104 protein-coding genes and 2 tRNA genes (1 of these 106 cut by a window edge) are annotated in these 113,818 nt (G+C 66.7%); 76 read left to right on the top strand and 30 right to left on the bottom strand.

What is annotated here, in order from left to right; translation table 11 throughout:
- Both ABUA37_RS11900 and ABUA37_RS11895 read left to right on the top strand, forming a co-directional pair.
- Positions 1 to 719, top strand: partial view of an MMPL family transporter gene (locus tag ABUA37_RS11900; RefSeq protein WP_349899422.1) — the 3' end only. The gene continues 2,182 nt to the left of window position 1, outside the view; the window shows 719 of its 2,901 coding nt (coding positions 2,183-2,901); its start codon lies off the left edge, out of view; the stop codon is at positions 717 to 719.
- Positions 716 to 2,398 carry a YhgE/Pip family protein gene (locus ABUA37_RS11895; protein ID WP_349899421.1) on the top strand — a complete coding sequence of 561 codons (1,683 nt, stop codon included), beginning with the start codon at positions 716 to 718 and terminating at the stop codon, positions 2,396 to 2,398. Before ABUA37_RS11900 ends, ABUA37_RS11895 begins: the two co-directional genes overlap by 4 nt.
- Positions 2,399 to 2,420: 22 nt before the next feature.
- On the opposite strand, the gene ABUA37_RS11890 is transcribed toward ABUA37_RS11895, so the two are convergent.
- Complete coding sequence (locus tag ABUA37_RS11890) at positions 2,421 to 3,389, bottom strand: magnesium transporter CorA family protein (protein WP_349899420.1); 969 nt, start codon at positions 3,387 to 3,389, stop codon at positions 2,421 to 2,423.
- A 92-nt stretch (positions 3,390 to 3,481) separates the two neighbouring features.
- Between ABUA37_RS11890 and ABUA37_RS11885 the strand changes: the two genes are divergently transcribed.
- Both ABUA37_RS11885 and otsB read left to right on the top strand, forming a co-directional pair.
- The gene (locus tag ABUA37_RS11885; RefSeq protein ID WP_349899419.1) at positions 3,482 to 4,990 is read left to right on the top strand and encodes an alpha,alpha-trehalose-phosphate synthase (UDP-forming); all 1,509 of its coding nucleotides are present in this window, start codon (positions 3,482 to 3,484) and stop codon (positions 4,988 to 4,990) included.
- Positions 4,990 to 5,778, top strand: a complete 789-nt coding sequence (gene otsB, locus ABUA37_RS11880) for a trehalose-phosphatase (protein WP_349899418.1) — start codon at positions 4,990 to 4,992, stop codon at positions 5,776 to 5,778. Before ABUA37_RS11885 ends, otsB begins: the two co-directional genes overlap by 1 nt.
- Here the strand turns inward: otsB and ABUA37_RS11875 are convergent.
- Positions 5,775 to 6,551, bottom strand: a complete 777-nt coding sequence (locus ABUA37_RS11875; protein WP_349899417.1) for an SGNH/GDSL hydrolase family protein — start codon at positions 6,549 to 6,551, stop codon at positions 5,775 to 5,777. The two genes, otsB and ABUA37_RS11875, sit on opposite strands and share 4 nt — an antisense overlap.
- A 104-nt stretch (positions 6,552 to 6,655) precedes the next feature.
- Between ABUA37_RS11875 and ilvD the strand changes: the two genes are divergently transcribed.
- From ilvD to ABUA37_RS11845, 6 genes are all read left to right on the top strand, one after another.
- Positions 6,656 to 8,365 carry a dihydroxy-acid dehydratase gene (gene ilvD, locus ABUA37_RS11870; RefSeq protein WP_349899416.1) on the top strand — a complete coding sequence of 570 codons (1,710 nt, stop codon included), beginning with the start codon at positions 6,656 to 6,658 and terminating at the stop codon, positions 8,363 to 8,365.
- 45 nt (positions 8,366 to 8,410) lie between these two features.
- Positions 8,411 to 10,222 (top strand): acetolactate synthase large subunit, encoded by a 1,812-nt coding sequence (locus ABUA37_RS11865; protein WP_349899415.1) that lies wholly within the window; start codon positions 8,411 to 8,413, stop codon positions 10,220 to 10,222.
- Positions 10,223 to 10,225: 3 nt separating this feature from the next.
- On the top strand, positions 10,226 to 10,732 hold the full coding sequence (ilvN, locus tag ABUA37_RS11860; protein WP_325520376.1) for an acetolactate synthase small subunit: 507 nt from the start codon (positions 10,226 to 10,228) through the stop codon (positions 10,730 to 10,732).
- A gap of 90 nt (positions 10,733 to 10,822) precedes the next feature.
- Entirely contained in the window at positions 10,823 to 11,848 is a 1,026-nt protein-coding gene (gene ilvC, locus ABUA37_RS11855; protein ID WP_349899414.1) for a ketol-acid reductoisomerase, read from the top strand.
- Positions 11,849 to 12,133: 285 nt separating this feature from the next.
- A complete protein-coding gene (locus ABUA37_RS11850; RefSeq protein WP_349899413.1) occupies positions 12,134 to 12,538 on the top strand; it encodes a hypothetical protein in 405 nt (134 codons plus the stop codon).
- Positions 12,535 to 12,903: a hypothetical protein gene (locus ABUA37_RS11845; protein WP_349899412.1), complete on the top strand. Its 369-nt coding sequence runs from the start codon at positions 12,535 to 12,537 to the stop codon at positions 12,901 to 12,903. Before ABUA37_RS11850 ends, ABUA37_RS11845 begins: the two co-directional genes overlap by 4 nt.
- Positions 12,904 to 12,924: 21 nt before the next feature.
- Here the strand turns inward: ABUA37_RS11845 and ABUA37_RS11840 are convergent, their stop codons facing one another.
- The gene (locus ABUA37_RS11840) at positions 12,925 to 13,320 is read right to left on the bottom strand and encodes a DoxX family protein (protein WP_349899411.1); all 396 of its coding nucleotides are present in this window, start codon (positions 13,318 to 13,320) and stop codon (positions 12,925 to 12,927) included.
- A gap of 183 nt (positions 13,321 to 13,503) precedes the next feature.
- Here ABUA37_RS11840 and serA point away from each other — a divergent pair, with 183 nt between their 5' ends.
- A complete protein-coding gene (gene serA / locus ABUA37_RS11835; RefSeq protein ID WP_349899410.1) occupies positions 13,504 to 15,096 on the top strand; it encodes a phosphoglycerate dehydrogenase in 1,593 nt (530 codons plus the stop codon).
- A gap of 98 nt (positions 15,097 to 15,194) precedes the next feature.
- Here the strand turns inward: serA and ABUA37_RS11830 are convergent, their stop codons facing one another.
- Positions 15,195 to 15,452: a DUF6458 family protein gene (locus tag ABUA37_RS11830; RefSeq protein ID WP_349899409.1), complete on the bottom strand. Its 258-nt coding sequence runs from the start codon at positions 15,450 to 15,452 to the stop codon at positions 15,195 to 15,197.
- Positions 15,453 to 15,617: 165 nt separating this feature from the next.
- On the opposite strand from ABUA37_RS11830, the gene ABUA37_RS11825 reads away from it, so the two are divergent.
- The 9 genes from ABUA37_RS11825 to ABUA37_RS11785 all read left to right on the top strand — a co-directional run bounded on the left by ABUA37_RS11825 (position 15,618) and on the right by ABUA37_RS11785 (position 25,395).
- Entirely contained in the window at positions 15,618 to 17,546 is a 1,929-nt protein-coding gene (locus ABUA37_RS11825) for a DUF2207 domain-containing protein (protein ID WP_349899408.1), read from the top strand.
- A gap of 71 nt (positions 17,547 to 17,617) precedes the next feature.
- Entirely contained in the window at positions 17,618 to 18,670 is a 1,053-nt protein-coding gene (locus ABUA37_RS11820; RefSeq protein WP_349899407.1) for a 3-isopropylmalate dehydrogenase, read from the top strand.
- 34 nt (positions 18,671 to 18,704) lie between these two features.
- Positions 18,705 to 19,811: a branched-chain amino acid aminotransferase gene (locus ABUA37_RS11815; RefSeq protein WP_349899406.1), complete on the top strand. Its 1,107-nt coding sequence runs from the start codon at positions 18,705 to 18,707 to the stop codon at positions 19,809 to 19,811.
- A 36-nt stretch (positions 19,812 to 19,847) separates the two neighbouring features.
- Positions 19,848 to 20,612 carry a fumarylacetoacetate hydrolase family protein gene (locus ABUA37_RS11810; protein ID WP_349899405.1) on the top strand — a complete coding sequence of 255 codons (765 nt, stop codon included), beginning with the start codon at positions 19,848 to 19,850 and terminating at the stop codon, positions 20,610 to 20,612.
- Between the two features lie 115 nt (positions 20,613 to 20,727).
- Complete coding sequence (locus tag ABUA37_RS11805) at positions 20,728 to 21,729, top strand: YeiH family protein (protein WP_407075388.1); 1,002 nt, start codon at positions 20,728 to 20,730, stop codon at positions 21,727 to 21,729.
- A gap of 165 nt (positions 21,730 to 21,894) precedes the next feature.
- Positions 21,895 to 22,233: a PadR family transcriptional regulator gene (locus tag ABUA37_RS11800; protein ID WP_349899404.1), complete on the top strand. Its 339-nt coding sequence runs from the start codon at positions 21,895 to 21,897 to the stop codon at positions 22,231 to 22,233.
- Complete coding sequence (locus ABUA37_RS11795; protein ID WP_349899403.1) at positions 22,223 to 22,861, top strand: HAAS signaling domain-containing protein; 639 nt, start codon at positions 22,223 to 22,225, stop codon at positions 22,859 to 22,861. Before ABUA37_RS11800 ends, ABUA37_RS11795 begins: the two co-directional genes overlap by 11 nt.
- A 126-nt stretch (positions 22,862 to 22,987) precedes the next feature.
- Positions 22,988 to 24,472: a glutamate--tRNA ligase gene (gene gltX, locus ABUA37_RS11790; RefSeq protein ID WP_349899402.1), complete on the top strand. Its 1,485-nt coding sequence runs from the start codon at positions 22,988 to 22,990 to the stop codon at positions 24,470 to 24,472.
- Positions 24,469 to 25,395: an NAD(P)/FAD-dependent oxidoreductase gene (locus tag ABUA37_RS11785; RefSeq protein WP_349899401.1), complete on the top strand. Its 927-nt coding sequence runs from the start codon at positions 24,469 to 24,471 to the stop codon at positions 25,393 to 25,395. Before gltX ends, ABUA37_RS11785 begins: the two co-directional genes overlap by 4 nt.
- Before the next feature lie 78 nt (positions 25,396 to 25,473).
- On the opposite strand, the gene ABUA37_RS11780 is transcribed toward ABUA37_RS11785, so the two are convergent.
- A complete protein-coding gene (locus ABUA37_RS11780; RefSeq protein ID WP_349899400.1) occupies positions 25,474 to 26,313 on the bottom strand; it encodes a cytochrome c oxidase assembly protein in 840 nt (279 codons plus the stop codon).
- Between the two features lie 178 nt (positions 26,314 to 26,491).
- Between ABUA37_RS11780 and ABUA37_RS11775 the strand changes: the two genes are divergently transcribed.
- The 7 genes from ABUA37_RS11775 (at position 26,492) to ABUA37_RS11745 (ending at position 33,515) form a co-directional block, all read left to right on the top strand.
- Positions 26,492 to 26,563, top strand: a tRNA-Gln gene (locus tag ABUA37_RS11775).
- A 213-nt stretch (positions 26,564 to 26,776) separates the two neighbouring features.
- The gene (locus tag ABUA37_RS11770; RefSeq protein WP_349899399.1) at positions 26,777 to 27,814 is read left to right on the top strand and encodes a LacI family DNA-binding transcriptional regulator; all 1,038 of its coding nucleotides are present in this window, start codon (positions 26,777 to 26,779) and stop codon (positions 27,812 to 27,814) included.
- 5 nt (positions 27,815 to 27,819) lie between these two features.
- Positions 27,820 to 29,415, top strand: coding sequence for an FAD-dependent oxidoreductase (locus tag ABUA37_RS11765; protein WP_349899865.1), 1,596 nt, complete (start codon positions 27,820 to 27,822; stop codon positions 29,413 to 29,415).
- The gene (locus tag ABUA37_RS11760) at positions 29,378 to 30,724 is read left to right on the top strand and encodes an ABC transporter substrate-binding protein (RefSeq protein ID WP_349899398.1); all 1,347 of its coding nucleotides are present in this window, start codon (positions 29,378 to 29,380) and stop codon (positions 30,722 to 30,724) included. Before ABUA37_RS11765 ends, ABUA37_RS11760 begins: the two co-directional genes overlap by 38 nt.
- Positions 30,725 to 30,729: 5 nt before the next feature.
- A complete protein-coding gene (locus ABUA37_RS11755; RefSeq protein WP_349899397.1) occupies positions 30,730 to 31,692 on the top strand; it encodes a carbohydrate ABC transporter permease in 963 nt (320 codons plus the stop codon).
- Positions 31,693 to 31,762: 70 nt separating this feature from the next.
- A complete protein-coding gene (locus ABUA37_RS11750) occupies positions 31,763 to 32,548 on the top strand; it encodes a carbohydrate ABC transporter permease (RefSeq protein WP_349899396.1) in 786 nt (261 codons plus the stop codon).
- A gap of 4 nt (positions 32,549 to 32,552) precedes the next feature.
- Positions 32,553 to 33,515, top strand: coding sequence for an acetylxylan esterase (locus tag ABUA37_RS11745; RefSeq protein ID WP_349899395.1), 963 nt, complete (start codon positions 32,553 to 32,555; stop codon positions 33,513 to 33,515).
- A 454-nt stretch (positions 33,516 to 33,969) separates the two neighbouring features.
- On the opposite strand, the gene ABUA37_RS11740 is transcribed toward ABUA37_RS11745, so the two are convergent.
- The gene (locus tag ABUA37_RS11740) at positions 33,970 to 34,605 is read right to left on the bottom strand and encodes an MBL fold metallo-hydrolase (RefSeq protein WP_349899394.1); all 636 of its coding nucleotides are present in this window, start codon (positions 34,603 to 34,605) and stop codon (positions 33,970 to 33,972) included.
- A gap of 185 nt (positions 34,606 to 34,790) precedes the next feature.
- Here ABUA37_RS11740 and ABUA37_RS11735 point away from each other — a divergent pair, with 185 nt between their 5' ends.
- The 4 genes from ABUA37_RS11735 (at position 34,791) to ABUA37_RS11720 (ending at position 38,553) form a co-directional block, all read left to right on the top strand.
- Entirely contained in the window at positions 34,791 to 35,078 is a 288-nt protein-coding gene (locus ABUA37_RS11735) for a metal-sensitive transcriptional regulator (protein WP_349899393.1), read from the top strand.
- Positions 35,075 to 37,390 (top strand): heavy metal translocating P-type ATPase, encoded by a 2,316-nt coding sequence (locus ABUA37_RS11730; RefSeq protein WP_349899392.1) that lies wholly within the window; start codon positions 35,075 to 35,077, stop codon positions 37,388 to 37,390. Before ABUA37_RS11735 ends, ABUA37_RS11730 begins: the two co-directional genes overlap by 4 nt.
- Before the next feature lie 113 nt (positions 37,391 to 37,503).
- Positions 37,504 to 38,424, top strand: coding sequence for a diacylglycerol kinase (locus ABUA37_RS11725; RefSeq protein ID WP_349899391.1), 921 nt, complete (start codon positions 37,504 to 37,506; stop codon positions 38,422 to 38,424).
- Between the two features lie 56 nt (positions 38,425 to 38,480).
- Positions 38,481 to 38,553: transfer RNA gene (locus ABUA37_RS11720), tRNA-Glu, on the top strand.
- Positions 38,554 to 38,707: 154 nt separating this feature from the next.
- Here ABUA37_RS11720 and ABUA37_RS11715 read toward each other — a convergent pair.
- Together ABUA37_RS11715 and ABUA37_RS11710 are read right to left on the bottom strand one after the other, a co-directional pair.
- Positions 38,708 to 39,043 carry a hypothetical protein gene (locus ABUA37_RS11715; RefSeq protein ID WP_349899390.1) on the bottom strand — a complete coding sequence of 112 codons (336 nt, stop codon included), beginning with the start codon at positions 39,041 to 39,043 and terminating at the stop codon, positions 38,708 to 38,710.
- A gap of 61 nt (positions 39,044 to 39,104) precedes the next feature.
- Positions 39,105 to 39,737: a nucleotidyltransferase family protein gene (locus ABUA37_RS11710; protein WP_349899389.1), complete on the bottom strand. Its 633-nt coding sequence runs from the start codon at positions 39,735 to 39,737 to the stop codon at positions 39,105 to 39,107.
- Between the two features lie 270 nt (positions 39,738 to 40,007).
- Between ABUA37_RS11710 and ABUA37_RS11705 the strand changes: the two genes are divergently transcribed.
- The 9 genes from ABUA37_RS11705 (at position 40,008) to ABUA37_RS11665 (ending at position 56,167) form a co-directional block, all read left to right on the top strand.
- Positions 40,008 to 41,012 carry a TerC family protein gene (locus ABUA37_RS11705; RefSeq protein ID WP_349899388.1) on the top strand — a complete coding sequence of 335 codons (1,005 nt, stop codon included), beginning with the start codon at positions 40,008 to 40,010 and terminating at the stop codon, positions 41,010 to 41,012.
- A gap of 102 nt (positions 41,013 to 41,114) precedes the next feature.
- A complete protein-coding gene (locus ABUA37_RS11700; RefSeq protein ID WP_349899387.1) occupies positions 41,115 to 42,341 on the top strand; it encodes an FHA domain-containing protein in 1,227 nt (408 codons plus the stop codon).
- Positions 42,338 to 43,057 (top strand): FHA domain-containing protein, encoded by a 720-nt coding sequence (locus tag ABUA37_RS11695; RefSeq protein WP_349899386.1) that lies wholly within the window; start codon positions 42,338 to 42,340, stop codon positions 43,055 to 43,057. The genes ABUA37_RS11700 and ABUA37_RS11695 overlap by 4 nt, the downstream gene beginning before the upstream one ends.
- Before the next feature lie 108 nt (positions 43,058 to 43,165).
- The gene (locus ABUA37_RS11690; protein WP_349899385.1) at positions 43,166 to 44,044 is read left to right on the top strand and encodes a PP2C family protein-serine/threonine phosphatase; all 879 of its coding nucleotides are present in this window, start codon (positions 43,166 to 43,168) and stop codon (positions 44,042 to 44,044) included.
- Between the two features lie 4 nt (positions 44,045 to 44,048).
- Positions 44,049 to 45,704 (top strand): serine/threonine-protein kinase, encoded by a 1,656-nt coding sequence (locus ABUA37_RS11685; protein WP_349899384.1) that lies wholly within the window; start codon positions 44,049 to 44,051, stop codon positions 45,702 to 45,704.
- A 136-nt stretch (positions 45,705 to 45,840) separates the two neighbouring features.
- Complete coding sequence (locus tag ABUA37_RS11680; protein ID WP_349899383.1) at positions 45,841 to 51,372, top strand: Ig-like domain-containing protein; 5,532 nt, start codon at positions 45,841 to 45,843, stop codon at positions 51,370 to 51,372.
- A 19-nt stretch (positions 51,373 to 51,391) separates the two neighbouring features.
- Positions 51,392 to 52,360 carry an AAA family ATPase gene (locus tag ABUA37_RS11675; RefSeq protein WP_349899382.1) on the top strand — a complete coding sequence of 323 codons (969 nt, stop codon included), beginning with the start codon at positions 51,392 to 51,394 and terminating at the stop codon, positions 52,358 to 52,360.
- Positions 52,361 to 52,445: 85 nt separating this feature from the next.
- Positions 52,446 to 53,717: a DUF58 domain-containing protein gene (locus tag ABUA37_RS11670; protein ID WP_349899381.1), complete on the top strand. Its 1,272-nt coding sequence runs from the start codon at positions 52,446 to 52,448 to the stop codon at positions 53,715 to 53,717.
- Positions 53,714 to 56,167 carry a transglutaminase family protein gene (locus ABUA37_RS11665; RefSeq protein ID WP_349899380.1) on the top strand — a complete coding sequence of 818 codons (2,454 nt, stop codon included), beginning with the start codon at positions 53,714 to 53,716 and terminating at the stop codon, positions 56,165 to 56,167. Before ABUA37_RS11670 ends, ABUA37_RS11665 begins: the two co-directional genes overlap by 4 nt.
- Here ABUA37_RS11665 and ABUA37_RS11660 read toward each other — a convergent pair.
- The 7 genes from ABUA37_RS11660 to ABUA37_RS11630 form a co-directional block, all read right to left on the bottom strand.
- On the bottom strand, positions 56,156 to 57,661 hold the full coding sequence (locus ABUA37_RS11660) for a hypothetical protein (RefSeq protein WP_349899379.1): 1,506 nt from the start codon (positions 57,659 to 57,661) through the stop codon (positions 56,156 to 56,158). The genes ABUA37_RS11665 and ABUA37_RS11660 overlap by 12 nt on opposite strands.
- A complete protein-coding gene (locus ABUA37_RS11655) occupies positions 57,661 to 58,284 on the bottom strand; it encodes a hypothetical protein (protein ID WP_349899378.1) in 624 nt (207 codons plus the stop codon). Before ABUA37_RS11655 ends, ABUA37_RS11660 begins: the two co-directional genes overlap by 1 nt.
- Complete coding sequence (locus ABUA37_RS14345) at positions 58,281 to 58,901, bottom strand: hypothetical protein (RefSeq protein WP_407075381.1); 621 nt, start codon at positions 58,899 to 58,901, stop codon at positions 58,281 to 58,283. Before ABUA37_RS14345 ends, ABUA37_RS11655 begins: the two co-directional genes overlap by 4 nt.
- Before the next feature lie 52 nt (positions 58,902 to 58,953).
- On the bottom strand, positions 58,954 to 60,177 hold the full coding sequence (locus tag ABUA37_RS11645; protein ID WP_349899377.1) for a hypothetical protein: 1,224 nt from the start codon (positions 60,175 to 60,177) through the stop codon (positions 58,954 to 58,956).
- Between the two features lie 80 nt (positions 60,178 to 60,257).
- Positions 60,258 to 60,569 carry a hypothetical protein gene (locus ABUA37_RS11640; protein ID WP_349899376.1) on the bottom strand — a complete coding sequence of 104 codons (312 nt, stop codon included), beginning with the start codon at positions 60,567 to 60,569 and terminating at the stop codon, positions 60,258 to 60,260.
- Between the two features lie 74 nt (positions 60,570 to 60,643).
- Complete coding sequence (locus ABUA37_RS11635) at positions 60,644 to 60,940, bottom strand: WXG100 family type VII secretion target (protein ID WP_349899375.1); 297 nt, start codon at positions 60,938 to 60,940, stop codon at positions 60,644 to 60,646.
- 107 nt (positions 60,941 to 61,047) lie between these two features.
- Entirely contained in the window at positions 61,048 to 65,547 is a 4,500-nt protein-coding gene (locus ABUA37_RS11630; RefSeq protein WP_349899374.1) for an FtsK/SpoIIIE domain-containing protein, read from the bottom strand.
- 142 nt (positions 65,548 to 65,689) lie between these two features.
- Between ABUA37_RS11630 and ABUA37_RS11625 the strand changes: the two genes are divergently transcribed.
- Entirely contained in the window at positions 65,690 to 66,355 is a 666-nt protein-coding gene (locus ABUA37_RS11625; RefSeq protein ID WP_349899373.1) for an FHA domain-containing protein, read from the top strand.
- 26 nt (positions 66,356 to 66,381) lie between these two features.
- Here ABUA37_RS11625 and ABUA37_RS11620 read toward each other — a convergent pair whose 3' ends face one another.
- A complete protein-coding gene (locus ABUA37_RS11620; RefSeq protein ID WP_349899372.1) occupies positions 66,382 to 67,473 on the bottom strand; it encodes a Glu/Leu/Phe/Val dehydrogenase family protein in 1,092 nt (363 codons plus the stop codon).
- A 177-nt stretch (positions 67,474 to 67,650) separates the two neighbouring features.
- Between ABUA37_RS11620 and leuC the strand changes: the two genes are divergently transcribed.
- The 5 genes from leuC (at position 67,651) to ABUA37_RS11595 (ending at position 72,916) form a co-directional block, all read left to right on the top strand.
- Entirely contained in the window at positions 67,651 to 69,105 is a 1,455-nt protein-coding gene (leuC, locus tag ABUA37_RS11615; RefSeq protein WP_349899371.1) for a 3-isopropylmalate dehydratase large subunit, read from the top strand.
- Positions 69,105 to 69,716, top strand: coding sequence for a 3-isopropylmalate dehydratase small subunit (gene leuD / locus ABUA37_RS11610; protein ID WP_349899370.1), 612 nt, complete (start codon positions 69,105 to 69,107; stop codon positions 69,714 to 69,716). The genes leuC and leuD overlap by 1 nt, the downstream gene beginning before the upstream one ends.
- A complete protein-coding gene (gene murA / locus ABUA37_RS11605; protein WP_349899369.1) occupies positions 69,716 to 71,083 on the top strand; it encodes a UDP-N-acetylglucosamine 1-carboxyvinyltransferase in 1,368 nt (455 codons plus the stop codon). Before leuD ends, murA begins: the two co-directional genes overlap by 1 nt.
- A 115-nt stretch (positions 71,084 to 71,198) precedes the next feature.
- A complete protein-coding gene (locus tag ABUA37_RS11600; protein ID WP_349899864.1) occupies positions 71,199 to 71,870 on the top strand; it encodes a lysophospholipid acyltransferase family protein in 672 nt (223 codons plus the stop codon).
- A gap of 8 nt (positions 71,871 to 71,878) precedes the next feature.
- Positions 71,879 to 72,916: an NAD(P)H-dependent glycerol-3-phosphate dehydrogenase gene (locus ABUA37_RS11595; protein WP_407075380.1), complete on the top strand. Its 1,038-nt coding sequence runs from the start codon at positions 71,879 to 71,881 to the stop codon at positions 72,914 to 72,916.
- Between the two features lie 7 nt (positions 72,917 to 72,923).
- Here the strand turns inward: ABUA37_RS11595 and ABUA37_RS11590 are convergent, their stop codons facing one another.
- The gene (locus tag ABUA37_RS11590; RefSeq protein ID WP_349899368.1) at positions 72,924 to 73,454 is read right to left on the bottom strand and encodes a DUF3515 domain-containing protein; all 531 of its coding nucleotides are present in this window, start codon (positions 73,452 to 73,454) and stop codon (positions 72,924 to 72,926) included.
- Between the two features lie 24 nt (positions 73,455 to 73,478).
- Here ABUA37_RS11590 and thiL point away from each other — a divergent pair, with 24 nt between their 5' ends.
- A complete protein-coding gene (thiL, locus tag ABUA37_RS11585; protein WP_349899367.1) occupies positions 73,479 to 74,471 on the top strand; it encodes a thiamine-phosphate kinase in 993 nt (330 codons plus the stop codon).
- Between the two features lie 6 nt (positions 74,472 to 74,477).
- Here the strand turns inward: thiL and ABUA37_RS11580 are convergent, their stop codons facing one another.
- On the bottom strand, positions 74,478 to 75,044 hold the full coding sequence (locus ABUA37_RS11580) for an RsmD family RNA methyltransferase (RefSeq protein ID WP_349899366.1): 567 nt from the start codon (positions 75,042 to 75,044) through the stop codon (positions 74,478 to 74,480).
- A 152-nt stretch (positions 75,045 to 75,196) separates the two neighbouring features.
- Here ABUA37_RS11580 and ABUA37_RS11575 point away from each other — a divergent pair, with 152 nt between their 5' ends.
- The 5 genes from ABUA37_RS11575 to ABUA37_RS11555 all read left to right on the top strand — a co-directional run bounded on the left by ABUA37_RS11575 (position 75,197) and on the right by ABUA37_RS11555 (position 80,104).
- Entirely contained in the window at positions 75,197 to 77,404 is a 2,208-nt protein-coding gene (locus ABUA37_RS11575; protein WP_349899365.1) for an ATP-dependent DNA helicase RecG, read from the top strand.
- Positions 77,405 to 77,456: 52 nt separating this feature from the next.
- Positions 77,457 to 77,948 carry a pantetheine-phosphate adenylyltransferase gene (coaD, locus tag ABUA37_RS11570; protein ID WP_349899364.1) on the top strand — a complete coding sequence of 164 codons (492 nt, stop codon included), beginning with the start codon at positions 77,457 to 77,459 and terminating at the stop codon, positions 77,946 to 77,948.
- 65 nt (positions 77,949 to 78,013) lie between these two features.
- On the top strand, positions 78,014 to 79,033 hold the full coding sequence (gene fgd, locus ABUA37_RS11565; RefSeq protein ID WP_349899363.1) for a glucose-6-phosphate dehydrogenase (coenzyme-F420): 1,020 nt from the start codon (positions 78,014 to 78,016) through the stop codon (positions 79,031 to 79,033).
- A 43-nt stretch (positions 79,034 to 79,076) separates the two neighbouring features.
- Positions 79,077 to 79,484 (top strand): PLD nuclease N-terminal domain-containing protein, encoded by a 408-nt coding sequence (locus ABUA37_RS11560; protein WP_349899362.1) that lies wholly within the window; start codon positions 79,077 to 79,079, stop codon positions 79,482 to 79,484.
- A 35-nt stretch (positions 79,485 to 79,519) separates the two neighbouring features.
- Positions 79,520 to 80,104 carry a mismatch-specific DNA-glycosylase gene (locus ABUA37_RS11555; protein ID WP_349899361.1) on the top strand — a complete coding sequence of 195 codons (585 nt, stop codon included), beginning with the start codon at positions 79,520 to 79,522 and terminating at the stop codon, positions 80,102 to 80,104.
- 105 nt (positions 80,105 to 80,209) lie between these two features.
- On the opposite strand, the gene ABUA37_RS11550 is transcribed toward ABUA37_RS11555, so the two are convergent.
- From ABUA37_RS11550 to ABUA37_RS11540, 3 genes are read right to left on the bottom strand one after another with little or no spacing between them, the layout of a single operon-like run.
- Positions 80,210 to 80,962, bottom strand: coding sequence for an SDR family oxidoreductase (locus ABUA37_RS11550; protein ID WP_349899360.1), 753 nt, complete (start codon positions 80,960 to 80,962; stop codon positions 80,210 to 80,212).
- Positions 80,959 to 81,390: a hypothetical protein gene (locus ABUA37_RS11545; protein WP_349899359.1), complete on the bottom strand. Its 432-nt coding sequence runs from the start codon at positions 81,388 to 81,390 to the stop codon at positions 80,959 to 80,961. The genes ABUA37_RS11550 and ABUA37_RS11545 overlap by 4 nt, the downstream gene beginning before the upstream one ends.
- Before the next feature lie 42 nt (positions 81,391 to 81,432).
- On the bottom strand, positions 81,433 to 81,888 hold the full coding sequence (locus ABUA37_RS11540) for a hypothetical protein (protein WP_349899358.1): 456 nt from the start codon (positions 81,886 to 81,888) through the stop codon (positions 81,433 to 81,435).
- Between the two features lie 76 nt (positions 81,889 to 81,964).
- Between ABUA37_RS11540 and ABUA37_RS11535 the strand changes: the two genes are divergently transcribed.
- Together ABUA37_RS11535 and cofE are read left to right on the top strand one after the other, a co-directional pair.
- On the top strand, positions 81,965 to 82,984 hold the full coding sequence (locus ABUA37_RS11535; protein WP_349899357.1) for a TIGR03557 family F420-dependent LLM class oxidoreductase: 1,020 nt from the start codon (positions 81,965 to 81,967) through the stop codon (positions 82,982 to 82,984).
- The gene (gene cofE / locus ABUA37_RS11530; RefSeq protein WP_349899356.1) at positions 82,984 to 83,814 is read left to right on the top strand and encodes a coenzyme F420-0:L-glutamate ligase; all 831 of its coding nucleotides are present in this window, start codon (positions 82,984 to 82,986) and stop codon (positions 83,812 to 83,814) included. The genes ABUA37_RS11535 and cofE overlap by 1 nt, the downstream gene beginning before the upstream one ends.
- A 3-nt stretch (positions 83,815 to 83,817) precedes the next feature.
- On the opposite strand, the gene ABUA37_RS11525 is transcribed toward cofE, so the two are convergent.
- Positions 83,818 to 84,528 (bottom strand): MBL fold metallo-hydrolase, encoded by a 711-nt coding sequence (locus tag ABUA37_RS11525; RefSeq protein WP_349899355.1) that lies wholly within the window; start codon positions 84,526 to 84,528, stop codon positions 83,818 to 83,820.
- 82 nt (positions 84,529 to 84,610) lie between these two features.
- On the opposite strand from ABUA37_RS11525, the gene ABUA37_RS11520 reads away from it, so the two are divergent.
- Positions 84,611 to 85,210, top strand: a complete 600-nt coding sequence (locus ABUA37_RS11520) for a TetR/AcrR family transcriptional regulator (RefSeq protein WP_349899354.1) — start codon at positions 84,611 to 84,613, stop codon at positions 85,208 to 85,210.
- Positions 85,211 to 85,273: 63 nt separating this feature from the next.
- Here ABUA37_RS11520 and ABUA37_RS11515 read toward each other — a convergent pair whose 3' ends face one another.
- A complete protein-coding gene (locus ABUA37_RS11515) occupies positions 85,274 to 85,537 on the bottom strand; it encodes a hypothetical protein (RefSeq protein WP_349899353.1) in 264 nt (87 codons plus the stop codon).
- A gap of 54 nt (positions 85,538 to 85,591) precedes the next feature.
- Positions 85,592 to 86,008 carry an Hsp20/alpha crystallin family protein gene (locus ABUA37_RS11510; RefSeq protein ID WP_349899352.1) on the bottom strand — a complete coding sequence of 139 codons (417 nt, stop codon included), beginning with the start codon at positions 86,006 to 86,008 and terminating at the stop codon, positions 85,592 to 85,594.
- A 275-nt stretch (positions 86,009 to 86,283) separates the two neighbouring features.
- On the opposite strand from ABUA37_RS11510, the gene msrA reads away from it, so the two are divergent.
- The 11 genes from msrA (at position 86,284) to ABUA37_RS11455 (ending at position 97,931) form a co-directional block, all read left to right on the top strand.
- On the top strand, positions 86,284 to 86,802 hold the full coding sequence (gene msrA / locus ABUA37_RS11505) for a peptide-methionine (S)-S-oxide reductase MsrA (protein WP_349899351.1): 519 nt from the start codon (positions 86,284 to 86,286) through the stop codon (positions 86,800 to 86,802).
- Positions 86,803 to 86,822: 20 nt separating this feature from the next.
- On the top strand, positions 86,823 to 87,746 hold the full coding sequence (locus ABUA37_RS11500; RefSeq protein WP_349899862.1) for an NADP-dependent oxidoreductase: 924 nt from the start codon (positions 86,823 to 86,825) through the stop codon (positions 87,744 to 87,746).
- A gap of 103 nt (positions 87,747 to 87,849) precedes the next feature.
- The gene (locus ABUA37_RS11495; protein ID WP_349899350.1) at positions 87,850 to 88,194 is read left to right on the top strand and encodes a YciI family protein; all 345 of its coding nucleotides are present in this window, start codon (positions 87,850 to 87,852) and stop codon (positions 88,192 to 88,194) included.
- A gap of 1 nt (position 88,195) precedes the next feature.
- Positions 88,196 to 89,449, top strand: coding sequence for an RNA polymerase sigma factor (locus ABUA37_RS11490; RefSeq protein ID WP_349899349.1), 1,254 nt, complete (start codon positions 88,196 to 88,198; stop codon positions 89,447 to 89,449).
- Between the two features lie 57 nt (positions 89,450 to 89,506).
- Positions 89,507 to 90,499, top strand: a complete 993-nt coding sequence (locus tag ABUA37_RS11485; RefSeq protein WP_349899348.1) for an AAA family ATPase — start codon at positions 89,507 to 89,509, stop codon at positions 90,497 to 90,499.
- A gap of 86 nt (positions 90,500 to 90,585) precedes the next feature.
- Complete coding sequence (locus tag ABUA37_RS11480; RefSeq protein WP_349899347.1) at positions 90,586 to 91,797, top strand: DUF58 domain-containing protein; 1,212 nt, start codon at positions 90,586 to 90,588, stop codon at positions 91,795 to 91,797.
- Positions 91,784 to 94,036 carry a transglutaminase family protein gene (locus tag ABUA37_RS11475; protein ID WP_349899346.1) on the top strand — a complete coding sequence of 751 codons (2,253 nt, stop codon included), beginning with the start codon at positions 91,784 to 91,786 and terminating at the stop codon, positions 94,034 to 94,036. Before ABUA37_RS11480 ends, ABUA37_RS11475 begins: the two co-directional genes overlap by 14 nt.
- Positions 94,037 to 94,055: 19 nt before the next feature.
- Positions 94,056 to 95,036, top strand: a complete 981-nt coding sequence (locus tag ABUA37_RS11470; RefSeq protein WP_349899345.1) for a siderophore-interacting protein — start codon at positions 94,056 to 94,058, stop codon at positions 95,034 to 95,036.
- Complete coding sequence (locus ABUA37_RS11465; RefSeq protein ID WP_349899344.1) at positions 95,036 to 96,076, top strand: FecCD family ABC transporter permease; 1,041 nt, start codon at positions 95,036 to 95,038, stop codon at positions 96,074 to 96,076. The genes ABUA37_RS11470 and ABUA37_RS11465 overlap by 1 nt, the downstream gene beginning before the upstream one ends.
- Positions 96,076 to 97,113, top strand: coding sequence for a FecCD family ABC transporter permease (locus tag ABUA37_RS11460; RefSeq protein WP_349899343.1), 1,038 nt, complete (start codon positions 96,076 to 96,078; stop codon positions 97,111 to 97,113). Before ABUA37_RS11465 ends, ABUA37_RS11460 begins: the two co-directional genes overlap by 1 nt.
- Positions 97,110 to 97,931 (top strand): ABC transporter ATP-binding protein, encoded by an 822-nt coding sequence (locus ABUA37_RS11455; RefSeq protein ID WP_349899342.1) that lies wholly within the window; start codon positions 97,110 to 97,112, stop codon positions 97,929 to 97,931. Before ABUA37_RS11460 ends, ABUA37_RS11455 begins: the two co-directional genes overlap by 4 nt.
- Before the next feature lie 6 nt (positions 97,932 to 97,937).
- On the opposite strand, the gene ABUA37_RS11450 is transcribed toward ABUA37_RS11455, so the two are convergent.
- Positions 97,938 to 99,290 carry a D-alanyl-D-alanine carboxypeptidase family protein gene (locus ABUA37_RS11450; RefSeq protein WP_349899341.1) on the bottom strand — a complete coding sequence of 451 codons (1,353 nt, stop codon included), beginning with the start codon at positions 99,288 to 99,290 and terminating at the stop codon, positions 97,938 to 97,940.
- Between the two features lie 123 nt (positions 99,291 to 99,413).
- On the opposite strand from ABUA37_RS11450, the gene ABUA37_RS11445 reads away from it, so the two are divergent.
- Together ABUA37_RS11445 and ABUA37_RS11440 are read left to right on the top strand one after the other, a co-directional pair.
- Complete coding sequence (locus tag ABUA37_RS11445) at positions 99,414 to 99,989, top strand: DinB family protein (protein WP_349899340.1); 576 nt, start codon at positions 99,414 to 99,416, stop codon at positions 99,987 to 99,989.
- Between the two features lie 83 nt (positions 99,990 to 100,072).
- On the top strand, positions 100,073 to 101,089 hold the full coding sequence (locus ABUA37_RS11440; RefSeq protein ID WP_349899339.1) for an iron-siderophore ABC transporter substrate-binding protein: 1,017 nt from the start codon (positions 100,073 to 100,075) through the stop codon (positions 101,087 to 101,089).
- Between the two features lie 133 nt (positions 101,090 to 101,222).
- On the opposite strand, the gene ABUA37_RS11435 is transcribed toward ABUA37_RS11440, so the two are convergent.
- The 5 genes from ABUA37_RS11435 to ABUA37_RS11415 form a co-directional block, all read right to left on the bottom strand.
- On the bottom strand, positions 101,223 to 102,056 hold the full coding sequence (locus ABUA37_RS11435) for an ABC transporter ATP-binding protein (RefSeq protein WP_349899338.1): 834 nt from the start codon (positions 102,054 to 102,056) through the stop codon (positions 101,223 to 101,225).
- Positions 102,053 to 103,048, bottom strand: a complete 996-nt coding sequence (locus ABUA37_RS11430) for a putative F420-0 ABC transporter permease subunit (RefSeq protein ID WP_349899337.1) — start codon at positions 103,046 to 103,048, stop codon at positions 102,053 to 102,055. Before ABUA37_RS11430 ends, ABUA37_RS11435 begins: the two co-directional genes overlap by 4 nt.
- Before the next feature lie 164 nt (positions 103,049 to 103,212).
- Positions 103,213 to 104,214 carry a putative F420-0 ABC transporter substrate-binding protein gene (locus tag ABUA37_RS11425; protein ID WP_349899336.1) on the bottom strand — a complete coding sequence of 334 codons (1,002 nt, stop codon included), beginning with the start codon at positions 104,212 to 104,214 and terminating at the stop codon, positions 103,213 to 103,215.
- A 183-nt stretch (positions 104,215 to 104,397) separates the two neighbouring features.
- On the bottom strand, positions 104,398 to 104,811 hold the full coding sequence (locus ABUA37_RS11420; protein WP_349899335.1) for a VOC family protein: 414 nt from the start codon (positions 104,809 to 104,811) through the stop codon (positions 104,398 to 104,400).
- A 19-nt stretch (positions 104,812 to 104,830) separates the two neighbouring features.
- Complete coding sequence (locus tag ABUA37_RS11415) at positions 104,831 to 106,156, bottom strand: aminotransferase-like domain-containing protein (protein ID WP_349899334.1); 1,326 nt, start codon at positions 106,154 to 106,156, stop codon at positions 104,831 to 104,833.
- 131 nt (positions 106,157 to 106,287) lie between these two features.
- Between ABUA37_RS11415 and ABUA37_RS11410 the strand changes: the two genes are divergently transcribed.
- The 8 genes from ABUA37_RS11410 to ABUA37_RS11375 all read left to right on the top strand — a co-directional run bounded on the left by ABUA37_RS11410 (position 106,288) and on the right by ABUA37_RS11375 (position 113,718).
- The gene (locus tag ABUA37_RS11410) at positions 106,288 to 107,136 is read left to right on the top strand and encodes a nitrilase-related carbon-nitrogen hydrolase (protein ID WP_349899333.1); all 849 of its coding nucleotides are present in this window, start codon (positions 106,288 to 106,290) and stop codon (positions 107,134 to 107,136) included.
- A 62-nt stretch (positions 107,137 to 107,198) separates the two neighbouring features.
- On the top strand, positions 107,199 to 108,632 hold the full coding sequence (gene hydA / locus ABUA37_RS11405; RefSeq protein WP_349899332.1) for a dihydropyrimidinase: 1,434 nt from the start codon (positions 107,199 to 107,201) through the stop codon (positions 108,630 to 108,632).
- A gap of 21 nt (positions 108,633 to 108,653) precedes the next feature.
- A complete protein-coding gene (locus ABUA37_RS11400; RefSeq protein WP_349899331.1) occupies positions 108,654 to 109,670 on the top strand; it encodes a TIGR03842 family LLM class F420-dependent oxidoreductase in 1,017 nt (338 codons plus the stop codon).
- Between the two features lie 34 nt (positions 109,671 to 109,704).
- Complete coding sequence (locus tag ABUA37_RS11395) at positions 109,705 to 111,027, top strand: aspartate aminotransferase family protein (RefSeq protein ID WP_349899330.1); 1,323 nt, start codon at positions 109,705 to 109,707, stop codon at positions 111,025 to 111,027.
- An 89-nt stretch (positions 111,028 to 111,116) separates the two neighbouring features.
- Complete coding sequence (locus ABUA37_RS11390) at positions 111,117 to 111,659, top strand: YceD family protein (RefSeq protein ID WP_349899329.1); 543 nt, start codon at positions 111,117 to 111,119, stop codon at positions 111,657 to 111,659.
- Between the two features lie 2 nt (positions 111,660 to 111,661).
- Positions 111,662 to 111,865 (top strand): 50S ribosomal protein L32, encoded by a 204-nt coding sequence (gene rpmF, locus ABUA37_RS11385; RefSeq protein WP_325518187.1) that lies wholly within the window; start codon positions 111,662 to 111,664, stop codon positions 111,863 to 111,865.
- Between the two features lie 21 nt (positions 111,866 to 111,886).
- Positions 111,887 to 112,606 (top strand): ribonuclease III, encoded by a 720-nt coding sequence (rnc, locus tag ABUA37_RS11380; protein WP_407075379.1) that lies wholly within the window; start codon positions 111,887 to 111,889, stop codon positions 112,604 to 112,606.
- Between the two features lie 5 nt (positions 112,607 to 112,611).
- Positions 112,612 to 113,718 carry an Fpg/Nei family DNA glycosylase gene (locus ABUA37_RS11375; protein ID WP_349899327.1) on the top strand — a complete coding sequence of 369 codons (1,107 nt, stop codon included), beginning with the start codon at positions 112,612 to 112,614 and terminating at the stop codon, positions 113,716 to 113,718.
- Positions 113,719 to 113,818: the final 100 nt, after the last annotated feature.

The raw sequence follows: 113,818 nt of genomic DNA, 5'->3' as shown, positions 1-113,818 counted from the left end.
AGTGGGCGCTCGGTGAGCATGGTGCGATGATCAGCGCCGACGAACTCGTGGTCGGAAGCGCCGAGTACCCGCTGAGTCCGCTCACCCTCAACGTTCCCGCCGGGGCACTCGTGCTTGCGCGCGGCGAGCTCGCCGACAGGAGGCTCGTCGCCGCGACGCTCGGCGGTCGACTCGATCCGGTGTCCGGCCGTGCGCAGCTGGGCGGACATCCGCTGCCCTCGGAGGCTGCGCAGGTCGCCAGGCTCGTGGCCATGGCCGAGGTCGGCGGCTTCGAGCGCACCGATAACAGGGTGACCCTCGGCGAGCTGCTCTCCGAGCGGCTGCAGCTCACCTTGCCCTGGTACCGATCGTGGTTCGTGCGGCGTCGAAGCCTGCGGCTCATCGAGCGGCTGCGCGCGGTCGTGAAGCAGTCGTTCACCGAGCAGTCGCAACCGCAGCAGCTGCCGCAGTTCGAACGCGCCGTTGCACTTTCCCTCGTCGCGCTCGCCGAGCGCACGCCCGTCGTGATGCTCGACCAGATCGACCCCTTCGCTTCGGCCGACGACGAAGCCGCCTTCGTCACGGCGGTCTGCGCTCTCGCCGATCCGGGCACGACCATCGTGATCGGCACCCCAGAGTCGCTGCGTTCGGATGCGGCATCCTGCTCTGGCGGTCGCCCCGTCATCCACCTCGACCTCGACTCACTCTCACTCAGCTCGAACCGGGAGGTTCTTCGATGAGCCAGCCACTCGCCAACCGTCTTCCCCGCCGCCGCTGGCTGCGCTGGGGCGCCCTCGCGGCCGTCGTGCTGATCCCGCTCGCGTTCGCGGGCCTGTTCGTCAGCGCGCTCGCGAACTCAGACAAGGCACTCGACCGCATCCCGGCCGCCATCGTTAACCAGGACACGCTCGTCTACTCGACGGCACCGGACGGCACGAAGAGCCCGGTGTTCGCCGGGCGCCAGCTCGTGACCGAGCTCACCGGCGGCAGTGCGGGCTTCGATTGGACCATCACCAACGAGAAGGCCGCGAAGAAGGCGCTCGCCGACGGCTCCGTGTACGCGATCCTCACGGTTCCCAAGAACTTCTCCACGTCGATCCTGTCGCTCAGCACCAACTCTCCGAAGCAGGCGAAGCTCGCCATCAAGACCGATGACGCACACAGCTACCTCACCGGCGCGCTCGCGCAGAGCGTCGGCGACGGCATGGCAAACACCTTCGGCAAGGCCGTCACGGCCCAGTACATCTCCGGCCTCTACTCGAGCATGGGCAAGATCGGCGGCGCATTCAGCAGCGCTGCGGATGGCGCCAGCCAGCTCTCCGACGGCGTCGGCAAGTACACCGCGGGGGTCGATTCGCTCGCGAGCGGACTCGGCAGCCTGAAGTCGGGAGCCTCCAAACTCACGCAGCTGAGCGGAGGCGTCGCGACCTACACGGATGGCGTGAGCCAGCTCGCGCAGGCGCTGGCGCAGGCGAACGCGGGCCTGCAGGCAGAGCCGACGAATCCGGTCGCGCTTGCGACGGTCAATGCGCTCAGCGCGAAGCTGTCGCAGGCGGCCGCCGGTGGCGCCACCCTCAGCCAGCAGGCGACCGCCGGCATCGGCGGCATCCAGGGCGGGATCTCGAAGAGCGCAACGGGCGCCGCGCAGCTTGCCGCCGGTTCCGCCGGTCTCAACCAGGGTGCGAGCTCCCTCGCCTCGGGACTGCAGACCGGGGCCGCGCAACTGCCGGCGGCCGACTCTTCCGCCGCTGCGGCATCGGCGAAGGTCGCCTCGAATCCCGTGGCAGTGACGGTGAGCCACGACAATCGCATCTCGAAGATCGGGCAGGTGATCGCGACCTTCTTTGTGCCGCTCGGCCTGTGGATCGGTGCGCTCGCGGTGTTCCTCGTGTTGCGGCCGGTGACCAGGCGCGCTCTGTCATCGACCGCGGCGAACGGACGGCTCGTCTTCTCCGCGCTGGCGAGGGCCTGCGCGGTCACGGTGGCACAGGCGCTGCTCCTCGTCGCACTGCTGCACCTCGCGCTCGGCGTCTCGTGGAGCGCGCTGCCCGCGACCCTCGGTTTCTCCGTGCTCGCGGCGCTCGCGTTCACAGCCTTCCACTACCTGCTCACCATCGGGCTAGGCCGGGCCGGACTCGTCGTTTCGCTGTTCGTGTTGGCCGTGCAGGTCACCTCGACGGGAGGGCTGTACCCGATCGAGCTGCTCGCGGCTCCCTTCCAGTGGGTGAGCCCGCTGATGCCACTGACCTACGGCGTGCAGGGGATGCAGGGCATCCTTGCCGGGGGCGACCCAGGCGCGATGCTCGGCGCGGCGGCAGCACTGCTCGCCTTCGGAGCGGGAAGCGTGCTGGTCGCGCTCCTCGCCATCCGGCGCACGCGGCGCACGCAGGCGCTGCTCGTGCCGGCGGCGATCGCCTAGCGGCCGCGAGCCGCCGGCCTGATCAGAGCCAATCGCGTTTCTTGAAGGCCAGGTACAGCGCGCCGGAGACGACGACGATGAGCGCTACCGACATCCACATCCCCCACACCGTGCCGAAGCCGGGGAAGGCGAGGTTCTGGCCGAAGAATCCCGTGATGGCGGTGGGCACGGCGATGATCGCGGCCCAGCTGGTGACCTTCTTCATCACCATGTTCATGCGGTTGCCCTGGAGGCTCACGTTGGTCTCGAGGATGGTGGTCACGAGGTCGCGAAGCGACTCCGTCCACTCGGTCGCCCTCAGCACGTGGTCGTAGACGTCCTGAAAATAGGGCATGAGCGTCGGGTCGATGGTCTGCAGGTCCCGGCGCAGAACGGTGTTGACCACCTCGCGCATCGGCAGCACCACCCTTCGCAGCAGCACGAGAGACTTGCGCAATTCGAACGACCGTTTTTGCACTTCGCGATCCCGCGGAACGTCGTCGAAGAGCGCGTCCTCGAGAGTCTCGATTTCGGCATCGAGCTGCTGCACCGCATCGAAGTGGCCGTCGATGATCACATCAAGCAGACCCCAGAGAAGGTAACCGACGCCGCGATCGGCGAGGTCGACGTCGTTGTCCCACCGTGCGGTGACGGCCGCGATGTCGAAGTCCGGTTCGTGCACCGTCACGAGCGCATGAGGCGTGATGAACGCCTTCACCTCACTCGTCGTGAGTTCGCCGGTGGCGGTATCGAGCTTCACCGCGTAGGCGGCGAAGAACAGGTGGGTGTCATAGCGGTCGAGCTTCGGCCGCTGGAAGTCGTGCAGCGCGTCTTCGACCGCCAGCGGATGGAGTCCAAGCTCCTCCTCGATGGCCGCAAGGTCCGCCGGGGTCGGCGAGACGAAGTCCGCCCAGACGGTGCAGCCGGTCTCCGCGGTGTGCTCGGAGATATCGGCGACCGGGAAGTTGTTCTTGACGACCTTTCCAGCGCGGTAGAGCCGGGTAGTCGCCATGTTCGCAATGCTAGCCGCGATGGGGCTGCTAACGTGGAAAAGGACTTCGGGCGCACCTGAAGGCGCCACGGTGAGACAACAGTGAGCAGCGGATGACGGGCAAGAAAAAGCCAGACCACAGCACCTATTCCTTCGTCGTCGTCGCCAATCGCCTGCCGGTCGATCGCGTCATCGACGGCGAGGGCAATGCCGAGTGGGCCCACTCGCCCGGTGGCCTCGTCACGGCCCTCGAGCCAGTCATGCGGTCCAACGGCGGCGCGTGGATCGGCTGGGGCGGTCAGCCGGACCTCGACTTCGAGCCCTTCGACAGCGACGGCATCCGGGTCGTGCCCGTGCCGCTCAGCCAGGAGGAGATCGAGCGCTATTACGAGGGCTTCTCCAACGACACGCTGTGGCCGCTCTATCACGACGTGATCGCGCCGCCCACCTATCAGCGCGACTGGTGGGAGAGCTACCTGAGGGTCAATCGTCGCTTCGCCGAGGCCGCCGCGGCCACGAGCGCACCGGATGCCGTGGTCTGGGTGCAGGACTACCAGCTTCAACTGGTTCCCAAGCTCCTTCGCGAACTGCGGCCCGACCTCACCATCGGGTTCTTCAATCACATTCCATTCCCGCCATACGGCATCTATTCGCAACTGCCCTGGCGCACCGAGATCATCGAGGGCCTGCTCGGCGCCGACGTGATCGGCTTCCAGCGCACGGCCGACGCCAACAATTTCTCCCTCGCCGTGAGGCGGCTCAAGGGCTTCGCCACGAAGAGCCCGCACATCGAGGTTCCGCTCGTCGATCCTTCACCGGGCGTGCGGGTGAGCGAGCCGGTGAAGAGCGTCGGTCCCGTTCGTACCGTCATCGCGAAGGCCTTTCCGATCTCCATCGACGCGAAGAGCTTCGAGGAACTGGCACGCGACCCGGCCGTGCAAGACAGGGCGAGGCAGATTCGCGAGGACCTCGGCAGCCCTCGCACGATCATGCTCGGCGTCGACCGGCTCGACTACACCAAGGGCATCACACACCGGCTGCAGGCCTACGGTGAATTGCTCGCCGAGGGCAGGCTCGACGTCGAGGATGTGACGCTCGTGCAGGTGGCCAATCCGAGCCGCGAGCGGGTGAAGGCCTACATGGCGCTGCGCGACGAGATCGAGCTCACCGTGGGGCGCATCAACGGTGACTTCGCCACGATCAGCCACACGGCGATCAGCTACCACCACCACGGATACCCGCGAGAAGAGATGGTGGCGCTGTACCTCGCCGCGGACATCATGCTCGTCACGGCATTGCGCGACGGCATGAACCTCGTGGCCAAGGAGTACGTGGCCTGCCGATTCGACGAGGATGGCGTGCTCATCCTCAGCGAATTCGCCGGGGCATCCGACGAGCTGACCAAGGCTCTGCTCATCAACCCGCACCACATCGACGGCCTGAAAGAAACCATTCTGCGTGCCGTGGAGATGCCGAGGCAGGAGCGGGTGTCGCGGATGCGGGCGCTGCGCAGGCGGGTCAAGGCCAACGACGTGGCCAAGTGGTCGTCCGCGTTCCTGGACGAGCTCGTGTCGAGTCGCCAGCGCGAGCCTGTGCGGCGCCAGTCGCAGACTCCATCCTGATGACGGACGTACTCGACGCATCCCTGTTGGCTGCGCTCGCCCGGCTGGCCGAGGCGCAGCCGCTGCTCGTGGCACTCGACTTCGACGGCACCCTCGCGCCCGAGGTCGACGATCCCGAGCAGGCGAGAGCGCTGCCGGAGGCGCGAGCGGCAGTGTTGCGACTGCTCGACCTGCCACAGACCCGCGTGGCGCTCGTATCGGGTCGTGCCCTCGCCAGCCTCAAGCGAGTGGCCGATGTGCCCGACACCGCGCTGTTGGTGGGATCGCACGGCATCGAGCTTCGCCTCGATTCGCCCGAGACGCGACTCGCGTTCGATCCAGCCGAGCTGCAGAAGCGCGGCGAGCTCGGCAGACTGCTCGACGAGATCGCCGCATCCGTGGACCGGGTGTGGCTCGAGTCGAAACCGGCAGGCTTTGCGCTGCACACGCGCCTGGCAACGGATGCCGACGGCCGCCGTGCACACCTCGTCGCGCTGCAGAGGACCGAGGCGGAGTTGCCCGGGCTCACCGTGCGCCGCGGCAAGAACGTGCTCGAATTTTCGGTGCGCTCCACCACCAAGGGCGAGGCCATCGAGCACCTGCGGCGCTACACCGGCGCGAGCGCCGTGTTCTACGCGGGCGACGATGTGACCGACGAAGACGCCTTCGCGGCACTGGGCGCGGGGGACCTGGGCCTCAAGAGCGGCCGGGGGGAGACTGTGGCGGACTACCGGGTGGCCGATCCGGCTGCCGTCGCCGCTGCACTGCACGAACTCGCCCGACTACGCGAGGCGCACCCGGCCGCCTAGCCGGCCGTGGCATCCGCGCCCTCGACGGTAGTGACCGTTTGTGGCGCACGTTCACGCGGGTTTGCGCTCGTGGTGCTCGACCGCGCAGCGTCGTTGAGCGCGGGAACGAGTTGGTTCGCGATGTCGCGACCCCAGAGTCGATAGCGCTCGGGGGTGCCGAGCCGCTGGCTCTGCGTTGCCGCACTCGACAGCAGCGTGTAGCTGACCCGCGGATGGGCGAGGCACAGCTCTCGCGTCACGGCATTGAGGGTCGTGGCGTGCGAGCTCGCGATCTTCCCGAACGCGTTGTCGAACGGTGGGACGCGCCTGAACTGGGGGATTCCGATGACCATGATGCGAGTCGATGCCGAACTGCGCGCGACGAGCATCGCGAGCAGGCCGCGCATGGTGCTCCGCCAATGCGCGCGAGGCGTGAGCGACAGGGTGTCGCTCGAACCGACGATGGCGATGATCGCGTCGTAGGCGCCCAGGTCTCGCTCCTCGATCGCCCTGTGCACCCCCGCGAGCTTGAGTTCGGGATATGCCGCGATATCGACCTCCGCACCGCGACCGGTGAGCGCGGACAGCGAACGTGTGAGTTCGCCGGGGATGGCCAGCTCGTGGCTCGCGACGCCCCATCCGACCGCGAGCCCGTTGCCGAACAGCAGCACTCGATCGGGGTTCGGCCCGGCGGTACGCACGTGCGGAGCGCCGTGCGCGCGCGGCATGGTCGAGAGGGCGTCCGTGACATCACGCGACCATGCCCGCATGAGCAGTCGCAACAGTGCGTGCATTCGTCTCACCCCCCCCAACGTTCACTGACTCTATCGGCGGCAGCGCGCGCCGGCATCGTCTGCGGTGCACAATGGCGGCAGGTGGGAAGTTCTACACTCGTAACATGCCTGACTCTGCCTCTTCAGCCCCCGACCTGAAACCGCGCTCTCGCACCGTCACAGACGGAATCGAAGCCATGACCTCGCGCGGCATGCTCCGCGCGGTCGGCATGGGAGATGCGGACTGGGACAAGCCGCAGATCGGCATCGCGAGTTCCTGGAACGAGATCACGCCGTGCAACCTCTCGCTCGATCGCCTCGCGCAGGCGTCGAAGGAGGGCGTGCACTCCGGCGGCGGCTACCCGCTGCAGTTCGGGACGATCTCGGTCTCCGATGGCATCTCGATGGGCCATGAGGGCATGCACTTCTCGCTCGTGTCTCGCGAGGTCATCGCCGACTCGGTCGAGACCGTGATGATGGCGGAGCGGCTCGATGGTTCCGTGCTGCTCGCCGGCTGCGACAAGTCGTTGCCCGGAATGCTGATGTCCGCGGCCAGGCTCGACCTGGCATCCGTCTTCCTTTATGCGGGCTCGATCGCCCCGGGCTGGGTCAAGCTCAGCGACGGCACCGAGAAAGACATCACGATCATCGACTCCTTCGAGGCCGTCGGCGCGGTTCAGGCCGGGCGGATGTCGGCGGAGGACGCGAAGGCGATCGAGTGTGCGTTTGCCCCCGGCGAGGGTGCCTGTGGCGGAATGTACACCGCGAACACCATGGCGAGCGTCGCAGAGGCGCTCGGCATGAGCCTCCCCGGTTCCGCGTCGCCGGCCGCCGCGGACCGCCGCAGGGACTACTTCGCACACCGCAGCGGCGAGGCCGTCGTCAACCTGCTGCGCCAGGGCATTACCACCCGCGACATCCTGAGCAAGGAGGCGTTCGAGAACGCCATCGCCGTCGTCATGGCCTTCGGCGGCTCGACCAACGCGGTGCTGCACCTGCTCGCGATCGCCAACGAGGCCGAGGTCGAGCTCACGCTCCACGACTTCAACCGCATCGGCGACAAGATTCCGCACATCGGTGACCTCAAGCCCTTCGGGCAGTTCGTCATGAACGACGTCGACCGGCACGGCGGCGTCCCTGTCGTCATGCGCGCGCTGCTCGAGGCCGGCCTCATGCACGGCGACGCCCTCACGGTCACGGGCAAGACGCTCGCCGAGAACCTCGAGGAGCTGAAGCCGCGCGACCTCGACGGCACGGTGCTCCGCAAGCTCGACAACCCCATCCACAAGACCGGCGGCCTCACGATCCTGCACGGGTCGTTCGCGCCCGAGGGCGCCGTGGTGAAGACCGCCGGGTTCGACACGGATGTTTTCGAGGGCCCCGCGAGGGTGTTCGAGCGTGAGCGCGAGGCCCTGGACGCGCTCGCCGCAGGCACCATCCAGAAGGGTGAGGTTCTCGTCATCCGCTACGAGGGCCCGAAGGGCGGGCCCGGCATGCGGGAGATGCTCGCCATCACCGCGGCCATCAAGGGCGCGGGCCTCGGCAAAGATGTACTACTCTTGACGGACGGCAGATTCTCAGGCGGCACAACCGGCCTGTGTATCGGCCACATAGCACCCGAAGCGGTCGACGCAGGTCCGATCGCCTTCGTGCGCGATGGTGATCTAATACGGGTCGATATCGCAGCTCGCTCACTCGACTTACTTGTCGACGAGTCCGAGCTGGCAGCTCGCCGAGACGGCTGGGCTCCACTTCCTCCGCGCTATACCCGTGGCGTACTCGCAAAATACTCGAAGCTCGTGCACTCCGCCGCGGAGGGCGCGATCACCGGCTGATTTGCGCCCATCATCCGCGCCTCTTAAACACCAAGGATCCAACCGATGTCCACGGAATCCATCCCCGTGCCCCATGCAGCACCGTCCGCGACGCGAAGCAAGGCGCCCGTACCCGAAATACTGACCGGCTCCGGCGCCATCCTCCGCTCGCTCGAACACCTTGGCATCAAGGATGTCTTCGGCCTTCCGGGCGGCGCGATCATGCCGTTCTACGACGAGCTCATGTCGTCGAGCGCGATCCGCCACATCCTCGTCCGTCATGAGCAGGGAGCCGGGCACGCGGCCGAGGGCTACGCCTCGTCGAGCGGACAGGTCGGCGTCTGCATCGCCACCTCTGGCCCTGGCGCAACGAACCTCGTCACCGCCATCGCGGATGCACACATGGACTCGGTGCCGCTTCTGGCGATCACCGGCCAGGTGTTCTCCACCTCGATGGGAACGGATGCGTTCCAGGAGGTCGACATCGTCGGCATCACGATGCCGATCACCAAGCACTCCTTCCTCGTCACGAGGCCCGAGGACGTGCCGGCGACGGTTGCGGCCGCCTACCTCATCGCGACCACCGGCCGTCCGGGTCCGGTGCTCATCGACGTGACCAAGGATGCGCAGCAGAACAGCGCACCGTTCATCTGGCCGCCCAAGGTCGACCTGCCCGGGTACCACCCCGTCACGAAGGCCCACGGCAAGCAGATCCAGGCCGCGGCACAGCTGCTCGCCGAGGCGAAGCGTCCGGTGTTCTACGTCGGCGGTGGCGTCATCCGCTCGGGCGCATCGGCGGAGCTGCTCGCGCTCGCGGAGGCGACCGGTGCTCCCGTGGTCACCACCCTCATGGCGCGCGGTGCATTCCCCGATTCGCATAAGCAGCACCTCGGCATGCCGGGCATGCACGGCACGGTGCCCGCCGTGCTCGCCATCCAGGAATCCGACCTGCTCGTGTCGCTCGGCGCTCGCTTCGACGACCGGGTCACCGGCAAGGCGAGTGAGTTCGCACCGAACGCCAAGGTCGTTCACGTCGACATCGACCCGGCCGAGATCTCGAAGATCCGTGTGGCCGACGTCCCGATCGTCGGCGATGCCAAGGATGTCATCGCCGATCTGACCGTTGCCTACGCGGATGCCGCGAAGCGGAACAGGCCAGACATCTCCGAGTGGTGGGCGAGGCTCGACTACCTGCTCTCGGAATTCCCGTTGGGCTTCGAGGAACCGGACGACGGGCTGCTCTCACCGCAGCACGTCATCCAGCGCATCGGTGAACTCACCGGCCCCGAGGGCGTCTACGCCGCGGGCGTCGGCCAGCACCAGATGTGGGCGGCGCAGTTCATCAAGTACGAGCGACCGAACGCGTTCCTCAACTCGGGTGGCGCAGGCACGATGGGCTACGGCATCCCCGCGGCTATGGGCGCAAAGGTGGCGCAGCCCGATCGAACCGTGTGGGCGATCGACGGCGACGGCTGCTTCCAGATGACCAACCAGGAGCTCGCCACTTGCACGATCAACAACATTCCGATCAAGGTCGCGATCATCAACAACTCGTCCCTCGGCATGGTGCGCCAGTGGCAGACGCTGTTCTACGACGGGCGTCACTCCTTCACCGACCTCAACACCGGTGACGGCACGGTGATGATCCCCGACTTCGTGAAGCTTGCCGAGGCCTACGGCTGCCTCGCCATCCGGGTCACGAAGAAGGAAGACGTGGATGCCGCGATCAAGCTGGCGAACGAGACGAACGATCGCCCGGTGGTGATCGACTTCGTCGTGAGCCGGGATGCCATGGTCTGGCCGATGGTGCCCCAGGGCGTCGGCAATTCATCCGTCCAGTACGCGCGGGAACACGCGCCCGAGTGGGAGACGGAGTAAGCGATGAGCCACGTACTGTCACTTCTCGTTGAAGATAAGCCCGGCCTGCTGACGCGCGTCGCCGGCCTGTTCGCCCGGCGCGGCTTCAACATCGAGAGCCTCGCCGTGGGCAAGAGCGAGATTCCGGGCTTGTCGCGCATCACCGTCGTGGTGGATGTCGAAGAGCTGCCGCTCGAGCAGGTCACCAAGCAGCTCAACAAGCTCATCAACGTGATCAAGGTGGTCGAGCTCGATCCGGCGCAGACCGTCGAGCGGGAGCACATGCTGATCAAGGTGCGCGCGGACAACACGACGCGCAGCCAGATCCTCGAGGCTGCGAACCTGTTTCGATCTCGCGTCGTCGATGTCACGGCGGATGCTCTGGTCATCGAGGTCACCGGCGACACCGCCAAGACCCAGGCCCTGCTTCGCGTGCTCGAGCCGTACGGTATCAAGGAGATCGCGCAGTCCGGCCTGCTCGCCATCGGGCGCGGATCCAAATCGATCACCGAGCGCATCTTCAAGAATTAAACCCCGGTCCCTGAGCTTGTCGAAGGGACCACTGATATGACCCTGGCCCTTCGACAAGCTCAGGGACCAACCACAACAAGGAGCAAGAGCATGACCGAGATCTTCTACGACAAAGATGCGGACCTGTCCATCGTTCAGGGCAAGAAGGTGGCCGTCGTCGGTTACGGTTCGCAGGGCCACGCCCACGCGCAGAACCTGCGGGACTCCGGCGTCGAGGTCGTCGTCGCGCTGAAGGCCGACTCGAAGTCCAAGCCGAAGGCGGAGGAGGCCGGGTTCAAGGTTCTCTCCGTCGCCGAGGCATCCGCCTGGGCAGACCTCATCGTGATCCTGGCGCCCGACCAGTACCAGCGCCACATCTACAAGGACGACATCCAGCCCAACCTCGCCGAGGGCAAGGCGATCCTCTTCGGACACGGCTTCAACATCCGCTACGGCTACATCGAGGCGCCCGAGGGCGTCGACGTCATCATGGTCGCACCCAAGGGCCCGGGTCACACGGTGCGCCGCGAGTACGAGGCCGGCCGTGGCGTTCCCGTGATCGTCGCCGTGGAGAAGGATGCCTCGGGTCACGCCTGGGACCTCGCCTGGTCGTACGCGAAGGGCATCGGCGGCCTGCGTGCCGGCGGCATCAAGACCACCTTCACCGAGGAGACCGAGACCGACCTGTTCGGTGAGCAGAGCGTGCTCTGCGGTGGCGTCTCGCAGCTCATCCAATATGGCTTCGAGACCCTGACCGAGGCCGGCTACCAGCCGCAGATCGCCTACTTCGAGGTGCTGCACGAGCTCAAGCTCATCGTGGACCTCATCAACGAGGGCGGCATCGCCAAGCAGCGCTGGAGCGTCTCCGACACCGCGGAGTACGGCGACTACGTCTCCGGGCCGCGCGTCATCGACCCGCACGTCAAGGAGAACATGAAGGCTGTGCTGTCCGACATCCAGGACGGCACCTTCGCCAAGCGCTTCATCGCCGATCAGGATGCCGGAGCCCCCGAGTTCCTCGCACTCCGCAAGAAGGGCGAAGAGCACCCGATCGAGGAGACCGGTCGCGAGCTGCGCAAGCTCTTCGCGTGGAAGCAGCAGGACTCGGACTACATCGATGGCGAGGTCGCTCGCTAATTCGGCGGCACTCAGCAGGAAGGGCGGGACTTCGGTCCCGCCCTTCCTATGTTCTGGCGCGATCGACGCCACCGTCCTGAGTCTTCACCGACCTGAAACGCGCATTCGAGCCTCGCCCACGTGTCAGCGATCATAACTCCTGCAGAATCGCGGATGCGGCATCCCCTGCACTGGGAGCAGCAGGGCGGTCCGGCGCGCCACCCTCGTTCTGCCTGAGTTGTGCAGCGGGAGCGGCACCTGGTCGTGCAGAAGCGTGGCGCGAGAGCGCCGCGATAGGGTTTTGATATGGGCGCTGACGCAGACGACGAGGCACTGAGCTGGGACGGCGAGGCCGACCCGACTCACGTCGATTCGACGACTCCGGATGCCGCGGTAGCAGGCAACGCAGGCTTCGCACCCGGGGTCAGTTCTCCCATGCTCGTGGTCTACGGAGTCTTCGGCGGCATCTACCTGCTCTACACGGTGGGCTGGCTCATCATTGCGCTGCGCGGAAGCCAGACGACGGGCGTCCCACTCAACGACATCATGCTGCACCTCAGTACGCTGCTCGCGGTCGTCGCCGCACCCGCGTGGTTCATCGCGACGCTCGCTCTCGCGCCCACGCGTCGCACGTGGGTGCGTATCGCGGTGCTCGTGCTCGGCATCCTCGTGCTTATTCCGTGGGGCTTCGTGAACGGGGGAGGTCGATGAGCGTGGAATCCGGGAACGCGGCCGAGCCGAAGGCCGTCGGCCAGCGCGCCGCCTGGCCGGTCTGGGCCATCGCGATCTTCTTCGCGATCCTCTACAGCTACGCGCTGTGGGCGGGCATAGGCAATGCGATCGGGCTTCCGCAGACGGTGTGGGCGAGCTATCACCTCGGGATCTCGCCGATCGGGTGGGTGCTTCTCATCATCGGCGTGCTGCTGTCGCCCGCCGTGTTCGTGGCCTGCCTCCTGCTGGGCCGCCGCCGCGGACTCGTCGCGCGTGCGCTGATCTACGCCGCGGGGCTCTGCGTCGTGAGCGCCGTGCTCAGCTCGCTGATTATCGCGCCAACAATCGTCAACTTCATCGCCTGACGACCGTGGCCCATCGGGTCGCTAGAGCGCGGCGAGGGCGCACAGGGCGATGAGCGCGAGCTGGCCCCAGAATCTCGGCCAGAACGGAATGGCGGCACGACCGAATTTCTCGCGGTGCTCCGCGGCGTAGGCGTTCGCGGGAAAGACCGCCACGAGAAAGACGACGAGGGCCATTCCTGCCGCGAAGTGAAGTGCGGGCACGAGCAGTCCGATCGCACCCGCGATCTCGCACAGCCCCGTGAGGTAGACGAGGTTGCGCGGGCGAAGCGGCCCCGCCGTCCGGATGGCGGGTGGGATCATGGCCGCCATGCCGCGCACGACACCGGGAACGAAGTGGGTGATTCCCATGCCGGCGAAGGCGAGCGCGAGCAGGATGCGCAGGCACCACTGCAGCAGTTCGGCGGTGTCGTTGTCCATCGCCTCATCCTGTCTCGAATCGCCGTCCGGCGCTCCGGCTGGCTGCTGCCTCGGGCGTCCGTCGCCGCCAGTCCGACGTAACGGGGTGCTCCCACCCAGTAAAGTGTGAGTGTCCGCGCCCCAATGACCGTGGCGCACGCGTTGTGCTGAACCCAGTCCGCCTGCCCAGTCAAAGGATTCTACGTGCCAAAACCGATCGTGCTGATCGCTGAAGTTCTATCGCCCGCAACCGTCGAGGCCCTCGGCCCGGACTTCGATGTCCGCTCCGTCGACGGCACCGATCGAGGAGCACTGCTGGCGGCGCTGCCGGACGCGGCCGCCATCCTGGTTCGCTCGGCCACGAAGGTCGATGCCGAGGCGATCGCCGCCGCGAAGTCGCTCAAGGTCATCGCACGCGCGGGCGTGGGACTCGACAATGTCGACATCAAGGCGGCCACGAACGCGGGCGTCATGGTCGTGAACGCACCGACTTCGAACATCATCTCTGCCGCGGAGCTCACCATCGGCCACATCCTGAGCCTCGCCAGGCACATCCCCGCCGGCCACGCCTCGCTCGCCGAGGGCCAGTGGAAGCGCTCGAAGTACACGGGCGTCGAGCTCTACGAAAAGACGATCGGCATCATCGGCCTCGGCCGCATCGGCGCGCTCATCACGGCGAGAATGCAGGCCTTCGGCACCAACGTGATCGCCTACGACCCCTACGTCACGAGCGCACGCGCACAGCAGCTCGGCGTCACCCTCGTCTCACTCGAAGAGCTGCTCGCCACGAGCGACTTCGTCACGATCCACATGCCGAAGACGCCGGAGACGACGGGCATGATCGGCGATGAGCAGCTCGCACTCATGAAGCCGAGCGCCTTCATCATCAACGTCGCTCGCGGCGGGCTCATCGATGAGGATGCGCTGCACCGTGCGCTCACCGCCCGTACTATCGCGGGCGCTGGGCTCGACGTGTTCGTGAGCGAGCCGCCCACGGACTCGCCGCTGCTCGCGCTCGACAACGTCGTGGTCACGCCGCACCTCGGTGCGTCGACGGATGAGGCGCAGGAGAAGGCCGGTGTCTCGGTCGCGAAGTCGGTGCGGCTCGCGCTCTCCGGCGAGCTGGTTCCGGATGCCGTCAACGTCGCCGGCGGAGTGATCGACACGACGGTGCGCCCCGGCATCCCGCTCATGGAGAAGCTCGGCCAGGTCTTCAGCGGACTCGCGCACACCTCGCCGCTGACCACCGTCGACATCGAGGTGCGCGGTGAGATCGTCGAGTTCGACGTGAGCGTGCTGAAGCTCGCGGCACTCAAGGGCATCTTCACCAACATCGTGAGCGAATCCGTCTCGTACGTGAACGCACCGCTGCTCGCCGAGCAGCGCGGCATCCAGGTTCGCCTCGTGACCGACCCCATCAGCGACGAGTACCGCAACCTGCTCACCATCTCCGGAGCGCTCAGCGATGGCACGCAGATCTCGGTGTCCGGCACGCTCACCGGCACCAAGCAGACCGAGAAGATCGTCGAGATCAACGGCTACGACGTCGAGGTTCCCGTCACGGACCACCTCATCGTGATGGTGTACACCGACCGTCCGGGAATCGTCGCGGTGTACGGCAAGGAGTTCGGCGACGCCGGTATCAACATCGCGGGCATGCAGGTGAGCCGCCGCGAGGCGGGCGGCCAGGCGCTAAGCGTGCTCACCGTCGACTCGCCCGTTCCAGCCGGCCTGCTCGAGACCGTGCGCGAGGCCATCCAGGCAGAACTACTGCGCGAGATCGAGATCACCGCGTAACAACGAAGCGGGCGAGCCGCGCTCGCCGCTCACACAAGAAGGGGCGCGCCTCACCCCGTCGTCGGGGGAGGCGCGCCTCTTGTTCGCGCTACTGGCCGTTAGGCGATGTCGCTGCGCGTTTCGTGCTGCTCAACGCGCTCACCGCTGGCCGGGTCGACGGCGGAACGGGTCGTGACGAGAGAAGACCGACGGCGAGTGACCAGTACGAGCGAGATGATGAAAACGACGAGTCCGGCACCCATGAGGATGTAGCCGATCAAGTCAAGGTTCACCCAGCTTTGGTCCACCGGGATGTTGACCGCGAAGGCCAGAATGGCGCCGACGACGAACAGAAATATACCGCTTCCGATACCCATTTTTCTCTGTGTCCTTTCACTTGCCGTGCCGGCGCTGGCTGCCACGAGGAGTGTTCCGGTGGACGAGCGCCTGGATCAAGGGTACCAACGAACCCCCTGAACAGGGGTCAAACTGAATGCAAGCTGGGAGTTATCGCATAGGGGCTTGCGCGTTAGGCTCGATCGATGTTCCGATTCCGACGCCTCATCACGACGCTCGTCGCCCCACTCGCGGCGGTGCTGATCCTTGGGGTGCCGCTCGCCGCATCCGGCCAGACTCTGAGTACACGGCCGGTGCCTGCGGTCTCCGTTCGCGGCGGCGTGCAGGACTTCAGTTTCACCTCATACAGCGCGGACTACTACCTCGGGCGGGATGCGGCGGCTCACGCGACGCTCCGCACCGTCGAGACCTTCGTGGCGAAGTTCCCGAGCTTCGACCAGAACCGCGGCATGATCCGCGCGATACCGAACGACTATGACGGCGTGCCGCTGCACACCGCGGTCACCTCGGTCACCGACGAGAGCGGCGCCCCGGTGCACTTCGAGGCGACGGTAAATGGCGGCTTCACCGAGCTCGCCCTCGGAACCGATGACTACGTGCACGGCAGTCAGACCTACGTGATCACCTACACGCAGCAGAACGTCGTGCGCGCCTTTACCGACACGAACGACGACGAGTTCTACTGGGACACCAATGGCACCGGGTTCGACCAGCCCTTCGGATCCGTCACCGCCAGGGTGCACGTCGACCCGGCGATCGCGCCGGCGCTCACCGGCCACAATGCCTGCTATCGGGGCGCGCAGGGGTCGACGACCACCTGCGACATCGTCGGGCCCGTGGATGACACGGCCGCGGCATCCGGTGGCAAGCTCGTGACTGCGTCGACGAAGACGCTCGCGCCGCGCGAGAATCTCACGGTGGCGATCGGCTTCACCGCGGGCACGTTCGCGCAGGTGCCCGCCGAGCAGCCCGCCCCCGGCGAGTCCACGCCGTTCGTGAACCCGGTCGTGCCCTGGTGGTCGCACGTGCTGGGAATAGCGCTACTCGTGCTGGCTGTGGCCGGCGGAATTTTCTCCGTCGTGCAGCGCCTGTTTCTCGGGCCGCGAGCCGCGAAGGGCCGGGGGATCATCATCGCCCAGTACTCTCCACCACAGGGACTCAACCTGCTTGAGGCCGGGAGTCTCGTGGGGCGCACGAGGACCTCGCTCGCCGCTCAGCTCGTGAGCTTCGCGGTGCGCGGCATCATCCGCATCCTCGACTACCCGGTCACCGGGGAGGGTGGCCAGTACACGCTGCAGTATCTCGGCGGCGAGGGTGCCGACCCGATGGAGCAGCGACTGCTCGAGACGCTCTTCGAGGCCGACCTGCGTGAGGGCGCCGTGCGTGAGGTCGGGGTGACGGATGACGGGCTCGCGGTGCGTCTTAAGGCTCGCGTCGCCGAGGCCGACGACTCCGTCGTAGCGCGCGGTTTGAAGGTGAAACCTCCGATCGCGCCTGGAATTCTCACCGCGTTCGCGCTCTTCTTTGTCGTGTTCATCGCGATCGGAAGCACCGTGCTGACGGCGTTCACCGCCGCCGTCAGCGGCTGGGTGATCGCGGCCATCCCGGTGGCCTTCCTTGCGCTGTTCCTGGCCTTCGCGCTCTCGGCGCGTCCCGCCGTCGTCACGGAGTCCGGCGCGGAGCAGCGGGACTACCTGCTCGGCATCCGGGAGTACCTGAAGCTCGCCGAGGCCGACCGGCTGCAGATGCTGCAGAGCCCCGAGGGCGCCGAACGCGTGGACATCGGCGACACCGCACAGGTCGTCAAGCTCTACGAGAAGCTGTTGCCCTTCGCGGTGCTGTGGGGCATCGAACGCGAGTGGGCCAAGGAACTCGCGGTGCACTACGACGAGGTCTCCACGGCGCCAGACTGGTACGTCTCACGGGGCGCGTTCGATGCGCTCGTCTTCTCGCAGCTGCTCGGCTCGATGTCGAGTTCCGTCCACTCCATGGCCACGCCCACCCCACAGCCCTCCTCATGGTCCGGCAGCGGTGGCGGCAGCTTCTCCGGCGGGTCCTTCGGCGGTGGCTTCTCCGGTGGCGGTGGTGGGGGCGGTGGCGGCGGCGGCCGCTAACCCGGGCGCAAGAGCGCGCGGAAGGCACGCGGTATCCTGAGAGCATTCAACTGTCTCGCTGGAGGACCTCTATGCCGCGCACCATCGACCTTGCCGTCATCGCGGGAGACGGCATCGGGCCGGAGGTCATCGCCGAGGCCGTGAAGGTGCTCCGAGTCGCCGTGCCGGATGACGTGGTCGTGAACACGACGGACTACCCGTTCGGTGCCACCCACTTCCTGGCCACCGGCGAGATCCTCTCCGACGCCGACCTCGAGTCGCTGAAGCGGCACGACGCCATCCTCCTCGGTGCCGTCGGCGGCGACCCCCGCGACCCAAGGCTCAAGGGCGGCATCATCGAGCGCGGCTTGCTGCTCAAGCTCCGCTTCGCCTTCGATCACTACGTGAATCTGCGCCCGACGCGCGTCTTTCCCTCGGTCGAATCACCGCTCAGCGACCCTGGCGAGGTGGATTTCGTCGTGGTGCGGGAGGGAACGGAGGGGCCGTACGTCGGCAACGGCGGCGGCATCCGCGTGGGCACTGCGCAGGAGATCGCCACCGAGGTGTCGATCAATACCGCCTTCGGCGTCGAGCGCGTGGTGCGCTTCGCCTTCGAGACGGCCAACAGTCGGCCCGCGAAGAAGCTCACCCTCGTGCACAAGACCAACGTGCTCGTGAATGCAGGCTCGCTCTGGCAGCGCACCGTCGACGCGGTCTCTGCCGAGTATCCGCAGGTCTCAGTCGACTATCTGCACGTCGACGCGGCGACTATCTTCATGGTCACCAAACCCAGTAGATTTGACGTGATCGTCACAGACAACCTCTTTGGCGACATCATCACCGATCTTGCCGGCGCGATCAGCGGCGGAATAGGACTGGCGGCCTCGGGCAATATCAATCCCGACGGAGCCTTCCCCAGCATGTTCGAGCCGGTTCACGGTTCCGCTCCAGACATCGCAGGCCAGCAGTTGGCCGACCCCACCGCGGCGATCCTCTCCGTGGCACTGCTGCTCGACTCGCTCGGGCACGCGGATGCCGCCGCCAGGGTCACGGCGGCGGTGACGGCCGATCTGGCATCCCGCGGCAGTTCCGCCCGGTCGACCACAGAGGTGGGCGACGCCATCGCCGGAGCGCTGCGGGCCTGACGCACACTCCACGACGCACCACAGAAGGATGACCATGAAGAACCTGCTCGCACCGGCCGCTTTCGAGTTCGCCGTCACCGTGAACGAGGCCGCACGCTCCGCCGCCGAGCGCGCCGACATCATGGCCAATCCGGGCTTCGGCAAGCACTTCACCGACCACATGGTCGACATCTGCTGGTCGGAGAGGGGCGGCTGGCATCGCCCGCGCGTGCAGCCGTACGGCCCGATCGCGCTCGACCCGGCGGCCGCGGTGCTGCACTACGGCCAGGAGATCTTCGAGGGGCTGAAGGCGTACCGGCACGCCGACGGCTCCATCTGGTCGTTCCGGCCCGAGGCGAACGCCGCGAGGATGCAGCGCTCCGCCGTGCGACTCGCCCTGCCCCAGCTGCCCACCGAGTACTTCATCGAGTCGCTCAAGCAGCTGATCGCGGTCGACGGCGACTGGGTTCCGGATGCGTCGGAGACCAGCCTGTACCTGCGCCCCTTCATGTTCGCCAAGGAGGCGTTCCTCGGGGTGCGACCGGCGGAGAAGGTCAACTACTACGTGATCGCGAGTCCCGCTGGTGCATACTTCAGCGGCGGCGTCGCGCCGGTGTCGATCTGGCTCTCGACCGATTACGCTCGCGCGGGCAAGGGCGGCACAGGTGCTGCCAAGACCGGCGGCAACTACGCGTCCTCGCTCGTCGCGCAGGCGGAGGCCTATGACCACGGCTGCGCCCAGGTGCTGTTCCTCGACTCGGCGGAGGGAAAGTACATCGAGGAGCTCGGCGGCATGAATATCGTGCTCGTCTACAAGGACGGAACGCTCGTCACGCCGGAGTCCGACAGCATCCTCGAGGGCATCACGCGCGACTCGATCCTGCAGCTCGCGGAGGACCGCGGGCACAGGGTGGAGCGCAGGCGCGTGACGATCGACGAGTGGCGCGACGGCGTCGCATCCGGTGACATCGTGGAGGTCTTCGCCTGCGGCACGGCGGCGGTCGTCACCCCGATCGCGCAGCTCAAGGCGGCGGACTTCACGATCGGCTCGGAGGATGCGGTGGCGGGCGAGCTGACGATGTCGCTGCGACAGGAGCTCACCGACATCCAGTACGGCCGCGGCGAAGACCGACACGGCTGGATGATGCGACTGGACGCCTGACGTCCGGCAGAGATTTCGACAAGAACGGTAGTACAAGTGAAGATCGCACGATTTAGCAACGGCGCTGACCCACGATACGGAATCGTGGACGGGGACGAACTGGTGGTGCTCGCCGGCGACCCCATGTTCAGCGGGTACGACACCACGGGGGAGCGCGTGCCGCTCTCCGAGGCGAAGCTCCTTGCGCCGGTCATCCCGCGGTCGAAGGTCGTGTGCGTGGGCCTGAACTACGCCGACCACAAGGCCGACATGCACACCGAGGGCCCAGAGGCTCCGCTGCTGTTCCTCAAGCCGAACACCTCCGTGGTGGGCCCGGGTGACGAGATCGTCATCCCGCCGGTCGACGGTCGCATCGTGCACGAGGGTGAGATCGCCATGGTCGTCGGTCGCATTGCGAAGCAGGTCAAGGCGGCGGATTTCGCGGACTACGTCTTTGGCTACACGATCGCCAATGACGTCTCCGCGCGCGACCAGATGTTCATCGACGGCCAGTGGGCCAGGGCCAAGGGCTACGACACCTTCTGCCCGATCGGCCCCTGGATCGAGACCGAACTCGACACGACCTCGCTCGAGATTCAGACCTACGTCGACGGTGAACCGCGCCGCCACGGCAACACCAAGGACATGCTGCACGGCTTCGCCGAGATCTTCGAATACGCCTCGGATGTCTGGACGCTGCTGCCGGGCGACATCATCATCACCGGCACGCCCGCGGGCCTCGGCGGCTTTGTCGCGGGCCAGACGGTGGACATCACCGTCGAGGGCATCGGCACGCTGAGCAACCCCGCGCGCAACCGCTAGTGGGCCGGACGAATCACGTTGGTCGAGCAGGCCGCCAGCGGCCGTATCGAGACCGGGACGAAGCCACGGTCACAGGGGTCTCGATACGCTCGTTCCTCGCTACTCGACCAACGGAATCGGCGTGACGGTGGTGCGGATGCGGTGGGTGCCGGGCATCGTCGCGGCCGGCGTTGCGACGATCATCGCCTTTGGCATTCACTGGCTGTTTCCCGGGGTGCCGCTGCTGACAGCATCCGTCGCCCTCGGAATCATCGTCGGGCAGATCGTGCCCGCGCGCAGGCAGATCGATGGCGCGCTGAAGCCGGGGCTGACGCTCGCGGCAAAGCGGCTCATGCGCGTCGGCATCGTGCTGCTCGGACTCAAGCTCAGCCTCGTCGACATCGCGCACCTCGGCTGGGTCGCGATTGGGCTCACGGTGCTCATCGTGCTGCTGACCTTCGGCATCACCTGGGGGCTCGGCAAGGTCTTCCGGCTGCCCGGGGATGAGCCGCTGCTGATCGCGACGGGCTTCTCGATCTGTGGTGTCTCGGCGATCGGCGCGATGAGCGCGGTCAGCCGCACCAAGCACGAGGACCAGGCGACCCCCGCGGCGCTCGTGACGCTGTTCGGCACGCTCGCGATCGCCGTGCTGCCGCTGCTGCACGCGCCGCTCGGGCTGACCACCCACCAGTTCGGCCAGTGGGTGGGCGCGAGCGTGCACGACGTCGGCCAGGTGGTGGCCACCGCGCAGACCGCGGGAGCGGCGGCGCTCGCGATCGCTGTCGTGGTGAAGCTCACCCGTGTGCTCATGCTCGCGCCGATGGTCGCGACCGCCTCCGTGATCGTGCGTCGCACGCGCGGCCCGGTCGAGGGGGAGAAGCGTCCGCCCATCGTGCCGCTCTTCGTCGCCGGATTCATCGCCGCCGTGCTGCTGCGAACCTTTGTCCCCCTCCCCGCGCCAGTACTCAACGCCGCGGACCTCGTTCAGACCGTGATGCTGTCGATGGCGCTCTTCGGGCTCGGCAGCGCCATCCGGCTGGAGAAGCTCATCGGCTCCGGACTGCGCTCGATGGTCGTGGGCGTGCTGTCCTGGGCCGCGATCGCCGGGATGGCTCTTGTGGCGGTGCACGTCTCCTAGGCGGCAGCGGTCGCGACGGAAAGGGAGGAGAAATGCGTCTCGCTCGCACCATTTCTCCTCCTTCTCACGCGGATGGCATGAAATCTCCCTCATTCCTGTCAGGTCAACTTTGGGTTACCGTCCCGAGCATTGCAGTAGCGTGCGACACAAGGTAGTGTGCACTGCATGACAGCGGATGTCGGCACGCAGCTGCGCAAGGGCGTGGTCGAGTACTGCGTGCTCGGCGCCCTCGCACGCGAGCCGATGTACGGCTGGCAGCTGTCTGAAACGCTCATCGCGCGCGGGCTCATCGCGAGCATCGGAACCCTGTATCCGATGCTGTCCCGACTTCGCAGCCAGGGCCTCGTCAGCACCTTCGACAAGGCATCGGATGCGGGACCAGTGCGCAAGTACTACCGGCTCACTGCTGGCGGAACGCGCGAACTCGCGACCTTCCGCCAGCAGTGGGCGCCGTTCGTGAGCGCCGTCGAAGATTTCATCAGAGAGGAACGTCATGTCGACTGACGCGCAACCACAGGTCGTCCGTAGCTATCTGGCCGGGCTCGAGGCCGCGCTCAGCGATGTGCCGAGCGAGGTGAGCCGCGAGATCGTCGCGGGCATCACCGAGGAGCTGGACGGACTCGACCCGGCAACCGCGGCCGCTCGCATCGAGGCACTCGGCGACCCGGTGTTCATCGCGGCGGAGGCGCGCGGAGGAGTTGCCGCGCCCCCGCCTGCCCCCGCGCCTGCTGCGTCGCGCCCGCAGGATCCGCGCTGGTACACCGTCCTGGCCGCATTGATGGTGGCGTTCGGCGGAATCGTCATCCCGTTCCTCGGGTGGTTCGTGGGTATGGCCCTGGTCTGGCTGTCGAAGTCCTGGCGCACCTGGGAGAAGTGGGTGGCGACGGTGACGCTGCCAGTCGCGATCATAATTGGAGCGCTCGTTTCGGTGCTGATCGATCGTGCAATAAGGGCCTCTGAACAGACGTCAGGTCTTGCTCCTGGACAGACCATTGTGAATCCGGAACTTCCGTTCATCCCCAGTATCTTCGACACCTTCCGGACCGATGTCCTGCTGGGGGTAGTAGTCAACGTCGTGGTCGGCATCTGGCTGCTCTGGCGGGCGCTGCGTCGACGAAAGCCACTCGTGTAGGAGGAATGCGCATTCCCGCGCGAAAAGTTCCTTCGACCTCCGCCTATCGGGCACAAGTTCCTTCGACCTGCGCGCCAACCGGTGCACCCGCGCCGGACCAAGGAGGCGGCCCATAGAATTGAACCAATGTCTGCCACCTTCACCACCGCATCCGGCTCCGACGTTCGCGTGCGGTTCTGCCCATCACCGACCGGCACGCCGCACGTCGGGCTCATCCGCACCGCCCTGTTCAACTGGGCGTACGCGAGGCACACCGGCGGCAAGCTGATCTTTCGCATCGAAGACACGGATGCCGCCCGCGACAGCGAAGAGAGCTACCTGCAGTTGCTCGACGGCCTCGCCTGGCTTGGCATCGACTGGGACGAGGGCGAGGGCGTCGGCGGGCCAGGCGCTCCGTACCGCCAGTCGCAGCGCCACGGCATCTATGCCGGCGTGATCGAGCAGCTCAAGCAGGCCGGCTACCTCTATGAGAGCTTCGCCACCGGCGAGGAGATCGAGGCCCGCAACATCGCGAACGGCCGCGACCCCAAGCAGGGCTACGACAACTTCGAGCGCGACCTCAGCGAGGAGCAGAAGGCCGCGTATCGCGCCGAGGGCCGCGAGCCGGCGCTGCGCCTGCGGGTGCCGGACACCGAGCTGAGCTTCGACGACCTCGTTCGCGGCGAGATCACCTTCCCGGCCGGCTCCTTCACCGACTTCGTCGTCGTGCGCCCGAATGGCATCCCGCTCTACACCTTCGTGAATCCGGTCGACGACGCGATCATGGGCATCACCCACGTACTGCGCGGCGAGGACCTGCTCTCGAGCACGCCGCGGCAGATCGCGCTGTACCACGCCCTCATCGAGATTGGTCTGGCGAAGGCCATCCCGCGCTTCGGCCACCTGCCCTACGTCATGGGCGAGGGCAACAAGAAGCTCTCCAAGCGTGACCCCTCCTCGAGCCTGTTCCACCACCGTGAGCGCGGCTTCATCCGCGAGGGCCTCATCAACTACCTCGCGCTGCTCGGCTGGTCGCTCAGCCACGACCGGGACGTGTTCTCGATCGACGAGATGGTCGCCGCCTTCGACGTCTCCGACGTCAACCCGAACCCGGCCCGCTTCGACCTGAAGAAGGCGGAGTCGATCAACGGCGACCACATCCGACTGCTCGAAGCCGAGGACTTCGAGGCTCGGCTCGTTCCATACCTCTCGGAGTATGTCTCCGACCCGCCGACCCCGGCGCAGAAGGCGATCCTTCGCGAGGCCGGCCCGCTCGTGCAGGAGCGCATGCAGCTTCTCGGCGATGCGCCGGGCCTGCTCGGCTTCCTCTTCACCCCGGATGACGAGATCACCTTCGACGCGGATGCCCTTCCCGGCCCCGACGCCGCGATCGTGCTCGACGCGGCCATCGCGACCCTCGAGCAGCTGAACGCCTGGTCGCACGAGGAACTCGAGCGCGTGCTGCGGGCTTCCCTCGTGGACGGCGCAGGGCTCAAGCCGCGGGTCGCATTCGGCCCGCTGCGCACCGCGATCAGCGGAAAGCGCATCAGCCCGCCGCTGTTCGAGTCGATGGTCATCCTCGGCAAGGAGTCCACTCTTGCGCGCCTGGAGAGGTTCAGGAAGACCTTGTGAACGGTGCCGACGCCGATGTCGTGATCATCGGTGCGGGACCCGCGGGTCTCTCGGCGGCGCTCAATCTCGTCCGTGCCCGCAGAACCGTCATCCTCCTCGACAGCAATCGACCGCGCAATTCCGTGACGCTGCAGGCGCACGGCTTCCTCACCCGCGACGGCATCACTCCCCACAAGCTGCGCAAGCTGGGGCTCACCGAACTCTCCGCATATTCGGGGGTGGAGCATCACCTCGGGCAAGTCGAGAGCGTTGCGCGGGGGGAAGGCGGTTTCGAGATCCACACGAGTCGGGTCAACGCCTCGCCCGCGCGCACCGTGACCGCGCCGGTCGTCCTGATCGCGAGCGGGCTCCGAGAGACCCTGCCCGCGCTGCCGAGCATGGCGTCGTACTACGGAATCGGCCTGTTCAGCTGCGTCGAGTGCGATGCCTATGAGCAGAGCAGCAAACCGCTCGCTCTCATCGGTGAAACGGACGATCTGATGTGGCGTGCGCTCTTGATCTCGCACTGGAGTCGCTCTCTCACGGTCTTTACCAACGGCATCGGCGTCATCACCGAGGAGGAGCAGGAACTTCTGTCCGTGCGCGGTGTCCGGGTGAAACGCCGCCCGATCATCGACATCCTGGGTCAGGATGGCATCGTCGCCTCCGTGCTGTTGGATGACGGTGAGCGGGTGCGCGTAGAGGGTGGCTTTGTACGCCCGAAATGGGATGCCGCGCTCGATTACGCGGCAGCGCTCGACATCGCGCTCGACGACGATGGCTACGTGGTGACAGACGGCGCAGGCCGCACAAGCGTCCCCGGGGTCTACGCCGCGGGAGACTCCACTGCTCCGGGCCCCCAGCAGCTCATCGTCGCGGCCGGCGCCGGGGCGCGCGCGGCGGCCACGATCAATCGCGATCTGCTCGGCATCCCCGTCGGCTGAGCGCAGGGTATGACGCGGCTCCTGGCCCGGCCAGTCTCAGGCTGCCTGAACGTCAGGGCTCATCGACGATGGTGAACTCTAATGGTTCCTGGCCCGCAAGTGCGCCTGGGTCAGCGCGTCCATCTCTTCGTCGCTCATGTCATCCAGCGACTTTGCCTCTTTGCGGTCGATGCGCTGCCAGCGAATGAAGAGCAGTATCAGCACGGGAATGTCGGCGATCTCGGCGATGAACCACAGCAGGTCTCCGGAGAGATGCTGGTCGTGAAAACTGGAGGGGAACCAGCTCGGGAGCTGCCCTATCACCGGCCCGACCTGATCCAGGATGTGGTTGTTGAGCCGCAGGAGAATGCCCGGGATGGCATCGATCACGAGTTCGATGAACACGAAGAGGAACTCGACGGTGATGAAGAAGCTGGTGCGTTGGGTGGTCTGCTCGATGATCGGCAACACCATAAGGATGCCGACCACCGGCACCAGCACCGTGATGATCGCCTGCGCCGTGGGCTCCTGCCTGAGGTTTCCGGCGATGGGCGTGAGGAAGACCATGAAGGCGGTGAGTGCGAACAGCGGTGCGAACACGGCGTTGCCGAACAGCCGTACCGGCCAGGAGCCGAGCACGGCATCCGTCACTCTCAACGGCATCCCGCTGAGCACTCGTTTGGCGAGAGTGATCGGCAGGCCGAGGCTGATGAGGCCGGGTATGGCGAAGAGCAGGAGCGCGATCCGGGTGGTGAAGGCCCAGCGCAGCTCGGTGCTGTAGACGCCGAGAAAGCCGAAGTCCACGAGCGCAAAGCTGCCGAGCCCGAGGAGGTAAAAACTGAGGGTGGGGATAATGGGCCAGTGCTCGCCTCGGCGGGCGAGAGAGACGATTCCCGAACCGTAAAGTGCCGCGGCGATGACGATCACGATCAGGGTCAACGGATCGAGTCGCCAGGTTTGGAGAAAGATCAGGATGGGCGGCGTCGGAGTCTCCGTTCGTGGGGTGCAGGGGGATTCTCCCACTTGCGGCTGACGGTGCGCCCCGCAGACGCTCATTTGGCCCGCCCGTTTGCGGTAGGTTAGAGTGTCTAGTCGGCCCGACTTCGGTCTGGTTCGGTGGGGTATGGTGTAATTGGCAACACGGAAGATTCTGATTCTTTTGTTCTTGGTTCGAGTCCAGGTACCCCAGCTTTAGCTCCCCTGATCCTGATAGCGATCAGGGGTTTTGCGTATACAAGCGGGGCAATCGATCCGCGCCTCGCGATCGCGGGCGGCATCGGACTCTTTAAATTACATCCCTGCTTCAACACTCCGTGACAAAGCAATTTCGCCTTGGTGTTTTGAAAATACGCATTAGCAGGTATGCTAATGCCCATTAGCAATCTAGACGAAGGAAAAAGTGATGACCCCAACTGGCCATTCGCCGATCACGCAACGCAGAATTGCGGAACTCGCGGGAGTGAGCCAGTCGACTGTGTCCCTCGTTCTCAATGGCGAGACGAGCGCGCGCATTCCTGAGGAAACGCGTAAGCGCGTGCTAGAGGTGATTCGCGAAAACACCTACGTGGCAGATCCGGCGGCCAGACGTCTGGCGGGTGTCGGGAACAAACTCATTGGCGTCTTCACTTACGAACACGCATTTCCGAGCGAGGTGTCAGACTTCTACGCGCCTTTGTTGACGGGCATCGAGAATGGGGCCGAGACGCTCGGGTTCGATCTCCTGATGTTCACGAGCGCGCCGGTGATCGATGGGCATCGTCAGATCTTCCACGAAAACAGCCGCCTCCGGCTTGCGGATGGTTGCCTGTTGTTGGGGCGTGAGATGGACAGCGCCGAGCTTGAGCGACTTCTTGACACGGGATATCCCTTCGTTGCACTCGGCAGGCGCGACGGTGCAGACGGACGTATTCCCTACGTGGGTCTCGACTACGTGACTCCCACCCGTGACCTGGCCAGGCTTGCGCTGGCGGCGGGGCACACTCAGTTCTTCTACGTCCATTTTTCTCAAACGGCCGAGGCATCCAGGGATCGATTCGACAGCCTGCGCGATGCGCTGGTGGGGGCAACGCTGACAACGACAGAATCGACGGAGGTCGCCCTCGAGGAAATCTGGCGCGATTTTCGAGCGAGCGGAGCGACGATCCTATTTGTGGAGAACCCCGCCGAGGCTGAGACATTCCATTCCCTTGCCAAAGCGGACGGCCTGGACGTTCCTCGTGATCTATCGATGGTGGTTCTCGGCGAACGCAGCAGCGCGCACGACCAGGCCATCGACTTCACCCGACTCAGTGCGCCTCGCGACGAGCTGGGAATGCGTGCCACCGTGCTCCTCGACCAGTTGCTGAACGGCGCATCGGGCGAACAACTACCACTCCAACAATTACTCGACTGTGTCGTCGTGCCAGGTTCAACGCTCGCAGCACCGGGAGTGGCGCAGTGAGAACCATGCATGCAGATGTCGTTATCATCGGCGGTGGTCTTGGTGGTGTCTCGGCAGCGCTTGCTTCGCTGCGCGCCGGAAAGAGCGTCATCCTGACCGAACAGTACGACTGGCTTGGCGGCCAGCTCACAAGCCAGGCGGTCACGCTCGACGAGCACACCTGGATCGAGCAATTCGGCGCTTCGGCGTCATATCGCGCGCTGAGAACAGGGATCCGTGACTATTACCGCCAGAACTACCCGTTGTCTGCGGCCGCGCGAGCCGATGCGTTCCTGAACCCTGGGGCTGGCCTGGTCAGTCGGCTTTGTTCAGAGCCGCGCGCTGGAGTCACGGTGATCGGCGAACTGCTAGCACCCTTCCTGAGTGCAGCTCGCCTGACCATCATTCAGCCGGCCGTGCCCGAATCTGCGGAGACGGAAGGCGACCGGGTGACATCCGTCACCGTCCGCGAGACCGCATCCGGAACACTGACCAGACTCACCGGCCGCTTTGTGCTCGATGCAACCGAAACGGGAGAACTGCTGCCCCTCACGGGCACGGAGTACGTGGTCGGTTCCGAGTCAAGCTCCCAGACCGGAGAGCCGAGCGCGCCGGAGGAGGCCAACCCAGACAATGTGCAGGCCATCTCGTGGTGCTTCGTCGTGGATTACGCCACGGGTGATTACACGATCGATAAGCCGGATGACTACGACGAATGGCGATCGTTCGAGCCGGACTTTTGGGGTGCGCCGATGATCAGCCTGACCGGCCCTCACCCGCGCACGCTCGAACTCACCACGCGTTCATTCACGCCGACGATCGACGATGATCCGTTCGCCGTTATCGCCGACCAGCGCGAGGATGGCGGGGACAGTGAGCTCTGGACATTTCGTCGCATTCTCTCCCGCAAGGTTCTCGAACCCGGCTTCCTCGAGAGCGACATCGTGCTCGTGAACTGGCCGATGATTGATTACATCGGCGGCTCTATCATCGATTCCGCGGATGCTGATTTCCATCTCGCTGCAGCGAAACGACAATCGCGAGCGATGCTGTACTGGCTCCAGACCGAAGCTCCGCGGCCCGACGGTGGTCGCGGATGGCCGGGTCTGAGGCTTCGACCCGACGTCACCGGCACAGACGACGGTTTCGCCCAGGCACCGTATATTCGCGAGTCCCGCCGGATCAGGGCGGAGTACACGGTGGTCGAAAGCGACTTGTCAGTCGCGGTCAGGGGCAGCGGCTCACCAGCAACTTTTCCGGATTCGGTCGGTGTCGGAATGTATCGGATCGACCTGCATCCCTCCACGGGAGGCGACAACTACATCGACGTCGCGTCCGTACCCTTTGAAATTCCGCTCGGTGCACTCATCCCCATCCGGATGAATAACCTGCTCCCAGCGGGCAAGAACGTCGGCACGACTCACATCACCAACGGGGCTTTCCGGCTCCATCCGGTGGAGTGGGGAATCGGCGAGGCGGCGGGCTGGCTAGCGGCCTTCTGCCTGGACCGCGCGGTTGATCCCCGCGCGGTCCACCACACCCCGTCACTTCTGGCGGAGTTCCAATCCCTGTTGACCGCGAACGGTGTCGAGCTGCACTGGCCCGACGTCTCCGGTTACTGACCCAAGGAGCATCATGAAACCAGCAACGAAGCTGATGGGAGCCGCAGTGATTGCCATCACTGCGCTAGCGCTCTCAGCCTGCAGTACCGCAGCACCCGCGCCCGCAAAGGCCGCGGCGGCACCGGGCAGTGTGTCACTTCGGATGACGACCTGGACCGCCGATCCGACTCAGTTGGCATTGTTCAATTCAATCGCCGACAACTATAAGGAGACTCATCCAGAGATCAAGTCGATCACCTTCGACTCGCTGCCTTTCGCCGACTACACCACGACGATCACGACCCAGATTGCGGGCGGCCAACAGCCGGATCTCGCCTGGGTGTTGGAAACCGATGCGCCAGACTTCGTCAGCTCGGGTGCCCTGAAGCCGCTGACCGACTCGCTCAAGGCCACCAAGGGCTACGACTTTGCGGATATCAACACCGACACCACCAAGCTGTGGACAACTGGCGGAAAGCTTTACGCGTATCCATTCTCAACGTCGCCATTCGTCGTCTTCGCAAACGACGACGTGCTTGCGGCGGCCGGTGAACCGACCTCCGCTGAGCTCAAGAGTGAGGGCAAATGGGACTGGAAAGATATCGCAGAAGTGGGCGCCCAGGTCAACGCCAAGACTGGCAAGCAGGGGATGGTCATCCGCGACTTCAACTATCTGACCTGGTCGAATCTGGCCACCGTCTGGGATTCTTTCGGCGCAGCGCCGTGGTCGGAGGATGGCAAGACCTGCACCTTCACCTCGAAGAAAATGGTCGACGCATTCACCTACCTGCACGACGCGACTTTCAAGCAGCACGCGTTTCCCGGCCCGGGAGTTTCGGCAGACTTCTTCGCCGGCGACAGTGCCTTCACTGTGACGCAGATCTCACGCGCGACACTGCTGACGAATGCGTTCAAGTGGAACGTGCTGCCGCTGCCTAAGGGCGACGCTGGCCAGGGCAACGTCGTTGGGCAGGCGGGCATCGGAGTGCTGGCGAAGAGCGCCCATGCGGATGAGGCGACCGAGTTCCTCGCCTACTTCACAAACCCGACGAACGCGAAGCAGCTTGCGGCGTTCTTCCCGCCGCCGCGCACCTCGCTCCTCAATGCGACGACTCTTGCGGCGACAAACAAGACGTTGAGCAAGCAACAGATCGATGACGTTGTGATTCCGTCGTTCAAGAATGCGGAGACCAAGCCGAGCCATACGAACTCTGCCGAGATTGCCGCTCAGGTTAAAACGGCACTCGATCCGATGTGGCAGTCCGACGCGAATGTCTCCAGCGTTCTCAAGGGTGTGTGCAAGGCCATCACTCCGTTGCTCGGTTCGTGAGCTTGATGTCCAACGCCGCATCCAAAGTGCCCCCGGCTCTGGCGTATGCCAGGGCCGGGGAGCCGGGCGCGCGCTCGAGTCGCCCGTTCCTGACGCTTGCCCGGCGCGACGCGTTGACTGGGTATCTCTTTATCGCGCCCCAGTTGCTCGGCATCGTCACTTTCGTATTGGTGCCGCTCGGGTTGATCGTGTTTTACAGCTTCCACGAGTGGAATGTGCTCTCCGGGACCATCCAGTTCGTCGGTGCCGAAAACTACGAACACCTTCTCAGCGATCCTCAAATGGGCCAGGTTCTCCTGGTCACCACGGTGTTCTCCGTCGGCCTCGTCGCCTTCAATATCCCTCTTGCATTACTGCTGGCAGTGATGCTCAATCGTTCCGGACGTGGGATCGCTTTTTTCCGCACCGCGTTCTTTTCCCCTGTCGTCGTTTCGATCGTCGCGTGGACCATCGTGTGGGGATTTCTCTTGCAAGACAACGGTGGCATCAACGGCATCCTCAGCGTCTTCCATATTCCGAGTCCGAACTGGTTGCAAAATGGTCCGACGGCGTTGCTAGCCGTCATCGTTGTGCAGGTGTTCAAGAATGTCGGCCTTAATATGGTGCTGTTCCTGTCTGCGCTCCAGGGCGTTCCCGCTGAGCTCCAGGAAGCAGCGCGGGTTGACGGTGCTACCTCGTGGGTGTTGTTCCGTCGGATCACACTTCCGCTCATTTCGCCAACTCTGCTTCTGACGGTGATCATCACCATCGTGGGAGCTCTCCAAGTATTCGCGCAGATTGCCGTTCTCACCGCTGGTGGACCAGGACTGTCAACGACGGTGCTCGTGTATTACATCTACCAGCAGGCATTTGCTTTCCACCACTTCGGGTACGGGTCGACCTTGGCGCTCGTGCTCTTCCTCATCGTTCTGGTGCTCACGGTCGTGCAGTGGCAGCTTCGCAAGAAATGGGTGTTCTATGAAAACTGAGGCACCGGTCGTGACACGGAGGCGCGGGCATCCAGGGCGCCGCGCCTGGCTCTATGTGGTCCTTGGGGTCATGGCAATCCCGTTCCTGTTCCCGACCTGGTGGATGATCACCTCGTCCTTCAAGTCGGTCAGCGAGATCTTCGCCTTTCCACCGTCGCTTGTGCCTCTATCGCCTACCCTGCAGGCGTTTGTAAAGGCATTTACGTTCCAACCTTTCGCCCATCAATACTTCAACAGCGCATATATAGCCGTGGTCGTTACTCTCACAACGATGATCATTTCGTCGATGGCGGGCTACGCATTCGCGCGCATTCGCTTTCGCGGGCAGAATGTGCTTTTTCTGGTGGTGCTGGTCGGACTGCTCATACCGAGCGAAGTGACGATCGTGCCCTTGTTTCAGATGTTCAACGGCCTGGGGCTGGTGAACACACACTGGCCGCTCATCCTAGTGACCTCATTTGGTGCACCGAGCGTACTGGCGACCTTCATCATGCGGCAGTTCTTCATCTCATTGCCGGGGGAGTTGGAAGAGGCCGCACGCCTGGATGGGCTGGGTCGCCCCGCCATCTGGTGGCGCATCGCGATGCCGCTGGCCCGTCCCGCTCTTGCTGCTGTCGCGATCTTCACTTTCCTCAATGTGTGGAACCTCTACCTCGAGCCCACCGTGTATCTCACCTCGCCGGAACTCTTTACCCTGCCGCAGGCTTTGACCCGGTTCGTCGACGCATATAGCGGGCCGATGTGGAATGTGCAGCTCGCCGCGGCGACGCTTACCGCGCTGCCTGTGCTCATCGTGTTTGTGATAGCTCAGCGGCAATTTGTGCAGGGACTTGCGCAGACGGGACTCAAAGGCTGACAGCGTGTTCACGGACCTGAGCGAGCCGGAACTGCGTGCCTACACAAGTTCCCAATCGCGGCCAGCTGATTTCGACAGTTTTTGGAACTCCACGCTTGTCGAGAGCCGAGCACTCGGCGGTGAGGTTCGGGCGGATTTGGTGGAGACCGGACTGCGCGCGATCGACGTTTGGGACGTCACATTCTCTGGCTACCTCGGCCAGCCGGTGCGTGCGTGGTTGCGTTTGCCTGCTTTCATCGGCGGGCGGCTGCCCGCGGTCGTGGAGTACGTCGGTTATGGGGGCGGCCGAGGCGACGCCAACGAATCGCTGTTCTGGGCCGCGGCGGGGTTTGCCCATCTGCAGATGGACACGCGCGGACAGGGCTCCGCGTGGAGTCGTGGCTGGACCGCTGATCCTGAGGGTTCGGGCCCGGCGGTGCCTGGTTTCCTGACGCGTGGAATAGAGTCTCGTGAGGACTACTATTACCGCCGACTCATGGTGGACGCCGTGCGGGCAGTCGATGCGGCGAGGACGCTCGATCGCATCGATCCCGAACGAGTTTCGGTTCTCGGCTTCAGCCAGGGTGGCGGTCTCGCGCTGTCCACGGCGGCTCTGGTGCCTGATCTGGCTGCGGCTTTCGCCTTTGTTCCTTTCCTCTGCGACTTTCCTCGTGCCATAACCATCACGGACCGAGATCCGTACAAAGAAATCGGACGCTATCTGGCCGTGCACAGGGAAAACGTCGAGTCGGTAATGCGCACCCTCGCCTACTTCGACGGAGTGAACTTCGCTCGCTCAGCGTCCACACCGGCGCATTTCTCCACTGCACTGATGGATCCCACGTGTCCTCCGTCCACCGTATTCGCGGCCCACAACGCGTACTCCGGGCCCAAGAGCATCACCGTCTGGCCGTTCAACGGCCACGAGGGTGGAGCTTACGATGACGAAAGAGCAGCGCTTGGTTCCTTGCAACGTCTATTCGACTAGGGCACGCCGTGGAGTGAACCCGGTTTGAACCGCCGTCAGGCCGCGCGGCCGAAGAAACCGCGCACCGCACTCAGGAGCTGCTCGGTGCGGCTGGGCGCATCCTGCACCACCGGCTCAGGGACGAAAGCCACGCGTTGGCATCCCGTGCACAGGGCGACATAGCGGTGGATGGCCAGGCCGGTTCCGAAATACGGGTTCGGCTTAGCCTCCATTGGTGAGCCGCACGCCGCGCACTCGGCGTCGGGAGACGACGACCATTCGGAGGAGAGACGCTGCGCGGGGGTACGCGGAAGTGCAAGAGACATCGGGAGTATCACTTTCGGGTAAGTGCACTGCACCCGTTGATAGCAGTCACGCGGGGGTACGCGGTCGGGCATCGGGAACGAGGCCGGGGGTGCCTCGCCTTCTATGCTCCCCCCATTCGGGGGTGTCCCGTCAGTCCCCGAACGGGGGGTTACAGGTCGAGAGTGTCGTTTGGCTCCAGCGGGAAGAACTCGCCGCCGCCAAGTTTGGTCGCGTCCCCGATGCGAGCGTTCGACATCGTCTTTCCCGCGACCGAGAGCACCATCTCGTGAGTCGGAAAGCTCCTGCGCGGCTTCACCGCTTCGACGTAGTCCATCGTCTCGGAGATCTTGAGCCAGGGCGCACCGGCCGGCACGGCGAGGGTGTCGACCGTGGCGTCCGGGATGGTGAAGGAATCGCCGGCGTAGTACAGCACGCCATTGACGAGCACACCAACGTTGTCCACGATCGGCAGGGAGCGATGGATCACGGCGTGCTTCTCACCGAAGAACTTCAGCGAGAACGGCTCGACCTCGATCTCGTCACCGTTCTGCACCACCGTGATGTCGAAGTCGGATGCTGCGGCCGCGACGCCCGCGGGGCCGAAGAGGCGAACATCCGGGTTTCGTTCGATGATGCGGCTGAGCTGGTCGGCCGTCCAATGGTCCGCGTGCTCGTGGGTGATGACGACCGCGGCGACGTTCGAGGTGCCCACGAGCGGGGTCGTGAAGGATCCGGGATCGATGATGAGGGTGTTGCCTGCTTCTTCGAGCAGGAGGCAGGCGTGTTCGAGTTTCGTCAGTCGCATCCGTCGATTTTATACGCCTCGTATGGATGACTCACATGCCGGGATGGAGCCCGCCTTCCGTCGTAGCACGCTCGAAAATCGGAGTCTTCGGCGGCACGACTCCTGCACACAGACCTGCGGGGCGGATGGGCGAGAGAGTGGGCAGGGGAGTTGCCACAGATACCCCCTAGGGGTATCATCGACCCATGATCGCAGATATCAAGAAGCGCGCACTGCATCGCAGTCGCATCCTCGAGGGGCAGATGCGCGGCCTGCAGAAGATGATCGACAACGAGGACTACTGCATGGACATCATCACGCAGGCCCTCGCGATCCAGAAGTCGCTCGGCAGCCTCAACAAGCTCATCGTCGAGAACCACCTGCGCACTCACGTGAGCGAGATGTTCGAGGCGGGCGGGGAGCAGCGCGAGCAGGCGACGGCCGAACTGCTCAAAGTATTCGAACTCAGCAACAACCGGGGAGAAAAGTCATGACCGAGCACGACGAACGGAATGCGCACGAGCTTCACAACTCAGGCAATCTGCCCGGGAACACCCCGGAAACAGCGGATGTCGTGGTCGCCGAGAGCGAACTGCCTGAGTTGCGCACGGGGCACGACGGGCACGCGCATCACGACCACGACATGCACGTCGGTCACGACGTGCACACCGGTCACGACGCACACGCAGGCCACGACATGCACGAGGGCCACGACATGCACGCGGGTCACGACATGCACACCGGTCACGACGCACACGCGGGCCACGACCACTCCGCGCACGACCCGGCGATGTTCAAGCGCAAGTTCTGGCTGAGCCTGGTGCTCACCATCCCGACCCTCGTGTTCTCGAGAGGTCTGCAAGACATCCTGGGTCTCGGAGGCCCGCGATTTCCGGGCAGCGACTACATCCCGGCGGTCTTCGGACTCGTGCTGATGGTCTATGGCGGCTGGGTCTTCATCAAGGGTGGCATCGCGGAGGTGCGCGCGAAGCAGCCGGGCATGATGACACTGATCTCTCTCGCGATCGTCGTGGCGTTCGGCTACAGCGCCGCCGTCACCCTCGGGCTGCACGGCATGGACTTCTGGTGGGAACTCGCGACCCTCATCACGATCATGCTGCTCGGGCACTGGATCGAGATGTCCGCGATCATGGGCGCCCAGAACGCGCTCGGCGAGCTGGCCAAGCTGCTGCCGGATGAGGCGGACCTTCTGCAGGACGACGGCGACGGCACGACCACGGTTCCGGTCTCGCAGCTGCAGCGCGGCGATCGCGTGCTGGTGCGGCCGGGCGCCGCCATCCCGGTGGACGGCGAGATCGTGGACGGCGAGTCCGAGGTGAACGAGTCACTGCTCACCGGTGAGTCGTCCGCCGTCGCGAAGGAGACGGGCGCGCACGTCATCGCGGGGAGCATCAACGGTTCCGGTGCGCTCACCGTGCGGGTCACCGACACGGGTGAGAAGACCGCGCTCGCGGGCATCATGAGGCTCGTCGCCGATGCGCAGCAGAGCAAGTCGGGCAGCCAGGTGCTCGCGGACCGCGCCGCCGCACTCCTCTTCTATGTCGCGGTCGCGGCGGCCGTCGTGACCCTGCTGGTCTGGTTCCTGATCAAGCCGGATGACCCTGGCTTCGTTCTCGAGCGCGTCGTCGCCGTGCTCGTGATCGCCTGCCCGCACGCCCTGGGACTCGCCATTCCGCTCGTCGCTCTCATCTCCACCACGAAGGGTGCCCGCCAGGGAATCCTGGTGCGCAGCCGCATCGCGCTCGAGGAGGCGCGCGGCATCGACGTCGTGCTCTTCGACAAGACGGGCACCCTCACCGAGGGCCGCCAGGGCGTCTCCGACGTGCTGTGCGTCGGGGAGGACCTGGACTCTGGTTCGACCGGCGATGAGACGGATGCCGGCGACGAGCGCGCACCGCTGAGCGACGCGCAGGCGACCATGCTCTCGCTCGCGGCATCCGTGGAGAAACGGGCGGAGCATCCGATCGGCCGGGCCATCGTCGCCGAGGCCGACGCACGCGGAGCAAGTGCCGCGGCAGCGACGAAGTTTGTCGCGTTGCCCGGCCGGGGGGCCGAGGGCACGGTTGACGGTCGCACCGTCACGGTCACGAGCTCGCGGCTGCTGATCGAGCGCGGCATCACGCTGGAGCCCTCGCTCGTGAACGCGAACCGACTGCTCAGTGCACAGGGCAAGACCGTCGTCTTCGTACTCGACGGCGACGAGGTGCTCGGTCTCATCGCGCTAGCCGACGTCATCCGGCCGGAGTCGGCCGAGGCGGTCTCGCTGCTGCAGAAGCGCGGCGTGCGCGTCGCCATGCTCACCGGTGACTCGCAGGCCGTCGGCAATTGGGTCGCGCACCGACTCGGCATCACCGAGGTCTTTGCCGAGGTGCTACCCGCACAGAAGGCCGATGTCGTGGCCGATCTGCAGAAGGGCGGCACGAAGGTCGCCATGGTGGGCGACGGCGTCAACGACGCGCCCGCTCTCGCGCGCGCCGACATCGGCATCGCGATCGGTGCGGGCACGGATGTCGCGATCGAGTCGGCCGGCGTCGTGCTGGCCTCGAGCGACCCGCGTTCCGTCGCGGACGTGCTCACGCTCAGCCGCGCGACCTATCGCAAGGAGCTGCAGAACCTGTGGTGGGCCGCCGGGTACAACATCGTCGGCCTTCCGCTGGCCGCGGGCGTGCTGGTGGGCGTCGGCTTCACCATGCCGCCGGCCTTGGCCGCCATCCTGATGTCTGTGTCGACGATCATCGTCGCGGCGAACGCGCAACTGCTGAGGCTCGTCAAGCTCGGCCGCTAGGGTTCGGGCGCTTCAGGCTCGGCGACCGCACGTTCCCTGAGCTTGTCGAAGGGAGCTTGTCGAAGGGAGCTCGTCGAAGGGAGCTCGTCGAAGGCATACGCCATACTGAGCGCATGACGACGCCGAAGCCGCTGCGCCTCGTCGTCGCCATCAACCCGTCCGCCTCCTTCGGCAGGGGGCGCGACGTCGGGCCCGCCGTGGTGCAGACCCTCCGCGCCGCCGGACACGAGGTGACCGCCCTCACCGAACCAGACTTCGACGAGCTGGTGGATGCCGCCCGCAGCGCCCTGAAGCGGCATCCGGATGCCCTCGTCGTTGTCGGCGGGGACGGCATGGTGAGCCTCGGCGTGAATCTGCTCGCTGGCACGAAGATTCCGCTCGGCATCGTGCCCTCGGGAACCGGCAACGACATGGCGCGCGGCCTCGGCATCCCGGTCGGCAACACCGAAGCGGCGATCGAGCTGCTGCTCTCGCTGCTGCGCCAGCCGCCCAGGGTGATCGACGCCGGCCGTGTGACCGAGGCCGACGGGCGCACGACCTGGTTCGCCTCCGTGCTCTCCGCGGGCTTCGACGCGGTGGTCAACGAGCGGGCCAACCTCATGCGCTGGCCGCGCGGGCGCAGCCGTTACAACCTCGCGCTGCTGCGCGAACTCGCCGTGCTGAAGCCGATCCGCTACCGGCTCACGCTCGACGGCGTCGTCTCCGAGACCAGGGCGATGCTCGTAGCGGCGGGCAACAACGTGTCGCTTGGCGGCGGCATGCGCCTCGTGCCGAACGCCGAACTCGACGACGGGCTACTCGACGTGCTCGTCGTGCAACCCCTCTCGCGCACGGCGTTTCTGCGCATCTTCCCGCGCGTCTTCAAGGGCACGCACGTGAGCGACCCGAGGGTCACGATCACGCATGCCCGCAGCATCCGAATCGAGGCGGATGCCGTGGTTGCCTATGCGGACGGCGAACGCGTCGGACCGCTCCCGATCGACATCGAGCTAGTGCCGGCAGCCCTGCGCGTGTTGGCTCCCACGCCCGGATGACCGGCCCTTTTGGCGAGCGCTCGCGCATGTGGCATACTCGTTGAGTTGTCCACTACGGCCCCATCGTATAGTGGCCTAGTACGCCGCCCTCTCACGGCGGTAACACCGGTTCGAATCCGGTTGGGGTCACAGTCACAAAACCCCCGGTTCCGCCGGGGGTTTTGCATTTCCGGCATCAGTCCGGGGGCGTCGGCGACGAGCGACCCTGGAGATCGTCCCTGGTGGCGGTCGAAAGCCATCCAGTACCACGGTGATCCGCTCTCCGCTCGCCAGACGCGGGCGCTCAGCGATCCCTCGAGTCCGCTTCGTGCACAATGTCCCGCGCCCAGCCGATCAGGCTGGCGGCGTCACTGGCGTTGATGGCGTCGACACCGTATTGCACGGGGGTTTTCTGCGTGAGGAGCCTTCTCAGACTGTTGGCGGCTTTCGTTGAGGGATGGGTGGCTCGCTTGAGAAGCATGATTGCTTGCGCGTGATCGTCCCCTGAGCTTCGTTCGCCCAGCACAAGCCCACAAATGGCGTCGGCGGCGGCGATGCCGGCGAGAATTGCGTTCGACCCGGCGACCTTGTTTTCGGCTGCACCGCCCGAATCGAGGACCTCGGCCGCGGCCAGGTACACGTGGGCCTCCTTCAAGCGAGCCCGAGCCCCGGCTTTGTCGAGGGCAGTGGTTCTGCTGCTCTTAGGCACGCGCGACCTGCTCTGCGTCGATCGCCCGGAGCAGCTGCTCGAACTCGGGGCCGACCAAGGTGACCGCATCTTGGCGGATCGACACCATCACGGAGTCGGCGCGCTGAACGGAGTGTCGCAGCCATGATCGCGTGGCGTTGAAGACGTGTCCGTGGTTGCCGGTCCACGCAAGGATCTTTTCACTGAGGTCGTGAGCGAAGTCCACGATGGTGTCCTGAGCGGCGTCGTCGGGGTACACCACGAGGATGTCGACATCGGACTCTGCGGTGGCCGTTCGTCGAGCGAATGAGCCGTATAAGTAGGCACACAGCTCGTTGCGCTCAGCGAACTGTAGACGCAGCCTGTCGAGCAATTCGCGCCGAGCGCCGACCGCGAGGTCGATCGCAGGCCACAACACGTGGTCGCGGTTTCCGCGCCAGACGGTCGCAGTACCGTGCGATGACGACAGGGCCAGTCCAGAATCCGCCAGTCGCCCCAGCGCCTTGCGAACGCCGTAAGGGGAGGCGACCTCGACGAGCCGGTGGACCTGCGGGGCGCTGAACTCGGTGTCCGCCCCAGCGAGAACTCGGAGAACTTCGGCCTCTACCGGTGATGCAATCGTGCGGAGGGGCGACTCGAGGTCCATGGGTCCATTATGCAACTCGAGTTGTGACCCCGCAACTAAAGTTGCTGCAGGGCAACTCGAGGTGGGAATGGTCGCGCTGGCCACGCGCCGGAGGGCGAAGCTGCGGCCACCCTCGACTACGCTTGACCCTGCGAAGGGGAGTATTCCACCTCGCCGTTTCCGTCAACACGGGCTCCGAAGACGCGGCCCCGGACTCGGCGGCGCAGCCCTGAGAAGGCAGCGCGGAAGAGACTTTCGGGCCCTGTCGACCCCTCTTCGCTAAGGACTCCCATGGAGCTTGCGCTTCCCCTCTGGTTCGAGATCACCACCTTCGTGGTGCTCACCGGCATCATCGTCTTCGACCTCGTGCACGCCTACCGCAGGCCGCACATCCCGAGCACGAAGGAGTCGAGCCTGTGGGTCGGCTTCTACGTTCTGCTCGCGCTCGTCTTCGCCGTGCTCATGCTCGTGCTGGGGGATGCCGAGCACGCCGGCCAGTTCGTCGCGGGCTGGCTCACCGAGTACAGCCTCAGCATCGACAACCTGTTCGTCTTCGTGATCATCATGAGCCGCTTCTCCGTGCCGCGGCACCTGCAGCAGGAGGTGCTCATGGTGGGCATCCTGATCGCGCTCGTGCTGCGCGGCATCTTCATCCTGCTGGGCGCTACCCTGATCGAGAACTTCAGCTGGATCTTCTACATCTTCGGCGCGTTCCTGCTCTACACGGCCTCACAGCAGGCGTTCACCTCGAGCGAGGAGATGGACGAGAAAGAGAGCGGCGTCATCCGGATGCTGCGCAAGCGCGTGCCGATCACCGACAGTTTCGAAGGCACCAAGCTTCGCATCACCGAGGGCGGACGCAGGGTCTTCACGCCCCTGCTCGTGGTCTTCATCGCCCTCGGCACCACCGACCTGGTGTTCGCCCTCGACTCGATTCCGGCCATCTTCGGCATCACCCAGAGCGCGTTCATCGTCTTCACCGCGAACGTCTTCGCGCTCATGGGCCTGCGGCAGCTCTACTTCCTGCTCGGCGACCTGATCGACCGGCTGATCTACCTCAAGTACGGCATCGCGTTCATCCTCGGTTTCATCGCCGTGAAGCTGATCTTCCACGCGCTGCACGAGAACGAGGTGCCGTTCATCAACGGCGGGCAGCACGTTGAGTGGGCGCCGGAGATCAACACCTGGGTCTCGCTCGGTGTCATCGTCGCCTCCATGGCGGTGGCCGTCGTGGCGAGCCTCGTGAAGCTGCGAATGGATCGTAGGCGCAGCGCGGCGGGAGCGACGGGCGACTAACCCTGTGATGGCGCGCTGCCCGGCTGGTAATGTCCTTCAGGCCGGGGTGCCACGCGCACGACCTGCGAGAATCGCTCCAAGAGACTTTCGCCAGAGGATCCGATGACTTCCGTTTACTACGCGCAGGTGGCCGACTCAGAATGGCTCGCCGTCGTCGCCGCACCACGGATGCTGCTGCTGAAGTCCGCAGTTCTGTCGATGGATTCGCTGTGGGCCGCGCTCGCATCGCCCAGCGGCATGCAGGCGACACTGGACGAGCTCACTCGCGGCGGAGTTTCCGCGGCCCCGCCGTTCGCCCTCGTCGAGTGGGAGTCGGAAGTCGGTTCCCGTCCGTGCAGCGTGCGTCTCATCGTTCGCGGTGACGTGACGATCGCCGTGCAGACCGCGGAGGGCGAGGTGACGACGGATGCCAGCGGCGTCTCCACGTGGCTTGAGCGCAGCTTTGCTGCGGCGACCGCTGTCGAGGTCAGAGCGACGTCGGCTCGCGATTCGGCCTCGCCGCGATTGCTGCCGCTGCTCGGTGGAATCGTGGTCACGGACATGCTGACAGTCGGATCGGCGGTGACGGACGCTTCCGAGGTCGGCGCGAGCGCGAGGCCCGCACTCTCATCCGGCCCCGCTGCCCCGGCATCCGGTGTGCCGGTTGCGTCAGCCTGGCCCGACCCGGAGGCGACGGTCGCCGGGATGACTGTGAGCGGACTTGCTGAGCAGCGCGAGGCGCCCGCGACCGAGCCGGCACCAGCGCAGGCCGCCCAGAGCGGATCGTACGACTACCTTTTCGGCGAGACCGTCTTCAGGAAGGTCGAGGATGCCGCCGTGCGGGTGGATGACGAAGCGGCGGCCGTCGCGAGCCAGCCCGCTATCGCCGCACCGGAGAGCGGAGATCACGACGGCCACACCATCGCGAGCGTGGACATCGCGAAACTGCGCGCCACTCGAAAGGCACGCAAGGCGGAGCCGCAAGCACCCGCACCAGTGCAGCCGGCAGCGCCTGCTCTGTGTCTCGAGCTCGCGGACGGGTCCCGAGAATCGCTCGCCCAGCCCGTGCTGGTCGGGCGTGCGCCGAGCGCGGGCAAGGTCTCGGGCGCTCGCATGCCGAGGCTGCTCACCGTCTCGGGAACCGACCAGGACATTTCACGCAATCACGTGCAGTTCGCGGTAGAAGGGGGAACGGTGGTCGTGACCGACCTGCACTCGCGCAACGGCACGATGGCGATCCTCCCCGGCCGTTCTCCGCAACAACTGCGGCAGGGCGAGCCCACGAGCGTGATCGTGGGCACCGTGATCGATCTCGGAGGCGGTGTGACGTTCACCGTGAGGGAAGAATGAAGCCGCTCAGCCTCGAATTCTGCGGCGAGTGGTACACGGTTGAGCCCGACGACGACTTCTCGATCGGCCGCGAGTCCGACCTCGTCATCGACGACAACCCCTACCTGCATCGCACCTTCCTGCGCATCTCGGTGGACTTCGGGCTGTGGTGGTTGTCGAATGTGGGTCACCTGTTGTCGGCGACGGTGACGGATGCGAGCGGCCAGGTGCAGGCCTGGCTCGCTCCGGGCGCGAAACTCCCGATCGTGTTCGAGACGATGAATGTGCGGTTCAGCGCGGGGTCGACCACGTACGACTTCACGATCCATTCCGGCGAGGACTACTTCAATACCTCCGTGCCCGTCACCGGCACCGGCAGCACGACAACCGTCGAGCAGATCCCGCTGACGACGAGCCAGCGCCTGCTGGTCATCGCGCTCGCCGAACACGTCCTGCTCCAGTCCGTGCCGGGGCGCGGCTCGCTCCCCACGTCGGCGCAGGCGGCCGAGCGCCTCGGCTGGAGCATGACGACCTTCAACCGCAAGCTCGATAACGTCTGCGACAAGCTCGACAAGATCGGTGTCGGCGGCCTCCGCGGAGGTAAGGGAAATCTGGCAACGAACCGTCGGGCGCGGCTGGTCGAATATGCCGTCGCCACGAGGCTTGTCAGCGCCGAGGATCTCGTGCTGCTCGACAAGCCGCAGCCCAGTGCCTTCGCCTCGCCCTCGGATGGGTAGGTCTGCCCATCGCGTCGCCCCGCTCGCTCTCCCATAGAGTTGTTGCACAGTCGTGCGCGAGGGCGCAGGACATTTCCGAAGCGGGGTTCGAGATGGGTGTGATCTGAGATGGCCGCAGAAACCCGACTCGATGTTGCCCTCGCCTCGGCGACGGTGCACCTGACGTTCGCCGGCCACTCCGATCGGGGTGCGGTGCGCAAGCTCAATGAGGACAGCTACCTCGCCGCGCCGCCACTTTTCGTCGTCGCAGACGGAATGGGTGGGCACTCCTTCGGCGATCGCGCGAGCCAGGCCGCCATCGCCGCGTTCGCTGGCGTCTTCGATCCGGCCAAGGCCACGCATCCGGATACCGTGCTCGACACGATCCGGCGCGCCAACGAGGCCGTTCTCGCGCTCACCGCCGGACCGGGCCTCGAGGGCACGGTCTCGGGCACGACGCTCGTCGGACTCGCGCTCGTCGAGCTCGAGGCGACCGCCGGCTGCCACTGGATGGCGTTCAACGTGGGCGACTCCCGCGTCTACGGCTGGGATGGCAGGTCGCTCAGCCAGTTGAGCGTCGACCACTCTGCGGTGCAGGAACTCGTCGACCAGGGTGAGATCACGAAGAGCGAGGCCGCGAAGCATCCGATGCGCAACGTCGTGACGCGCGCGCTCGGTGCCGACGATGACGTCGACGCCGACGTCTGGCTGTTCTCTGCTGGCGACCGCCAGACCTTCCTGCTGTGCTCCGACGGGCTCACGAAGGAACTGAGCGACGACGAGATCGCGCGCATCATCGTGTTCCACAATGCCGCGAGCACCGAGAGTGACGCGCTCGCGCCGACGCTCGCCGAACGGCTCGTGAACGCGGCGATCGCGGCTGGCGGCTCAGACAACGTCACCGTCGTGGTCGTCGAGTCGCAGCTCGCGGGGGTGGCTGGGGCCGACGAGGACACCATCGATCGGGGCATGCCCAAGTTCCTCGAAGAGACCAGGCCGAGGGCCTAGCCGGATGCGCAGACCAGCGTCCACTCCGCCGGAGCTGCCCGGCTACACGTTCGACCGCGTGCTCGGCTCCGGTGGATTCTCCGACGTCTTCCTGTATCGCCAGCACCTGCCGAAGCGCCGCGTGGCGGTCAAGGTGCTCCTCACCGAAGAGCTGACGGCAGCGAACCGGGCGGCCTTCGTCGCCGAGGCGAACCTCATGGCGCAGCTGTCTGCGCATCCATATATCGTCACCATTTACCACGCGGATGTCGCCTCGGACGATCGGCCGTACTTCGTCATGGAGTACTGCTCCGGCGCTAGCCTCGCCGACCGGTACAAGCGCGAGACGATTCCCGTCGCCGACGCACTGCGCACCGGTGTGCGGCTGGCGAGTGCCGTCGCCACGGCGCACTCGGTGGGCATCCTGCATCGCGACATCAAGCCGGCCAACGTGCTCACCAACGACTTCGGCTGGCCGGCGCTGACCGACTTCGGCATCTCCGCGGCCGTCGACGACGAGGCGCTTCCCGTGCAGACCCAGACGATCCCGCGCGGCGGCACGGAGACGACCGGCAGCACCGAGAGCCAGTCGATCGGCATGTCGGTGCCCTGGTCGCCGCCCGAGATGTTCGAGGGCGACCCAAAGCCGGATGTTCGCTCCGACGTCTTCTCTCTCGCCGCGACGATCTACACCATCCTTGCCGGGCACACCCCGTTCGAGGTGCCGGGTCGCTCCAACGGAACCCTCGACCTGATCGGCCGCATCGAGCGAGGTGCGATCACCGCAATCGAGCGCCCCGACCTTCCCGCCTCGCTCGTGCCGGTGCTGCACAAGGGCATGGCCTCGGATCGCCGTGACCGCTTCGACACCGCCGTCGATTTCGCCAGGGCACTGCAGCGCGTCGAGATGGAGCTCGGCTACGCGCCGACCCCGATCGACGTTCCGAACCTCGCCGTCGAGGCTGTGCACCGCGACGAAGCCGAGGATGCCGCTGACGCCACCCGCGCTCGCGGCGTCGCCACGATAGACGCACAGCCTTCACCCGCCGCGGCCCGCCTCATCTCGCCACCTCCCGCTTCTCCTGCCGCAGCCTCGTCATCGGCCGGAGCTGCCGCGGACGCGACGCAGCTGCGCGGAGCTCAGAGGGTGGAGGCGCAACCGGCCGAGCTGCCCGCCGCCACCGTCATCCGCCATCGAGTGTCCACGCCGGCGGTCGAGCCCGAGGTGACGAAGGAGGCGCAGGAAGAGGCTCCCAGGGGAAGAGCGAGCAGGGTCATCGTGTGGGGCGCGAGCGTGGCCGCCGCGGTGGTTGTGATCGCCATCGTCGTGAGCATCGTGATCTTCGGGGTTCCGTCCGAACCGGGCAAGACCGCGCCGACGGCGCAGGGTGCTGGCGCGGGCTCCGCCGTGGTGGACACCATTCCGGCTCCGACGCTCGTCTCCGCGCAGGCAGAGGGATCCACCGTCGTATTTACCGTGAAGAATCCGAAGCCGAAGGCGGGCGACACCTTTGTCTGGAAGCGCACGGACCGCACGACCGATGCGCCGATGCGAGCGACGAGCGACGCGACCATCAGCGTGGACGGCTACGAGCCGGGCGGAACGGTGTGCGTCGAGGTGGGCATCCGTCGTGCGGGCCAGGTCTCGGCCGAGCCGCTGCAGGCCTGCTATCCGAAATAGACGCCGATAGCCGAGCCGTTCCACCCGTAAATGGGGGTCTGTTAGGTTAAAGCCTGCGGAATCGCCGGAAGGGCGTCCGCATCCGGCCAATTGTCGAGTTCCGTGGGGGTCATGCGTGAGCGCGCTGAGTGGGTGGGTGAGACGACGCAAGGCGATCGCCTCGACGCTCGTCGTCGCCGTTGTCGCCGGCATCCCGCTCACGATCGCGGCTCTGCACCCCGGTTTTCCCGTGTCGGACGTGGACCTCACCTCGCGTGACGTGTGGGTCACGAACGGTCAGCAGCTGCTGGGCGGCAGGCTCAACCGCCAGATCGATGAACTCAACGGCTCGGTCGTCGCCGCGAGTTCCGACTTCACCGTGCTGCAGGACGGCGACACCCTGTTCATGTACGACCCGGCCTCGGGCAAGGTCGAGTCGGTCAGCCCGGCCTCCACGAAGGTCACCTCGGCGATCGATGTGCCAAAGGACTCCGAGGTCTCCTACGGCGGCACCAACCTCGCGATCGTCTCGCCGAAGGGCGATCTCTGGGTCATCTCTGCCGTGGGCGACCTGCAGTTCAACTACGTTTCCACACCGCCGACCATCAAGCTCGGCAAAGCCGGGCACGCCGTGGTCACCCAGAGTGGGCAGGTCGTCGCTGTCTCGCCGCAGAAGAAGGAGCTCTATCGCATCCCCTCCCTCGCGGCGGCACCGCAGGAGTCGCCTTTTCCGGGAGTCGGTACCTTTCAGCTGACCGCTGTGGGCGACCACGCCGTCGTGCTCGACCAGTCGACGAACGAGATCGTCACGGAGAACGGCGCGCGGCACAAGCTCAAGGAGCGCGCTCTGCGCCTGCAGCAGGTCGGCGCGGATGCGCAATTCGTTGTCGCGGCCACCGGTGACTCGCTCGTCGAGGTAGATCTCGGATCGGGCTCACAGACCACGATCAAGGCGGATGTCTCTTCCGCAGCCACGAGCGCCAAGGGTGTCTCCGCTCCGGTCAACCTCGACGGCTGCGTGCACGGAGCCTGGGCCAGCGCGCAGCGCTACGTGCGCTCGTGCGCGAACGAAGCGAAGGTGACGCGCTCCGACATCGAGCAGCCGACGCAGGGCAGCGTTCTCGAGTTCAGAGTGAATCGCTCGGTGATCGTGCTGAACAACCTCAACAACGGCAACGCCTGGATCGTCAACGAGAACATGCGGCTCGTCGAGAACTGGTCAGACGTGACGCCGCCGGAGGAGAAGCACAACGAGGAGAAGGGTGGCAAAAAATCGGCCACCCAGTCCTTCAAAGACACCCTCGCGCAGCGCACCGAGAACAACCGCGCGCCCACGGCGATCGATGATGACTACGGCATCCGGCCCGGTCGTACCACGATCCTCTCGGTGCTCGACAACGACACTGACCCCGACGGCGATGTGCTCGTCATCTCCGCCTACGACAAGATCGCCGACTCGACCGGAACACTCGACCTGATCGATGGCGGCCGCGCGTTGCAGTTCACCCCGAGGGAGGGCTTCGTCGGCACGATCTCCTTCAGCTACACCGTGGATGACGGTCGCGGCGGCACGGCGCAGGCTCGCGTGACAGCGCGAGTCGTTCCGGAGGGCAGCAACCAGTTGCCGGTCTCGATTCGCGAGTCCGGCGTCAGCGTCGAGGCCAACCAGACGATCAGCTACAACGTGCTCACAAACTGGAAGGATCCCGACGGCGACGACCTGTATCTGGTCGGCGCATCGCCGAAGTCCGGTGATCTCGTGCGCTTCACGCCGGACGGCTTCATCACCTTCACCCACCAGACCTCGGAACTCGGCAAGAAGGACGTCGTCTTCCAGGTGAGCGATGGACGCGGCCAGCCCGTGCAGGGCACCCTCACCGTCGACGTGCAGCCCACCGGCTCGCTCGATCCGATCGGTACCCCGGACTTCGCTTCGACCTTCACGGGCGAAACGACGGTGATCGAGCCGCTCACCAACGACCTGTCCCCATCCGGAGCGCAACTGTCGCTCACGGGGATGGAGGATGCCACGGGCGGCGCCGTGGCCTCGTTCAATTCCGAGCGCGGCACGATCACCTTCAGTTCGGCGAAGCCCGGCATCTTCTACCAGAAGTACACGCTCGCGGCCGGCGACAAGTCGAGCGTCGGTCTCGTGCGCATCGACGTGCGAGCCAAACCCGGGGACCAGAAGCTGCCGCCCATCGCGGTCAAGGACACCGCCTACCTGCGCGGCGACCAGCCGGTGCGGGTATCCGTACTCGACAACGACGTGAGCCCGAGCGGGCGAGTGCTCGCCGTGCAGTCCGTTAACGTGCCCGCGGCACTCAAGGCGAAAGGTCTCGTCGTCGAGCTTCTGGCCAACACGGTCGTGCGGGTGACCTCGCCGGCAGCACTCACCGAGCAGGTCAACTTCTCATACACGATCTCCGACGGCATCGCCACGGCCACCGCGGGAGTGACGGTGGTGCCGGTGCCCGCGCTGACCAAGCACCAGCCGCCCGTCGCGGCGAACGACGTCGCGAAGGTTCGCGCCGGCGACATCATCACTGTCGACGTTCTGAAGAACGACTTCCATCCGGATGACGCCCCCATGACGGTGGACAAGAAGCTCGTGACGCTCCCGAGTGCCGGTCTCGCCTTCGTGAACGCAAACACCCTGCGCTACCAGGCTCCGACGACTCCGGGGGAATACCGCCTCGACTACCGCGTGCTCGATCCCTACGGGGAGACGGCCACGGCTGCGGTGACTTTCACCGTCACGCCGCCGAGCGAGAAGGGCAACCGCGACCCCATTCCCGGGCCCGTCGTTGCGCGCGTGCTCGCCGGTGAACCGGTGCGCGTCGACGTCCCGCTCAACGGCATCGATCCGGATGGCGACTCCGCGCAGCTGCTCGGCTTTCCGAGCAGCCCGAGTCTCGGTTCCGTGATCGAGACCGGGCCGGACTACTTCATCTATCAGTCGTCGAAGGCGGCGGCCGGTACCGACCTGTTCAGCTATCAGGTCTATGACGCCTACGGGGCCACCGGCGACGGCGAGGTCAAGATCGCCGTCATCCCGCAACCAACCTCGCTGCAGCCGCCCACGGCCGTGCCCGACAACCTGTTGATCCGACCAGGCCGCACGGCCCAGGCCGATCTTCTGGCGAACGACTCCGACCCGCAGGGCGCGAAGATCAAGGTGTCGGACAAACTCGTCGATGTCCCCAAGGGAATCGATGCCAAGGTCGTCGACGGCCAGTACCTCGTGGTGAAGGCTCCCAATACCGAGCAGTCGTTCTCGGTGCGGTACGAACTCACCAATAATCGCGGCGGCTCGGTCATGAGCTACGCGCTCGTCAAGGTCACACCGGATGCGCCGCTGCTTCCGCCGGTAGCATCCGATTACGCCGTGAAGACTAAGGACATCGCGGGCAAGAAATCCGCCGACATCGAACTCTTCCCCACCTCCGCATACAACCCATCCGGGCTCACCAACGACCTCAAGGTGAGCTTCGAGGGGCCATACGCGAAGTCCGCCGAGAACATGACGACACCGGGCAAGGTGCGGGTCACCCCGGGAAAGACCCGCCAAGCGATCGCCTACCGCGTCACGAACGAGCGCGACAAGCTGAGCGCCGTTGCGTTCATCCTCGTGCCCGCCGCGGTCACCGACGCGTACGACGATCCGCCCATTATCGACCCGGCGCTGCCCACCCAGTACGTGAGCATGAACTCCACTCGCGAGTGGAAGCTGAAAGACATCCTCAAGGTGCCGTCGGGCCGTGATGCCTGGATCACGACCGAGAAGTCCGTGAGTGCGATCCGGAGCAACGGCGACAAGAACTACGTCGACAAGAACACGCTGAAGTTCACGCCGGCGAAGGACTACCGAGGCCCCGCGTCGATCAATTTCAGTGTGACGGATGGTGCGTCCCTCAACGACCCCAAGGGCAACAAGAACAACCTGCGCCTGAACATCGTCGTCGGCGATCCGGACTTCCGGGACACTCCGCCCGAATTCACGACCCCCGAGACGAACGTCGAAGTGGGCGAGAGCACGAAGATCGACCTGCGCAAGTCCACCGCACACCCGAACCCCACGATTCTGCAGGAGGTGACCTACTCAGACATCAGTTCGAGCGACCCTCGGATCAAGCCGAGCCTGAGTGGCTCCGAACTGACGATCACGACGCCCCGAAACACCCCGAAGGGCACGACTGCCACGCTCAAAGTGACCCTGCGTTGGGACAAGTTCACGGTTCCTGGCACGATCAAGGTGACAGTCGTCGGCTCGAGTAAGCCGCTCGCGGTCGCCGTCTCCGACGCCTACGAGGCCAAGCGTGGAGACGCGGCGACCGTCGCGCATCCGCTCGTCAACGACTCGAACCCGTTCCAGACCACCGGCGAGCCGCTCAAGATTGTGGATGCCCAGGTGCAGAACACGGGCGAACCCGCCGCGATCTCGTTCACCAGCACCTCGGTGCGCATTGCTCCGAGCCCGACCCTCAAGAGCGGCGTCATCGAGATCGTGTACACGATCGAGGACGCCACCGAGGACAAGGACCGGCGCGTCAACGGCACGATCACGCTCACGGTCAGCGACGTTCCCGACCAGGTGCAGAAGCCCGCGCGCGCCGACGGTTCCGCGATCGGCGGCGACGGCACCGCGACGTTCACCTGGCAACCACCGGCGACCAACGGCAAGCCGATCACCGGATATCACCTCACCCTCTCGCCGGCCACGGTCCCGATTCCCTCCAGTTGCACCACAGCCAGCGCGGTCTCCTGCACCTTCACGGGACTGTCGAACGGCACCCCGTACACGATCACGGTCGCGGCCGAGAACATGCGGGGGCGCGGCACGGCGTCGCCGTCGAGTGATCCGATCACGCCCTACGGCACCCCGGGGCAGCCGAAGCCGACCCTGAGCAGCCAGTCGAAGTGGGCGCCGGCGACGCTCACCTGGACCTGGCCGAAGGTGGCGGGCACCGGAGGCAACACCACCTACTCGTGGAAGGCCAGCAGCGGCCAGAGCGGCAGTGGCGTCGACATGACCTCGGCCACGATCAGCGGCGTCGGAGCGGGCAACTACAGCGTCACGGTCACCGCAACGAACTCCGGCGGCAAGTCCGGCGCGCCGGGCACGTCGGCGCCGACAACGGTGCGCAACCAGCCGCTGCCCAGTGCACCGCGCAACGTCTCGACACCCGCGGATCACACGGGCGCGACGACTCTCACCTGGACATGGAACGCTCCGTCCAATGCCACCGCGGATGCCGCTGGCGACGGGCTCACGTACGTGTGGAGCGTCAACGGGGGAGCGGCCCACCAGACCACCGGCACGAGCGCCTCGCTCGCCGTCGGGAACTCCACCGCGACCTACAAACTCACGGTGTACGCGAAGAACAGCAGCGGCAACGGGCCATCGGCATCGTCCGGGAACACCCGCATCACGCAGAAGTTGAACCCCTCGGTGCACCTCGCGCAGGGGGCGTACCACACGTGCGATGGCGGTGGCACGTGTCATAAGTACGACGTGACGCTGAGTGACTTCCCGGGCGGCAGCCACAGCATCAGCCTGTACTGCTCTGGCCCATGGAGGACGGACTCGTTCAGCGGCAACAGTTACACGAGCACGGCATACTGCGGCTTCGCCGACACCTACGTCGTCGTCGACGGCTACGAATCCAACCACGTCGACTTCAGATGACCCAACGAAAGGCACAACCATGCCCGTAACCCAGGAGCAGGCGACCTGGTTCGCTGATGCGTTCCAGAAGCTGATCTCGAACGTCGACAAGGCGATTGTGGGTAAGGACCACGTCATCCGCCTCGTGCTGACCGCGCTCATCTCCGACGGGCACGTTCTGCTCGAAGACTTCCCAGGCACCGGCAAGACCGTGCTGGCGAAGGCGCTCGCGAACACGCTCGACGGGACGACCTCGCGCATCCAGTTCACCCCAGACCTGCTTCCCTCCGACGTGACCGGCGTCACCATCTACGACCAGGGCAAGGGAAAGTTCGAGTTTCACGAGGGGCCGATCTTCGCCTCGATCGTGCTCGCCGACGAGATCAACCGCGCCTCCCCCAAGACCCAGAGCGCGCTGCTCGAGGTGATGGAGGAGGGCATCGTGACGATCGACGGCGTCGGTCACTCCGTCGGCGCCCCGTTCCTCGTGATCGCGACCCAGAACCCGGTCGAGCAGGCCGGCACGTACAAGCTTCCCGAGGCGCAGCTCGACCGCTTCCTCATCAAGACCTCCCTCGGCTACCCCGACTCGCAGACAGCCGTCTCGCTCCTCATGGACTCCTCCACGAGGGCGCGCGCCTCCCTCGTCGCACCGATCATCAAGCCCGACTCGATCGTCGCGATGGCGGGCCTCGCGAGCGAGGTCTTCGTCGACCAGTCGGTCATGCAGTACCTGAGCGACATCGTGGATGCGACGCGCAAGCACCGCGACGTTGCGCTCGGCGTGAGCATGCGTGGTGCCATGGCACTCGCGCGCGCCATCAAGACCTGGGCCGTTTCCCAGGGCAGAACCTACGCGACCCCCGACGACGTGCGTGACCTCGCGGTTCCCGTGCTCGCCCACCGTGTGATCATCGACCCAGAGTCCGAGTTTGCGGGCGTGAAGGCCGAGGACATCATTGGGCGCATCCTCGTCGACATCGCGCCACCGACCTACCGCGCCGCCTGAGCGGCCGTTCCGCAGCCATGACGACGCAGCCGCTATGACGACGCAGCCCCTATGACGACGCAGCCCCTATGACGACACAGACCCGATGACAGCACAGACCCTCGGCACTCGGCGCGAGAGCGCGCTTCGGCGTGCGCGCGGCTTACTGACCGTACTCGCGAGCCTCGCGCTGCCGATCGCTCGAGCGGTGGGGCGGATGCTTCGGCCGGTCTTCGCCGTCGTCACCGGTTCCGGCTGGGTCGTGTTCGGGGTCGCGGCGGTCGCCGTCGCGCTCAGCATTATCTTCCGTTGGCAGGAATTCAGCTATCTCGGAGCCGTGCTCCTTGCCGCCCTCCTGGTGAGCACCGTGTTCCTGTTCGGCCGGGCATCCTACGGCGTGCTCATTGAACTGAACCCGCGCCGCGTCGTGGTGGGTGACAGGGCGATGGGCCGGATGCTCGTCACGAACGTCGGCAACCGCAACCTCGTGCCGACCCGCATGGAGCTGCCCGTCGGCAAGGGGCTCGCCGAGTTCCAGCTGCCGGCGATGAAGCCCAAGGAGGAGCACGAGGAACTCTTCGCGGTGCCCACCACACGCCGCGCCGTCATTGTCGCCGGGCCCGCCGAGTCCGTGCGCGGCGACCACCTCGGACTGCTGCGGAAGGCCGTGCGCTGGACGGACCCGGTGGACCTTTTCGTGCATCCGCTCACCGTGCGCCTCGCCCCATCGGCCGCTGGCCTCGTGCGCGACCTCGAGGGCCAGGTCTCGAAGAAGATCACCAACAGCGACATCGCCTTCCACGCGCTGCGCCCCTACGTTCCGGGTGACGACCGTCGCTACGTTCACTGGCGCACCTCGGCGCGCATCGGCCAGCTCATGGTGCGTCAGTTCGAGGAGACCAGGCGCTCGCAGCTCACCATCATTCACAGCACCATGGCCGGTTTGTACGCCTCGGATGACGAATTCGAGCTGGCGATGTCCGTGACGGCGTCGATCGCGGCGCAGGTGATTCGCGACGGCACGCAGATGAACGTGGTGAGCGAGACCGGTGTCTGGAAGAGCCACAGCGTGACCGCGCTGCTGGACGCATCCTGTCGCATCGAACCGGTCGGTCGCCTCTTCGACAGCGTGCGCGGCTTCGCGAGGGAGCGCACGAAGCGACTGCCCGCGCCCAGCGTCGTCATGATCGTCGGTGGCTCGCGCACGACGACGGCGGAGTACCGGAGTATCGAGACGCTGTTCGGGAAAGACACGAGTCTCGTCGCGTTCCGCGTGGAGGCGGGTGCGCCGCCGAAGATCTCCTCTGCCGCCGGGCTCACGATGATCACGGTCGGGGAGCTCTCGGACCTCCCCGCTCTCGTGAGGGGCCTCGCGTGAACGCCGCACGGGATTCGCGTGGGTCGAAGGCAACGCCGGCCCCGCTCGACTGGCGGATGACCGGCCGCACCTGGACCGACATCGCGGTGCTGCTCGTGCTGGCCCTCCTCGGCGTGATCGGCTTCGAACCTTCGTTCGGCGGTTACAGCTTCCTCATCGCCGGCCTCGGCGGGCTCGCGCTCGGCACCGCGACGGCGCTCGCCGCATCCGTCGCTCGGCTCGGGGTCGTCGCCACGACCGTGCTCGCGGTCGTCGCGTATTTCCTGTTCGGCACGGCGATCGCGGTGCCACAGCAGGGGCTGTTTGCGGTGCTGCCTACGCTGCAGTCGCTCGACAGCATCGCCGTCGGTTCGGTCTATGGCTGGTCAGACATCGTGACCCTGCGCACACCGATCGATGCACCCCAGTACATCGCGGTCGTGCCGTACGTGGCCACCTGGCTCGTGGCGCTCGTCTCCACGACGCTCGCCATCCGCTGGCTGGCGCGTCGGCCGCGAGCCGCGTGGCGCTTCGCCGTGGTGCTCATCGGGCCGGTCGCGCTCTACCTCACCGGCATCCTGATCGGCACCAACGAGCCCTATCAAGCGGGCATCCGCGGCGCGGCTTTCGCCGTGATCGCGCTGGTCTGGCTGGGCTGGCGCCGTCCCGGGGGCACGAGCGCCACGGATGCGGGCGCCCGTCGGCTGCGCAACCGCAAGCTCGGCGGCACAGCGATCGTCGTCGCCGCCGCGGTCTTGCTCGGCGGGAGCATGGGCTTTGTGTTCGCGCCGCCGAACAAGGAGCGCTTCGTTCTGCGCGAGGAGATCCAGCCGCCGTTCGATCCGCTGCAGTATCCGAGCCCGCTCGCCGGGTTCCGTCACTACACGAAGCGAGTCACGGATGACGTGCTCTTCACCGTGAGCGGCCTCCACAAGGGCGACACCATCCGTCTGGCCACGATGGACTCGTTCACCGGCAAGCTCTGGGACGTGACCGGCCCCGAGACCGCGACGGACGGCTCCGGGTCGTTCAGTCTCGTCGGTCGCACGATGCCGAAGCAGTCGTTCATCACGCCGGAGCAGCGGCGGGGCGTCGTCTTCACGATCAAGGACTACCAGGATGTCTGGGTCCCGAGCATCGGGTACCCCACGGCCCTCGACTTCGAGGCGGGCACCGCACAGAACTCGGGTGACAACCTGAGGTACAACGATTCGACCGGCACGACGGTGCTCACCTCGGGACTGCACGATGGCGACCGCTACGAGATGAACGCGCTCGTGCAGAAGGTCATCTCTCCCGACGAGCTCGCGAACGTGCAGACCGCGGCCGTGGCGCTGCCGCCCGTGGTTGCCAGTCCCGACATCGTCACCGCCAAGGCGCAGGAGTTCGCGGGCAAGGCCACGTCGCCCATCGCGCAGCTGGAAGCCATCCGTCAGAAGATCGTGACGTCTGGATATCTCAGTCACGGACGGGCGTCGGACTCGGTACCGTCTCGTGCCGGGCACGGCGCGGACCGCGTGAACGAACTCCTCGAACGTACCCAGATGGTGGGCGACCAGGAGCAGTACTCGTCCGCCTTCGCTCTCATGGCCCGCAGTCTCGGCTACCCCGCACGGGTGGTCATGGGCTTCGCTCCGAAGATCGCCGACGATCAGCGCACGGTCAAGGTCACCGGCGACGATGTCACCGCGTGGGTGGAGGTCGCCTTCGCGAAGGAGGGCTGGGTGGCGTTCAATCCGACTCCGAAGGAGACGGACATCCCCCAGGCGCAGACACCACAGCCGCAGAGCGAGCCACAGCCGCAGGTGCGCCAACCACCGCGCTCCGAGAAGCACGACGACCAGGTGCTCACGCCCGTCTCGCTCGACGATTCGCGCGTGAAGGACAAGAATTCGCCGTTCGCGCTGCCCGGCTGGGCGATCGCGATCGGGCTCAGCGTGCTGATCCCGGCGCTGCTGTTCTTTGGTCCGCTGCTGATCATCGCGTGGTTCAAGCAGCGCAGGCGCAAGCGTCGTCGTGAGGCCGAGCGGGGCGACCTGCAGGTCGCTGGCGCGTGGGACGAACTCCTCGATCGGTACTCGGAGCTCGGCTATGGAGTCCCCGTGAAGACGACACGAATCCACGTCGCGGGCACGCTCCAGGAGCAATTGCCCGCGGATGCGCCGCAGTCGCTGCGCGAGATCGCCACCTCGACCGACGAGGCCGTGTTCTCCGGGCGCGACATCGACGGCGAGCACGCGGATCGGGTGTGGACGGAGGCGCTCGCCGCCATCGAGGTCGCGAGCAGTGCCGTGACCGGCGTGCGGCGCCTGCTCAGCCGGTTCCGCATCCGCAGTGCTCGCGAGTGGGCTAGAAAGCACGCGGATCGCGCCGACGCACAGCCTGCGGTGGCCGCGACCAGCGCGCCGAGCGAGCGCAGAGCAGCCAGGCGCGCGAACGTCGAGCGCGAGCTGCCGAAGTCAGGAAACTGATTCGACCTGGTGCAGGTCCTCGCCCGAGCGCCACGCGTTCAGGCACAGGTAGACCGATAGGCCGGCCACGCAGAGGCCGATCACGCCGGTGATCGCGGCACCGGCGGGCGAGGCCGTCACGCCGAGGACGGGGACGAGACCGAGCAGGATCGCGCCGACGCCTCCGAGCGTCAATTCCATGCGCCAGCGGTGAGAGAACCACCGCCACAACCTGGCATCACGGGAGTCAGAGTCGATTGCGGCGGCGCCCGCCGTAGCGCGAGCGTCGTAGGTCTTCTTCTTGAGCAACGACGCCGCGGATATCCCGCAGAGCAACGCCGCTATCGACCCGTTGAAGGCCAGAACGTACCATGCAGCACCTCGCGCACCGGCCTCGAGAGTCGCAGGCCACCACTCGCGGACGTACAGGAAGACGGGCACGGGCACCAGGACGACCCAGGCGGCGAATGCGGCAGTGAGCCAGGCGACGTGGGTGCGCACGGGCAGAGCGTTGAGCGCGACGACGTTGGAGCCGCCTCTGAAGAACGTCGTCTCACGCTGGGACCAGGCTCCGCGCCGGAGGAGTTCCGCCGGGATGAGGCAACACGTGGCGAGGAGGAGCAGAACCGCGGGAGCGATCCTGATCCAGTTCTCCGCATCGCTGTGCGCATCTGCGATCAGGTACCGAGGCAGGAAGGAGGTCGAAGACGGATCGTGCACGGGAGCGTCGGCTATGGAGATCAGCACGAGCGTGGCGAGCATGGCGAGAAAGGCCAGCGCGATGAAGACGATGCCCGCGGCGTAGAGGCTTCTGCTGAACGTGAGCGCGCGCTCGAAGCCATTGTCGACGGGATGCGCCGACGTCAGCAAGTGGGCCTTCTTCTCGGCGTTTTCCGTGACGGGGACGAGTGTGACCTCCAGCTGCCGCGCAACGTCTGTGGCGAAGAGCGGCAGGTCGCTGAACGAGTCCGGCGCGGAGGTTGTGAAGACGAGCTGCACGAACTGTCGCGCCTTCGTCGGGTAGACGTTGACGACGACCCGCTCTTCCTCCCAAGCTTCTCCGCCGAGTTCCTGGTAGCTGTTGACGGTCCTCGCCCCCGCGAGCTTTCCGGCGGCGACGGTGTCACGCCAGGTCTTGACGTCGTGGACGTAGGTTCCGGGCGAACGTTTCCCCTCCTGTTCCTCCGCCTGACGCAGGAAGGCCGTGGCCGACGATTTCGCTGAATTCCCCGCCACGGTGTACGTGAGTAGGCAGTCGATCACGCCGAGACTCGCGTGCGGGAGGTACACCGCGGCCGACATGTTTGCATCCTTGAGCATCATGAGTCGCGAGCGCACGTCGTCGAGATGACTCGCGAGGAGCTTTGCTTCGTCGCCTGCCGCGAGTGTCGCCGCAAGGTCCTTCGCCCAGCGGGCTGTGCCTTTGCCCGGGGTCATCGGAATGGGATACCACTCTTCCGCGACGGCAAGGTTGAGATCATCAATGTCAAAGGATGCCGTGGAGCTTGGGCTCATTACCGTTGGTCCTCTTGTGTCGTCGTTGATTCTTCGTCTGCAAGCCACACCATGGAATCGACGATCGAGTCGAAGAGCTCGGTGAGCAGTTCAGGGAATTGTGCCATCGGCGCTTCGACGAACACGCGGAAGAGTCTGGTGCCGTCCGCCGCGGGAACCCAGTATTGGGCAGACAACTGCGGGGTGGTTTCTTCGCCGACGGAGACATCCGTGACGCTGGCTATGCGCGCCACGGGGCCCGACCTGAAGGGGTGCACCTCGGCCGCGGGTCGTGCGACCCGAAGCTTCTGCTCGAGGTTCTCAAGGGCCAGGAGCTCAACGTCAGGGGGCCAGGTGTCTTCAGAAATCATCAGGGATGCGGGGAACGGCACCCCGGGCAAAAGCTCGAGCGCGATCGCGAAGGTAATCGCACCCTGCGCTTTTGCGTTCAGTGCGACATCGGTGAGTTGGTCACGCACCTCGCGGCGGGTGCGTGCAAACCGATCCGCACGACCGACCTGTTTGAGCACCAGTCGCTTGATGTGCCCCTCGAGTGCGGCGTCGTCGTCGAGCGGGATGGTGGACCACGTTCCAGGCAGGACTATCGAAAACTGCCCTCCTGCCACGGCCAGTTGCTCCGTCATGAAGCGCGTCCCAACTCAAGTTCCAGCGTTTCTACGATCTCTAACGCGAATGCCGGCAGATCTGCGATCGCGTTGAGGTCGTAGGTGGTGAATGTGAGAAGGACGAGTTGGCGTGCACTCGGCGGAAATACGCCGATGACGACGCGTTCTTCTACCCAACCTTGATCTGCTGCGCGGTAGCTGTTGAGCGTCCTGCTACCCACAAGTTCTCCGGCGTTCACCGTACCTGCCCAGGTAAAAACATCGCGGACAAGCGTGTGCGGCGTCTGCAGATTCCTCTGGTCTTCCGCATCGCGAAGGAACGATTGCGGAGTGACATCCGGGGTTCGCTCGACCACTTCGTAACTGAGCAGACAGTCGAGCGCGCCGAACTCGGCGCGCGGCAGATAGACGGCCGCGCAGAGGTTGGGGTTATCGAGTTGGCGAAGTCTGGTGTACACATCATCGAGTTCGAGCGCGAGAGTCTCGGCGGCATCGCCTTCGGCGAGGTGCGCCGCGAGACTCTGAGCCCAATCGCCCGCGTCACGCTCTTGCAGCGGCACGGCGTGCCATTCGGCAGCTACCGCCAGATTGAGATCGATGATGTCGACGGACGCGGGGACAGTCTGGGGATTCACAAGTGATGCCTAACCACAGGAGTCGTACGGGCGGTGTTGTCAGCCTACCGAGCTAGAACGGCTTGAGCTTGACTTCCTTATCGTCTGGCAGGGCGATGTTGATGAGCGTTTGTGCCTTGCCCGCGACCGTACGCACTTCGTTTGCCGTGATGGCCGCGTAGGTGAGTGCCATCTGTGGTGACGAGAAAATGATGGACGGCTTGAAGCCATGGATGAACGCCGTCTTGTCGACGCCCAGGAGCTTCTGGGGGTTGGTGATGAACTTGATCCCCCCGGACTTGAGGTTCTCCATCGTGAACTTGCCGAGCCCGAGCTTGAACGGGTTGTCGAAGGGATGGGCCGCCTTGAGGTCGTTCGCCGCTCCACGCAGATAGTTGCCCTTGCCAAGACCGGTGAGCTTCTTGATCGGGCCGCCCTGGCGCATCGCGGCGGAGATGCCCTTGACCTTCGCGAGCTTGCCGAGGTAGCCGAAGATCTTTCCGCCGAAGACGGACAGGACCAGCCCGAGTGTGGCACCCATGAGGTCCCAGAATCCAGCCTGGCCACGGGTCATCTTCACGATCGTTTGGAGCAGCGTGAGGAGAGCTCCGATGACGGCTAAGACGAGCAGGACCTGGCCGAGGATCGGAACCCAGGAAAGGAACAGGGAAAGGAACGCGGCGATCTCGCACAGGCCCTTGAGCGCGTCGCCGACGGCCATGATCCAATTGCCGACTTTGTCCCAGAAGCCGTCGTTCAGGTCGCTTCCCTTGTAGGAACTCTCGATCGCACTGGCCGCGGTTTCGGCGGCGCTGTTCTTGTCGTCGTGAGCGCTCTGCCAGTTACTCACCGCATTGCTGCTCGCGGTGGCCCTTTCGGTCGCCTTGTCGCGCCAGTAGAGGAATAGCTTTTGGTTCGCGGCCTGGTCGGCATCCGGAGTCTGCGCCAACGTCTCGTAGTGCTCTTGTTGTGAGCGGGCGTGGCCGTTGTCGTCTGCTTCGCCGGCGGCAATGATGGCGGCGTGTGCACGCTCCTGCGCGTCTTTGAGGGCGATGGAATAGGTGCGAAGGGCCGTGGATGTCTTGCGGTAGCGCGCCTCTGCCTTGGTGATGTTGTCCGCCACTTCGGTGGCTTTGCTGCGCAGTTCGCTCACGGACTCGCTGATGGTGCTGTCTGGGTCCGCGACCTTGCGAAGCGCGATGGTCGCGTCACGGATTGCGTCTGCAACAGTGAGGTAGTGCTCGGCCTTCAGCTGCAATAGCTGTGCTTGGCCCGAAAGCTCGGTCAGCGTAGTCATAGTCAGTCCTCGATAGGGAACGATGGTGAGGGGCGTGCTGCCGCGGGCAGGGTGGGCGCCGCTGGACTCAATGAAACTGCCTATTTCACGACGGGTTGAGTGCTCTTGCTCGTGATCGCGTCAGCGAGCGACTTGTCCGTTTCGTCGAAGGCGTCGTAGATTTTCTTCACGCTGTCGTGCAGCGTCTGGATTGCTTCGATCATGCCTTCGCGGTGGGCGTTCCAGTTGCTGGCAAAATCGTGCACCTTGTCGGCGAGGTGGTCGTGCCCCGTGGCGGCCGCGACCTCGTCGCTGAACTTTTCGGCGTTCTTGAACTCCTTGAGAATGCTCGACAGGTTCTGTTCGGTCTCGTCGAGCATTTTGATGTTCAGAAGCAGGTCAGGGCTGGCCACGAGTTCTCTCCTTGAGATCGATGGAGTGGGCCGGCCGCTGAGGCCGGCCCAACTGCCATGAACGGTTCTACCGATCAGCCCTTGATCGCGTTGGCGAGTTCGGTGTCGGTGTTCTGGAGGGCGTTCGCCGCCTTGGTGAGGTACTGCGACAGCCCGTCGAGGCCATCGACGGCCGACTTGGTGCCGGTGGTGAACTGCGTGTAGGAGTCGTGGAACGCTCCCGATGATGCGTCGGTGACGAAGCCGCCGCTGACGAGGTTCTGGACGAGGGTCTGGAGCTCGGTGAGCTTCGAGGTGAGTTCTTCTTTGCCCGCGCTGAGCTTGCCAGCAGCATCCGTCATATCGCTGTAGCTAACATTCAAGTTGGCCATGGTTACTCCTTCGGTCTGCGCAGACCCCGACTGGATCTACCAAGAACACACTATCGACGATGGTCCGCGCCGCACATGGGCAGGGGTACCCATCTGTCTATAGCGCGTTATTCGGCTCCCACGAGCGGTAGTTGAACGCGGGAGAACTTGCCGGACGTGATCAGGATTCCGCGTCCCTCCGGCATCTCGCTGCGGGCCATTCGAGGTAGCGGCGTCTTGAGGATGAGCTCGCCGTCGATCGCTTCCGGCTGCAACAGGATGCCGCGGCGACCGTTCTTGATCTCACCGAGCAGCGGCCACGACGAGCTCCAGGTAGACGTCTCAGACTCGGCGACCAGAAAGTGGTCACTGCGCTTGATCGCCTTGATCAGGTCGAGGATCGGCTGATCTGCGCTCGTCTGCAGGAACTCGGATATGGACTCCACGAACACGGCGATGCGTCCCTCGGTATCCGCGTCAGCCACGGCCTCGACGATTTCTTTGGCGAGCGCGGCCGCATCGTCGATGGTCACGGCCGAGGCCGTCCACTCGACATCGGAACCCAGGCGCGAGCGCTTATTGCCGAAGTAGTAGCGGCGTGCGTCCGGGTCGAAACGGCTCACCGCGAGCGCCACCGCTTCGAGTGCGTTCGTGCGGCCGCTGGCGGGTGGTCCGGCAATGAGGAAGGTGCCGCTCGCCTCGAACCCCACAGGGCCGAGGTTCTCATCGCTGATGCCGAGCACGGGCCGGTCCCCCACGCGATCCGGAAGCTGAGCCGGCGGATACTCCTTGGGTAGCGACCCGATCGCGGCGGCGGGAGCGACGCCGGCCCGGGTCATCGCTTCACCGAGAGCGCGGGTCGCCGCGGACTGGTCGGACATCGAGGTGCTACCGCCCAGAATCGCGATCTGCGTTTCAAGATTGTCGACGATCGCGCGCCCCGGAGCTGATCCGACACCGAGGATGTCGCTCGGCACGTCGAGCATGCTGTATCCGCCTTCTTCGGCAAGTCGCAGTACGACTCGCCTCTGCACGCTCGAGCTGATCGACGACGGAACGGAACCCGGTCGATCCGCCGTGAACGCGATGTGTATTCCGAGCTGGCGGCCGTCGGAGATGACCTCCTGAAACACGCTGTACCAGGCGGATCGGCCGGCGGGGATTTCGAACTCCTGGCGGAACGTGGGGTAGCCGTCGATGAGCAACAGGATGCGCTTCTCGTCGGGTCGGTTCGCGAGCGTGCGGTAGTCCGCAATGCTCGACGCGTTCGCCGCGGCGAAGCGCGGGGCGCGCGATTCGAGTTCCTGCTTGATCATGCGGAAGAGCCGGATGACGCGCTCCGAATCGTCGCCGTTGATGATCGAGCCGACGTGGGGGAGTGCCTCCAGCATCCGAAGGCTGCCGGCGCCGAAGTCGAGGCCGTACACCTCGACCGCGCCGCCGCGAGGGGTGATCGCCGCGGCGGCGGCGAGAGTTCTGAGGGTTGCGCTCTTTCCCGAACCGCCGGTTCCGAAGATCGAGATGTGGCCGTCGGTATCCGGCCTGAAGAAGACCGGGCGCTGTTGCTGTTCCTCTGGCACGTCCGACACCCCGAGGAGGAGTTCGGCATCGGTTCGCTGGTGCAACCTGCCCAGTTCGTAGACGGTGGCCAGTTCATCGAGCCACGGCCTGCGGGGAGCGGGGATGTTCGCCGCGTGGGACGCGGAAACCACCGTTGACACGAGACGCTGCTGGTCTGTCGGGCCGAGATCCGTGACCTCCTCGACGTCCGAGCGACGCGGCTCCTCCCAACGGTTTTCGGAGCCGAATCGCAGCTGGGCGATCTCGATTCCCGGGCGTTCCGGCTCGCGGGACGTCCAGCCTCCGGCGTAGCCGGACTGGAACTGCGTGAGTCGGCCCGGACCGGTCTTGGCGAGTCCGCGGCCGGGGATCGAGGGATCGAAGCCGCCGGCCTCCTTGACGCCCACGACATCCTGGCTGTCTGATTCGTCTGCCATGCGAAGGGCGATGCGAAGGTTCGTGTTCGCCCTGAGGTTGTCTTTGATCACGCCGGCGGGGCGCTGCGTCGCCATGATCAGGTGGATGCCGAGGGACCGGCCACGCTGGGCGATGTCGACGACGCCGTCGACGAACTCCGGCACCTCGCCCACGAGCGCGGCGAACTCGTCAATGACGAGCACGAGTGCCGGCGGGCACTCGGGGTCTCCACGCTTCTCGAGCTCGAGCAGGTCCTTGGCCTTCTTGCGGTTGAGCAGGTGCTCCCGAAACCGAAGTTCGGCGCGGAGACTCGTGAGGGCCCGACGGACAAGGTGCGGGCTGAGGTCCGTGACCAGACCAACGCAGTGCGGCAGGCTCACGCAGTCGGCGAAGGCGGATCCGCCCTTGTAGTCGACGAAGAGAAAGGTCACGCGGTCGGGGCTGTATTCCGCGGCCATGCCCAGCACCCATGCCTGCAGGAACTCGCTCTTACCCGAGCCGGTTGTGCCTCCCACCAGGGCGTGCGGGCCCTGCGTCCTGAGGTCGAGGTGGATTCCATCCACTCCGGAGGAGCCCACGATGGCGCGAAGTTTTCCCGCGGTACGCAGCTTCGTGTTCTCGCCGCCCGTGCGATTGTGAATCGACTCGTTCTGCCGCCACCTGTCGGTCACGGCCTCGCTCGACTCGAACAGATCGTGACCGAGCAGGGACACCATCGACACGCTGCGCGGCAGGTCGCTCGAGTCGGCGACGAGAGCTCCCGCGTCGATCACGGGGGCAAGCCGACGCGCGAAGTCGAGAGCATCCGCCGGGCTGACGTGCTCGGTGACCACATCGTCGATCGTCTCGCCCAGTCTCACGAAGGCGGCGGTGGCTGGGCCGCCATCCTCGGCGAGATTGAGGAAGGTGCGACACACGGCGGGAAGCGCTCGCGGCGACCGAGCGATCCACACCGGATAGATGCCGGCGTCCGCGGCGGATTCCGAGAGCTGCACGAGTCGTGCGCGATCGACCGAGGCGTCGTCGGAGATGAGAAGGATCATGGCGGGAACAAGGGACGGCGTGCCGGCGGATGCAGCATCCTCTCCCACGGTCGCTCCACGTTCGAGCGCGGTCTGATCCTCCGAAATCGCCCCGCGGCGCTGAGCGGTGGCGCGGTTCGCCTCCTGTCGCGCGCTGATCATGTCCTCGATCGCTGAGACGAGCGCGGCACCGCTCGCGGCGCTGTCCGCGAGGTGGCTACCCGTGATGGGGCTGTGCGGTGACGAGGTGTGCGGTATCCACTTGAGCCATTCGAAGCCGGATGACCATGCCGGAGTAATGATGGACGCCACCACGAGCTCCGCCGGCGAATGGAGGCCGGTCAATTGCACCAGCAGGGCGTTGGTCACCTCGACCACCGCATCCGGAGCCCCGGAGATGCCGAGTGCACCGGAGTCGTAGAGGTTATCGATGATCGGCACGTCGTGCACGAATCGATTGGCCGCGACGAGTTCGTCGAACCGGGACTGGAACTCGGGCAGTGACGTGCTCTTCTGGTCTTCGCGGATCGTGTTGCGTGATTCCATCGTTCCCGTGCCGAGGCGCACGTTCAGGAACGACCAGTGCTCGGGCCGACGCGTCCACAGCAGGGAATCGAAGCGTGCGGACTGGGCGAGGATCTCCGCTGTCGATGGTGCCTCGCGCAACCGCATCTCATGCTCGTGCACCCGCTCCTGGGCGAGCTGTTCCGTGAGTGCCGACAGCCTGGCGTCGAACTTGACGATGCTCGACTTCTGCTTCTTTTTGCGTGACATCCGCTGGCTCACGTAGTTGCCGATCATGAGCACGGGCGAGAGTGCGACAAAGAGCAGGGACTGCGGATTGTGGGTGAAGGCGAAGAGTGCGCCACCCATGATGAGCGGTGCGATCATCGACAGCAGCGGGAAGTCCTGCAGATCGAGCTCCTGCGGCACCTCTGGCCCGACCAGTTCGGCCCCGACGTAGCGCGGTTCCACCTGTGGCGATCGGTTGAAGAAGATCGGCCCGGCCTTGGGCGTGACCCCGGTCTCCGCAATGACCGGATTGACCTCGATCACCATCTCCGTGTCGCCGACGAGAATGGTTTCTTTCTTGGTGACTCGCAGCCTTCCGACGATTCCGCCGTCGACGACGACACCGTTCGCCGAGCCCAGATCGACGATTTCCACCGCCGTGTCGACCTCAAACCTCAGATGTTTCTTGGACACGAGCGGGTCGGTCAGCACGATGTCGCATGCCGAATCGCGACCGAGTGACCAGCTGCCGGCTCGAAGGTCGAACGTTCGCCCCTCGTCCGCTCCGGCCGTGACTCGAACCGTGGCGACGACGGGACCCTTACCTGAGGCCTCGGGCACGTAGAAGACGCCGGCATCCACGATGCTGACGCTCGCGCCGGAGCCGATCCAGGCCTCTCCGACCGGCGCATCCGGCGGCAGAAGCAATGCCTCTGGAGCGCCGGGAAGCTTGGCGCTCATCGTGTATTGCCCACCGCGCGCGACAGTGGGCGCGGCCTGGGGATCGACCCGCATGATCGTGGCGGCGATATCTCCGATGGTGGCCGCGGCATCCGTCGTGACGACGATGTCGTCGGAGGTCGCGGTTGGACGAACGAGAGTGAGCTTGAGGCGCACGCGGTCTTCTTCCAGGTCTTGGCGCTCGCGACGAACCGAGCGCGGGTACCGAGGTGTGCCACCGTCGCGGGCGGCACATTTCTACAAGAACAATACGGGTTCGGTTTCTCGTGTCCGTTAGCATTGCCCGGTAACAGTTGCGATGGCAGGGGCAAAGGTGGACGACGAAGACTCTCCCATGATCGCCCCACCGCCAGGCCTCTCTCTTCCACCACAGCCACGTCCCTCACCGGATCGGCAGGATGCCGCCGCGGTCGACCCCGAAGAGTTCATTACGCTTCCACCCGGGGTCATCGACTCCGGCACCTACCGGGTCGCGAACCCCCGGGTCGTTCCGCAGCGGAGCGCCAGTGACGACATCGTCTTCTTCACCGCCGGCGCCGGTGTGCCGCCGACTCCTGGCGTGGTCCCGCCGCCGCGCGACGCCGCCTCGGATGCGGGAGTCGAGCTACCCGAGGCGCCTCACCGCCCAGAACTCCAGTGGCGTCTCGTGCTGCCCGGCGGAATCGGAGCACGAGCGGTGGAGCGAGCGCTGTTCATCGGCCGCAACCCCGCGCGCACCGACGAGCGACCGGATGCCGAACTGCTTCCGCTGGTCGACCCCGCGAAGTCGCTGTCGAAGACGCACGCGCTCGTCGAGGTCGAGGCCGGGCAACTCTGGGTGCACGATCTCGACTCGACGAACGGTGTCTTCATCGTGCCGGACGACTCGGATGCCATCGAGGTCGCGCCGGGCACGAGGGCAGCGGTGCCCGCCGGGGCGACGCTCGAACTCGGTGACTACGTCATCCGCGTGGAGTGCGACTGAGCGAGATCGACACCGAGTTCGATCGATCAGGCGGCGTTCAGGCGTGCCATCGCGAGCTGTTCCGCCGCATCCAGCGTCGTGATGCCCTTGGAACGGGCATCCGCGAAGATCGTCGCGATGGTGTTGCCGATCGTCGAGACACGCGCCTCGATCGCGGCGAAGTCGGCGTTCGGCTTCGTCGCCATGTCGAGGTAGATCACGCCGCCGGCGTTCACGACGAAGTCGGGCGCCCAGAGGATGCCGCGAGCGGTCAGCTGCTCCGCGCCGTCGTGGCGGGCGAGCTGGTTGTTCGCCGCGCCGACCACCGCGGGAACGCGAAGCTCGTCGATGACGGTCGGGCTCAGCACGCCGCCGAGTCCGCAGGGAACAAAGAGGTCGGCTTCGATGCGGTGGGCATCCGCCACGTCCACCCAGGTCGCGGCGAGCGAGGCGGCGAGGTCCTGCTTGCCCAGGTTGACATCCGTGACGCTGAGTTGCGCGCCGGCTGCCGCGAGCTTCGTGGCGAGTCGACCTCCGACCTGTCCGAGCCCCGAGATGACGATGTGGCGACCGGCGACGTCGCGCGTACCGAAGGCGGCATCGAGGGTCGACAGGATGCTCGCGTACACTCCGGCAGCCGTGGCATCCGCGGGCTCGCCCACGCCGCCCTTATCGGCGGGCAGTCCGCAGACGTGCTCGGTGCGCTCTGCGACGATGGCCATGAGCTCGGCGCTCGTTCCGACATCCTCTGCCGTCATGTACGCGCCGCCGAGGCTCTCGATCGCGTCGCCGAGGTCGAGCATCGCGTCGCGCTTCTGCGCGTCGCTCAGCACCGTGCCCATGGGGAGATAGATCACCGACTTGCCGCCGCCGCGGTTCAGGCCGGCCGCGGCATTCTTGAGCGTCATTGCGGCCGAGAGACGGAGCGAATCCGCGACGGCCTCGGTCCAGTCGGAGTACTGCCACACCCTGGCCCCGCCGAGGGCCTGGCCGAGCCTCGTGGAGTGAACGGCGACGCTCATCGTGAGACCGGAACGCCTGCCGGTCGAGATGAGGACTCGCTCGTGGGTGAAGTCGATGGCAGCGATGCCATCCGTAGCTGGTGCGGCTTCCTCGATGGAGGGCTGCGTGATGGTCATGTCTGTTCTCCTTTGAACCGGCCTTGTGGGCAGAAATGGCGTTGCGCGATTGTGGTGTGCAACAGCTCAAGCCTAGCGACGCAACCCCCGGCAAGCGCCGCCGTCGGCAAAGTAGACTGTCTGGGTTGGGCACGGAGTACCTTCCGTGAGTTGCCCGAAGTCGAGAGAGGACGTGTCATGGCGAAGACCCTGGCCGAAAAAGTCTGGGACGACCATCTGGTCGTCAAGGGTGCTGACGGCACCCCCGACCTTCTCTACATCGACCTTCACCTTGTGCACGAGGTCACCTCACCGCAGGCCTTCGACGGGCTTCGGATGGCCGGCCGGCCCGTTCGCCGCACCGACCTCACGATCGCCACGGAAGACCACAACACTCCCACCCTCGCGATCGACCGCCCGATCGCCGACGCGACGAGCCGCACCCAGATCGAGACCCTGCGCAAGAACTGCGCCGAGTTCGGCGTGCGCCTGCACCCGCTCGGCGACAAGGACCAGGGCATCGTGCACGTCGTCGGACCGCAGCTCGGACTCACGATGCCCGGCATCACCGTCGTCTGCGGCGACTCCCACACCTCAACCCACGGCGCGTTCGGCGCGATGGCCTTCGGCATCGGCACGAGCGAGGTCGAGCACGTGCTCGCCACCCAGACGCTGCCGCTCAAGCCGTTCAAGACCATGGCGATCACCGTCGAGGGCACGCTGCGCCCCGGCGTGACGGCCAAAGACATCATCCTCGCCGTGATCGCGAAGATCGGCACCGGCGGCGGACAGGGCTACGTGCTCGAATACCGCGGCAGCGCCATCCGCGCCCTCTCGATGGAGGGGCGCATGACGATCTGCAACATGTCGATCGAGGCGGGCGCGCGAGCCGGCATGGTCGCGCCCGACCAGACCACCTACGACTACCTCAAGGGTCGTGATCACGCCCCGCAGGGCGCCGACTGGGACGAGGCCGTCGCCTACTGGAACACCCTCGCCACCGACGATGACGCCGTGTTCGACGCCGAGGTCTTCCTCGACGCGAACGAGCTCGAGCCCTTCGTCACCTGGGGCACGAACCCCGGCCAGGGCGTCTCGCTGAGCGAGTCCGTGCCCGACCCGGCGAGCTACAGCGACCCTAACGACCGTGCAGCGGCCGAGCGTGCGCTCGAGTACATGGACATCGCCGCGGGCACCCCGATGAAGGAGATCGCGGTCGACGCGGTCTTCATGGGCTCCTGCACCAACTCGCGCATCGAAGACTTGCGCGCCTTCGCCTCGATCGTCAAGGGGCAGAAGAAGGCCGATGGCGTGCGCGTCATGGTCGTGCCGGGTTCGGCCCGGGTGCGCATCGAGGCCGAGGCCGAGGGGCTCGACAAGATCATTGAAGAGTTCGGGGCCGAGTGGCGCTTCGCCGGCTGCTCGATGTGTCTCGGCATGAACCCCGACCAGTTGGCTCCGGGCGAGCGCTGCGCCTCGACCTCCAACCGCAACTTCGAGGGACGGCAGGGCAAGGGTGGGCGCACCCATCTCGTGTCTCCTCTCGTGGCCGCGGCCACGGCCATCCGCGGCACGCTGAGTTCCCCCTGGGATCTCGGTCTCGACTCCGCAGACCCGGCGCCAGCCCAGGCCGTGAGCGAGGTGATCGCGTAATGGAGAAGATCTCCGTGGTCAGCGGCGTCGCCGTGCCGCTCAAGCGCTCGAATGTCGACACCGACCAGATCATCCCCGCGGTGTTCCTCAAGCGCGTCACCAAGACGGGCTTCGACGACGCCCTGTTCTATGCCTGGCGCCAGGACCCGGAATTCGTGCTCAACCGACCCGAGTTCCAGAACCCTCGTGTGCTCATCGCCGGCCCGGACTTCGGCACCGGTTCGAGCCGCGAGCACGCCGTCTGGGCGCTGCGCGACTACGGTTTCGCGGCCGTGCTGAGTCCGCGCTTCGGCGACATCTTCCGCGGCAACTCGGGCAAGCAGGGTCTGCTGACCGGGCAGATCACCGAGGCGGATGCCGAAGCGCTGTGGGCGAGGATCGAAGCGCAGCCGGGCATCGAGGCCTCGGTCGATCTGGAGGCGAAGACCGCATCCGTCGGCGAGCTGACTGTGCCATTCGACATCGACGACTACACCAGGTGGCGACTGCTCGAGGGCCTCGACGACATCGCGCTCACCCTGCGTGATGAGGCAAAAATCACGGAGTTTGAGAGCCGCAGGCAATCATGGCGGCCACGTACACTGCCTGTACGGCACGGCTCGGTCCAATAATGACCGCTCTGACCAGGGATGCCCAGAAGGCAGGGGAACGCGTGGCACTGACTTCAGACGAGATTCTCATCACCGGCGGAAACCCGCTTCGAGGGCGCATCGGCGTTCGCGGCGCGAAGAACCTCGCCACCAAGGCGATGGTGGCCGCGCTGCTCGGCGAGACGCCGAGCGTGCTGCGCGACGTGCCCGAGATCAGCGATGTCGATGTCGTGCGCGGGCTGCTCCAGGTCTACGGTGTCGAGGTCACCGATCTCGCGCCGGGCGAGTTGCGCTTCGACACGAGCAACGTGGAGCGGGCACATTTCGCCGAGATCGACGCGCACGCCGGCTCCAGCCGCATCCCGATCCTGTTCTGCGGCCCGCTGCTGCACCGCCTCGGCGAGGCGCGGATTCCGGACCTCGGGGGTTGCCGCATCGGCGACCGCCCCATCGACTTCCACCTCGACGCGCTTCGGGCCTTCGGAGCCGTGGTCGACAAGAGCTACGAGGGCATCTACATCACGGCACCGAACGGGCTGAAGGGCGCCGACATCGAGCTGCCCTACCCGAGCGTCGGCGCGACCGAGCAGGTGCTGCTCACCGCGGTTCGCGCCGAGGGCACGACCGAGCTCAAGAACGCGGCGATCGAGCCGGAGATCATGGATCTCATCGCCATCCTGCAGAAGATGGGCGCGATCATCTCGGTCGAGCCGAACCGCACGATCCTCATCGAGGGCGTCGACCGGCTCGAAGGCTATAAGCACCGGGCGCTGTTCGATCGCAATGAGGTCGCGAGCTGGGCATCCGCCGCGCTCGCCACCCGCGGTGACATCTTCGTCGAGGGTGCGCTGCAGTCCGAGCTCATGACCTTCCTGAATGTCTTCCGCAAGGTCGGTGGGGCGTTCGATGTCGAAGACGACGGCATCCGCTTCTACCACCCGGGCGGTGAGCTGAAGCCCGTCACGGTGGAGACGGATGTGCACCCCGGCTTCATGACGGACTGGCAGCAGCCGCTCATCGTGGCTCTCACCCAGGCCAATGGCGTCTCGATCGTGCACGAGACGGTGTACGAGAACCGCCTCGGCTTCACCGCCTCGCTCAACGAGATGGGCGCGAACATCGTCGTGCATCCGCACGGTCTTCCCGACACCCCCAGGCGGGTTCCCCGTCGTGACTTCGAGCAGGCCGCGGTCATCACCGGACCGACGCCGCTGCACGGTGCGGACGTGCTGGTTCCCGACCTGCGCGGCGGCTTCAGCTACCTGATCGCGGCCCTTGTCGCCGAGGGGCAGTCCACGGTGCGCAACGTCGGTCTCATCCGTCGCGGCTACGAACACATCATCGAAAAGCTCGAGGCGCTCGGCGCAGACTTCGTGTACGAGGGATAGCCGGCGAGTGACCGACGAACCCAAGCCCACGGCAGAGCAGCCGGGCGAGCATCCGAAGCCGAAGTCGGAAAAGACACCGGTCTTCCGCGTGCTCGCGGCACTCGTGCTGCCGTTCATGTATCTCATTGCGAGGTACCGCGTCGAAGATGGCGACAAGCTCCCGAAGCAGGGCGCGTTCATCCTGTCGCCCAATCACTACAGCGAGATCGACCCGGTGGTGGTCGGCATCTTCGTGTGGCGCCTCGGCCGTGCGCCGCGCTACCTTGCCAAGGCCTCCCTGTTCAAGGTTCCCGTGCTCGGCTGGTTCCTGCGCAAGTCCGGCCAGATCCCGGTCGAGCGGGCCGGCGCGGTGCGCGGGAGTGATCCGCTCGCCGCGGCCAAAAAGCTCGCCGAGAGCGGCCGCGCGGTGATCATCTACCCCGAGGGTTCGCTCACGCGCGATCCCGACCTTTGGCCCATGCGCGGCAAGTCCGGAGCGGTTCGGATGGCGCTGGAGGCCGGCGTGCCGCTCATCCCAATGGCGCACTGGGGCACGCAGGCCGTCATGCCGCGCTACGGCAAGCGCATCAGCGTCTTCCCGCCGAAGACCATCCACGCCAAGATCGGCGACCCGGTCGACCTCTCGGCGTTCGCCGGGCGCAAGATCGACAGCGCAACACTCAATGAGGCGACCGCGGTGCTGATGCGCGACATCGCCGCTCTGCTCGCGGACCTGCGCGGCGAGCCGGCACCCACGGTGCTGTGGGACCCCAGCCAGCACGACCAGTCTGAGATCGGACGCTTTTGAGCAACCTCATGACCATGCCGATCCCCGTGTCGGCCCCGGGGGTGCGGCGCGCCGCCGTGCTGGGCGCTGGCAGCTGGGGCACCACCTTCGCCAAGGTGCTCGCCGACGGCGGTTCGGATGTCGCGCTCTGGTCGCGGCGCGCGGAACTCGCCCGCGAGATCTCCCAGAGCAAACGCAACAGCGACTACCTCCCCGGCATCAATCTGCCGCGCAACCTCTGGTCGAGCGCGATGCTGCCCGACGTGCTCGACGCCGCCGAGATCGTCTTCCTCTCTGTGCCGAGCCAGTCGCTGCGCGAGAACCTGCGCATCGTGCGGGAGCTGATTCCGCGCGACGCCATCCTCGTGAGCCTCATGAAGGGCATCGAGCGCGGCACCGCACTCAGGATGACCGAGGTCATCGAGCAGGAGCTCCACATCGACCCCGAGCGCGTCGCCGTGATCTCCGGGCCGAACCTCGCCCTCGAGATCGCCAAGGAGCAGCCGACCGCTGCCGTCGTCTCCTCCGAGAGCATGGACACCGCGACCCGGGTGGCCATCGCCGCGACCAACCCCTACTTCCGCTCCTTCGTGAATACGGATGTCATCGGCACCGAGTTCGGTGGCGTGCTCAAGAACCTCATAGCTGTGGCTATCGGCATCGTCGACGGCGTCGGCTACGGCGAGAACACCAAGGCCTCGATCATCACCCGCGGGCTCGTGGAGATCACGGACTTCGCGGTCGCCTATGGCGGTCGTCCGGAGACGCTCGCCGGCCTCGCCGGCCTCGGCGACCTCATCGCCACCTGCGAGTCGCCCCTGTCGCGCAACAACACCGCGGGCCGACTGCTCGGGCAGGGCTACGGATTCGCGGACGTTGTCAGGCAGATGAACCAGACGGCGGAGGGGCTCGCATCCGTCGCGCCGGTGTTGGAACTTGCGGCGGCCAAGGGTGTCGCGATGCCGATCGTGTCGCAGGTGGGCGAGGTGCTCGCGGGCACGATGGACCCGCGCGACATCGCGCCGCACCTCACCACGGACGACGCCGACCCGCAGCCGGAGTCCTAGCGACCGATCATGGCGTCGGTGTCGGTGCGGGAACCACCTCGGACTCGCCTCCGAGGCCGCTGCCCAGCACGCTCTCGCACTTGTGCTTGGATGACTGCTTGATGAAGCTGATGGCGTTCGAGAGCTGATCGAGCACGATGGTGCCCTGGCCGTTGGTGAGGTTCGAGTCGACGACGACCTGCACGGCCGGCGTGCGACCGTAGGTGGTGAAGGTGTAGACCGGCTTCTTCGTATCGTCGACGACCCAGTCGATGCCCTTGACCGTGGCGCACTGCGAGCTCGTGGGCCCGGGGGGCGTCACGCCGCAGCGCAGGATGACCGCAGCCGGATCGCCCCAGGCGCCCGTCGCCTGCGCATCCGTGTCTCGCAGCGACTGGTCGGCCACGGAACCGGGCAGGTGCACGATCACGTCCGCACACTTCGGATTGGTGGCGTCGGCCGCCGGCTTGAGTGCTACGGTGGGCGCGCACGCGCTGAGGGCGAGGAGCAGTGGCAGCGCCGCGGCAGCCATCGCGGCGCGGACGAGTCTCGGGTTCATTGCTTTCAGGCTAGCGTTTGATGCATGACGGATGCTGAAGGGCCGGGTTCCAGGGGCGCCGATACGCTCGGGGCGATAGGGGAGTCGGCGACGCTGGGCCGCATCTTTCCCCGGCTGCCGGATGCGGCATCCGCCCTGCTCGGACCGGGTGACGACGCTGCCGTGGTGGCCGCGCCCGACGGACGGTTCGTCGTGACGACAGACATGATGATCCACGGCCCCGACTTTCGACTCGCGTGGTCGACACCGCACGACCTCGGCTGGAAGGCCGCGGCCTCCAACCTCTCGGATGTCGCGGCGATGGGTGCCGTGCCGACCGCCCTCGTGGTCGCGATCGCCGCCCCCGCCGACTCGCCGGTCTCGCTGCTCGAGGGGATCGCCGACGGCTTTCGGGATGCCTGCGCCGAGCTCGCGCTGGGCTGCGGCATCGTCGGTGGTGACCTCTCGGTATCACCGACGCTGACGATCGCGGTGACGGCGTTCGGCGACCTCGAGGGTCGGGATGCGGTGCTGCGCTCCGGCGCCCGGCCGGGCGATGTCGTCGCGGTCTCGGGCGTGCTCGGCGAGGCGGCTTTCGCTCTGCGGCTGCTCTTTCAGTACGCGACGGATGCGGCGGGCGAGCCGTCCGCGTCGCTCGCGGCCGGGCTGCGTGACCAGACCGAGGCGCAACTGGCCCCGCGCCCACCGATCGCGGACGGGGTCGCCGCCGCGCTCGCGGGAGCGACCGCCATGCTCGACCTTAGCGACGGACTCGCGCTCGATGCCGCACGGCTCGCGCGCGCCAGCGGCGTCGGTCTCGACTTCAAGAGTGTGCTGCTCGGCGCCTCGCCCGAGCTCGCTCTCGACGGCGGTGAAGACCACTCGCTGCTCGCAACCTTCCCGCCCGACGCGTCGTTCCCCGGCGGGTTTCGTGCGGTGGGCGTGGTGGTCGACGGCGCCGGGATCAGCCTCGACGGCGAACCCTACGCGCCGGGCGGCTGGGACCCGTACACCGGCTGGGACGGGGGCCGCGGCTAGCTCCGCTCAGGAGCGGCGCGCCCACCACAGAGTGGTGTCGCCATAATCCTTGCGGCGGTCGAGCTCGATGCCGTCGGGCCAGCCGGGTTCTGCGGAACGGCTGCTGCGTTCGACCAGGACCACCGCATCCGGTGCCAGCCGCGGCGCCAGCGCCTCGAGGTTGCGTCGCAACTGGGTGTCATCGAGCTCGTAGGGCGGGTCGAGGAGCGCGATGGTCCACTCGGTGCTCGCCGCATCGAGAAAGGACTGCACCGACTGGGCCACGACCGCGATCCTTGGCCCCATGCCCGCTGGCGCGCTGCGGCCGACGAGTCTCGCGTTCTCGCGGGCCGCGCGCACGGCGGGCTGGCCGTTGTCGACGAGCGTGACGCTCGCGGCGCCGCGGGATGCCGCCTCGAGCCCCAGCGCACCAGAACCCGCGTAGAGGTCGACCACGCTCGCGCCGGCGAGGAGATCGCGCGACTCGAGCGCCGAGAAGATGGCTTCGCGCACGCGATCGCTCGTGGGACGCGTGCCGGAACGCGGCACCGCGAGCGTGAGCGAACCGGCGAATCCGGCGATTATGCGTGTCATCGCGCTCAACGCTACCGGCTGCACTCGCCCCGCTCTTTCGGAAACTCAGGACTTTGGCCGTGGCTGTGGCGACGGGGGCGCGATTCGACGCGCAACGGCGACCGTTGTCCTGAATTTCCGACAGGGTGGGCGGTCGCCGGTAGCCTCGGAGGGTGACCTCGCCTCTCGACGCCAAGCTGTCCACAGCGCTCGGAGCGCGCACGGCCGCGGCGTTCCAGAAGGGGCTCGGGCTCGTCACCGTCGGCGATCTGCTCAGTCACTATCCGCGGCGGTACGCGCGCCGTGGCGAGCTGACCGCGCTCAGCGAGTTGCAGCTCGAGTCGAGCGTCACGATCGTGGCCGAGGTGCTCGCGGTGCAGGAGCGCCCGATGCGTGCCAAGCGCGGCTCGATCCTCGAGGTGCGGATCAGCGACGGCAGGGGCATCCTCACCCTCACCTTCTTCAACCAGGCCTGGCGCCGCAGCGAACTCGTGCCGGGCGCTCGCGGCATCTTCGCGGGCAAGGTCGGCGACTACAAGGGCACCAGGCAGCTCGCACACCCCGATTACGAGCTGTTCGAACCAGACGCGGACCGCAGCGATGACGAGGCTCGGGCATGGGCGGAGATGCCGATTCCCCTGTACCCGGCCACCGCCTCCGTCGCTTCGTGGCAACTGCAGAAGGCGATCGGCGTGGTGCTCGACACGCTGCCCGTTCTCGACGACCCGGTTCCGGATGCCGTGCGCGCCTCCCGCAAGCTGATGAGCTATTCCAAGGCGGTCGAGTTAATTCACCGCCCGCAGAAGGACTCCGACTGGGGCGCGGCGCGCAAGGCACTGCGCTTTCAGGAGGCGTTCGTGCTGCAGTCCGCGCTGCTGCAACAGCGGCAGCTGCTTCGCGAGAGCGAGGCGACGCCGCGGGTCGGAGGAGCGCTGCTGCACGGATTCGACGCGGCGCTGCCCTTCGACCTCACCGGCGACCAGTCGCGGGTGGGCGAGGAGATCACCGCCGACCTCGAGTCCAACGCGCCGATGAACCGTCTCGTGCAGGGCGAGGTCGGCTCGGGCAAGACCCTCGTCGCGCTGCGGGCGATGCTCGCGGTGGCGCAGTCCGGCGGGCAGTCCGCGCTGCTCGCCCCGACGGAGGTGCTCGCGGGACAGCACCTGCGGTCGATCGTGAAGACTCTGGGGCCGGATCTCGCCGCCCGACTGCGACCGACCCTGCTCACCGGGCAACTCTCGACCGCCGAGCGCAAGAAGGCGCTGCTCGCCGCGGTGTCCGGTGGTGCGAGCATCATTGTCGGCACCCACGCACTGCTGTCGGATGCCGTCGGCTTCTTCGACCTCGGATTGGTCGTCGTCGACGAGCAGCATCGTTTCGGCGTCGAGCAGCGGGAGACCCTGCGCCGCAAGGGCTCGACCCCGCCGCACGTGCTCGTGCTCACCGCGACGCCGATCCCGCGCACGGTGGCGATGACCGTCTTCGGCGACCTCGACATCTCGACGATCGCCGAGTTGCCGGCCGGTCGACAGGGCATCGAGACCTTCGTCGTGCCGCTGGCCGAGAAGCCGGGCTGGGTCAGCCGGGTCTGGGAGCGGCTCGCAGAGGAACTCGCTCGCGGGCGTCAGGGTTTCGTCGTCGCGCCCGCGATCGACCCGGCGGACCCGGGGGTAGAGTTGGACGATGGCCAAGTCGCGGAGTCGGCCGAGGCGCCCGCGGCGCGCAAGACGTCCGGGGCCGCTGGACAGGTTGCGATCGGTCACGCTGCGACCGCGAACGTCACCGAGCTGCTGGCCGAGTTGCGCGCGAACCCGCTGCTGGCATCCGCCCGCATCGAGGCGCTGCACGGCAGGCTGCCGAGCGAGCAGAAGGATGCGCTCATGCGCGCCTTCGCCGCTGGCGAGATCGACGTGCTCGTCGCGACCACGGTGATCGAGGTGGGCGTCGACGTGCCGAACGCCTCGGCGATGGTGGTGATGGATGCCGACCGCTTCGGCGTCTCGCAGTTGCACCAGCTGCGTGGCCGGGTCGGTCGCGGTGGCGTGCCCGGACTCTGCCTGCTCGTCACCGCAGCTGAGCCCGAGTCGCTCGCGCGCGAGCGGGTGGAGGCCGTGGCGTCGACGCTCGACGGCTTCGAGCTCGCGCAGAAGGACCTCGAGCTGCGTCAGGAGGGCGACGTGCTCGGCAGTACCCAGTCCGGCGGGAGGTCGTCGCTGCGGTTGCTGCGCGTCGCGAAAGACGGCGAGCTCATCACCGAGGCCCGGGAACTCGCCCAGCAGGTGCTGGCGGACGATCCGACGCTGGGGCGGCATCCGGCACTGCGGGAGGCGCTCGATCGCCGCCTCGACGAGACCTCGCGCGACTTCCTCGCCAAGAACTGACGCGACCGGCCACGTTCAGGAAGCGACCCCACCCACCGGATAGGCTGGACGCATGAACAGGATCGCGGTCGTTCCTGGGTCGTTCGACCCGGTCACTCTGGGTCACCTCGATGTCATCGAGCGAGCTTCGGGCATCTTTGACGAACTGCACGTGCTCGTCGTGCACAACCCCGACAAGACCGCCCTGCTCCCCGTTGCGCAGCGGGTCTCACTCATCGAGAAGTCGATCGCCGAGGCGAAGCTGTCCGGCAACATCCACGTCACCTCCTGGAGCGTCGGCCTACTCGTCGACTACTGCACGGATGTCGGCGCGCACGTTCTCGTCAAGGGCGTGCGCTCGCAGATCGACGTGGCCTACGAGACGCCGATGGCGATCGTGAACCGCGACCTTGCGGGCGTCGAGACCGTCTTCGTGCTCACCGACCCGGCCCACGCGCACGTCTCGAGCAGCTTGGTGCGGCAGGTCGCCGCACTCGGCGGCGACGTGAGCCCCTACGTTCCGCGCGCGGTGGCCGAGTTCCTACAGACTCCTAGCCGGTCGTAGTGGTTCCCTGAGCCTGTCGAACGGCGCGCCCGACGCGCCGACGCTGCGAGTGCGAGGATAGACACATGCTCCCCCTGAAGCTCGGCTACAAGGCATCCGCAGAACAGTTTGACCCGCGTGAGCTCGTGGAGATCGCGGTGGCGGCCGAGGCGCACGGCATGGAGAGCGTCGCCGTCAGCGACCACTTCCAGCCGTGGCGGCACGAGGGCGGCCACGCACCGTTCTCGCTCGCCTGGATGGCGGCGGTGGGGGAGCGCACGAGCACCGTGCAGATCGGCACCTCGGTGATGACGCCGACATTCCGCTACAACCCGGCCGTGATCGCCCAGGCTTTCGCGACCATGGGGTGCCTGTACCCCGGGCGCATCATGCTCGGGGTCGGATCCGGCGAGGCGCTCAACGAGATCGCGACCGGATTCCGCGGTGCGGGCGAGCAGGACTGGCCCGAGTTCAAGGAGCGCTTCGCCCGGCTGCGCGAGTCGGTGAAGCTCATGCGCCAGCTCTGGACGGAGGATCGCGTCGACTTCCAGGGCGAGTACTACTCCACGCACGGCGCATCCATCTACGATCGCCCGGACGTACCGGTTCCGGTATACATCGCCGCCGGCGGCCCGATGGTCGCCAGATACGCGGGACGCGCGGGAGACGGCTTCATCTGCACCTCGGGCAAGGGCATGGAGCTCTACACCGAGCAGCTCATCCCCTCCGTGCAGGAGGGTGCCGAGAAGGCGGGCCGCGACGCCAACGAGATCGACCGCATGATCGAGATCAAGCTCAGCTACGACACCTCCTACGAGACCGCGCTCGAGAACACCCGCTTTTGGGCACCGCTCGCCCTTAGCAAGGAACAGAAGCACGACATCCACGATCCGATCGAGATGGAACAGGCGGCGGATGCGCTGCCGATCGAGCAGATCGCCTCGCGCTTCATCGTCGGCTCAGATCCAGACGCGGTGGTGGCGGACGTGAAGAAGTACGTCGACGCGGGCCTCAACCACCTCGTGTTCCATGCACCCGGACTCGACCAGCGCCGCTTTCTCGAACTCTTCGAGCGCGACCTCGCTCCTCGGCTTCGAGCGCTCTAGAGGTCCGCCGCCACGCTCGTCATCCGCCCCAAGTGTCCCTAGGATGCTGCTCATGTACCTCGTGCTGCCGCTGCTGACGCTCATCGTGCTGGTCGGCGCGCTCGTGGACATCATCACCGCGGAGGAGTGGCGCATCAAGCACCTGCCGAAGGTGTTCTGGATCATCATCGTCATCCTGATGCCGCTCGTGGGTTCCATCCTGTGGTTCGCGGTCGGCCGCGACTACGCGCGCCCCGTGACTCCGACCGCATCGACCGATGCACGACGACAGGCGGACGCCCCCGCCGCTCCACTCGAAGCGGTGACGCCGGGGAGCTTCGGCGTGCGCAATACGGAGGCGGAGTTGGCGGCACTCGACCGTGAGATCGCCTCGTACGAGAAGGCCGAGCGCATCCGCCAACTCGAGGCCGAGCTGCGCGCCCGCCGCGAGCAAAAGGGCCTCGAGGGCTGAACGTGCACCCACCGTCGCGCGGGTACAGTGCGAATGTGGGTTTCACGAGTGCCGAACTGGATGCGTTCAAGGGCGTCGGGCTGCCCGACCTGGTCGGTCCTGACGTCCGTCTGCTGCTCGTCGGCATCAACCCCGGCCTTCAGACCGCGGCGGTGCAGGCGCACTTCGGCAGGCGCGGCAATCGCTTCTATCCCGCCCTCTACCACGCGGGAATCGTCGACCGGCTGATCGACGCCTCCGCGGGCTTTGATCCGGATGATCGCGCTCACCTCCTCGCGCGCGGCCTAGGCATCACGAGCCTGGTGTCTGGTGCGACGAGGCGCGCGGACGAGCTGGATGCCGGGCAGTTGCGCGCGGGCGCCGCGAACCTTACGACCCGGGTGGCGGAGTTGCGACCCGCGGCGGTCGCGATGCTTGGCATCACGGCGTATCGCGTCGCGTTCGATCGCAAGAGGGCCGTCGTGGGGCTGCAGCCGGAGCCGATCGCGGGCGCCGAACTCTGGGTGTTGCCGAACCCGAGTGGATTGAACGCCCACGCCACGCTCGCGGGGCTCGCCGCCGCTTACCGTGAGGCGGCGGTATCGGCGGGCATTCCGGTGCTCGATCCGCCGACGGTCTGAGCGGCTGAGTCGACATCTGTGCGACTCGGCGACGGATTGCGGCACATGGTGGGTCGACTCGCGCACTCACCCGCCGTCTGCCGCAATCGGAGAGGGCGGAGTGACCTAAGAGGTTCGTGGCAGGTTCTGGAGCCACTCCGCATAGGTCTGGGTGCCGAGTGTCGCGCCCGGTCCGGCCAGGCGTGAACCGTCGCGAAGGCCTCGCATCATCTCGCCGGGCGCCCGAAGCGGAATGACCGCGCGTCGGGTGCCCGTCGCCCTGAGGTAGCCGCGCGCCATCTCGACGAGGCTCTCCTCTCGCGGTCCGGCGAGGTCGGCGGCGCGCCCGAACTGCTTGCTCTCAGCGAGGTGCACGAGCGATGCCGCAACCTCGGATGCCGCAACGGGCTGCAGACGCCCCACCGGCATCAGGGCGAACGGTCCGAAGCTCGCGCGGCCGAGCAGTTGCGACGCGAACTCGTGAAACTGGGTGGCGCGCAGGATCGTCCACGCGACGGGGCCGTTCATGACCACGCGCTCCTGCTCGACCTTGCCCGCGTAGTACCCGGAGCGAAAGCCGTCGATGCCGACGATGGACAGCGCGATGTGGTGCGGAACGCCGGCCGCCTTCTCGGCCGCGAGCAGCGTGGCGCTGCTCGTGCCGAAGAAGCTGACGGCCGCGGAGGTGGAGGCGGCGGCGGCGCTCGCGACGTCGATGACGGCATCCGCGCCCTGGAGGGCCTGCGCGAGTCCCGCACCGGTGACGATGTCCACTCCGGTCGCGCGCGACATCCGCACGACCTCGTGGCCGGCCTTCTCTGCCGCTGCGCTGACGTGCTTTCCTACGGTTCCGGTGGTTCCGGCTATGGCCAGTTTCATGCGGTCTTCTTTCTGATGGACGTTGGGCGGTACAGAGGTGGTAGTAACAGCAATACTCCGAGAAGGAGGCTCGTGCCAAGACTGATGAGCTCGCCCGCGACATCCGCCGGGCTGAGCGCGGAGAGGTGCGTGGCGTGATAGCTGAAGTGCAGCACTCCGAAGACGGTCCACGCCAGCCCAACGGCACGGCTTGCTGCCTGCTCACTCGAGAATGTGGCCCAGATGGTGGCCGCCGCGATCGCGAGGTAGAGGCCGCCGACATCCCGGATCAGGTGCTCATTGAACGCTCCGTCGACGGCGACCCAGATGAATCCGAATCCGGGGAACTCGGTGTAGAAACTCGCCGGGAAAGCGGCCGCCCACACGCCGACGAAGGCGCCGAGCGCCGCGGTGATCACGAGCACGATGCGGCGAAGGAGGAGGTTCATACAGATCAGGACGATGCAGCTGGGGCGAGGGATGACACCTGCCTACCAGGGCGGTCGACCGACGGCGACCGCCGTGAGCAGGATAGAGACGACGAGAGCGATGACCGAGGCCCCTGCGCCCGCCACGGGGATCCACCAGGCAGGACGTGCGCGTCGGTGACGCACCACGATCACCACGACGGTGAGCACAAATATGAGTGCACCCGCCACCGGCACCATCGCGAAGGCAAATCCGCCGAGGGTGAAGTTGCACCGGAGCTGCGGGTCACTGCAGCTATCGAAGTTGAATTGGTTCAACAGCGCGAGAAAGCTCACCATCGCACTGAAAACAAGTTGGGCCAGCGTCAGGAGGCCGGCTGCCCACATGTCGAAGGTGCGGCCGGTGCGACCGAGGGCGCGAGGTTCGCGGACCGCGCGCTCACGAGGAACAGCAGCCGCGGCGCCGAGCGGCTCGTCCATCGAATCGTGGGTGTTGTCCAAACGCCGTAGTTCGTCCACGGGTTGAGAGTACCTCGAACGAGGCGATCTTCCGGCAGCGGATGGCACCCCGTCCGCAGCACGACAGAATGGATGCATGCCCGCACACCCGCACGTCGGCGCCCCGCACATCGGCTACGGCGCCGCGCTGGAGCAGTTTCACCCCACCGAGATCCTCGAGTTGAGCGCGCACGCCGAGGCCAACGGGTTCAGCGGCGTCATGGCGGCCGACCGCTTTCAGCCGTGGGTGCCCAGACAGGGGCAGGCGAGCTTCGTCTGGAACGTGCTCGGTGCCCTCGGGCAGACCACCGCGGGAGACCTCGGAACCGGGATGACCGTGCCCACCTTTCGCTGGCATCCGGCCATGATCGCGCAGGCGAGCGCGAGTCTCGCTGCCATGTATCCCGGGCGGCCCTGGCTCGGCATCGGTTCCGGTGAGGCGATCGACGAGCATGTCACCGGCAGCTACTGGCCCGAGACAGCGGAGCGCATCAACCGGATGTTCGAGGCCGTCGAGGTGATCCACAAGCTGTTCGCCGCGTCCCACGCCGGTCGCGACGTGAAGCACAGCGGGCAGTACTTCAAGCTCGAGGCGACGCGACTCTGGACGATGCCCGAGGTCGCGCCCGAGATCCTCGTCGCCACCTCGGGCCCTGTGACGGCAAAGCGGGCGGGCCGCACCGTGGATGGCCTGATCGTCGACGGCGCCCCGATCGAGAAGATCGCCGCGCTGTTCACGCGCTTCGACGAGGGTGCGCGGGAGGCCGGGAAGGGCAAGCGGGGAGGCACCAAGGTGCTACGGCTGCACTTGAGTTGGGCCGAGACCGACGAGCAGGCGATGGCGAACGCGCTCGCCGAATGGCCGAACGGTGGCATGCGGTTCCCTCGTTCCGACATCCGCTCGCCCTTCGAGTTCGAGCAGCTCGCGAGACTCGTGCGGCCCGAGGACTTCGAGGGGCGGATGCTCGTCTCGGCAGACCTCGACGCGCACCGGGCAAGCATTCAGCGCTATCTCGACCTCGGCTTCGACCGCGTCTACCTGCACAACGTCGGGCGCAACCAGCGCGAGTGGATCGACGCCTTCGGGCGCGACGTGCTGCCGAAGCTGGTGCGCTGATGGCCGCCGTGATGAGCGTGTGGGCGGTCGAGGGCATCCCGGAGATCGTGGCCAGCGACAACCTCGCCGAGATCATCGGCGACGCGCTCGAGGGAGGCACCGCGCTCGCCGACGGCGACATCCTTGTCGTCACCTCCAAGGTCGTCTCCAAGGCCGAGGGGCGCACGATTCGCGCCGCAGACCGCGAGGAGGCGATCACGGCGGAGACCGTGCGCGTCGTGGCCAGCCGCGAGCACCCCGGGGGAGTGACCCGCATTGTCGAGAACCGTCTCGGCGTCGTGGGTGCCGCCGCGGGAGTCGATTCCAGCAACACGCCCGAGGGCACCGTGCTGCTGCTCCCGGTGGACCCCGACGCCTCGGCCCGCGCGCTCGCCGCGGACCTGCGGGCCCGCTTCGACGTGACGGTCGGTATCATCGTCTCCGACACGCTCGGCAGGCCCTGGCGCGACGGGCAGACCGACGTGGCCATCGGCGCCGCCGGCATCCGCGTCTTCGACGAACTGCGAGGCAGCACGGATGCGCACGGCCGCGTCCTCCACGTCACGCTCCCGGCCGTGGCAGACGAACTCGCCGCCGCGACCGACCTCGTGAAGGGCAAGGCTGCCGCACTTCCGGTCGCGGTCGTGCGGGGACTCGGGCACCTCGTGGGCGACCTCGACCTGCCCGGGGCGCGCAGTATTGTCCGACCTCCCGAGAACGACATGTTCCGGCTCGGCACCGCCGAGGCGCGAGCCGAAGGCTACGCGGCAGGCTACGACGACGGCTATGCCGCCGGGTACGACGAGGGCAACGCCGAAGCGACCGAGGACGGGGGCACCGCCGAAGGCTGAGGGTCAGCGGGCGGAGAGCACCGCATCCACGGCGGCGTCGACCCCGCCCGACCATGGCGCTCCGTGACCGGGCAGCACCCACGTGGCGCCGGTCGCACGCAGCCGTTCGAGTGACTCGATCGCGCGCGCCGGGTCATCCGTGAAGGGCGCCGGCTGTGGGCCGCGAACACCCGTGAGCACGTTGCGCGTGGTGAGCGCATCGCCCACGAAGACAGCATCGACAGCGGGAACGTGCACCGCGATGCTGCCGGGGGAGTGCCCGGGCATCGAGATCACGCGTGGGCTGCCGGGGGCATCCAGAACCTGTCCGTCGCTGACCGTTTGCACCGCGCCGAGATAGCGCGTGCGCAAGCCACCCTTGGCGATCGTGTAGCCGAGGAATTGCACGATGGCGCCCGCGCGCATCCGGCCCCACTCCGGTTTCGTAGACTCCTCGCCGCGCGCTCGCGCCGCATCCGCCTCGTGCACGTAGACCGGCACGTGGTGCTCGCGACGCAACCGCTCGGCGAAGCCCACGTGATCGCTGTCGCCGTGGGTGAGAATGAGCGCCCGGATGTCGTCCGTCGTTCGTCCGATCGCCTTGAGTTCTCGAATCAGGTCGTTCCAGTGACCGCCGAGGCCCGCGTCGATGACGGTGATTCCCGCCTCATCGACCACGAGGTAGGCGGCGACGAGATCGTTGCCGATGCGATGCAGTCCGGGTGCAAGTTCCATGGTGTCTCTCCTGTCGATAGCTACGATACATAGCTATGATGGCTATGTGCAATAGTTATCGCGAAGAATGACGGAGGTTTCGATGCCGACACCGGAACGCACGAGCGCGGGGGAGATTCTGTCGGCGGCCCGCAGCATCCTCGAGGCCGACGGTCTCTCGGCTCTCACGATGGCCGCCGTCGCCGCCAGGGTCGGGATACGCGCGCCGTCACTGTACAAGCGGGTCGGCAGTCGAGACGAACTCGTCGGGCTCGTGGCGGAGGCGACGGTGCAGGATCTGGCCGAACTGCTCGACAGGGGCGCGGAAGACCTCAGCAACCCGGCGGAGACCGTCGCGACGCTGGCTCGCTCGCTGCGCGCCTTCGCGAGCGAGCGACCGGCCGCGTATCACCTCATCTTCGCGCCGGGACCGGGGGCCGCGCGCCCTCGGGTCGAGACGCTAACGCGAGCGACCGCCGTGCTCATCCGGGTGACCGAGCGCATGGTCGGGCCGGATGAGGCCCTTGAAGCCGCGCGCCTGCTCACCGCCTGGATCCACGGATTCGTGAGCATGGAGCTGAGGGGTGCGTTCAGGATGGGCGGCGACGTGGACCGCGCGTTCGACTATGGCCTCGCGCGCCTCGTTGCGTCCCTCGAACCGAGCGCCCTCGAGCCCAGCGCGCGTGATCGGCCGGCGGACTGAGACGGAGGCCGGCGGAACGTGCGAAAGGCGCGGGGCAGGCGATGCTGCCCCGCGCCTTTCGCTTCAGGCGCCAGCCACGAGCGGAGGCGACCGGGCCCAGAAGAAGGCGCTCGTCCGGTCGTCCCGGGGGTGCCGATAGTAGCTCGCACCGATCGCGGCGGCTGTCCGTTCGGGAAGACCGCGCCCCGGGGCGGGCGCCACCGCGGTGACGGTCAGCGATCGGGCGACATCGTCGAAGAGGGCGTCGACCACGATGGCCTCGGCCTCGCGAATGACCGCGACGGCATCCGGATCGCTTTCCGTCAGCGCTTCTGCCAAGAGGAACATAGGTGCTCCTTCACGTGATGGGCGGAGGGCACGATGGCCTCTCCGTCACGAGGGTCAGCTGGAGATCGACTGTCTCTCCGAGCGAGTACCCGTCGACACCTGGATCTTGCGCGGCCTCGCCCTTTCGCTGAGCGGGATGACCAGCGAGAGCACGCCGTTGTCGTAATCCGCGGTGATGTGCTCGGAATCGATGCCCTCACCCAGGTTGAACTGCCGCAGGTAGGAGCCGTGCGGTCGCTCCTGCGTCAGCCACTTCGCGCCCTCGCGCCCTTCCGGCGTGCGGTTGGCCCGGATGGTGAGTAACTGGCCGTCCACATCGATGTCGACCGAGCCGGGATCGATGCCCGGCATATCGGCGTTCAGCACGTAGCGGTCGCCATCGGAGTAGAGGTCGACAGGCATGAACTTCGGCCCCTGACGTGACCCGAAGAGTCGATCCAACTCGCTGAAAGGATCAAAAGACATAGCCATGATGAAGAGTCCCCTTTCTTGGATTGATGTACACGATGGCTGTTCTCGAGCCGCGGCCGAGGCCTTGACCCGAAAACACCAGCACTGTACCTCCGAGCAGCTCCGGATGGCTTAACGCCGGCTTAAAACTGGCTCACAAGATGCCGTGGCCCGCAGAACTTGGGCTCGTAGGGTCGCGGAACAATTCCACTGTGGTCGGCGTTTTCCATAGCGGCCCCGCTAGCATGCGAATGGGCCCGCGGGCGACCCGGCCCGGTATCGAAGGAGAAGAGACGATGAACGCAACGACAGAGACGGCGATTCTGGCCGGAGGGTGCTTCTGGGGAGCCCAGGACCTGCTGCGCAAGCGGCCCGGCATCGTGTCCACCCGCGTCGGGTACTCCGGCGGCGAGGTGCCGAACGCCACCTATCGCAATCACGGCAATCACGCCGAGTCGGTGGAGATCGTCTTCGACCCGGAGCAGATCTCGTACCGCGACATCCTCGAGTTCTTCTTCCAGATCCACGACCCGTCCACCAGGGACCGCCAGGGCAACGACATCGGCGCGAGCTACCGCTCCGCGATCTTCTACACCAGCGACGAGCAGAAGCGCGTTGCCGAAGAGACGATTGCGGATGTCGACGCCTCCGGCCTGTGGCCCGGCAAGGTCGTCACCGAGGTGACTGCCGCCGGCGACTTCTGGGAGGCCGAGGAGGAGCACCAGGACTACCTGCTGAAGCACCCGAACGGGTACACCTGCCACTACGTGCGCCCGGGCTGGAAGCTCCCGCACCGCGAAGCCGCGGCGAGCTGAGGCCGCGCATGGGTGAGTCGATGAAGGCCATGAGCTACTCCCGCTACGGCGGGCTCGAGGTTCTGGAGAACACGCCGCTGCCACGCCCGAGGCTCGCGCCGGGAAGCGTGCTCATCCGGGTGAAGGCGGCCGGGGTCAATCCCGTCGACTGGTCGGTCATGGCCGGCAACCTCGATGGGCTGATGGACGTGCGCTTCCCGGTCGTTCCCGGCTGGGACGTCGCGGGCGTCGTCGAGGCCGTCGGCTTCGACACCCCGGAGTTCCAGCCGGGCGACGAGGTGTATTCCTACGGTCGCCGCGACACCGTGCAGGTCGGCACCTTCGCCGAGTTCGCTGTGTTGCCCGCCCCGATCGTGGCGCACAAGCCGCGCTCGCTGAGCTGGGAGCAGGCGGGGGGACTGCCGCTGGCGGGGCTCACGGCGCTGCGCTGCATCGACTATCTCGAGCTCACGGTCGACGACACCGTGCTCATCCACAACGGTGCAGGCGGGGTCGGGCGCGCGGGCATCCAACTCGCGAAGCGTGCGGGTGCTCGGGTCATCGCCACCGCATCCGAGAAAAACCATGCCAGGCTTCGCGAGCTCGGCGCCGAACCCGTGACCTACGGCGAAGGCCTCGTCGATCGCGTCAGGGTGCTCGCGCCACAGGTGGATGCCGTGGCCGACTTTGCTGGAGGCGTGCTCGACACGACCCTCGCCCTGCTAAAGCCCGACGGTCGCCACGTCTCGATCGCGGATCGTACCGTCGGCGAACACGGCGGCCGCTATGTCTGGGTGCGCCCCGATGCCGTGGGCCTCGACCGACTGAGCGCCATGGTTGAGGACGGCAGCCTCGTGGTGGATGTCGCGGCGAGCTACCCGATGCAGGAACTCGCGAAGGCGTTCGAGGCGAGCATGACCCGCCACGGCGGCGGAAAGATCGTGATGACGGAGTTCAGCGACTGAGATCGGTCCAGAAAAACTTTTCGCGAGGTGTCGATCTGCGGCTGCGCCGTTCGTAGACACTGCGTAACGTCTCATCCAGGCGCTCTCAACGAGGAGGAAGACCATGCAGTATCTGTTCTTTATCGGCACAGCACCCGACAGCCCGACCGCGCCGTCTGACGAGCCCGAGAACGGCGAACCACCGTACAACTGGGTCGAAGAGATGGATGGGCGCGGCGTGCGCAAGTTCGGTGATCGGCTGCGGCCGGCCGAGGACGCGACGACCGTGCGCGTGCGCGGCGGCGACCTGCTCGTCACCGACGGCCCCTTCGTCGAGGGCAAGGAGTACATCGCGGGCATCGACGTGATCGAGTGCGCCGACCTCGACGAGGCGATCGAGATCGCGAGCAAGCACCCTATGGCCGCCTACGGTCTTGTGGAGATCCGCCCGTTCTGGCCGTTCGAGTAGCGTGACGGAGACGTCGGCGGCGGCCGTCGCGGATGCGGTGGCCGCCGCCCACACGGAGGAGTGGGGCCGCATCGTCGCCACGCTCATCCGCATCACCGGCGACTGGAGTCTCGCCGAGGACTGCGCGCAGGACGCGTTCGCAACCGCGCTGGAGCGCTGGCCGCGCGACGGCATCCCGCCGAATCCCGGCGGCTGGCTCACGACCGTCGCGAAGAACCGCGCCATCGACAGGCTGCGCCGCTCGGCGAAGGAGCGGTCGAAGCTCGCCGAGGCATCGAGGCTGGCGGAAGCCGATGTCATGGACGAACTTCAGGAACCCACGAATAACAATGTGGCGGATGACCGGCTGCGGCTGATCTTCACCTGTTGTCACCCGGCGCTCGGCCTCGAGGCGCGCATCGCGCTGACCCTGCGCACGGTCGCAGGCCTCAGCACGCCGCAGATCGCGCGTGCATTTCTCGTGCCGGAGCCGACGATGGCGCAGAGGCTCGTGCGCGCGAAATCGAAGATCAGGAACGCGGGCATTCCCTATCGAGTGCCCGAGGGCCACCTGCTCGGTGAACGGTTGCCGGGCGTTCTCGCGGTGCTCTACCTGCTGTTCAACGAGGGCTATTCGGCGAGTGGCGGCGACTCGCTCCTGCGCGCGGACCTCGCGGCCGAGGCGATCAGGCTTGCGCGGCTGCTCGTGGGGCTGATGCCCGACGAGCCGGAGGCCGCGGGCCTCCTCGCCCTCATGCTGCTGCAGCACGCTCGGCGCGAAGCGCGCACGGATACCGCGGGCGACCTCGTGCCGCTCGAGGATCAGGACCGTGGCCTCTGGAACGCGGCGATGATCGCGGAGGGCGTCGGCATCCTGAAGGCCGCCCTGAGGCGGGAACAGCCGGGTCGCTACCAGCTGCAGGCCGTGATCGCCGCGCAGCACGCGACCGCGCCATCGCTCGCCGAGACCAACTTTCCGGAACTGCTGCACGCCTGGGACGAACTCGTGCGAATCGACCCCTCGCCCGTCGTCGCCCTCAACCGTGCCATCGCCTGGGGCATCTGGAAGGGACCTGCGGCGGGCCTCGAGGCGGTCGATCGCGTCGCGGCTCTCGACGGCTACTACCTGCTGCCCGCGGCGCGCGCCGACCTCCTGCGCAGGCTCGGCAGAACCGCGGATGCCGCTGCCGCCTACCGCGAGGCCCTCGCCCTGGCGCCGACGGAGCCCGAGCGCCGCTACCTCGCCCGCCGCCTGCGGGAATGCCCAGCAGATTGACATGCCGCATCCGCACGTTTTCTGACAGACTCGCCTGAGGAAGTGCGAGGTTGACAGGTGAGCAGCAGCAACGCCCAGGTGGCACCCGATTTTCACCAGCTGAGTGACGAGATTATCCGAGCGATCGAGACCGTCATCGACGGCAAGCGTGAGGCGGTCGAGCTCGCGCTCACGACGCTGCTCGCTGGGGGGCATCTCCTCATCGAGGACGTGCCCGGCGTCGGCAAGACGATGCTGGCCCGAGCGCTCGCGCGATCCGTCGACTGCAGCGTCAGCCGCATCCAGTTCACTCCCGATCTGCTGCCGTCAGACATCACCGGTGTCTCGGTGTTCAACCAGGTTGAGCGCAGCTTCGAGTTCCAGCCGGGGCCGGTCTTCGCGAACATCGTGATCGGCGATGAGATCAATCGCGCCTCGCCGAAGACCCAGTCGGCGCTGCTCGAATCGATGGAGGAAACGCAGGTCACGGTCGACGGCGGCACCTATCCGCTGCCCTCGCCGTTCAGCGTCGTCGCCACCCAGAACCCCATCGAGATGGAGGGCACCTATCCGCTGCCCGAGGCCCAGCGCGATCGCTTCATGATCCGCATCTCGATGGGCTACCCGGATGAGGCGTCCGAACAGGCCATGCTGCGCACCCGTGAGCGGTCCAGCCCCCTCGATGCCGTCACCCCGGTCGTCTCCACGGCAACCCTGCTCGAGATGATCGACGAGGTGCGCTCCGTGTTCGTCAGCCGCGCCGTCGAGCAGTACGCCGTGGCCATCGTGCAAGCGACGCGCACCGACTCCGAGCTGAGACTGGGCGCGAGCCCGCGAGCGACGCTGCAGCTGGTGCGCGCCGCGAAGGCCCGCGCCGCCCTCGATGGACGCGACTTCGTGCTGCCCGACGACATTGACGCGCTCGCCGTTCCCGTGCTCGCCCACCGGCTTCTGCCGGTTACCCGGGTATCTGGCCGCGGCGAGCGGGTCGGGGCTACCACGGTCGTCGACATCATCCGCCGGATCGTCGCCGCCACGACGGTGCCGCTCGGCGCGGTCGGCTCGGCCTGAGACCGAGAGCGGAGCAGGCCATGCCATCCCGACCCCGCTCGCGGGCCCTCGGGAGAGAGGTGCGCCTCACTGCGCGTGGGGGTGCCATGGCCGTGGTCGGAGTGGTCCTCCTCCTCCTGGGCTATGCCTTCGCCCGCACTGAAATGCTCTTCATCGGCTGGCTCGCCGTCGCGCTGCCCGCGACCGCCCTGCTGTTCGTGCGGCTGAGGCCGCTGCGCATGGCGGTCGCCCGGAGCTTCTCCTCGCCCATGCTGGTGGCCGGCCATGCCGCGAGCGGCACGATCGAACTCAGGAACCAGTCGCCCTATGCAGCACCCGGCGCGCGCTGGGCCGAGGCGCTGGCGTGGAGACCCTTCACCACCCCCTTCGAACGGCTTCCTGCTATTCCCGGCCGCACTCCGTGGCGCAGCGAGCCCACGGTATTGCACCATTCGTTCACGCCCCCGCGCCGGGGCGTCTTCGACATCGGACCACTCGTGATCGAGCTGAGCGACCCGTTCGGCCTCGCTCGCGGCGAGGTCGCGGTCGGCGAGACCCAGCGCGTCATCGTCATTCCGGATGTCGAGGTGCTGCGGTCGAGCGGGCTGAGCGTCACCGCGGACGACGGTGCGGTGCACGCGCACAGGTTCCGATCGCTCGGCGGAGACGACGATGCGATGACCCGCAACTACCGCTCGGGAGACGCGCTGCGCCGCGTCCACTGGCGCGCATCCGCGCATCGGGGCGAACTCATGGTGCGCGAGGAGGAGCAGCGCAGCCACGCGGAGGCGTGTATCGTGCTCGACACCGTGAGGCGAGGCTACGGCGACCGGAAGTTCGCCCCCGAGCCGCACGAGACGCAGAGCGATCGTTTCGAGTGGGCGCTCAGGATGACGGCGACGCTCGCGCTGCACCTGGAGCAACGCGGCTTCCTCGTGCAGCTGCTCGAGACCGGTCCGCGGCAGCTCGAGTCACCCGAGCGGGTCGACGCGTTCCTCGAGAGCGTCGCCGCGGCCGAGCTCAGCCCGAACGCGGCGGAATCCGTCATGGGGGCAGCGCCTCCGCGGCCACACGTCTCCCTCGGCGTCGTTTTCGCCATCGTCGCGGATGCCGAGCCCGCGACGATCGAACTGCTCGCGGCCCAGCGGCGCCGGTTCGAACTCGCGATCGCGCTCATCGTGACACCCCGCTTCGACGAGATCGCGGAGCAACTCGCGATTGCCGGCTGGAACCCCGTGGATGCGGAGATTGCCGAGAGCGTCGGGGAACTGTGGGAGACGATCATGCCCCTGCTGGAGTCGCGCAATGTTCGGCACTGAGCGAGAGCCCCGCGCGAAAGCGACGATCGACCCCATCCAGCTGCGCCGTGCCGAGCCGCGACTGAGTCTCGCCCTCTTCATCGCGATCATGCTCGCCTGCACCGCCCTGCACGTGCTGCTTGAGGGAGGCGGATGGTGGTTCGAGATGGCCGTCGTCACCGCCGTTGTGCTTGGTGCGGCCGCGCTCGTACGCCGACTGGCCCGCTGGCGCCCGCTGCCTTCGCTCGTGGCACTGCTCGCGCTCGCCGCCTACGTGGTGCTGCGCTTCGCCGGCGACACGGCGCTGCTCCTGGTCATCCCCGGGAGCGGCACCGTGGAGCGCATCGGCCGGCTCACCGAGGCGGCGCTCGAATCGATCCGGACGCAGGCGATCCCCGCGGTCGTCGATAGCGGCATCCTGCTCCTTCTCGTGGCGGGCGTGGGCGCCATCACCCTGATCGCCGACCTGCTCGCGATCGGACTGCGCGCGCCCGCCGCCGCGGGCATCCCTCTTCTCGGTCTGCTCATTGCACCCGCGCTCACCGACTTCGACCTCAGCGACGGCTTCGCCTTCGCGCTCGCGGCCGCGGGGTACCTGTGGTTGCTGTTCGCCGCCAGACCGCAGCGCGGCATCCCGATCTCGATCCTGACCGGGGCGCTGGCAATCGTCGCTGCGCTCGTCGTGCCGCTCGCACTGCCGCCCGTTGTCGCGGAAGGCAGCGGGACCGGCGCATTCGCGACGGGCGTCAACCCCACGATCGACCTCGGCAAGGACCTCAGGGCGAACTCCGCAGCCACCGCTCTCACCTACTCGACCCAGTCGGGCGCCTCACACTATCTTCGGCTCGTGACCCTCGAGAAGTTCACGGGATCGGCCTGGGCTCCCGACAGACCGCAGCAGCACCGAAGCAACAGGGTGCGGTCCTTCCCCGATCCCGTGGGGCTTTCGTCCGACATCCGCACGACCAGGGAGGTCACGCACATCACGATGGGCAGGCTGCAAAGCCCGTGGCTTCCCCTGCCATACCCGACCTCCAGCGTCACCGGACTCTGGGGCCACTGGTACTGGGAGAGCGCGAGCCTTGCCGTCTCGAGCCCCGACGCCGGGGTCGAGAACCAGATCTACGAGGCCACGAGCCTCGTCTTGCATCCCACTCCGCGGGAGCTCTCCGATGCGGGGAGCGTGGTGCCGTCCTCGATGAGCGCCTACCTCGCCCTGCCGAGCAATCTTCCGTCGATCATCTCCGACACGGCGCAGAAGGTCACCGCCGGCGAGTCGGGCAGCTACGCCCGCGCCGTTGCCCTGCAGGAGTACTTCCGCAGCGATGCGTTCCAGTACTCGGTCGATGCGCCGGTCAAGGACGGCTATGACGGCACCGGCATGGATGTGATCGCGAAGTTCCTCGAGGTGAAGAGCGGCTACTGCGTACACTTCGCCTCGGCGATGGCGGTGATGGCGCGCAGTCTCGGGATCCCCGCGCGGGTTGCCGTCGGCTTCCAGGGCGGTACCGTGATGGATGCCGGCGCGAGCGGGCAGACCAACTACAGGGTCACCTCGCAGGACCTGCACGCGTGGCCAGAACTCTACTTCGACAGGGTCGGTTGGGTGCCGTTCGAACCCACCCCCGGCCGCGGAATCGTGCCTAGCTACGCCGACGTCGCCGTTCCGGGCGTGCCCGCACCAGCCTCTCCCGCGCAACTCGCAGCGGGGTCCTCGGCCACCCCGGCGCCGTCCGTCGCCAACGATCACCGTCCAATCCTGCCGAAAGAAGCCGCGTTCGGTGCGGGCGCAGCGGCGAAGGACCTCTCGGTGTGGGGCTGGTGGATCGGCATCCTGGTTCTGCTGCTGGCCCTGTTGCTGGCGCCGGCCGCCGTTCGCGTCGTGGCGAGGGCGGGTCGGGTACGCAGCGGGACCGCGGGTGAGGCGTGGCGCGAAGTCATGCTCACCGCCCAGGATGTCGGACTTCGCCTCCCGGCCACCATCACGCCCCGCGAGGCCGCCTTCGCCCTCGCACCGGCCGCGGACGGGGAGCACCTCTCTCGGCTGCGAGCGGCTGTTGAGCGCGAGAGCTACGGTCGGGCGGGTACCGCGGAGGTCGATTCAACGGATCTCCGCGCCGTCATCGACCGCCTCCTCGCCGGTGCGGAACCACACCGGCGCGCGCTCGCGCGGTTCGCTCCCCGTTCGACCTGGTCGCGCATCCTTCGCCTGTTCTCGCGAAGCGACGAGGCACATGGCAGCCGAGGAGTCTTTAGGTAAGGCATGCCATACTTAGGGCATGCTTACCTTGAGTCCGAATGCCGCCGCGCGGTCCGCGCGACCCGCTCGAACCAGGGATGCCCGCCCGGCATACCGCCCCTATCGCGTCGCCATCGGCGCCATCACTCGGCTCAGCCCGCACTTCACCCGCGTGACGTTCACGGGCGCGGACCTGGGGCACTTCGGCACCGACGGCCACGACCAGCGCATCAAGATCGTCATTCCCTTCGATGACGGCCGCACGAGCGACATCGGCGCGGGCGATGCGGCGACCATCCTCGACGGCACCTGGTACTCCCGCTGGCGCGAGCTGCCGGAAGACAGCCGCAACCCGTTCCGCACCTACACGATCCGCGCCGTGCGGCCCGAGATCGCCGAGGTCGACGTCGACCTCGTCGCACACGGCGACGGCGGTCCGGCCTCCCGCTGGCTCGGCCGCGCCCGTGTGGGCGACGAGCTCGTCGTCGTCGGCCCGGACTCCCGCAGCGTCGAGTCGGGCATCGGCATCGATTGGCATCCGGGCGACGCGACAGCGCTGCTGCTCGCGGGGGACGAGACCGCGGCGCCGGCGATCTGCAGCATCCTGGAATCGCTGCCGGCGGGACGCCGGGCTCGCGCCTTCATCGAGATCCCGGATGCCGCAGACCGTCTTCCCGTGCGGCTCGCCCCGGGCGCAGAGCTCACCTGGTTGCCTCGTGGCGGCGCTGCAACGGGCTCGCTGCTCGAGCCCGCGGTGCGAGACTGGGTCGCGGTGAACCCGCGCGCCATCCGTGGCGCGATCGCGGCATCGGCGCAGCAGGTCGACGAGATCGACGTGGACTCCGAACTGCTGTGGGACTCGCCGCTCGAGTCTGCCGGCGCGGCCTTCTACGCCTGGCTTGCGGGCGAGGCTGGCGTGATCAAATCGCTGCGGCGATTCCTCGTCACCGAAACCGGCATCGACCGCAAGGCCGTCGCGTTCATGGGCTACTGGCGGCTCGGCAGGGCCGAAGCCCAGTAATGCCGCGTGCCACGAGGGTGCTGGCGACGCCTCCGCTCACTCCGTCCCGGCGCAGGTTCCTCGGCCTCCTCGCCGCGGCGGTCCTGCTCGTCATCGTCGTGCTGCTGAGTCTCGCGCTCGGCACCAGGGGCACGCCGCTCGCGAACGTGGTCGGCGCCCTCTTCTCGCCGCAGGCAGACAATCCCGACCTGCTCGTCATCCGGGATCTCAGGCTGCCCCGCACCATCATCGGCCTCGTCGTCGGCCTCGCGCTCGCGCTCGCGGGCACCATCATGCAGGGCATCACGCGCAACCCGCTCGCCGACCCGGGCCTGCTCGGAGTCAATGCCGGCGCATCCGTGTTCGTGGTGCTCGCGATCGCCGTGCTCGGGATCACGAGCCCGGCCGGCTTCATCTGGTTCGCCTTCGCCGGGGCGGCCGTCGCTGCCGCGATCGTCTACGGCATCGGTTCGATCGGTCGTGAGGGGGCGACCCCGATCAAGCTCGCGCTGTGTGGCACTGCGGTGACGGCGGCGGGCACCTCGGTCATCACGCTCCTGCTCATCAGCGACACCGACACCCTCAACGCGTTCCGGTTCTGGCAGGTCGGTTCGCTCGCGAGCCGCAGCCTCGAGCCCCTCGTCGCGCTCTGGCCGTTCCTCGTCGTCGGCGCTCTGCTCGCACTCGTCGTCGGTCGGATGCTGAACCTCCTGTCCCTAGGAGACGAGCTTGCGAGGGGGCTGGGCCAGCACCTCGGGGCCGCGAGGGCGGTCACGGCGCTCGCGGTTGTGCTGCTCTGCGGCACCGCGACGGCGCTCGCCGGGCCGATCGTGTTCGTCGGCCTCGTGGTGCCGCACCTGGCCAGGGTCATCGTCGGACCCGACTACCGCTGGATCCTCGCCTATTCCGCGCTGCTCGGCCCCGCGCTGCTGCTCGCGGCCGACATCCTGGGGCGCCTCGTGGCGGCACCGAGCGAACTCGAAGCGGGACTCGTGGTTGCCATCGTCGGCGCGCCGGTCATGATCGCGCTTGTGCGACGCGTGAAGCTGGCGGGCCTCTGATGGCCGCGGTTATGACGGCGGTGAGGACTCCCGCGCGGCGCACTCCGCGCCGCGCGATCATCCTCGTGACCGGGCTGGCCGTTCTCGTGCTTCTCGTCGCCGGCGCGAGCATCGCGATCGGCGCATACGCGCTCTCGCCCTCCGAACTGCTGCGCACTCTGCTCGGCCAAGGCGCGCCGGGCGATAACTTCGTCGTGCTGCGGCTGCGGCTACCCAGGGTCGTGCTCGGCGCGCTCGTCGGAGCCGCGTTCGCAGTCGCGGGCGCGCTGTTCCAGACGCTGCTGCGCAATCCGCTCGCGAGCCCCGACATCATCGGCGTGAGCGGCGGGGCGAGCGTGGCCGCCGTGTTCGGCATCCTGGTGCTCGGTCTCAGCGGACCGGCGCTGTCTCTCGCCGCCTTCGTCGGCGCCGTCGTTGTGGCACTCGCGATCTACCTGCTGGCCTGGCGTGGGGGAGTGACCGGCCTCCGTTTCGTGCTCATCGGCGTGGGCGTCGCGTTCATGGCCAACGCCGTGCTCGGCTACCTCATCACGCGCGGCGCGGTGAACGAGGTGTCCCAGGCGCTGGTGTGGATGGTCGGCGGCCTCGGTTCTGCGAACGGGGACAGCAACCTCGTGCTCGCCATCGTGCTTGCCGTGCTGCTGCCCTGCGTCGCCGCGCTCGCCCCGAGACTGCGGATGCTGCAGTTGGGCGATGAGGCCGCGGCCGGGCTGGGCGTCGCGGTCGAGCGCTCGCGGCTCACGCTCATCCTGCTGGCCGTCGTGCTCGTCGCCGTTGCGACGGCCTTCGCGGGGCCGGTCGCGTTCGTCGCCTTCGTCTCGGCTCCCATCGCCAGACGGATGCTCGGAACCGGCGGCCTCGCTCTCGTGCCGAGCGCTCTCGTGGGCATGCTGCTGGTGCTCGCCTCCGACTTCGTCGCCCAGCATCTGCTGCCAGGGGCCGGACAGGTCCCCGTGGGAATCGTCACCGGCATCGTCGGGGCGCCGTACCTGCTGTGGCTGTTGGCCACCACCAATCGAGAAGGGCGAGGCGCATGACCGACGAGCCGCAGAAGAAACCGCAGCGCAGCCTCGAGGCTCGGCAACTCGCGCTTTCTTACGAGGGCAGGGCGGTCATCCAGGGGCTCGACCTCTTGGTGCCGCACGGCGAGGTCACGGTGATCGTCGGCGCGAACGCGTGCGGAAAGTCCACGCTGCTGCGCGGGATCGCGAGGCTCATGCGACCGGATGCCGGCGTCGTCGAACTCGACGGCCGAGACATCCGCTCGATGCCGTCGAAGGAGGTGGCGAGGATCATCGGGATCCTGCCACAGTCGCCAAGCGCGCCCGAGGGCATCACCGTGAGCGATCTCGTGGGTCGCGGGCGCTATCCGCACCAGGGTTGGTTCCGGCAGTGGTCGCCCGAGGATGACCACGTGGTTGAGCGCGCACTGGCGGTGACGTCGACGCTCGAGCTCGCCGAGCGCCGGGTCGAGCAGCTCTCGGGTGGGCAGCGGCAGCGCGTGTGGATCGCGATGGCGCTCGCGCAGGACCCCGACATCCTGCTTCTGGATGAGCCGACGACGTTTCTCGACGTGGCGCATCAGCTTGAAGTGCTCGACCTGCTCTTGCAGCTGAACCGCGAGCAGGGCACGACGGTCGTGATGGTGCTGCACGACCTCAACCTCGCCGCGCGCTACGCCGACCAGCTCGTGCTGATGGCGAGTGGCGAGGTGATCGCGTCCGGCGCACCGAGCGAGGTGATCACCGCCGATCTCGTGAAGCAGGCCTTCGGGCTCGACGCCCGTGTCATTCCCGACCCCGTCGCCGGCTCACCGATGGTGGTGCCGATCGGGCGGTTCCACGGGCTTGACTGAGCCGCGCTAGTTTCCTAGCAACTCGAGCGGATGCGTGAGCCGCCACCACGCACTCGGCGGGCTGATCGAGCCCTCCAGCACCAGGGGCACCGTGATCGTGGACGAGCCCGCGACGAAGGTGACGGCGCCGACCTTCGCGCCGTCCCGCGCTTCCGTGACCGTCGTGGTCTTGATCGTGCTCGTGACCTTGGTGTTCGACCAGACGAGCACGGATGCGCTGTTGCCAGCCAGGAGCTTCGCCTTACTGTTCCACGGTGTCGTGTACGTGCCGTAGTCGTCGCCGCCGACCGTCAGGTTGATGGTGTGAAATCCGGCCTTGATGCTCTTGATGAACGAGCCGACATCCGCATTGATCGACTCGTGGCTGGCCGCGCCGAGCACCACCCCGATCACCGTGAGTTGGCCGATGCCGTCCGCGTTGACCACGGCGGAGAAGAGCAGGCAGCCGCCGGCCTCGGCGAGCGTGCCGGTCTTGATTCCGGTGACGCCGTTCGAGCCGACGAGCCTGTTGTTGTTCGAGAGAAAGCCGACGTTCGGCACGGTGACGCTCGCGGAGCCGACGATCGCGGCGACGACCGGGTTTGCGAGCGCGATCTTGCCCAGCGCAATGAGATCACTGGGAGTGCTGACGTTAAGCGCATCGAGGCCGGTCGGCTCGACCATCCGCGTGCCGGTCAGCCCGTTCTTGGCGAGCCAGGCCTTGGCGGCTGCGAGGAATCGCGACTGCGATCCGTAGGCCCAGGTCGAGAGCACCTCGGCGTAGTTGCAGGCCGAGGCGACGAGGATGGTCTCGAGTGCGTCCTGCTCCGACATGGATGTTCCGGCGTCCATCGGTTCGATGCTCGCCTGCTGCACGTAGTACTTGTCGTAGAGCTTGGCGTCGCTCTTACTGAAGGTGATCGTGGGGCCGGGCCGGCCCATCGCGAGCGGCTTGGCGTCGAGGATGACGAGCGACGTGATGAGCTTGCTGATGCTCGCGATCGGCAGCGGTGAGTTCGCGCCGGAGGTGTTCAGCAGTTCCTTCGAACCGCTGAGCTTCTGGAAGTCATCACCGCCCGTGATGCTCACGGCGACCTCGCTGCCGTGCGGGAGGGCGAGTGTCGCGGGGGCGGGCGTCGCGACCTCGTGCGGGTGCGTGCTCGCTGTGGTGGCATCGACCGGCGCGAGCAGGGTGGCAGGGATGTAGGCCCCGATCGCGGCGACGATGACGATCGCGACCACCAGGCCGGCGATACGCCCGCGCCGGCGACGTCGTCGTGCGTCCTCCACGGCGCGCGCATCGGGCGGGCCGCCCGCCGCGTTTCCGCTCGCCAGCATCCGCGAGAATCTGGCGAGGTCATCCGAATCGTCGGGCGTCATCCCGCTGACCGGAGCCGAGCACTGCTCGCGTACGATCGATACATAAGCTCATGTTATGCGATGCCCCCGCGAACCACGGACTGTATTTCCCTCGGTGTCGGCGGCGAGATGCATAGTGGTGATATGGATGAAAAAGCGACCCTTCTGAGCTATCTGCGCGTTCGGCGCGCGGACCTGCTGGCAAAACTCGACGGACTCGGGGAATACGACAGTCGTCGCCCGATGACTCCGACCGGAACCAATCTTCTCGGTCTCGTCAAGCATGTTGCGATCACGCAACTCGGTTATTTCAGTGATGTATTCGGTCGTCCGAGCGGGCGCGAGTCGTCCTGGTTCGCCGCCGACGCCGAGCCGGATGCCGACATGTGGGTCACGGCAGAGGAATCGAGGGCACACATCATCGAATTGCACGAATTCTCGGCCGCGCACAGCGACGCCACGATCGAGGCGCTCCCGATCGACGCCGTCGGTGAGGTGCCCTGGTGGCCGCCGGAGCGTCGCAGTGTCACGCTCCACCAGATTCTCGTGCACGTGTGCGTCGAGACCGCGCGGCATGCGGGGCACGCCGACATCCTGCGCGAACTCATCGATGGCGCGGTTGGTAATGGCCCCGGGGATCCCAATATTCCGGTGCGCACGGCCGAGGAATGGGCCGCGTACCGCGAGCGGATCGAGGAGGCCGCTCGGCGAGCAGGGTAGCCCCCCCCGATGACATCGCTCGTCGTGGCGGACGGCGAATCGCCGGTATAGTTAGGTGAGCCTTACCTATCCTTGGAGTCGCCGTGCAGCTACGCCCCCGTGTCCTTCTCGCCGCCGTCATAGCCTTCGTGCTCGCTCCGGCGCTCGCCCTGAGCGGTTGTGCCGCATCCGACAACCCGCGTGCATCCGCCGATGGCGTGACGATCGAGCACGCCTTCGGCGAGACCGTCGTGCCCGCGAATCCCAAGCGCGTCGTGACTCTTGGTTGGGGCAGCAGCGAGGCCTCGCTGGCCCTCGGGGTCGTGCCGGTCGCGATGGAGAAGAAGGCCTACGGCGGCGACAAGAACGGCGTGCTGCCGTGGATCGCGGACAAGCTCAAGGACCTCGATGCGAAGACGCCGACCATGATCACCGAGACGAAGGAGGCGCCCGCCTACGAGGAGATCCTCGCGGTCAAGCCCGACCTCATCCTCGCCACCTACTCGGGAATCACCAAGGCGCAGTACAAGCTGCTGAGCGACATCGCGCCCACCGTGGCATACCCCGACAAGCCCTGGTCGACGCCGTGGCGCGACGTGATCTCGATCGACGGCAAGGCGCTCGGCAAGACGGTCGAAGCCAAGAAGGTGCTCTCCGGCATCGACAGCGTGATGGCGAAGCAGGCCGGGGCGCATCCGGAGTTGAAGGGCAAGACCGTCGCGGTCGTCTGGGATGTCGCGGGCACCTTCTACGTGTACCGCCCGGCGGACTCACGGGTCAGCTTCCTCTTCGACCTGGGTCTGAAGAGTGCGCCCGCGGTGGAGGAACTGGCGAATGGGGATTCCCCGTTCTTCTACACGCTGAGCTACGAGCAGCTCGACAAGCTCAAGAGCGACATCATCGTGAACTTCGCCAACACGGATGAGGAGGCGCAGACCTTCCTGGCGCAGAGCTATGCGAAGGCGATGCCTGCCGTGAAGACGGGAGCGGTCGCATCGGTCACGGGCGTGCCGCTCATCTCCGCGGTCTCGCCGCCCACGGCGCTCTCGCTCACCTGGGGCATCGACAAGTACGTGGCGAAGCTCTCGGCAGCGGCGAAGGCGGCAGACGCGGTGAAGTAGCGGTGGTCGTCGGGAATCGCGCCGAAGGCTCCGCCCATAGAGGCCCACCACGCCCCCGCCTTCGGCGCGATCCCCGACGACGGTTTTCTCGCCCCACGCGCAAACGGTCAAGAGCCAAGAACGGTGAGCGCCGTCAGTCGGCCGGGCTGAACGCGATCACCGGGCGCCCGGTCGACGGATTCCGAAGCACATCCGCTCGCACCCCGTAGACCTCCCGCACGAGTTCGGGCGTCAGCACGGTCTCGGTCGCTCCGGCGGCGAAGACGGTCCCCCCGCGCAGCACGATCACGTGGTCGCAATAGGCGGCGGCAAGGTTGAGGTCGTGCAGTGCCCCGAGCACGGTCATGTCGCCGCCTCCCGCGCCCGTGGCGGTGAGCGAGCGGATGAGCGCCAGGGTCGCGAGCTGCGCGCTCACGTCGAGATGATTGGTCGGTTCGTCGAGCAGCAGCAGCCGCGGATCCTGCGCGAGCGCCTTCGCGAGCATCACCCGCTGACGCTCGCCGCCGGAGAGGCTCAGGAACCGGCGCTCGGCGAACGGCGTCAGACCCGTCGCCTCGAGCGCGTCGGAGACGACGGCCACGTCATCCGCGGTTTGGTCGCCCCACAGCGACTGGTACGGCGTGCGGCCGAGCGCCACCACCTGCCGCACGGTCAGCGCGAGCTCGGTGGTGGCCTCCTGCTCGACGAAACTCACCGTGCGGGCGCGCTCGCGACGCGGCAGCTCGTGCAGCTCCGCGCCACCGAAACGGATGCTGCCCGCATCCGCCCGCTCGATGCCGGCGAGCACCGAGAGCAGGGTCGACTTGCCCGCCCCGTTCGGTCCGAGCAGCGCCGAGAACGTGCCTTCCTCGACCGTGCAGTCCACCCCGTCGATGATGAGCGTGCCGTCGATGCGGATGTTGACCCGGCTCGCGTCGAGACCCCCTGTCCCGGCACCGCGGCTTTCATTCGCTCCCGCGCGGCTCACGAGTCGGCCCTCCGCCGCGCGAGCAGGAACGCGAACACGGGCGCCCCGATGAGCGCCGTGACGATGCCGACCGGAAGCTCGCGCGGGTCGAACACCGTGCGTGCGAGCGTGTCTGCCCAGACCAGGAAGATGCCGCCTACGAGCGCCGAGAGCGGCAGAAGCACCCTGTGGCCAGGGCCCACGAGCAGCCGCACGGCGTGCGGCAGCACGAGCCCGACGAAGCCGATCGAGCCGCTCACCGAGACCATAGCGCCCGTCAGCAGCGCCGTGATTGTCAGCAGCACCCAGCGCGAGCGCTGCACGTTGATCCCGAGCGAGGCCGCCGAGACGTCCCCGAAGGCGAAGGCGTCGAGGGTGCGGCCGCTCAGCAGGATCGGCGCCCCCGCGATGAGGATGGCCGCGAAGGCGATCGTGACCTCCGGCCAGCGCGCGCCCGCGAGGGAGCCGAGCAGCCAGTTGAGGATCTCGCGGTAGGAGTCGCCGGTCACCGTCCAGAAGATCACGAGGCTGGTGATGGCGGAGGCGAGGGCTGAGACCGCGATGCCGGCGAGCACCGTGCGCGACGGCGTGATGCGGCCGAGCGAGTTGGCGAGCAGCAGCGTCACGCCGAGCGCGAGCATCGCGCCCACGAAGGCGGCCACCGGAAGCAGCACGGATGCCCCGAGCAGCAGCACGGCGACCGCTCCGAGCGATGCCCCGGATGACAGACCGAGCAGGTAAGGATCGGCCAGCGGATTGCGCGTCACGGCCTGCATCACCGCTCCGCTCACGGCCAGTCCCGCACCGACCGCGGCCGCGGTCAGCACGCGGGGGAGCCGCAGCTGCCAGACGATTCCGTCCCGCAGCTCGGGCAGTGGGCTCGCGCCGAAGCCGAGGTGGTGGGCGACGGAGCCCCAGACGTCCGCCGGGGTGATGTTGGTTGGCCCGACGGTGATGGCCAGCACGACGGATGCCACCAGCAGCACCGCGAGCACGATCGAAACCACGGTCACGCGGCCGCTCCTCGGTCGGGCGGCACCGGTGCCAGGGTTTCGATTCGCTCGTGCCTCGCTACTCAACCCGCTGTCCTCCCGAGCGGAACCCGCACCCGTCCGCGGCCGTGTCGAAACCCGTGGGTTGAGTAGGCCGCCCGCGGCCGTATCGAAACCTCACCCCATCACTTCAACTGCAGCTTCTGCAGCTGCTTCGCCACATCCGCCGCCGCTTCCACCGTGCGCACGCCCGCCTCGCTCGCGGCGAACGGCACGATCACGTAGCGGTGGTTCTTCACGGCGTCGAGTGCCGCGGTCGCAGGGTTGCCCTCGAGCACGCCGATCTTCTTCTGCACGGTGCTCCACGACGCGTCAACCAGCACGATCACGTCGGGGTTCACGGCGATCACGGACTCCCAGTTGTACGACGTCCAGGTCTGCTTCACCGAGGCCGCGATGTTGGTCAGCCCGGCGGTCTTCATGATGAGCTCCGGTGCCCCGATGCCCGCGCCGACGTAGGGAACGGAGGACCCGGAGGAGAACCACAGCGCGGTGGGCTTGCGCTTATCGGGCGTGATGGAGGCGAGCGTCTTCTTCTGGCTCGCGATGAGCTTCGCGGGGTTCACGTGGAAGATCGCGGCGACCTGGTCGATCTCCTCGAAGACGTCCTTGAAGCCGAGCTTCTTCGGCTGGAACGCGGGCTCCTGGCAGGCGGCCGGGGAGACGTAGGTCTTCACGCCGAGGTTCTGCAGGTCGGTGCGGGCACCGGCACCATCGGGGGAGAAGTTCGACTCCCATCCGGCGTAGATCAGGTCGGGGGATGCTGCGAGCACGGCCTCCTGCGATGGCACCTTCTCGGCGAGCACGGGTAGCTTCGCCGCCGCCTTCTCCCACTTCGCGGGCACCGGTCCATCCTGGAACGCGGTCCCCACAATGCGATCGCCCAGGCCGAGCGCGAGCAGCATCTCGGTCGAGGTGGACTTGATCGTGATCACGTGCTTCGGAGCGGTGGAGCCGAAGTCGACGGTGGTGCCGCAGTTGTCGACGCTGAGCGACGACGACGGCGACGACGACGGATGCTGCACCTGCGCCACGGCGGTAGGCGAGCAGCCCGCCAGAGCGAGGGCCGCAATCGCGGCAACGGCCACGAGCGCGCTACGGGAATGGGTGATCGAACGGGACGTCAAGGGGACTCCTGGGGGATAGGCATGGCTGCGATCATCCGCGGGCACTACTGGCCGGCGGGAGACCTGCCGCCCCAGATCCGGGGCCTGCGCGCCGCATCACATCCGGTGCGGGGGTCCGGTGCACAATTCTACGCGCCCCGGCACGGTCCGAATGGCCCGCGCGCGGCAGCGCGGCAGCGCGGATCAGTGGGCGCGGCTCCACCAGAACTCGAGCTGGATGTTGTCGGGGTCGCGGAAGACGAGGGCGGCGCCGTTCTTGGTGTCCTCCGCGGGGGAGTGCTCCACCCCCATCGAGGCCAGCACCTCTTGCCAGGCGTCGAGGTCCGCGCGCTCGGCGACGCTGAATCCGATGTGGTCGAGCCCAACGTTGCGGTCATCGAAGCGCTCGAGCGGGATGACCGTGTGCTGGTTGAGACCGATGATGAGCCCGGTCGCCTCGTGCTGCAGCACGATCATGATGCGGTTGTCGAGGTCGACGCGACGCAGGCGTTTCAGGCCCAGGGTCTCGACGTACCAGCGCGAGCTCGCCTCCGCATCCGAGACGGAGAAGTCGATGTGTGAGGGAATGCCGAAGGTGGGTCGTGCCTGAGTTGTCATGCCTCCAGCGTATGACTGCTCACGCCCGCACCGCCGCGGCAAGCTGTGCCGCCACCGCGTCGAACTCCGCGCGCACGAAACCAGCTGTCACCCGGACGAAGTTGCCGCCGCCGGCCGCGAGGAAGGGCGTCCCAGCGGCAACCCGGATGCCCGCGGCGGCCAGCTGCACGACCGCGGATCGTTCGTCCGAGACCTCGAGCCACGTGTTGATGCCGTCCGCGACGGGCGAGACGACCCCGTGCGTGCCCAGCGCATCCGAGAGCCTGCGCTGTCTCGCGCGGTAGACGCGCCTGGCGTCGCTCACCTCGGAGATCGACTTGGCGGTGGTGAGGAGGTCGAGCAGGATGGTCTGCAGCATGCGCGAGGTCCAGCCGGGCCCCAGGATGCGCCGCGAGACGAGTTGGTCGATCAACTCGGTCGGCCCGCCCACAGCGGCGATGCGCAGGTCCGGCCCGTGCGACTTGGAGAAGCTGCGGATGTGCAGCACCTGGTCGGGCAGCCACGTGCCGAGGCTCACCTCGCGGCTCGCCGAGATCTCACCGGAGTGGTCGTCCTCGACGATGATCAGTTCGCTCGAGATGCGGCTGTTGCGGATGACGCGAGCGAGTTCCTGCGCCCGCGTCGCGCTGAGCGAGCGGCCGGTGGGGTTCTGCGCCCGGGGCTGGAGCACTATCGCCCGCGGACGAAGCCGTAGCGCCTCCGCGAGGGCGCCCGGGCGCATTCCGTCCTCATCGAGGTCGACGGGCACGCGAATCGCTCCGACGTGGTCGAGCAGGTCGAAGATCGGCGGAAATCCCGGGTTCTCCACGACCACGCGGTCGCCGAATCGCACGACCATGTCGAGCGCACGCGAGATGCCGTCCATGGCGCCATCGACCACCGTGACGGCCTCCACGTCGTATGGCCAGCGATCGCGCAGCACCGCTTCGAGCTCGGGGATCACGGGCTGGTCGAGGTAGCTCGTGGTGGCCGCGCGCATGGAGACCCGGCCGAGCGCTGGCCCGAGGGCCGGTAGCAGCTGCGGGTCGGGCGTGCCGGTGGAGAGGTCGAGTCGCGTTGCTTCGAGCTGCCCCGCGAGCCCCTGGAATCGGGGTGGCAGCCAGCGCCGAGGCGTCGCGCGCACGAAGCTACCGCTACGCCCGCGCGAGATGATGAGTCCCACCTCCGAGAGGGCTTGCCAGGCGTGACTGACCGTCGCGGGGCTGATCTTCAGGTCGGCCGCGAGCTCACGAACCGTCGGAAGGCGATCGCCGGGGGCCAGGTCTCCCGTGCTGATCATCCGCGCGATGGTCGTCGCGATGCCGTGCGGCGTCGCCTCCTCGACCTCGGGTGCGACGGGCTTCATGGCGTGTCCAAACGCTCGGGGATTGATCTGTTCGCGAACACCATCTATGTTTGCGCCAAGTCGTTAACAGCAATACCACACAAATGTTTACGATGCAAAATAACAAATGCGTTGCACCAATGGAGGTACAGATGACCGTCGTACGAGCCGCGGTAACCCAGACGACCTGGACCGGCGACAAGGAATCGATGATCGCCAAGCACGAGCAGCTGGCTCGGGATGCGGCCGCCCAGGGTGCCCAGGTGATCTGCTTCCAGGAACTCTTCTATGGCCCATACTTCGGCATCATCGAGGACGCCAAGTACTACGACTACGCCGAATCGGTGCCCGGCCCCACCGTCGAGCGCTTCCAGGCGCTGGCGAAGGAACTGCACCTCGTCATCGTCCTCCCCGTCTACGAGGAAGAGATGCCCGGCGTGTACTACAACACGGCAGCGGTGATCGACGCAGACGGCAGCTACCTCGGCAAGTACCGCAAGCACCACATCCCGAACCTTCCGCAGTTCTGGGAGAAGTTCTACTTCCGCCCGGGCAACCTCGGATACCCCGTCTTCGACACCGCGGTCGGCAAGATCGGCGTGTACATCTGCTACGACAGGCACTTCCCCGAGGGATGGCGGGAGCTCGGCCTGAACGGAGCGCAGATCGTCTTCAACCCCTCCGCCACGAAACCGGGCCTCTCCAATCGCCTGTGGGAGCTCGAGCAGCCGGCGGCGGCGGCGGCGAACCAGTACTTCATCGGAGCCAACAACCGCATCGGCACCGAGAGTGAGGAGTTCGGCGACGAGGCCGTCACCTTCTACGGCAGCTCCTACTTCGTCGACCCGCGCGGCAACTACGTCGGCGAGGTCGCGAGCGAAGACCAGACCGAGATCGTGGTGCGCGACCTCGACCTCGACGTGCTGCGGGAGGTGCGCAACGCCTGGCAGTTCTACCGCGATCGCAGGCCGGAATCCTACGAGGCGACGGTGGCCCCGTAAACCAAGCGGGTTGAGTAGGCCGCCCGCGGCCGTATCGAAACCTCACGAACCAGGAAAGCCACATGAAAACACTCATCAAGAACGGCACCGTCGTCAACGCGACGGGCACCGCATCCGCCGACGTGCTCATCGACGGTGAGACCGTCGCCGCAGTGCTGGCGCCCGGCTCGACCCTGCTCGGCTTCGACCTCGAGTCGAACGTCGACACCGTGATCGATGCGAAGGGCAAGTACGTCATCCCGGGCGGCGTCGACGCACACACGCACATGGAAATGCCCTTCGGCGGCACGAACGCCAGTGACACCTTCGAGACGGGAACCCGGGCCGCTGCCCACGGCGGCACCACGAGCATCGTCGACTTCATCGTGCAGTACCCCGACCAGAACATCCTCGACCAGTACCGGCTGTGGCATGAGAAGGCCGCGGGCAATTGCGCGATCGACTACGGCTTCCACCAGATCCTCTCCGACGTTCAGGATGCTTCGCTCACCGCCATGGACGAGCTCATCGAGGAGGGGGTGTCGAGCTTCAAGCTCTTCATGGCCTACAAGGGCGTGTTCCTCTCCGACGACGGGCAGATCCTGCGCGCGTTCCAGAAGGGTGCCTCGAACGGTGCGCTCATGATGATGCACGCCGAGAACGGCGGCATGATCGACGTGCTCGTCAAGCAGGCGATCGACGCGGGCAACACCTCTCCCTACTACCACGGGCTCACTCGCCCGTGGCAGGCGGAGGAGGAGGCGACCCACCGCGCGATCATGATCGCGAATCTCACCGGTGCCCCGCTCTACGTCGTGCACGTGAGCGCGAAGCAGGCCGTGGAGCAGATCGCCACGGCGCGCGACGCCGGCCAGAACGTCTTCGGGGAGACCTGTCCGCAGTACCTCTACCTCTCGCTCGAGGAGCAGCTGGGAGCCCAGAGCAAGGAGTGGGGCTCCTTCGAGGGCGCCAAGTGGGTGTGCTCCACGCCGCTGCGCTCGCGCGAGGAGGGGCACCAGCACCACATGTGGCGCTCGCTTCGCACCAACGACATCCAGATGGTTTCCACCGATCACTGTCCGTTCTGCATGAAGGGCCAGAAGGACATGGGGCTGAACGACTTCTCCAAGATCCCCAACGGCATCGGCTCGGTCGAACACCGCATGGACCTCATGTACCAGGGCGTCGTCGACGGCCACATCTCGCTGTCGCGCTGGGTGGAGCTCACCTCCACCACGCCGGCACGGATGTTCGGGATGTACGGCAAGAAGGGCGTCATCCAGCCCGGTGCCGACGGCGACGTGGTGATCTACGACCCGAACGGGCACACCTCGATCGGCGTCGACAAGACCCACCACATGAACATGGACTACTCCGCCTGGGAGGGCTTCGAGATCGATGGCCACGTCGACACCGTGATCTCCCGCGGCAAGGTCATCGTCGACGACAACAAGTACCTCGGCACTAAGGGTGACGGCAAGTACTTCAAGCGCGGCCTCAGCCAGTACCTGACCTAGTTCATAACAAGAAAGCACAGGATGGATTTCGGAGCAGTACTCCAGACCAACCCGCCGGCGTCTCGCACGGTCGCCCTCGCGAAACTCGCCGAGCAGCAGGGATTCAGCCACGTCTGGACCTTCGACTCGCACCTGCTCTGGCAGGAGCCCTACGTGATCTACAGCCAGATCCTGGCCGAGACGCACAGGGTCAAGGTCGGGCCCATGGTCACCAACCCGGCCACTCGTGACTGGACCGTCACGGCGTCCCTCTACGCCACCCTCAACGAGATGTACGGCAACCGCACGATTTGCGGCATCGGGCGCGGCGACTCCGCAGTGCGCGTGACGAACGGGGCTCCCACGACGCTGAAGACGCTTCGTGAGGCCATCCACGTCATCCGTGAGCTCGCGAACAGCCGCAGTGTGGAGTACAACGGCGCCACGCTGCAGTTTCCGTGGAGCACGGGCTCACAGCTCGACGTCTGGGTCGCCGCCTACGGACCGCTCGCGCTCAAGCTCGCGGGCGAGGTGGGCGACGGGTTCATCCTGCAGCTCGCCGATCTCGACATCGCCGAGTGGATGATCAAGACCGTGCGTGGCGCGGCGGAGGCGGCGGGTCGCGACCCGCTCTCGGTCAAGTTCTGTGTCGCAGCACCGATGTATATAGGAACGGACGTCGCCCACATGCGCGACCAGTGCCGCTGGTTCGGCGGCATGGTCGGCAATCACGTCGCGGACATCGTGGCCAAGTACGGCTCGGACGGTGCGGTGCCGAAGGCGCTCACCGACTACATCAAGGCGCGCGAGGGCTACGACTACAACGAGCACGGCCTCGCGGGGAACAGTCACACGGCGTTCGTTCCCGACGACATCGTCGACCGCTTCTGTGTGCTCGGCACCGCGGAGCAGCACATCGAGAAGCTCAAGGCGCTGAAGGAGCTCGGAGTCGATCACTTCGCCGGGTACCTGCAGCACGACAACAAGGAAGAGACGCTGCGCGTGTATGGGGAGACCGTGATCCCGGCACTTCGCGCCCATATTCTCGCCAAGGCATGAAACACACCGCACCACGCCAGAAGAAGGAACACGCATGAGCACCACCCCTGACCCCGCAGAAGGCAAGCTTGCCTACGACCTCGACCGCGCGCACGTCTTCCACTCGTGGTCGGCGCAGGGGGCGCTCAAGCCCTTCGTGATCGCCGGCGCGCTCGGCAGCACGGTGTGGGATTACGACGGCAGGGAATATCTCGACTTTTCGAGCCAGCTCGTCAATATGAACATCGGGCACCAGCATCCGAAGGTGGTCGAGGCCATCAAGGCGCAGGCCGACGTGCTCACGATGGTCGCGCCCGCCCACGCCAACATCGCGCGCGGCCAGGCGGCCATGCGCATCCTCGAAAAGGCCGGCCGACCGTTCAACAAGGTCTTCTTCACCAACGGCGGTGCGGATGCGAACGAGAATGCGATCAGGATGGCCCGCCTCGTCACCGGTCGAGACAAGGTGCTCTCGCAGTACCGCTCGTACCACGGCAACACGGGTGCGGCGATCAGCGCGACCGGCGACTGGCGCCGCGTGCCCAACGAGTACTCGCGCGGCCACGTGCACTTCTTCGGGCCGTTCGCCTACCACTCCGAGTTCTGGTCTGACTCACCTGAGCAGGAGAGCGAGCGAGCCCTGCACCACCTGGAGCGGACCATCCAGGCCGAGGGAGTCGACTCCTTCGCCGCGATGCTCATCGAGACGATCCCCGGCACCGCGGGCGTTCTCGTGCCGCCGCCCGGTTATCTCGCCGGCGTGCGGGCACTCGCCGACAAGTACGGCATCGTGCTCATCCTCGACGAGGTCATGGCCGGGTTCGGGCGCACGGGGGAGTGGTTCGCCTTCAAGGGCTTCGACGTCGTGCCTGATCTGATCACCTTCGCGAAGGGCGTCAACTCCGGCTACGTCCCCGCCGGAGGCGTGATCATCTCCGAGTCGATCGCGCACAAGTTCGACGACGAGGTCTTCCCCGGTGGACTCACCTATTCCGGGCATCCGCTCGCCATGGCGGCCATCGTCGCCACGATCGACGCGATGGACTCCGAGGGCATTGTCGACAATGCGCGCCGGATGGGCGAGGAACACATCGGACCGGGCCTGCGCGCCCTCGCCGAGCGGCACCCCATGATCGGAGAGGTGCGCGGACTCGGCGTGTTCTGGGCGCTCGACCTGGTCGACGATGCGGAGAGCCACCACCCCGTCTCGGGCGCCGTGATCGCGGCGCTCAAGGGTGAATTGATGTCGAGGGGCCTCCTACCCTTCGTGTCGGAGAATCGCCTGCACGTCGTGCCGCCCTGCGTCGTGACGGCCGAAGAGGTTGATCGAGCGCTCGCCATCTACGAGGAGGCGTTCTCGGCGGTCGAGTCGGCATAGCGCTCGATTCTCGGCGTCCGGCACGCTCAGCAAGGGTCGGGTAAACTCTTTCGGTGCCACATACCGCTCCCACTCCGTTCACGGTCGACGTGTACGACCTGCTCCACCGGCCAGGTGAGATGCGTGAGCGCACCCTTGAGATCACCGTCCCCGACGACATGGGCACCGACATCATCGCGGTGAAGGCGGGGTCCACGCTCGACGTCGACCTGCGATTGGAGTCGTTGCACGACGGCATTCTGGTGTCTGCGGATGTCTCGGGCACGGCATCCGGGGAGTGCGTGCGATGCCTCATCGACATCGAACAACCGGTCGAAGTCGAAATTCAGGAGCTTTTCGCGTATTCTCATGACGAAGCTTTCGAGTACGAGGTTCAGGTCGACACCATAGATCTCGAACCCGTCATCAGGGACGCGGTGGTCTTGTCACTGCCGTTCCAACCGGTTTGTCAGGATGATTGCCTCGGTTTGTGCCCGCAGTGTGGGGTGCGATTGCTCGACAATCCGGGTCACGAGCATGAAGCGCCCGTCGATCCTCGCTGGGCCGCGCTTGCCGGACTCGACGGACTGAAGCACGAGCCCCAAGAAGATGTAGCTGACGCCAGCAGTGGAGTCACCGAAGAGAAGAGATAGCCATGGCAGTACCGAAGCGCAAAATGTCGCGCGCGAGCACCCGTGCCCGTCGCGCGCAGTGGAAGGCCACGCCTCCCACCCTGGTGAAGACCGTCGAGGGTGGCAAGACCACCTATAGCCTTCCGCACCGCGCGAAGGTCGTTGAGGACTCCACCGGCGCAGCCCTGTACCTCGAGTACAAGGGCCGCAAGGTAGCCGACGTTTAACCGGTCGTCTGGCGTGTGCTCGTGAGCGGTAACGAATCCGCTGCGGCCGAACTCGCCTCACAACTTTCTATCGCGATCAGCCCGGAACTTCTCGAGCTGGCGCTTACTCATCGTTCCTTCGCATACGAAAACGGCGGGCTGGCGCACAACGAACGCCTCGAGTTCCTTGGCGACTCGATCCTCGGGCAGGCCGTCACGGTCATGCTTTACACGACGAACCCCCACCTGGATGAGGGCGAACTGGCCAAGCGGCGCGCAAGCCTCGTCAGCAGTGTCGCGCTCGCCGAGGTCGCCCGCTCGATCGGGCTCGGCAGGTACATCAGGCTCGGCAGGGGCGAGGAACTGACCGGCGGTCGGGACAAGTCCTCGATCCTCGCGGACACGGTCGAGGCCGTCATCGGCGCGGCCTTCCTCGATGCGGGTGCCGCGGAGGCGACCGCGCTCGTGCTGCGGCTGATCATGCCGCTCATGGACAACCCCGAGCGATTCGGTGCGGCCATGGATCCGAAGACGAGCCTGCAGGAGCTCGCCGCTTCCCTGGGGCGTGGCGTTCCGACCTACGTCGTCACCGACAGCGGGCCCGATCACTCGAAGCGCTTCCACGCGGTTGTCATGCTCGGTGGCGCCGAGATCTCCGCCGGCGACGGCACGAGCAAGAAGCAGGCCGAGATGGCCGCAGCCCTCGAGGCCTGGACGCTGCTGCAGGTGCCGCCGCCGCAGGCTGCACAGCCGCCTGCCTGACTCGGATGCCGGAGCTTCCCGAGGTCGAAGTCGTTCGAGCCGGCCTCGCGCCCGCCGTGACCGGCGCCACCGTCGCATCCGTCACGGTCTTCGACGAGCGATCCCTGCGCCGTCACCCCGGCCCCAGCGAAGACTTCGTCGCCCGCCTCATCGGCCGCACCTTCACCTCGGCGGTGCGCCGCGGCAAGTTCCTCTGGCTGCCGCTAGCACCGCTGCCCACCGCGGGTGCTGTTTCGGAAATTCAGGACAATGGCGCAGGTTCCGCTTTGGCCGCGGTGCCACCACGAGTCACAACTGACCACAGTCCTGAGTTTCCAACGGAGGCGGTCGTCGTGCACCTCGGTATGAGCGGGCAGGTGCTGCTGCGTGCGCCCGGGTCCGCGGACGACGCGCTGACGCGCATCCGTCTCGAACTCTCGTCGCCGACGCACGGCACGCTGCTCATGAATTTCGCCGACCAGCGCATCTTCGGCTCCATGGCGATCGACGAGCTGATCCCCACCCCGGATGGCAGGCCCGGTGGTTACAGTGGCGCCCCGCTGGTCGAGCTCGTCGAGACCTCACCGGTCGAGACTCCGCTGGTCGAGCCTGTCGAGACCTCACCAAGCGGTAACTCCGGGGTGAAGCCTCGCGCCGCTGGGGCCTCCCTCGCCGTCATCCCGCGCACCGTCGCTCACATCGCGCGCGATCCGCTCGATCCCGCCTTCGACGAGAAGCGCTTCTTCGCAGCCCTCGCCAAGCGAAAGACCGGTATCAAGCGCGGGCTGCTCGACCAGTCCCTCGTGAGCGGCATCGGCAACATCTACGCGGATGAGGCGCTCTGGGCCGCGCGCATCCATTACGACCAGCCGACCGATACGCTCAGTCGCGCCAAAGCGAAGACCCTGCTCGCCGAGGTGCGCCACGTGCTGGCGAAGGCGCTCGGCGAGGGCGGAACGAGCTTCGACGCGCAGTACGTCAACGTCAACGGCGCATCCGGCTACTTCTCCCACTCGCTCAACGCCTACGGGCAGCAGGGCAAGCCGTGTCCGCGCTGCGGGCGCCCGATCGTGCGAGAGCAGTTCATGAACCGCGGCTCCCACTTCTGCCCGCACTGCCAGCGCCTCCGCTAGCTGTACTCGGTCAGCAGGTTGGTGGCACTTTTCGGGTCGTGAGATAGCGAAGACCTCCTAGGTTGTGAGTAATCACACACCACGTTCTAGGAGGTCTCCT

Source organism: Parafrigoribacterium soli (assembly GCF_040227235.1).
GTDB classification, from domain to species: Bacteria; Actinomycetota; Actinomycetes; order Actinomycetales; family Microbacteriaceae; genus Parafrigoribacterium_A; species Parafrigoribacterium_A soli.
The sequence above is the reverse complement of the archived record's forward strand: the minus strand, read 5'-3'. Positions and strand labels throughout refer to the sequence as shown.

Excerpts from the sequence above, each read along its gene's own strand:
- ABUA37_RS11895 (WP_349899421.1), top strand. The coding sequence starts at position 716 with ATGAGCCAGCCACTCGCCAACCGTCTTCCCCGCCGCCGCTGGCTGCGC.
- ABUA37_RS11890 (WP_349899420.1), bottom strand. The coding sequence starts at position 3,389 with ATGGCGACTACCCGGCTCTACCGCGCTGGAAAGGTCGTCAAGAACAAC.
- ABUA37_RS11885 (WP_349899419.1), top strand. The coding sequence starts at position 3,482 with ATGACGGGCAAGAAAAAGCCAGACCACAGCACCTATTCCTTCGTCGTC.
- otsB (WP_349899418.1), top strand. The coding sequence starts at position 4,990 with ATGACGGACGTACTCGACGCATCCCTGTTGGCTGCGCTCGCCCGGCTG.
- ABUA37_RS11875 (WP_349899417.1), bottom strand. The coding sequence starts at position 6,551 with ATGCACGCACTGTTGCGACTGCTCATGCGGGCATGGTCGCGTGATGTC.
- ilvD (WP_349899416.1), top strand. The coding sequence starts at position 6,656 with ATGCCTGACTCTGCCTCTTCAGCCCCCGACCTGAAACCGCGCTCTCGC.
- ABUA37_RS11865 (WP_349899415.1), top strand. The coding sequence starts at position 8,411 with ATGTCCACGGAATCCATCCCCGTGCCCCATGCAGCACCGTCCGCGACG.
- ilvN (WP_325520376.1), top strand. The coding sequence starts at position 10,226 with ATGAGCCACGTACTGTCACTTCTCGTTGAAGATAAGCCCGGCCTGCTG.
- ilvC (WP_349899414.1), top strand. The coding sequence starts at position 10,823 with ATGACCGAGATCTTCTACGACAAAGATGCGGACCTGTCCATCGTTCAG.
- ABUA37_RS11850 (WP_349899413.1), top strand. The coding sequence starts at position 12,134 with ATGGGCGCTGACGCAGACGACGAGGCACTGAGCTGGGACGGCGAGGCC.
- ABUA37_RS11845 (WP_349899412.1), top strand. The coding sequence starts at position 12,535 with ATGAGCGTGGAATCCGGGAACGCGGCCGAGCCGAAGGCCGTCGGCCAG.
- ABUA37_RS11840 (WP_349899411.1), bottom strand. The coding sequence starts at position 13,320 with ATGGACAACGACACCGCCGAACTGCTGCAGTGGTGCCTGCGCATCCTG.
- ABUA37_RS11830 (WP_349899409.1), bottom strand. The coding sequence starts at position 15,452 with ATGGGTATCGGAAGCGGTATATTTCTGTTCGTCGTCGGCGCCATTCTG.
- ABUA37_RS11825 (WP_349899408.1), top strand. The coding sequence starts at position 15,618 with ATGTTCCGATTCCGACGCCTCATCACGACGCTCGTCGCCCCACTCGCG.
- ABUA37_RS11820 (WP_349899407.1), top strand. The coding sequence starts at position 17,618 with ATGCCGCGCACCATCGACCTTGCCGTCATCGCGGGAGACGGCATCGGG.
- ABUA37_RS11815 (WP_349899406.1), top strand. The coding sequence starts at position 18,705 with ATGAAGAACCTGCTCGCACCGGCCGCTTTCGAGTTCGCCGTCACCGTG.
- ABUA37_RS11800 (WP_349899404.1), top strand. The coding sequence starts at position 21,895 with ATGACAGCGGATGTCGGCACGCAGCTGCGCAAGGGCGTGGTCGAGTAC.
- ABUA37_RS11795 (WP_349899403.1), top strand. The coding sequence starts at position 22,223 with ATGTCGACTGACGCGCAACCACAGGTCGTCCGTAGCTATCTGGCCGGG.
- gltX (WP_349899402.1), top strand. The coding sequence starts at position 22,988 with ATGTCTGCCACCTTCACCACCGCATCCGGCTCCGACGTTCGCGTGCGG.
- ABUA37_RS11770 (WP_349899399.1), top strand. The coding sequence starts at position 26,777 with ATGACCCCAACTGGCCATTCGCCGATCACGCAACGCAGAATTGCGGAA.
- ABUA37_RS11765 (WP_349899865.1), top strand. The coding sequence starts at position 27,820 with ATGCATGCAGATGTCGTTATCATCGGCGGTGGTCTTGGTGGTGTCTCG.
- ABUA37_RS11755 (WP_349899397.1), top strand. The coding sequence starts at position 30,730 with ATGTCCAACGCCGCATCCAAAGTGCCCCCGGCTCTGGCGTATGCCAGG.
- ABUA37_RS11750 (WP_349899396.1), top strand. The coding sequence starts at position 31,763 with ATGGCAATCCCGTTCCTGTTCCCGACCTGGTGGATGATCACCTCGTCC.
- ABUA37_RS11740 (WP_349899394.1), bottom strand. The coding sequence starts at position 34,605 with ATGCGACTGACGAAACTCGAACACGCCTGCCTCCTGCTCGAAGAAGCA.
- ABUA37_RS11735 (WP_349899393.1), top strand. The coding sequence starts at position 34,791 with ATGATCGCAGATATCAAGAAGCGCGCACTGCATCGCAGTCGCATCCTC.
- ABUA37_RS11730 (WP_349899392.1), top strand. The coding sequence starts at position 35,075 with ATGACCGAGCACGACGAACGGAATGCGCACGAGCTTCACAACTCAGGC.
- ABUA37_RS11725 (WP_349899391.1), top strand. The coding sequence starts at position 37,504 with ATGACGACGCCGAAGCCGCTGCGCCTCGTCGTCGCCATCAACCCGTCC.
- ABUA37_RS11710 (WP_349899389.1), bottom strand. The coding sequence starts at position 39,737 with ATGGACCTCGAGTCGCCCCTCCGCACGATTGCATCACCGGTAGAGGCC.
- ABUA37_RS11705 (WP_349899388.1), top strand. The coding sequence starts at position 40,008 with ATGGAGCTTGCGCTTCCCCTCTGGTTCGAGATCACCACCTTCGTGGTG.
- ABUA37_RS11700 (WP_349899387.1), top strand. The coding sequence starts at position 41,115 with ATGACTTCCGTTTACTACGCGCAGGTGGCCGACTCAGAATGGCTCGCC.
- ABUA37_RS11695 (WP_349899386.1), top strand. The coding sequence starts at position 42,338 with ATGAAGCCGCTCAGCCTCGAATTCTGCGGCGAGTGGTACACGGTTGAG.
- ABUA37_RS11690 (WP_349899385.1), top strand. The coding sequence starts at position 43,166 with ATGGCCGCAGAAACCCGACTCGATGTTGCCCTCGCCTCGGCGACGGTG.
- ABUA37_RS11685 (WP_349899384.1), top strand. The coding sequence starts at position 44,049 with ATGCGCAGACCAGCGTCCACTCCGCCGGAGCTGCCCGGCTACACGTTC.
- ABUA37_RS11675 (WP_349899382.1), top strand. The coding sequence starts at position 51,392 with ATGCCCGTAACCCAGGAGCAGGCGACCTGGTTCGCTGATGCGTTCCAG.
- ABUA37_RS11670 (WP_349899381.1), top strand. The coding sequence starts at position 52,446 with ATGACAGCACAGACCCTCGGCACTCGGCGCGAGAGCGCGCTTCGGCGT.
- ABUA37_RS11660 (WP_349899379.1), bottom strand. The coding sequence starts at position 57,661 with ATGAGCCCAAGCTCCACGGCATCCTTTGACATTGATGATCTCAACCTT.
- ABUA37_RS11655 (WP_349899378.1), bottom strand. The coding sequence starts at position 58,284 with ATGACGGAGCAACTGGCCGTGGCAGGAGGGCAGTTTTCGATAGTCCTG.
- ABUA37_RS11645 (WP_349899377.1), bottom strand. The coding sequence starts at position 60,177 with ATGACTACGCTGACCGAGCTTTCGGGCCAAGCACAGCTATTGCAGCTG.
- ABUA37_RS11635 (WP_349899375.1), bottom strand. The coding sequence starts at position 60,940 with ATGGCCAACTTGAATGTTAGCTACAGCGATATGACGGATGCTGCTGGC.
- ABUA37_RS11625 (WP_349899373.1), top strand. The coding sequence starts at position 65,690 with ATGGCAGGGGCAAAGGTGGACGACGAAGACTCTCCCATGATCGCCCCA.
- ABUA37_RS11620 (WP_349899372.1), bottom strand. The coding sequence starts at position 67,473 with ATGACCATCACGCAGCCCTCCATCGAGGAAGCCGCACCAGCTACGGAT.
- leuC (WP_349899371.1), top strand. The coding sequence starts at position 67,651 with ATGGCGAAGACCCTGGCCGAAAAAGTCTGGGACGACCATCTGGTCGTC.
- leuD (WP_349899370.1), top strand. The coding sequence starts at position 69,105 with ATGGAGAAGATCTCCGTGGTCAGCGGCGTCGCCGTGCCGCTCAAGCGC.
- murA (WP_349899369.1), top strand. The coding sequence starts at position 69,716 with ATGACCGCTCTGACCAGGGATGCCCAGAAGGCAGGGGAACGCGTGGCA.
- ABUA37_RS11600 (WP_349899864.1), top strand. The coding sequence starts at position 71,199 with ATGTATCTCATTGCGAGGTACCGCGTCGAAGATGGCGACAAGCTCCCG.
- ABUA37_RS11595 (WP_407075380.1), top strand. The coding sequence starts at position 71,879 with ATGACCATGCCGATCCCCGTGTCGGCCCCGGGGGTGCGGCGCGCCGCC.
- ABUA37_RS11590 (WP_349899368.1), bottom strand. The coding sequence starts at position 73,454 with ATGAACCCGAGACTCGTCCGCGCCGCGATGGCTGCCGCGGCGCTGCCA.
- thiL (WP_349899367.1), top strand. The coding sequence starts at position 73,479 with ATGACGGATGCTGAAGGGCCGGGTTCCAGGGGCGCCGATACGCTCGGG.
- ABUA37_RS11580 (WP_349899366.1), bottom strand. The coding sequence starts at position 75,044 with ATGACACGCATAATCGCCGGATTCGCCGGTTCGCTCACGCTCGCGGTG.
- coaD (WP_349899364.1), top strand. The coding sequence starts at position 77,457 with ATGAACAGGATCGCGGTCGTTCCTGGGTCGTTCGACCCGGTCACTCTG.
- fgd (WP_349899363.1), top strand. The coding sequence starts at position 78,014 with ATGCTCCCCCTGAAGCTCGGCTACAAGGCATCCGCAGAACAGTTTGAC.
- ABUA37_RS11560 (WP_349899362.1), top strand. The coding sequence starts at position 79,077 with ATGCTGCTCATGTACCTCGTGCTGCCGCTGCTGACGCTCATCGTGCTG.
- ABUA37_RS11550 (WP_349899360.1), bottom strand. The coding sequence starts at position 80,962 with ATGAAACTGGCCATAGCCGGAACCACCGGAACCGTAGGAAAGCACGTC.
- ABUA37_RS11545 (WP_349899359.1), bottom strand. The coding sequence starts at position 81,390 with ATGAACCTCCTCCTTCGCCGCATCGTGCTCGTGATCACCGCGGCGCTC.
- ABUA37_RS11535 (WP_349899357.1), top strand. The coding sequence starts at position 81,965 with ATGCCCGCACACCCGCACGTCGGCGCCCCGCACATCGGCTACGGCGCC.
- cofE (WP_349899356.1), top strand. The coding sequence starts at position 82,984 with ATGGCCGCCGTGATGAGCGTGTGGGCGGTCGAGGGCATCCCGGAGATC.
- ABUA37_RS11525 (WP_349899355.1), bottom strand. The coding sequence starts at position 84,528 with ATGGAACTTGCACCCGGACTGCATCGCATCGGCAACGATCTCGTCGCC.
- ABUA37_RS11520 (WP_349899354.1), top strand. The coding sequence starts at position 84,611 with ATGCCGACACCGGAACGCACGAGCGCGGGGGAGATTCTGTCGGCGGCC.
- ABUA37_RS11515 (WP_349899353.1), bottom strand. The coding sequence starts at position 85,537 with ATGTTCCTCTTGGCAGAAGCGCTGACGGAAAGCGATCCGGATGCCGTC.
- ABUA37_RS11510 (WP_349899352.1), bottom strand. The coding sequence starts at position 86,008 with ATGGCTATGTCTTTTGATCCTTTCAGCGAGTTGGATCGACTCTTCGGG.
- msrA (WP_349899351.1), top strand. The coding sequence starts at position 86,284 with ATGAACGCAACGACAGAGACGGCGATTCTGGCCGGAGGGTGCTTCTGG.
- ABUA37_RS11500 (WP_349899862.1), top strand. The coding sequence starts at position 86,823 with ATGAAGGCCATGAGCTACTCCCGCTACGGCGGGCTCGAGGTTCTGGAG.
- ABUA37_RS11495 (WP_349899350.1), top strand. The coding sequence starts at position 87,850 with ATGCAGTATCTGTTCTTTATCGGCACAGCACCCGACAGCCCGACCGCG.
- ABUA37_RS11480 (WP_349899347.1), top strand. The coding sequence starts at position 90,586 with ATGGCCGTGGTCGGAGTGGTCCTCCTCCTCCTGGGCTATGCCTTCGCC.
- ABUA37_RS11475 (WP_349899346.1), top strand. The coding sequence starts at position 91,784 with ATGTTCGGCACTGAGCGAGAGCCCCGCGCGAAAGCGACGATCGACCCC.
- ABUA37_RS11470 (WP_349899345.1), top strand. The coding sequence starts at position 94,056 with ATGCTTACCTTGAGTCCGAATGCCGCCGCGCGGTCCGCGCGACCCGCT.
- ABUA37_RS11465 (WP_349899344.1), top strand. The coding sequence starts at position 95,036 with ATGCCGCGTGCCACGAGGGTGCTGGCGACGCCTCCGCTCACTCCGTCC.
- ABUA37_RS11460 (WP_349899343.1), top strand. The coding sequence starts at position 96,076 with ATGGCCGCGGTTATGACGGCGGTGAGGACTCCCGCGCGGCGCACTCCG.
- ABUA37_RS11455 (WP_349899342.1), top strand. The coding sequence starts at position 97,110 with ATGACCGACGAGCCGCAGAAGAAACCGCAGCGCAGCCTCGAGGCTCGG.
- ABUA37_RS11450 (WP_349899341.1), bottom strand. The coding sequence starts at position 99,290 with ATGACGCCCGACGATTCGGATGACCTCGCCAGATTCTCGCGGATGCTG.
- ABUA37_RS11445 (WP_349899340.1), top strand. The coding sequence starts at position 99,414 with ATGGATGAAAAAGCGACCCTTCTGAGCTATCTGCGCGTTCGGCGCGCG.
- ABUA37_RS11420 (WP_349899335.1), bottom strand. The coding sequence starts at position 104,811 with ATGACAACTCAGGCACGACCCACCTTCGGCATTCCCTCACACATCGAC.
- ABUA37_RS11415 (WP_349899334.1), bottom strand. The coding sequence starts at position 106,156 with ATGAAGCCCGTCGCACCCGAGGTCGAGGAGGCGACGCCGCACGGCATC.
- ABUA37_RS11410 (WP_349899333.1), top strand. The coding sequence starts at position 106,288 with ATGACCGTCGTACGAGCCGCGGTAACCCAGACGACCTGGACCGGCGAC.
- hydA (WP_349899332.1), top strand. The coding sequence starts at position 107,199 with ATGAAAACACTCATCAAGAACGGCACCGTCGTCAACGCGACGGGCACC.
- ABUA37_RS11400 (WP_349899331.1), top strand. The coding sequence starts at position 108,654 with ATGGATTTCGGAGCAGTACTCCAGACCAACCCGCCGGCGTCTCGCACG.
- ABUA37_RS11395 (WP_349899330.1), top strand. The coding sequence starts at position 109,705 with ATGAGCACCACCCCTGACCCCGCAGAAGGCAAGCTTGCCTACGACCTC.
- rpmF (WP_325518187.1), top strand. The coding sequence starts at position 111,662 with ATGGCAGTACCGAAGCGCAAAATGTCGCGCGCGAGCACCCGTGCCCGT.
- ABUA37_RS11375 (WP_349899327.1), top strand. The coding sequence starts at position 112,612 with ATGCCGGAGCTTCCCGAGGTCGAAGTCGTTCGAGCCGGCCTCGCGCCC.